At 38.8% G+C, this 115343-nt stretch carries 99 protein-coding genes and 1 tRNA gene (1 of these 100 running past the window's edge); 57 read left to right on the top strand and 43 right to left on the bottom strand.

Annotation, left to right across the window (positions count from 1 at the left end; genetic code table 11):
• The 3 genes from QPK98_RS07695 to QPK98_RS07685 all read right to left on the bottom strand — a co-directional run.
• A protein-coding gene (locus tag QPK98_RS07695; protein WP_310992573.1) for a M1 family metallopeptidase crosses the window boundary here: on the bottom strand, positions 1–1090 show its 5' portion. The gene continues 1217 nt to the left of window position 1, outside the view; the window shows 1090 of its 2307 coding nt (coding positions 1–1090); it begins with the start codon at positions 1088–1090; the stop codon falls past the left edge of the window.
• Positions 1091–1109: 19 nt separating this feature from the next.
• Positions 1110–1610, bottom strand: coding sequence for a DUF6702 family protein (locus QPK98_RS07690; RefSeq protein WP_310992572.1), 501 nt, complete (start codon positions 1608–1610; stop codon positions 1110–1112).
• 107 nt (positions 1611–1717) lie between these two features.
• Entirely contained in the window at positions 1718–2536 is an 819-nt protein-coding gene (locus QPK98_RS07685; protein WP_310992570.1) for a carboxypeptidase-like regulatory domain-containing protein, read from the bottom strand.
• A gap of 89 nt (positions 2537–2625) precedes the next feature.
• On the opposite strand from QPK98_RS07685, the gene pepE reads away from it, so the two are divergent.
• Positions 2626–3333: a dipeptidase PepE gene (pepE, locus tag QPK98_RS07680; RefSeq protein WP_310992568.1), complete on the top strand. Its 708-nt coding sequence runs from the start codon at positions 2626–2628 to the stop codon at positions 3331–3333.
• A gap of 57 nt (positions 3334–3390) precedes the next feature.
• Here the strand turns inward: pepE and QPK98_RS07675 are convergent, their stop codons facing one another.
• Positions 3391–3837, bottom strand: coding sequence for a GNAT family N-acetyltransferase (locus QPK98_RS07675; RefSeq protein WP_310992566.1), 447 nt, complete (start codon positions 3835–3837; stop codon positions 3391–3393).
• Positions 3838–3874: 37 nt separating this feature from the next.
• On the opposite strand from QPK98_RS07675, the gene QPK98_RS07670 reads away from it, so the two are divergent.
• From QPK98_RS07670 to QPK98_RS07640, 7 genes are all read left to right on the top strand, one after another.
• Positions 3875–4621 (top strand): M15 family metallopeptidase, encoded by a 747-nt coding sequence (locus QPK98_RS07670; RefSeq protein ID WP_310992565.1) that lies wholly within the window; start codon positions 3875–3877, stop codon positions 4619–4621.
• Positions 4622–4785: 164 nt separating this feature from the next.
• Positions 4786–6303 (top strand): 2,3-bisphosphoglycerate-independent phosphoglycerate mutase, encoded by a 1518-nt coding sequence (gene gpmI / locus QPK98_RS07665; protein ID WP_310992564.1) that lies wholly within the window; start codon positions 4786–4788, stop codon positions 6301–6303.
• Between the two features lie 55 nt (positions 6304–6358).
• Entirely contained in the window at positions 6359–6790 is a 432-nt protein-coding gene (locus QPK98_RS07660; protein ID WP_310992562.1) for a DoxX family protein, read from the top strand.
• Positions 6791–6805: 15 nt separating this feature from the next.
• The gene (locus tag QPK98_RS07655) at positions 6806–7396 is read left to right on the top strand and encodes a thioredoxin family protein (RefSeq protein WP_310992561.1); all 591 of its coding nucleotides are present in this window, start codon (positions 6806–6808) and stop codon (positions 7394–7396) included.
• A 52-nt stretch (positions 7397–7448) separates the two neighbouring features.
• Entirely contained in the window at positions 7449–7856 is a 408-nt protein-coding gene (locus QPK98_RS07650; RefSeq protein WP_310992560.1) for a BT0820 family HAD-type phosphatase, read from the top strand.
• A gap of 9 nt (positions 7857–7865) precedes the next feature.
• Entirely contained in the window at positions 7866–8672 is an 807-nt protein-coding gene (gene map, locus QPK98_RS07645; protein ID WP_310992559.1) for a type I methionyl aminopeptidase, read from the top strand.
• A gap of 91 nt (positions 8673–8763) precedes the next feature.
• Positions 8764–9528 carry a class I SAM-dependent methyltransferase gene (locus tag QPK98_RS07640; RefSeq protein ID WP_310992558.1) on the top strand — a complete coding sequence of 255 codons (765 nt, stop codon included), beginning with the start codon at positions 8764–8766 and terminating at the stop codon, positions 9526–9528.
• 43 nt (positions 9529–9571) lie between these two features.
• On the opposite strand, the gene QPK98_RS07635 is transcribed toward QPK98_RS07640, so the two are convergent.
• The 9 genes from QPK98_RS07635 to QPK98_RS07595 all read right to left on the bottom strand — a co-directional run bounded on the left by QPK98_RS07635 (position 9572) and on the right by QPK98_RS07595 (position 17544).
• Entirely contained in the window at positions 9572–10579 is a 1008-nt protein-coding gene (locus tag QPK98_RS07635) for an FAD:protein FMN transferase (protein WP_310992556.1), read from the bottom strand.
• Positions 10576–10938, bottom strand: coding sequence for a DUF8840 domain-containing protein (locus QPK98_RS07630; protein ID WP_310992554.1), 363 nt, complete (start codon positions 10936–10938; stop codon positions 10576–10578). Before QPK98_RS07630 ends, QPK98_RS07635 begins: the two co-directional genes overlap by 4 nt.
• Positions 10939–11045: 107 nt before the next feature.
• Positions 11046–12356 carry an NADH:ubiquinone reductase (Na(+)-transporting) subunit F gene (gene nqrF, locus QPK98_RS07625; protein ID WP_310992552.1) on the bottom strand — a complete coding sequence of 437 codons (1311 nt, stop codon included), beginning with the start codon at positions 12354–12356 and terminating at the stop codon, positions 11046–11048.
• A 1-nt stretch (position 12357) separates the two neighbouring features.
• Complete coding sequence (nqrE, locus tag QPK98_RS07620; RefSeq protein ID WP_310992550.1) at positions 12358–13098, bottom strand: NADH:ubiquinone reductase (Na(+)-transporting) subunit E; 741 nt, start codon at positions 13096–13098, stop codon at positions 12358–12360.
• 34 nt (positions 13099–13132) lie between these two features.
• On the bottom strand, positions 13133–13504 hold the full coding sequence (locus QPK98_RS07615) for a four helix bundle protein (protein WP_310992549.1): 372 nt from the start codon (positions 13502–13504) through the stop codon (positions 13133–13135).
• Positions 13505–13556: 52 nt separating this feature from the next.
• Positions 13557–14201 (bottom strand): NADH:ubiquinone reductase (Na(+)-transporting) subunit D, encoded by a 645-nt coding sequence (locus QPK98_RS07610; protein ID WP_310992547.1) that lies wholly within the window; start codon positions 14199–14201, stop codon positions 13557–13559.
• A 3-nt stretch (positions 14202–14204) separates the two neighbouring features.
• Positions 14205–14954: a Na(+)-translocating NADH-quinone reductase subunit C gene (locus QPK98_RS07605; protein WP_310992546.1), complete on the bottom strand. Its 750-nt coding sequence runs from the start codon at positions 14952–14954 to the stop codon at positions 14205–14207.
• 2 nt (positions 14955–14956) lie between these two features.
• On the bottom strand, positions 14957–16156 hold the full coding sequence (locus tag QPK98_RS07600) for an NADH:ubiquinone reductase (Na(+)-transporting) subunit B (protein WP_310992544.1): 1200 nt from the start codon (positions 16154–16156) through the stop codon (positions 14957–14959).
• Between the two features lie 35 nt (positions 16157–16191).
• Entirely contained in the window at positions 16192–17544 is a 1353-nt protein-coding gene (locus QPK98_RS07595; protein ID WP_310992543.1) for a Na(+)-translocating NADH-quinone reductase subunit A, read from the bottom strand.
• Positions 17545–17981: 437 nt separating this feature from the next.
• Here QPK98_RS07595 and QPK98_RS07590 point away from each other — a divergent pair, with 437 nt between their 5' ends.
• The 3 genes from QPK98_RS07590 to apaG all read left to right on the top strand — a co-directional run bounded on the left by QPK98_RS07590 (position 17982) and on the right by apaG (position 21006).
• Positions 17982–19232, top strand: coding sequence for a type IX secretion system plug protein (locus QPK98_RS07590; RefSeq protein ID WP_310992542.1), 1251 nt, complete (start codon positions 17982–17984; stop codon positions 19230–19232).
• A gap of 282 nt (positions 19233–19514) precedes the next feature.
• Positions 19515–20615: a DUF3667 domain-containing protein gene (locus QPK98_RS07585; protein WP_310992540.1), complete on the top strand. Its 1101-nt coding sequence runs from the start codon at positions 19515–19517 to the stop codon at positions 20613–20615.
• 4 nt (positions 20616–20619) lie between these two features.
• Positions 20620–21006: a Co2+/Mg2+ efflux facilitator ApaG/CorD gene (apaG, locus tag QPK98_RS07580; RefSeq protein ID WP_310992539.1), complete on the top strand. Its 387-nt coding sequence runs from the start codon at positions 20620–20622 to the stop codon at positions 21004–21006.
• 132 nt (positions 21007–21138) lie between these two features.
• On the opposite strand, the gene QPK98_RS07575 is transcribed toward apaG, so the two are convergent.
• Entirely contained in the window at positions 21139–21852 is a 714-nt protein-coding gene (locus QPK98_RS07575) for an NRDE family protein (protein WP_310992538.1), read from the bottom strand.
• Positions 21853–22114: 262 nt separating this feature from the next.
• On the opposite strand from QPK98_RS07575, the gene pruA reads away from it, so the two are divergent.
• Positions 22115–23740 carry an L-glutamate gamma-semialdehyde dehydrogenase gene (pruA, locus tag QPK98_RS07570; RefSeq protein ID WP_310992536.1) on the top strand — a complete coding sequence of 542 codons (1626 nt, stop codon included), beginning with the start codon at positions 22115–22117 and terminating at the stop codon, positions 23738–23740.
• Positions 23741–23973: 233 nt separating this feature from the next.
• On the opposite strand, the gene QPK98_RS07565 is transcribed toward pruA, so the two are convergent.
• Complete coding sequence (locus QPK98_RS07565; RefSeq protein WP_310992534.1) at positions 23974–25050, bottom strand: T9SS type A sorting domain-containing protein; 1077 nt, start codon at positions 25048–25050, stop codon at positions 23974–23976.
• A gap of 172 nt (positions 25051–25222) precedes the next feature.
• A complete protein-coding gene (locus tag QPK98_RS07560; RefSeq protein ID WP_310992532.1) occupies positions 25223–26530 on the bottom strand; it encodes an Omp28-related outer membrane protein in 1308 nt (435 codons plus the stop codon).
• Positions 26531–26774: 244 nt separating this feature from the next.
• On the opposite strand from QPK98_RS07560, the gene QPK98_RS07555 reads away from it, so the two are divergent.
• Positions 26775–27257 (top strand): TlpA family protein disulfide reductase, encoded by a 483-nt coding sequence (locus tag QPK98_RS07555; protein WP_310992531.1) that lies wholly within the window; start codon positions 26775–26777, stop codon positions 27255–27257.
• A 28-nt stretch (positions 27258–27285) separates the two neighbouring features.
• Positions 27286–28947 (top strand): DUF6029 family protein, encoded by a 1662-nt coding sequence (locus tag QPK98_RS07550; RefSeq protein ID WP_310992530.1) that lies wholly within the window; start codon positions 27286–27288, stop codon positions 28945–28947.
• 471 nt (positions 28948–29418) lie between these two features.
• On the opposite strand, the gene QPK98_RS07545 is transcribed toward QPK98_RS07550, so the two are convergent.
• The gene (locus QPK98_RS07545) at positions 29419–30153 is read right to left on the bottom strand and encodes a T9SS type A sorting domain-containing protein (RefSeq protein WP_310992528.1); all 735 of its coding nucleotides are present in this window, start codon (positions 30151–30153) and stop codon (positions 29419–29421) included.
• Positions 30154–30471: 318 nt separating this feature from the next.
• On the opposite strand from QPK98_RS07545, the gene QPK98_RS07540 reads away from it, so the two are divergent.
• The 3 genes from QPK98_RS07540 (at position 30472) to QPK98_RS07530 (ending at position 35328) form a co-directional block, all read left to right on the top strand.
• Positions 30472–32160 carry a T9SS type A sorting domain-containing protein gene (locus QPK98_RS07540; protein ID WP_310992527.1) on the top strand — a complete coding sequence of 563 codons (1689 nt, stop codon included), beginning with the start codon at positions 30472–30474 and terminating at the stop codon, positions 32158–32160.
• Between the two features lie 573 nt (positions 32161–32733).
• A complete protein-coding gene (locus QPK98_RS07535) occupies positions 32734–34431 on the top strand; it encodes a T9SS type A sorting domain-containing protein (RefSeq protein ID WP_310992526.1) in 1698 nt (565 codons plus the stop codon).
• A gap of 339 nt (positions 34432–34770) precedes the next feature.
• Positions 34771–35328: an NUDIX domain-containing protein gene (locus tag QPK98_RS07530; protein WP_310992524.1), complete on the top strand. Its 558-nt coding sequence runs from the start codon at positions 34771–34773 to the stop codon at positions 35326–35328.
• 151 nt (positions 35329–35479) lie between these two features.
• Here QPK98_RS07530 and rsmG read toward each other — a convergent pair whose 3' ends face one another.
• Complete coding sequence (rsmG, locus tag QPK98_RS07525) at positions 35480–36106, bottom strand: 16S rRNA (guanine(527)-N(7))-methyltransferase RsmG (RefSeq protein WP_310992523.1); 627 nt, start codon at positions 36104–36106, stop codon at positions 35480–35482.
• Positions 36107–36233: 127 nt separating this feature from the next.
• Here rsmG and QPK98_RS07520 point away from each other — a divergent pair, with 127 nt between their 5' ends.
• From QPK98_RS07520 to QPK98_RS07510, 3 genes are all read left to right on the top strand, one after another.
• Complete coding sequence (locus QPK98_RS07520; RefSeq protein WP_310992522.1) at positions 36234–37334, top strand: fatty acid desaturase family protein; 1101 nt, start codon at positions 36234–36236, stop codon at positions 37332–37334.
• A 5-nt stretch (positions 37335–37339) separates the two neighbouring features.
• Complete coding sequence (locus tag QPK98_RS07515; protein WP_310992521.1) at positions 37340–38527, top strand: pyridoxal phosphate-dependent aminotransferase; 1188 nt, start codon at positions 37340–37342, stop codon at positions 38525–38527.
• 132 nt (positions 38528–38659) lie between these two features.
• On the top strand, positions 38660–41572 hold the full coding sequence (locus QPK98_RS07510) for a GEVED domain-containing protein (protein ID WP_310992520.1): 2913 nt from the start codon (positions 38660–38662) through the stop codon (positions 41570–41572).
• A 78-nt stretch (positions 41573–41650) separates the two neighbouring features.
• Here the strand turns inward: QPK98_RS07510 and QPK98_RS07505 are convergent, their stop codons facing one another.
• On the bottom strand, positions 41651–43156 hold the full coding sequence (locus QPK98_RS07505) for a TrkH family potassium uptake protein (protein ID WP_310992519.1): 1506 nt from the start codon (positions 43154–43156) through the stop codon (positions 41651–41653).
• Positions 43156–44505 (bottom strand): Trk system potassium transporter TrkA, encoded by a 1350-nt coding sequence (trkA, locus tag QPK98_RS07500; protein WP_310992517.1) that lies wholly within the window; start codon positions 44503–44505, stop codon positions 43156–43158. The genes QPK98_RS07505 and trkA overlap by 1 nt, the downstream gene beginning before the upstream one ends.
• 211 nt (positions 44506–44716) lie before the next feature.
• On the opposite strand from trkA, the gene ubiE reads away from it, so the two are divergent.
• Both ubiE and porT read left to right on the top strand, forming a co-directional pair.
• A complete protein-coding gene (gene ubiE / locus QPK98_RS07495; RefSeq protein WP_310992516.1) occupies positions 44717–45448 on the top strand; it encodes a bifunctional demethylmenaquinone methyltransferase/2-methoxy-6-polyprenyl-1,4-benzoquinol methylase UbiE in 732 nt (243 codons plus the stop codon).
• A gap of 3 nt (positions 45449–45451) precedes the next feature.
• Entirely contained in the window at positions 45452–46180 is a 729-nt protein-coding gene (porT, locus tag QPK98_RS07490) for a type IX secretion/gliding motility protein PorT/SprT (RefSeq protein WP_310992515.1), read from the top strand.
• Here the strand turns inward: porT and QPK98_RS07485 are convergent.
• Entirely contained in the window at positions 46167–46895 is a 729-nt protein-coding gene (locus tag QPK98_RS07485) for a TrmH family RNA methyltransferase (RefSeq protein WP_310992514.1), read from the bottom strand. The two genes, porT and QPK98_RS07485, sit on opposite strands and share 14 nt — an antisense overlap.
• Positions 46896–47075: 180 nt before the next feature.
• Between QPK98_RS07485 and tamL the strand changes: the two genes are divergently transcribed.
• The 8 genes from tamL to QPK98_RS07445 all read left to right on the top strand — a co-directional run bounded on the left by tamL (position 47076) and on the right by QPK98_RS07445 (position 57918).
• Positions 47076–49634, top strand: coding sequence for a translocation and assembly module lipoprotein TamL (gene tamL / locus QPK98_RS07480; protein ID WP_310992513.1), 2559 nt, complete (start codon positions 47076–47078; stop codon positions 49632–49634).
• Between the two features lie 111 nt (positions 49635–49745).
• Positions 49746–50813: a class II fructose-bisphosphate aldolase gene (gene fbaA / locus QPK98_RS07475; RefSeq protein ID WP_310992512.1), complete on the top strand. Its 1068-nt coding sequence runs from the start codon at positions 49746–49748 to the stop codon at positions 50811–50813.
• Positions 50814–51004: 191 nt separating this feature from the next.
• Positions 51005–51871, top strand: coding sequence for an acetyl-CoA carboxylase, carboxyltransferase subunit beta (gene accD / locus QPK98_RS07470; RefSeq protein ID WP_310992511.1), 867 nt, complete (start codon positions 51005–51007; stop codon positions 51869–51871).
• Between the two features lie 132 nt (positions 51872–52003).
• Positions 52004–52273, top strand: coding sequence for a 30S ribosomal protein S15 (gene rpsO / locus QPK98_RS07465; protein ID WP_310992509.1), 270 nt, complete (start codon positions 52004–52006; stop codon positions 52271–52273).
• A gap of 235 nt (positions 52274–52508) precedes the next feature.
• Positions 52509–54731, top strand: a complete 2223-nt coding sequence (locus QPK98_RS07460) for a polyribonucleotide nucleotidyltransferase (RefSeq protein WP_310992508.1) — start codon at positions 52509–52511, stop codon at positions 54729–54731.
• A gap of 372 nt (positions 54732–55103) precedes the next feature.
• Entirely contained in the window at positions 55104–55904 is an 801-nt protein-coding gene (gene proC, locus QPK98_RS07455; RefSeq protein ID WP_310992506.1) for a pyrroline-5-carboxylate reductase, read from the top strand.
• A 20-nt stretch (positions 55905–55924) separates the two neighbouring features.
• On the top strand, positions 55925–56695 hold the full coding sequence (gene proB, locus QPK98_RS07450) for a glutamate 5-kinase (RefSeq protein ID WP_310992505.1): 771 nt from the start codon (positions 55925–55927) through the stop codon (positions 56693–56695).
• A gap of 23 nt (positions 56696–56718) precedes the next feature.
• Positions 56719–57918 (top strand): glutamate-5-semialdehyde dehydrogenase, encoded by a 1200-nt coding sequence (locus QPK98_RS07445; RefSeq protein WP_310992504.1) that lies wholly within the window; start codon positions 56719–56721, stop codon positions 57916–57918.
• Positions 57919–58278: 360 nt separating this feature from the next.
• Here the strand turns inward: QPK98_RS07445 and QPK98_RS07440 are convergent, their stop codons facing one another.
• A complete protein-coding gene (locus QPK98_RS07440) occupies positions 58279–58827 on the bottom strand; it encodes a hypothetical protein (RefSeq protein ID WP_310992503.1) in 549 nt (182 codons plus the stop codon).
• Positions 58828–58927: 100 nt separating this feature from the next.
• Between QPK98_RS07440 and QPK98_RS07435 the strand changes: the two genes are divergently transcribed.
• The 8 genes from QPK98_RS07435 (at position 58928) to QPK98_RS07400 (ending at position 64752) form a co-directional block, all read left to right on the top strand.
• Complete coding sequence (locus QPK98_RS07435) at positions 58928–59959, top strand: FIDD domain-containing protein (protein WP_310992502.1); 1032 nt, start codon at positions 58928–58930, stop codon at positions 59957–59959.
• Between the two features lie 11 nt (positions 59960–59970).
• Positions 59971–60363 (top strand): hypothetical protein, encoded by a 393-nt coding sequence (locus tag QPK98_RS07430; protein WP_310992500.1) that lies wholly within the window; start codon positions 59971–59973, stop codon positions 60361–60363.
• A gap of 92 nt (positions 60364–60455) precedes the next feature.
• Positions 60456–60992 (top strand): RNA polymerase sigma factor, encoded by a 537-nt coding sequence (locus QPK98_RS07425; protein ID WP_310992499.1) that lies wholly within the window; start codon positions 60456–60458, stop codon positions 60990–60992.
• Between the two features lie 11 nt (positions 60993–61003).
• Positions 61004–61642: a hypothetical protein gene (locus tag QPK98_RS07420; RefSeq protein WP_310992498.1), complete on the top strand. Its 639-nt coding sequence runs from the start codon at positions 61004–61006 to the stop codon at positions 61640–61642.
• Between the two features lie 128 nt (positions 61643–61770).
• Entirely contained in the window at positions 61771–62634 is an 864-nt protein-coding gene (locus tag QPK98_RS07415) for a sigma-70 family RNA polymerase sigma factor (RefSeq protein WP_310992497.1), read from the top strand.
• Between the two features lie 205 nt (positions 62635–62839).
• Positions 62840–63502, top strand: a complete 663-nt coding sequence (rpe, locus tag QPK98_RS07410) for a ribulose-phosphate 3-epimerase (protein ID WP_310992495.1) — start codon at positions 62840–62842, stop codon at positions 63500–63502.
• A gap of 41 nt (positions 63503–63543) precedes the next feature.
• The gene (locus QPK98_RS07405; RefSeq protein WP_310992494.1) at positions 63544–64506 is read left to right on the top strand and encodes a YpdA family putative bacillithiol disulfide reductase; all 963 of its coding nucleotides are present in this window, start codon (positions 63544–63546) and stop codon (positions 64504–64506) included.
• 111 nt (positions 64507–64617) lie between these two features.
• Positions 64618–64752 (top strand): hypothetical protein, encoded by a 135-nt coding sequence (locus QPK98_RS07400; RefSeq protein WP_310992492.1) that lies wholly within the window; start codon positions 64618–64620, stop codon positions 64750–64752.
• Positions 64753–64886: 134 nt separating this feature from the next.
• On the opposite strand, the gene QPK98_RS07395 is transcribed toward QPK98_RS07400, so the two are convergent.
• The 9 genes from QPK98_RS07395 to xrtF all read right to left on the bottom strand — a co-directional run bounded on the left by QPK98_RS07395 (position 64887) and on the right by xrtF (position 78276).
• Positions 64887–66599 carry a SusD/RagB family nutrient-binding outer membrane lipoprotein gene (locus QPK98_RS07395; RefSeq protein ID WP_310992491.1) on the bottom strand — a complete coding sequence of 571 codons (1713 nt, stop codon included), beginning with the start codon at positions 66597–66599 and terminating at the stop codon, positions 64887–64889.
• Positions 66600–66610: 11 nt separating this feature from the next.
• Positions 66611–69820, bottom strand: a complete 3210-nt coding sequence (locus QPK98_RS07390) for a SusC/RagA family TonB-linked outer membrane protein (RefSeq protein ID WP_310992489.1) — start codon at positions 69818–69820, stop codon at positions 66611–66613.
• Positions 69821–70375: 555 nt separating this feature from the next.
• Positions 70376–70741 (bottom strand): heavy-metal-associated domain-containing protein, encoded by a 366-nt coding sequence (locus QPK98_RS07385; RefSeq protein WP_310992488.1) that lies wholly within the window; start codon positions 70739–70741, stop codon positions 70376–70378.
• 137 nt (positions 70742–70878) lie between these two features.
• A complete protein-coding gene (locus tag QPK98_RS07380) occupies positions 70879–73113 on the bottom strand; it encodes a TonB-dependent receptor (RefSeq protein ID WP_310992487.1) in 2235 nt (744 codons plus the stop codon).
• A gap of 70 nt (positions 73114–73183) precedes the next feature.
• On the bottom strand, positions 73184–75982 hold the full coding sequence (locus QPK98_RS07375) for a heavy metal translocating P-type ATPase (RefSeq protein WP_310992485.1): 2799 nt from the start codon (positions 75980–75982) through the stop codon (positions 73184–73186).
• Between the two features lie 227 nt (positions 75983–76209).
• Positions 76210–76629, bottom strand: a complete 420-nt coding sequence (locus QPK98_RS07370) for an HYC_CC_PP family protein (protein ID WP_310992484.1) — start codon at positions 76627–76629, stop codon at positions 76210–76212.
• Positions 76630–76712: 83 nt separating this feature from the next.
• Positions 76713–77261 (bottom strand): DUF3347 domain-containing protein, encoded by a 549-nt coding sequence (locus QPK98_RS07365; protein WP_310992482.1) that lies wholly within the window; start codon positions 77259–77261, stop codon positions 76713–76715.
• Between the two features lie 38 nt (positions 77262–77299).
• A complete protein-coding gene (locus QPK98_RS07360) occupies positions 77300–77734 on the bottom strand; it encodes an exosortase F system-associated membrane protein (protein ID WP_310992481.1) in 435 nt (144 codons plus the stop codon).
• Entirely contained in the window at positions 77731–78276 is a 546-nt protein-coding gene (xrtF, locus tag QPK98_RS07355; protein WP_310992480.1) for an exosortase family protein XrtF, read from the bottom strand. The genes QPK98_RS07360 and xrtF overlap by 4 nt, the downstream gene beginning before the upstream one ends.
• A gap of 156 nt (positions 78277–78432) precedes the next feature.
• On the opposite strand from xrtF, the gene QPK98_RS07350 reads away from it, so the two are divergent.
• Positions 78433–78888 carry a GAF domain-containing protein gene (locus QPK98_RS07350; protein WP_310992479.1) on the top strand — a complete coding sequence of 152 codons (456 nt, stop codon included), beginning with the start codon at positions 78433–78435 and terminating at the stop codon, positions 78886–78888.
• Positions 78889–78930: 42 nt separating this feature from the next.
• On the opposite strand, the gene QPK98_RS07345 is transcribed toward QPK98_RS07350, so the two are convergent.
• Positions 78931–80187 (bottom strand): ABC transporter permease, encoded by a 1257-nt coding sequence (locus QPK98_RS07345; RefSeq protein ID WP_310992478.1) that lies wholly within the window; start codon positions 80185–80187, stop codon positions 78931–78933.
• 179 nt (positions 80188–80366) lie between these two features.
• Here QPK98_RS07345 and purH point away from each other — a divergent pair, with 179 nt between their 5' ends.
• The 6 genes from purH (at position 80367) to rodA (ending at position 87543) form a co-directional block, all read left to right on the top strand.
• On the top strand, positions 80367–81899 hold the full coding sequence (gene purH / locus QPK98_RS07340; protein WP_310992477.1) for a bifunctional phosphoribosylaminoimidazolecarboxamide formyltransferase/IMP cyclohydrolase: 1533 nt from the start codon (positions 80367–80369) through the stop codon (positions 81897–81899).
• A 52-nt stretch (positions 81900–81951) separates the two neighbouring features.
• Positions 81952–82980 carry a rod shape-determining protein gene (locus QPK98_RS07335; protein ID WP_310992476.1) on the top strand — a complete coding sequence of 343 codons (1029 nt, stop codon included), beginning with the start codon at positions 81952–81954 and terminating at the stop codon, positions 82978–82980.
• Between the two features lie 118 nt (positions 82981–83098).
• Positions 83099–83923 carry a rod shape-determining protein MreC gene (mreC, locus tag QPK98_RS07330; protein WP_310992475.1) on the top strand — a complete coding sequence of 275 codons (825 nt, stop codon included), beginning with the start codon at positions 83099–83101 and terminating at the stop codon, positions 83921–83923.
• Positions 83913–84422: a rod shape-determining protein MreD gene (locus tag QPK98_RS07325; RefSeq protein ID WP_310992474.1), complete on the top strand. Its 510-nt coding sequence runs from the start codon at positions 83913–83915 to the stop codon at positions 84420–84422. The genes mreC and QPK98_RS07325 overlap by 11 nt, the downstream gene beginning before the upstream one ends.
• Complete coding sequence (gene mrdA, locus QPK98_RS07320) at positions 84419–86287, top strand: penicillin-binding protein 2 (RefSeq protein ID WP_310992473.1); 1869 nt, start codon at positions 84419–84421, stop codon at positions 86285–86287. Before QPK98_RS07325 ends, mrdA begins: the two co-directional genes overlap by 4 nt.
• Positions 86287–87543 carry a rod shape-determining protein RodA gene (gene rodA, locus QPK98_RS07315; protein WP_310992472.1) on the top strand — a complete coding sequence of 419 codons (1257 nt, stop codon included), beginning with the start codon at positions 86287–86289 and terminating at the stop codon, positions 87541–87543. Before mrdA ends, rodA begins: the two co-directional genes overlap by 1 nt.
• Positions 87544–87624: 81 nt before the next feature.
• On the opposite strand, the gene QPK98_RS07310 is transcribed toward rodA, so the two are convergent.
• Positions 87625–88443, bottom strand: coding sequence for a DNA/RNA non-specific endonuclease (locus QPK98_RS07310; RefSeq protein WP_310992471.1), 819 nt, complete (start codon positions 88441–88443; stop codon positions 87625–87627).
• 357 nt (positions 88444–88800) lie between these two features.
• Here QPK98_RS07310 and QPK98_RS07305 point away from each other — a divergent pair, with 357 nt between their 5' ends.
• Positions 88801–88923 carry a type II toxin-antitoxin system RelE/ParE family toxin gene (locus QPK98_RS07305; RefSeq protein ID WP_310992469.1) on the top strand — a complete coding sequence of 41 codons (123 nt, stop codon included), beginning with the start codon at positions 88801–88803 and terminating at the stop codon, positions 88921–88923.
• Between the two features lie 254 nt (positions 88924–89177).
• Here the strand turns inward: QPK98_RS07305 and QPK98_RS07300 are convergent, their stop codons facing one another.
• Positions 89178–90281: an ABC transporter permease gene (locus QPK98_RS07300; RefSeq protein ID WP_310992468.1), complete on the bottom strand. Its 1104-nt coding sequence runs from the start codon at positions 90279–90281 to the stop codon at positions 89178–89180.
• Positions 90282–90553: 272 nt separating this feature from the next.
• Positions 90554–92746, bottom strand: a complete 2193-nt coding sequence (locus QPK98_RS07295; protein WP_310992467.1) for a carboxy terminal-processing peptidase — start codon at positions 92744–92746, stop codon at positions 90554–90556.
• 188 nt (positions 92747–92934) lie between these two features.
• On the opposite strand from QPK98_RS07295, the gene surE reads away from it, so the two are divergent.
• From surE to coaD, 3 genes are all read left to right on the top strand, one after another.
• Positions 92935–93711: a 5'/3'-nucleotidase SurE gene (gene surE / locus QPK98_RS07290; RefSeq protein ID WP_310992466.1), complete on the top strand. Its 777-nt coding sequence runs from the start codon at positions 92935–92937 to the stop codon at positions 93709–93711.
• 33 nt (positions 93712–93744) lie between these two features.
• Positions 93745–94032 carry a hypothetical protein gene (locus QPK98_RS07285; protein WP_310992465.1) on the top strand — a complete coding sequence of 96 codons (288 nt, stop codon included), beginning with the start codon at positions 93745–93747 and terminating at the stop codon, positions 94030–94032.
• 94 nt (positions 94033–94126) lie between these two features.
• On the top strand, positions 94127–94579 hold the full coding sequence (coaD, locus tag QPK98_RS07280; protein WP_310992464.1) for a pantetheine-phosphate adenylyltransferase: 453 nt from the start codon (positions 94127–94129) through the stop codon (positions 94577–94579).
• Between the two features lie 88 nt (positions 94580–94667).
• Here coaD and rpsT read toward each other — a convergent pair whose 3' ends face one another.
• The 3 genes from rpsT to proS form a co-directional block, all read right to left on the bottom strand.
• The gene (gene rpsT / locus QPK98_RS07275) at positions 94668–94919 is read right to left on the bottom strand and encodes a 30S ribosomal protein S20 (protein ID WP_310992463.1); all 252 of its coding nucleotides are present in this window, start codon (positions 94917–94919) and stop codon (positions 94668–94670) included.
• Between the two features lie 27 nt (positions 94920–94946).
• Positions 94947–95018, bottom strand: a tRNA-Glu gene (locus tag QPK98_RS07270).
• Between the two features lie 80 nt (positions 95019–95098).
• Positions 95099–96574: a proline--tRNA ligase gene (gene proS, locus QPK98_RS07265; protein ID WP_310992462.1), complete on the bottom strand. Its 1476-nt coding sequence runs from the start codon at positions 96572–96574 to the stop codon at positions 95099–95101.
• 75 nt (positions 96575–96649) lie between these two features.
• Between proS and QPK98_RS07260 the strand changes: the two genes are divergently transcribed.
• The 7 genes from QPK98_RS07260 to QPK98_RS07230 all read left to right on the top strand — a co-directional run bounded on the left by QPK98_RS07260 (position 96650) and on the right by QPK98_RS07230 (position 104466).
• Entirely contained in the window at positions 96650–97735 is a 1086-nt protein-coding gene (locus QPK98_RS07260; protein ID WP_310992461.1) for a hypothetical protein, read from the top strand.
• 152 nt (positions 97736–97887) lie between these two features.
• Positions 97888–99417 (top strand): OmpP1/FadL family transporter, encoded by a 1530-nt coding sequence (locus tag QPK98_RS07255; RefSeq protein ID WP_310992460.1) that lies wholly within the window; start codon positions 97888–97890, stop codon positions 99415–99417.
• 321 nt (positions 99418–99738) lie between these two features.
• Positions 99739–100416: a GTP cyclohydrolase I FolE gene (folE, locus tag QPK98_RS07250; RefSeq protein ID WP_310992459.1), complete on the top strand. Its 678-nt coding sequence runs from the start codon at positions 99739–99741 to the stop codon at positions 100414–100416.
• Between the two features lie 132 nt (positions 100417–100548).
• Positions 100549–102018: a cysteine--tRNA ligase gene (gene cysS / locus QPK98_RS07245; RefSeq protein ID WP_310992458.1), complete on the top strand. Its 1470-nt coding sequence runs from the start codon at positions 100549–100551 to the stop codon at positions 102016–102018.
• A gap of 61 nt (positions 102019–102079) precedes the next feature.
• The gene (gene yidD / locus QPK98_RS07240; RefSeq protein ID WP_310992457.1) at positions 102080–102319 is read left to right on the top strand and encodes a membrane protein insertion efficiency factor YidD; all 240 of its coding nucleotides are present in this window, start codon (positions 102080–102082) and stop codon (positions 102317–102319) included.
• Positions 102320–102778: 459 nt separating this feature from the next.
• Positions 102779–103708 (top strand): prolipoprotein diacylglyceryl transferase, encoded by a 930-nt coding sequence (lgt, locus tag QPK98_RS07235; RefSeq protein WP_310992455.1) that lies wholly within the window; start codon positions 102779–102781, stop codon positions 103706–103708.
• A 260-nt stretch (positions 103709–103968) separates the two neighbouring features.
• Complete coding sequence (locus tag QPK98_RS07230) at positions 103969–104466, top strand: DUF192 domain-containing protein (RefSeq protein ID WP_310992454.1); 498 nt, start codon at positions 103969–103971, stop codon at positions 104464–104466.
• 274 nt (positions 104467–104740) lie between these two features.
• On the opposite strand, the gene secDF is transcribed toward QPK98_RS07230, so the two are convergent.
• From secDF to QPK98_RS07205, 5 genes are all read right to left on the bottom strand, one after another.
• Positions 104741–107788 (bottom strand): protein translocase subunit SecDF, encoded by a 3048-nt coding sequence (secDF, locus tag QPK98_RS07225; RefSeq protein WP_310992453.1) that lies wholly within the window; start codon positions 107786–107788, stop codon positions 104741–104743.
• A 226-nt stretch (positions 107789–108014) separates the two neighbouring features.
• Complete coding sequence (locus QPK98_RS07220; protein WP_310992452.1) at positions 108015–108632, bottom strand: hypothetical protein; 618 nt, start codon at positions 108630–108632, stop codon at positions 108015–108017.
• A 150-nt stretch (positions 108633–108782) separates the two neighbouring features.
• Positions 108783–109640: a hypothetical protein gene (locus tag QPK98_RS07215; protein ID WP_310992451.1), complete on the bottom strand. Its 858-nt coding sequence runs from the start codon at positions 109638–109640 to the stop codon at positions 108783–108785.
• Between the two features lie 20 nt (positions 109641–109660).
• Entirely contained in the window at positions 109661–111700 is a 2040-nt protein-coding gene (locus QPK98_RS07210; RefSeq protein ID WP_310992449.1) for a TonB-dependent receptor plug domain-containing protein, read from the bottom strand.
• Positions 111701–111781: 81 nt separating this feature from the next.
• Entirely contained in the window at positions 111782–112174 is a 393-nt protein-coding gene (locus tag QPK98_RS07205) for a hypothetical protein (RefSeq protein ID WP_310992447.1), read from the bottom strand.
• Between the two features lie 271 nt (positions 112175–112445).
• Here QPK98_RS07205 and QPK98_RS07200 point away from each other — a divergent pair, with 271 nt between their 5' ends.
• Positions 112446–115001 (top strand): adenosylcobalamin-dependent ribonucleoside-diphosphate reductase, encoded by a 2556-nt coding sequence (locus tag QPK98_RS07200; RefSeq protein ID WP_310992445.1) that lies wholly within the window; start codon positions 112446–112448, stop codon positions 114999–115001.
• The last annotated feature ends 342 nt before the right edge of the window (positions 115002–115343 follow it).

The raw sequence follows: 115343 nt of genomic DNA, 5'->3' as shown, positions 1-115343 counted from the left end.
ACAGAGGATTAGATTCTGGCGGGTACAAGGAAACTGCCATAACCGAACCCGAACCCATTTTTACCGCCATCATATCCCATATGTATTTTCGGGAACTGGCAAAAGCGTAATCGCGAACATTCTCAGCTTTAAACTTCCAGGTTCTTTTAGCTTTGGAAAAGTTTTTTGCCGCTGCTTCGGCTTCAGTCTGGGTTACAATCATAACCGGTTTATCAAATGATTTTTGCGCTGCATCATAACGATCCATCATTTCCTTCGAAAATATCTCTTTCCTATTTTGAAGAGAACCAGTTGCGTCAAGAATATGGTCTGAAGGCACGGTTATATTCACATCAAAATCTCCAAAAGGCAAAGCAAACTCATCTCTACCCCAAAACTGACTGTTTTGCCAGCCTTCAACATCATTATAAACCGCCATTCTTGGATAAAACTGCGCAATAACATAACCGCGATTGCCATCCTCAAAAGTTTCGTACCCGCTTCTACCACGGCCCACAACGTGATCGTTTATGTTGTACCACCATTTAATTGAAAAGACGAATTCTTCCCCTGGGTTTAAGTTTTTCGGCATATCAATCCGCATCATCGTTTGGTTTATCATGTGTGGTAAAGCCGCTCCATTTTCATCTTTTACTTCGGTAATATTGAAACCACCATCAAAACCATCTTCCATATAATTTTTCACAAAACTTCCCGCCATTTCGGTAGGAGCCGCATGTGAGGTCTCAATTAATGGCGACTTAGAATCTTTAGCGCGCACATTTTGATCAAGTTGCACCCACAGATACTCCAAAACATCTGGCGAATTGTTAGTATAGGTTATGGTTTCAGAGCCAATAATCTTCTTGTTTTTATCGTCCAACTCAATGTCCATAACATAATCGGCCTGCTGCTGATAATAGTTTGGCCCTGGCGCACCACTGGCCGTCCTGAACATGTTTGGAGTTGAAAACTCTTCATACATTTGCTTAAACCGATTGGTATTATAATGTCCCGGTGCTCTTTTTTCTGAATTAGAATCATCTTGCGCGAATACAATTCCTGAAAAAAGGAAAAGTGTGGAGAGAAATAATAGCTTTATTAATTTCATTTCAAAAAAATTTATGGGTTTAAAAGTTTAAACTGCCCCTTGGTTCGTCTCTATCTAGAATCAAGCTTCGGCGGTTTTCTGATGTTTTAAAGTGAACGATATTTTTTTGCTCGGAAAACACTTCCATCAAAACCTTATTTTCAATTTCAATTGTTTTTAAGTCCATCACATTGGTAACTTCCATATAGGCTACAACCATATCGGTTTCGTATTCTTTTCCTATATACTGAAGCTGAACAGGCTTCCCATTCACTTTAATCTTAATTTTTTGCAACAGGTATCGCTGTAAATCTGCATTGGCAGCTTTAGTTTCTTTTTTGGTATCGAGCGAAATAGAAGGGTCGTATTTTAACTGAAGTGCATCCTCCATATCATCTGTAAAGATCTTAGCGATTACCTGAATAGCGCTCTTTTCCTTAACATATTCAATTTTAGTAATACTTACGTAAAATTTATGTGCCGAAGTAGCCGAAACAAAGGGAAATACAAGTAGTAAAATAAGAATGCTTAATTGCCTCATACTAAATACAGAAAGAACAAAGGTAGGGTACTAATCTTTTAATTTTGTTGCTTTTATTGAAAACTTCATGTGTGCCCTTATCATAAAAGTTACTTTTATAAAAAACTTTACTTGCCGCGTTCTTTATATTCCTTACTTTTTTTGATAAGAAACTCCATTAATTCCATTTCATTTTCCGGTTTCAATAAATCTTCATTAAGACCGTTTTCTTGAGCATAAAATAGAAAATCTACTGCTTTGTTTTCGGCAATATCAAAATTGTCAGCTATAAAATCTTTACTGAAACGTTGTTGGATATTATTGCTTACCAAAGCTTGGTTCCGTTCGCGTTCTGCAACGGTAATTTTCTTTCCCTTCGGAAAAAGTAACTGCCCAACACCACCTAAAATCGCCAGAACATCAGCTCCGTTTTTTAGAGCGTTGGAATGTAGGGCTTCTTCGGCGGCATTGCCAGAAATGGCTGTTTTATCATCTGGCTTAAAGTTATACCCATATTCTAGGTTTCCATAACTCAGATCCCAATCAGTAGCCACACTATAAGACGGTATCTTTTTTACATCAACATTTATATTTCCAGATAAGTCGTAAGGTCTAACTACAACCTCTTCTAATTGGTTTACGGCGGGGTTTAGAAAAATATTGATAAGTTTCCGTTCAATAATCCCTCTATTCACACTAACCGTGAAAGATTGGTATTGAAGTGCTGTTATTTGCAATCGGTCATTTTCAGCAATATCAATTGTAAAGCTACCATTGGCATCAGTAATTGTTCCTTGTTGAGACGAAATATTATATACAGAAATGCCTTCGGCGTCTTCGCCCTGTGGCACATGTATTTTTCCAAGAATCTTTGTACGGTCTATATCCTGCGCCAATAGCATTGGAGAAACAGCGATAAATAATAGAAGGAGTAGTTTTTTTGTCATTCAATAAAAATACAGATTTGTTTTGTGATTATAAGCCTAAAATTTACAATTTCAATGATTAAGTTTACACTTTTGAAAATACAGCGAAAATGAAAAACTTATTAGCAGCAAGCACGAGCACCGTTTACGGCAGAGAATATTTGGAGTACATATTAGATGAAATGGCCGAGCTTTTTAAAGATACTGAAGAGGTTATCTTTGTTCCCTTTGCCAGACCGGGCGGTATAATCCATGACGAATACACCGCGAAAGCAGCGCAAGCATTTAATAAAATTGACAAAAAACTAACGGGACTCCACACTTTTTCCGATCCTTTAGCGGCCCTAAAAAGTGCAAAAGGAGTTTTTACCGGTGGCGGCAATACCTTTGTGTTGGTTCGGCAGCTTTACCGTTTGGAATTAATGCAACCGCTTCGTGAAGCTATTTTTAACGGATTGCCTTATATGGGGACAAGCGCAGGTAGTAATATTTGCGGCGTATCTATGCAAACTACCAATGATATGCCCATTGTCTATCCACCTTCGTTTAAGACTTTAGGAGCAATTCCGTTTAATATAAATCCACATTATTTAGATCCAGATCCAGGAAGCAAACACATGGGCGAAACACGTGAAACCCGAATTGGCGAATTTCACACTCAAAACACAATCCCTGTTGTAGGGCTGCGCGAAGGAAGTTGGCTCCGTGTAAAGGGAGATGAAGTTATTTTAAAAGGTGAGCTAGAAGCCCGTATTTTTGAGCAGGGTAAAAAACCTTATGAAGTTGAAACCAATACGGTACTCAACACACTTTTTTAATAATACGTATATAAAAAACACGTACTACCTTCACTTTTAGGAAGTCCGGATAATCTATTAGGAAGGACGGGATAATTCTTTTACAAAGTGATATCCCTTTGCCACAAAGCCTTGGTTATAAAAAAACTTATGGGAGGGAAAATTATGCACATAGCTGTTTAGCTCAATCCAATTACAAGATTTTTTTCGGGCATAGCCGCTAACATATTCAATCATCATTTTACCTATCCCGTGGCTTCGGTAGGCATCGTCAATAATAACATGATCCATTTCAAGACTTCTGCCTGCATAATGGCGGGTTTGAAACCACAGCCCGCAAACACCTATTAAGGCATCGGCATCATAAACGCCAAGGCATTCATGGTTTTGCTGGGTCATTTCTTGAAATCGCTCTTTTAGAATTTCTTCCGGAACCGTATGGTTTCCTAGTTTTTGAATTAACGGAAGAATACTAAAAATATCCTTTGTTTCAATAATACGGATTGAAATGGCGTTATCTTTCAAATTAATGGTAATTTTAAATCTTCATAATTTAATTAAAATGAAGCGCAACGAATTTATTAAAATTTCTGGTCTCGCCGGACTAAGTTTAGCAGTTTTTCCACATTTTTCTTTTAATACTTTTTCAGAAGAATTTACCCGAAATCAACTTCTGGGGAAAGGAAACCCAGATATTATTGGCAATAGCTATACGTCTAAAATGAATAAAACTGCCAAGGAAGCCTTCAACCAAATGAAGGCCGCCGCGGCAAAGGAAAACATAAACATTGAAGTAGTTTCTGCCTACCGAAGTTTTAATCGGCAAAAACAAATATTTGAAGGCAAATACAAACGCTTTACCAAGCAAGGCCTTACACCTGAAAAAGCGATTGAGAAAATTATAGAATACTCTACTATTCCCGGAACTTCGCGGCATCATTGGGGTACAGATTTAGATTTAATAGACGCCAATGCACCGCGACCTGCAAATGTACTGATGCCTGAAAATTATCATGGAAACGGACCGTATTGCGGTTTTAAGGAATGGTTAAATGCAAATGCTGAAAAATTTGGGTTCTATGAAGTGTACACAGACAACGGCAACCGAAAAGGCTTTAAGTACGAGCCTTGGCATTTTAGTTACGCCCCAGTTTCTATCCCTATGCTGCAGGAATACCAAGCGAAAATTGATGTAAAAAAAATGCTTTCTGAAGAAAAATTAATAGGAAACGAACATTTTTCTGAAGCCTTTGTTGAGAAATATATAAATGAAAACATTCTGGATATAAACCCAAAATTGATTCCATAAATTTATTCCAGTAGGGACAACTCGTGAGTTGTCCCTACAAATTGTCCCTGTGAGTGAATCGTCCCCCGTGTGTCGCCCCTGCAAATTGTCTTTGCGCGTTTTTTAAAAAAATATTCTTCAAAACCTTAAACACAAAATTCCTAAACCCTTCGTATCTTTACACAATGAACAAAAAAGTCCTCCTAATGATCCTAGACGGTTGGGGAGTTACGCAAAACCATAGTGTTTCTGCGGTCGCCCAAGCCAAAACGCCGTTTATAGATTCACTTTACAAAAAATACCCGCACGCAGAGTTGCTTACCCACGGCATGAATGTTGGGTTGCCCGACGGACAAATGGGTAACAGCGAAGTAGGCCACATGAACCTAGGCGCGGGGCGAATTGTATATCAAGATCTTGCCAAAATAAACATGGCTGTAGAAAAAGGTACAATCAACAATGAGCCCGAACTTCAAAAAGCTTTTAAACATGCTAAAGCCAACAATAAGAAAGTGCATTTTTTGGGCCTGGTTTCCAACGGTGGGGTGCATTCGCATATTGAGCATTTAAAAGGATTACTTTCAGCAGCCCAAAAAGAAGGTTTGGATCAAGTTTTTGTTCACGCTTTTACCGATGGCCGCGATGTAGATCCGCATTCGGGAAAAAGCTTTATTGAGGACCTACAAGCGCATATGGAAAAAACAGGTGCGAAGCTGGCTTCAGTCATTGGTCGTTACTTCGCCATGGATCGTGATAAACGCTGGGAACGCGTAAAAAAAGCATACGATCTTTTGCGTTTTGGTAAAGGGAAACCTTCTAAAAATGCCGTTAAGAGCATTGCGGAAAGTTATGCTGAAGGAGTTACAGACGAGTTCCTTGAGCCAATCACCATGACCACTGCCCAAGGAAAACCAGTTGCAACAATTGACGAAGACGATGTAGTGATTTTCTTCAATTTTAGAACAGATCGGGGTAGGCAGCTTACCGAGGCCTTAACCCAAAAAGACCATGAAGAATATGGCATGAAAAAACTTCCGTTGTATTTTGTCACTCTTACCAGTTATGACGACTCCTTTGAAAACATTCAAGTGGTTTACAACAAAGAAAACCTACACAACACTTTAGGCGAAGTGTTAGCGTTAAACGGGAAAAAGCAAATTCGCATTGCCGAAACAGAAAAATACCCGCATGTAACCTTCTTTTTCTCCGGCGGAAGGGAGATTCCATTTAAGGATGAAAAACGCATTCTTTGCCCCTCGCCGAAAGTAGCCACATACGACTTAAAGCCCGAAATGAGCGCATACGACCTTCGGGACAAGATTTTGCCTGAAATTGAGAACGAAACAGCAGATTTTATTTGTTTAAATTTTGCAAATCCTGATATGGTGGGGCATACCGGTGTTTTTGAAGCTGCGGTAAAAGCTTGCGAAACGGTTGATAATTGCACCCGTGCCATAGTAGAACAGGCCTTGAAAAGCCATTATGCCACGATTATAATTGCAGACCACGGTAATAGCGAAACCATGCGAAACCCAGATGGCTCGCCCAATACGGCACATACTATAAATCCCGTGCCTATACTTGTGGTTGACAACGAAATTAAAGCAGTTAAAGATGGTATTTTGGGCGATATTGCACCTACTATTCTAGACATTATGGGGGTTGAAAAGCCTGATGCCATGACCCAAGAATCTTTAGTGTGATTCAATTTTGAACACCTAAACAGCAATTAACCGGGTTAGAATAAAAACAATTATTATGGGCAAAAAGTTAATAAAACTCTTTTTACGACTTGCAATTGCTGCAGGGTTTCTATCTGCCGTTGCCGATAGGTTTGGTTTATGGCCCAAAGATGTTTCGGCATGGGGCGATTGGAACAGCTTTCTGGAATACACCGAAATATTGAACCCATGGTTTCCCGTTTCGTTTATTCCAATCGTTGCTATAGTTGCAACTGCAGCAGAAGTTATTTTTGCGCTGTTTCTTATCATCGGTTTTAAAACAGATTTTTTTGCAAAGCTAAGCGGTATTCTATTATTGGTATTTGCCTTATCAATGACTTTTTCTACCGGCATTAAAGGCGTTTTCGATTTTTCGGTTTTTAGCGCTTCTGCAGCTGCGTTTGCAATAAGTTTTATCAAAGAGAAATACTTGGAAATTGATTCACTTCTTCAGAAAAACAACAACTAATAACACTTCACCTAAATGAAAAAAGCACTTCTTATTATTTCAGCAATTACTTTAATTGCCTGCGGTTCTTCAAAAGAAAAAACGAACACAAATGAAGCTATCAACACGGTATCCGCTTCAAATAGCGGCTTAGAGAAAATGAACGACACCGTACCTTATGAAGATTCGGTAATGCTTTTGGGAAAATCTAACCGGAAAGGCTTACAAATGCCAGCTTTTAAAGATTGGTACGATCTGGGGTATAGTCATTACAGGACTGCACCAGAGACTGGAGAACAGCTAAAGCCGCTTCTAGAAGATGTTTCCATCCTAGTATTTATGGGTACGTGGTGTTCAGACAGTCAACGCGATGTACCACATTTATACCGAATTTTGGACGACATGGATTTTGATGAATCTGAACTTTCCTTAATCAATGTTTCAGACCATAAAACCACGCCGCAAGGCTTTGAAAAGGACTATGATATTATTAACGTACCAACAATAATTTTTATAAAAAACGACAAGGAGCTAGGCCGAATTGTAGAATACCCCATTGAAACCCTTGAAGATGATATGTTGGCAATTTTAAGCGGAAAAGACTACAAGCACGCTTACGCCGAATAATCTATTGACATCGGTATAATTCTTTGTAATTTTGCAGCTTGAAAAAAATAAGATGATTGGAGAAACTATAACCATTGCCGTCGATTTTGATGGGACCATTGTAGAGGATAACTATCCACGTATTGGGAGGCCTATTATTTTTGCTTTTGACACTTTAAAAAAGCTTCAAGATAAAGGCCATAGACTAATATTATGGACTTACAGAAAGGGCGATGCTTTAGAAGAAGCGGTGCAATTCTGTAAAGACAATGGCATTGAATTCTACGCCGTTAACAACAGTTTTCCAGGAGAAGAATTTGACACCTCCCACAGCCGAAAGATCAATGCAGATATTTTTATTGACGACCGAAACATTGGCGGTCTTAAAAGTTGGGGAGAAATATACCAAGAACTTATTGGCGGAGAAAAACCCACCACCAGCAAAAGTAAAAGCAAGAAAAAAGGATGGTTTCCTTTTTAAAACAGCATTATGATAATACCTAAGACAAAAGAAGAAATTGAATTAATGCGCGAAAGTGCATTAGTGGTATCCCGCACTTTGGGGATGCTTGCAAAAGAAGTAAAAGTTGGTGTAACTCCAAATAAGCTCAATACACTCGCAGAAGACTATATTCGCTCGCAAGATGCAATTCCAGGCTTTCTGGGCTTGTACGATTGCCCTTCTACCCTACTTACAAGTGTAAACGAAGCGGTGGTTCACGGATTACCAACGGATATTCCTTTAAAAGATGGCGATATAGTTGCCATAGATTGCGGGGCTATAAAAAACGGATTTTACGGCGATCACGCCTATACTTTTGAAGTAGGCGAAGTTGCCCCAGAAACGAAAAAGCTTCTAAAAATCACTAAAGAATCACTTTACGTAGGCATGCGCGAGTTTAAGTCTGGTAATCGGGTTGGCGATGTGGGCTATGCCATTCAGAAATATTGTGAGGCGCACGGTTACGGCGTAGTACGGGAGCTTGTTGGGCACGGTATTGGCACAAAAATGCATGAAGATCCTGAAATGCCAAATTACGGTCGTCGCGGTCGTGGCAAGAAGTTTATTGAAGGAATGACAGTTGCCATCGAGCCCATGATAAATTTAGGAACTCATAAGATTAAACAACTGAGTGACGGCTGGACTATTGTAACGCGAGATGGGCAGCCAAGTGCACATTTTGAACACGATCTGGCCTTAGTAGATGGCAAACCAGAATTACTCTCTACTTTTGATTATGTTTATGAAGCGCTCGGGATTACTAGCGATGAAGAGAAAGAGTTTAGAAATCAATAAATTTTTTACTTCCGCACCCTAAATTTCATTACAGTTTAAAATTAAACTGCGAATTCACACACAAAGTATTTGTTAACTTGATTTTTAAACCTTGTTCAAGAAAATACTAAATATAATCCCACGCCCGTTGCTCATTAGATTGAGTTATTTGGCACGTCCTGTATTTGCTTTTTTTTTGAAAGGTAATAAATTCACAGATCCTATAAACGGTAAATCTTATCGAAAGTTTCTACCTTATGGCTATGAAACTGTGCGTGAAAACGTTCTTGCTCCTGGCACACTTTCATTAGAGCGACACCGATTATTGTGGCTTTACTTAAAGAACGAAACCAATTTCTTTACGGAAAACCTAAAAGTACTTCACTTTGCTCCAGAACAGGCTTTTTATAAAAGGTTTCGGAAAATGGAAAATCTAGATTACACCACTACAGATCTTAACTCGCCAATTGCGGATGTAAAAGCCGATATATGCGACTTACCCTTTAAGGCGAATTCGTTTGATTTTATAATCTGTAATCACGTATTAGAGCATATTCAAGACGACACCAAAGCCATGCAGGAAATTTTCCGGATACTAGCTCCCGGAGGCACTGCTATTTTACAAATTCCGTATAAAGCCAATTTAAAAACCACGTTTGAAGACAACAGCATTACCGATCCTAAAGAACGCGCTCAAATTTTTGGACAATATGACCACGTTCGTGTCTATGGAATGGATTATTTTACAAAGCTTGAATCAATCGGTTTTAAAGTAGAAGCTGTAGATTACACCAATAGGATTACCGCAGCAGCGGTTGAAAAGTATAGACTTCCGCTAGGAGAGTTGATTCCTGTGTGTAAAAAGGAAGAGGCTTAGAGACAGGTCTAAGTTTATAGAAAACCAATTGTAGAAATAATGTTTATTCTGGCATTGCCCGTTTAAAACCTTCGGTAATAAAAACTTGATCTTGGCTTAAGCTATCTGCATAAGTTAAATAGGCTTCTACATCTGCGAGCTCATTCAGTAATGTTTTAGACCTTTCTAAACCCAATGCCATAAATGAAGTTGCATAAGCATCTGCTTCAGCGCAGGTAGGTGCCAAAACAGTGGCACTGGTAACGTCGCTCTGTTCTGCCGAACCGGTTAAGGGGTTTAGCGTGTGTACATACTTTTTTCCGGTTGCCGAATCTATTCTGAATTTGCGATAATTACCTGATGATGCCATTCCCACATTTTTAAGTTTTACCGAGGCTCCAAAATTTCTGTCGCCCAGTTCTGAGTCAATGGTTTCTATACCTGCTACCCACTGCTTATGTTTTGAAAGGTTTTCGCCCTTTGCCAAAATTTCGCCACCCAATTCAATTAAATAATCCGTTACGCCAACAGATTCCAGGTAACGGCCTAGACAGTCAATGCCATAACCTTTTGCAACGGCATTAAAATCGAAATAAATCTGTGGGTGTTCTTTTGAAATTGTACCATCTTTGTTTCGTTTCACTTTATGAAACCCCACATACTCCATCAAAGAATCTAAGGTGGTGCTATCAATTTTCTTTAAGGGCTTAACATCACCAAAACCGTATGCATTACGCAAGGCACCAACAGTAGGGTCAAAATACCCCTTCGTTTGTTTATGGATTTCAGAAGAAATATCAAAAACCTCCGTAAAAATTGAATCGACCACAAGGGTGGAGTCTCCCCTATTCACTTTAGAAATATCGCTACTCGGTATATAGGTGCTCACCGAATGGTTAACGGCGGCTATCACCGAATCCAACCCCTTTTGGAAGCTAGCATCCTTTTTTGCGAAAAGCTGAATGTGATATGTAGTACCAAAAGCATCGCCTTGGAGATAGATTGGGGTAGGTTCTTTTTCTGTACAAAATAGAAAAAGGAATACAAAAGGAATAAATAGTAGTTTCTTCATAAAATTTCTTGAAGACCTTTATAAACTAAGGTATAGTCTTCATCTTTTAAAACAGGTTTCCCATAATCACTACCGTGCCCTAGGCCAACGCCGGCATAGTAGGTTTTGGCTTCGAATTTATCAGCATGATCCTTGATGGTTTTCATTAAAGCTGAATCATAGGTATGGGCATCATCTGGGTAGCTTACGGCCCGTACTATCACAAAATGTAGCTCTTTGTCTTTTAGGGCCACAAATTGAGGGTCTTTCTTTAGTTCTGAATTAACCCCAAGAAATTCAAAGCCGTCGGCTTGCAGTTCTTTTCCTACAATGTTCATTGCCAGGTTGTGCAATTCCTGCTCAGTAAGTTTTTTCTCCATAATCAATTTCAAAATTAAGGCTTTTAGCGCTTATCGGCGACATTTCTATCTATAAAAAAACCGCTTCATAGAAATGAAACGGCTTTTTAATAATTTGAATTTGACAATTATCCTCCAAAATCATCAAAACGAATATTCTCATCTGGGATTCCGTAGTCTTCGCCCATTTTTTGAACTGCAGAGTTCATCAATGGTGGGCCACAGAAATACAATTCAATATCTTCTGGTGCCTCGTGAAGGTCTAGGTAATTATCAATCACTACTTGGTGGATAAAGCCTACAAAGCCATCTCCTTCTTCGTCGTGAATATCTTTTTTAACTTTCCAGTTATCTTCTTCAGCTGGCTCACTCAAGGCCAAATAGAATTTAAAGTTTGGAAATTCTCTCTCCAATTCTCTAAAGTGCTCAAGATAGAAAAGCTCTCTTTTTGAACGTCCACCGTACCAATAGGTCACTTTTCTTCCTGTTTTTAGGGTTTTGAAAAGGTGGTATAAGTGCGATCGCATTGGTGCCATTCCTGCTCCACCACCCACGTAAAGCATTTCTGCTTCGGAAGGGTTGATAAAGAATTCGCCATAAGGACCGGAGATAACAACCTTATCGCCTTTTTTACAATTAAAGATATAAGAAGATGCAATACCTGGGTTTACATTCATCCAGCCTCCTTTTGCTCGATCAAACGGTGGGGTTGCAATACGAACATTAAGCATAATTTCACGCCCTTCAGCTGGGTAAGAAGCCATGGAGTAGGCACGTTCTACAACTTCGGTATTTTTCATTACCAATGGCCATAGTTTAAATTTATCCCACTCGTCTTGAAATTTATCTGGTGTTTCATGTTCTTCAGGATGCGCGGTAATATCCATATCTTCAAACTTAATCTCGCATGGCGGGATTTCAATTTGGATATAACCACCAGCCTTATAGTTCATATCTTCTGGAATTTCAACTACAAACTCCTTAATAAACGAGGCTACGTTATAGTTTCTTACCACGGTAGCGTCCCATTTTTTAATTCCGAAGATTTCTTCAGGAATTTGAATATTCATGTCTTGCTTTACCTTAACCTGACAAGAAAGACGAATACCATCCTTTAATTCTTTACGTGTAAAGTGTGGGGTTTCGGTTGGAAGGGCTTCCCCGCCACCTTCAAGAACATGACATTCGCACTGAATACAAGTTCCACCACCACCACAAGCAGATGGCAAAAATATTTTTTCACCTCCTAAGGTGGATAAAAGCGTTCCTCCACTTTCTACTTCAAGTACTTTTTCGTCATTAATGGTAATTTTTACCGGACCAGACGGTGAAAGTTTTTGTTTTGTAAAAAGTAATAATGCTACCAATAAAAGGGTTAAAACTAAAAATGCTATAACCGTTACTATAATAACTCCTAATGTACTTACTGCTAAAAACATACTATTGCTTCGTTATTGTTGAAACTTTAACCGTTTGCTCGGTTTCAGTATTTTCGTTTTGATTATCTTGTTTCTGTACTCCAATGTTTTCAGGTTGTTCTTCTGATGACGTAGATTCATCATCACCACCTGTCAACATTCCTCCGAAACTCATAAAGCCAATTGCCATCAAGCCGGTAATAATAAATGTTATTCCCAGACCGCGTAACGGTGCCGGAACGTTGGAGTATCTAATTTTTTCACGTATTGCAGCAATAGCTAAGATTGCCAAAAACCAGCCAATTCCAGAGCTAATGCCATAATTTAGGGCTAAACCTAATGTTTCAATTTCTCTAGACTGCATAAATAGCGATCCACCTAAAATTGCACAGTTTACCGCAATTAGGGGAAGAAATATCCCTAATGAGTTATAGAGTGCGGGTGAAAATTTTTCAACCACAATTTCTACCAATTGCACCATGGTGGCGATTGTTGCAATAAAAAGAATAAAAGAAAGAAATCCTAGGTCATAAGACGCATATTCCGGTCCTAACCAAGCCAGTGCACCATCTCTTAAGATGTATTGATCCAACAGCCAGTTAATTGGCACGGTAACCGCAAGTACGAAAATAACCGCAGCTCCAAGACCAACAGCAGTTGATACTTTTTTAGAAACAGCAAGGTACGAACACATTCCAAGGAAAGTGGCGAATACCATGTTGTCAATAAATATCGATTTAAAAAATAACTCTACGTGTTCCATTTGTTCAGTAATTCAGTGATTCAGTAGTCAGTAATTAGTTAGAGGCTACTCCAAATTTTTCGGGATTATTCATCATATAATTTAATAATCTTCCTACTTCTTCACTCTTTATAATTAGTTCGTTATGTTCAACTTCAGTTATATATTCACATGCCAAAGCAAACTTTAACCATGCTTGTGTTTCTAAGTTTTCAGAATCGCTATCTGTTAGCTTACTTATGAAATGTTTTGGGTATTTTCGTTTTCCATAAGACTCTGCAATAGCAACCGAAACCGCTCTTGATGACCTTCGCACTTGATCGGTCAATGAAAATTTTTCCTCTTTAGGAAATGATTTTGAAACTTCAAAAATGTCCATAGCTAATGAAAATGATTTCTGAAAAGCAAATAAATCCTGAAATTTCATCGTTTCAATATTCTAGTTACTGATTACAGCGTACTGATTACTGTAACCTTATTTATTCTTCAATTAATTCTTTATTTCTAGAGCGTTGCACCCAAATAATAATCCCGATAACAATCAAAGCCATTGGTGAAAGCAACATAAACCCGTTGTTTTCATACCCGATAGCATAAAGTCCGGTTTTAGCAATTGGATCGCCCAAAACTTGTATTCCTAGGAGTGTTCCTGAGCCCAGTAGTTCTCTAAAGAATCCAACGATTACAAGAATCACTCCATAACCTGCAGCATTCCCGATACCATCTAATAGCGAACGCCAAGGTCCATTTGCTAATGCAAAGGCTTCAAAACGCCCCATAATAATACAGTTTGTAATGATAAGCCCAATAAATACTGAAAGCTCCTTACTTAGTTCGTAGGCAAAAGCCTTTAAAACCTGGTCAACGATAATCACCAAAGAGGCAACAACAATTAACTGAACTATAATCCTAATTTTAGAAGGGATGACATTTCGCATTAAGGAAATCACTACGTTTCCAATAGCCATTACAGCAATAACCGAAATAGCCATCACAATAGAAGCTTTTAATTGTGCTGTAATAGCCAAAGCCGAGCAAATTCCCAAAACCTGAATGGTAATTGGGTTGTTATCTGCTAATGGGTCTAAAATTAACTTGCTATCTTTTTTTGAAAGAAGTGCCATATTCTATTGATTTAAAGATTTTAAATAAGGTAAGTACAATCTCACATCCTTTTTAATCATCGCCGTAACTCCATCTCCAGTGATCGTTGCGCCAGCAATTGCATCAACCTTATTATCTGTTTTATTTTCATTTATTGGGTCGTTATTACCTTTAGCTACAGTAATGCCTTTAAATGCGTCTCCGCTCATTAACTCTTCACCTTCAAAGTCATCCATAAAGTAGCGTTGCTTAATTTCGGCTCCTAGACCAGGTGTTTCCCCGGCATGATCAAAAAACACACCGTGAACAACAAATGACTTATCTATTGCAACAAAGCCCCATATAGCATCCCATAGTCCTTTACCTCTCATTGGTAGAATATATAGCGTTTCGCCATCTTTATCACCAATAAACAAGGGTAATCGGCGTTGGTAATCTGGATTTTTAGCTTTTGCTTCTTCTTTTTTGATATCTATCAAAAAGGCTTCGGGATCTTCAGTAACCTCATCTCCTTGAATAACCAATTGCTTTGTAATATTAGCAGCAAAGGCCTCTTCAACTTTTGCGGTAGAAATAAATTCAATGTCACCATCTCCTTCATTATCATTAATACCCATAGCATAAAGAATGTTTTGCATTTTCTCAAAACGTTCGTTAAGGGTGATCTTACTTTTTAGTCCTTGAGCAACTCCGGCCAAAAGCGATCCAACTACAATTACCATAATCACTGAAAAGATAATGGTGTAGGAGTTTTTATCTGTATATTTTGCCATGATTACGCTGTTTTAACTTTTAAACGTTTCATTCTCTTCTTAATATTTCCTTGTACCACATAGTGGTCTATTGTTGGTGCAAATACGTTCATTAACAGTATTGCAAGCATCACCCCTTCTGGATAAGCTGGGTTAAATACGCGAATCAACACCGAGATAAACCCGATTAAAAAACCGTACCACCATTTACCTTTATTAGTTTGCGAACCAGTAACCGGATCTGTAGCCATATAGACAATACCAAAGGCCAACCCACCAATTACTAAATGATGCCAGAACGTTTCGTTCATAAGGCCATAAAAACTACTGCCTTCTTGAATCCATCCTGCATTTACAACACCGTTAAATATAAGCCCCATTGCTAAAGCTCCAAGCACTGCGGAGAGCATGATTCTCCAACTGGCAATCTTGGTGTAGATTAAGAACACCGCCCCTAAAAGAATTAGAAACGTAGATGTCTCGCCAACAGACCCTGGAATAAAGCCCCAAAAGCTATCCCAAACACTGTAAATAGGTTCGTGATTTTGAGCTAAGCTCCCTAAAATAGTTTCTCCAGAAATAGCATCAGGTTGCCCCGCCATTTCTTTTGCTCCTTGTACCCATACCTTATCACCACTCATCCATGTAGGATAAGCGAAGAATAAAAAGGCACGAATGGTAAGTGCTGGATTAAGGATATTCATTCCTGTACCTCCAAAAACTTCTTTCCCAATTACAACGCCAAATATCACAGCAACTGACAACATCCAAAGTGGAATATCTATAGGTACAATAAGCGGCACGAGCATTCCCGTTACCAAATAACCTTCTTCCACTTCGTGTTTGTTGATAATTGCAAAGATAAATTCTATTAAAAGCCCTACTCCATAGGAAACAATAACCAACGGCAGAACCTTCATGGCACCAAGCGTAAAGTTATCCCAAGTAAAGAAATTACCTAGCGGATCCATTCTTAAGGCTCCATCTATAGCTGCATAGTGCTGATACCCTGCATTGAAAATACCAAAAATCAAACAAGGAACAAGCGCCATAATCACCGTGTTCATGGTTCGCTTTAAATCATCTACTGCACGAACGTGCGAGCCAGAATGAGTGGTTTCATTAGGCATATACAAAAAGGTATGCAACGCATTGAAGGCCGGAGCCATCTTGGTACCTCTGTATTTTTCCTTTAGCTTATGTAAATTTTGTTTCAATCCCATATACTACGTATTTTTCATTTTTTCAAAATGAATAATTATCCAATTTCTTTATACATTAAATCGAGACCGTTTCTAATAATCTGCTGATGCGGCTGTTTACTTACACAAACAAATTCTGTTAATGCAAAGTCTTCTGGCGCCACTTCATACATTCCCAAAGCCTCCATTTGATCCAAGTCCTGAACCATACAGGATTTCAGCATTTGCAACGGATACATATCTAAAGGAAAAACATTTTCATAAATACCAGTTACCACAAAAGCTCTATGCTCTCCGTTGGTATTGGTGTCTAGGTCGTATTTTTTATTTGGGGTTAACCAAGAAAAAGTCAGTGCTCTTGAAGTAGAGATCTTATCAAACACTGGTTTATTCCATCCAAAAAGTTCGTAATCGTCTCCTTCCGGAATAACACTTACGGTATTGCTATAATACCCTAAATGCCCTTTAGGCGATATTTTTGTTCCGGTAAGCACATCGCCACTAATTACGCGAACGTTGTCGTTTTTTATACCAGAATCATATAAAAAGGTTGAAGCCTCAGCTCCTATTCTTGTTCTGTAGTATTTTGGCGTTTCTACCTCTGAACCGGAAAGCGCAATAACTCGCTCTGCATTAAACTTCCCTGTAAGTAGTAATTCACCTATAATCACAAGATCTTGAGCAGCAACAGTCCATACAATTTCACTTTTATTAACCGGACTGATTTTATTAATCTGAGTCCCTACGTTTCCAGCTGGATGCGGCCCAGAAACATTGTGCAGCGCAACATCTTTCAATCCTTTAAAAGGAGAGCTTCCGTTTTTCCCTACTCCAACGTGCACCTGTCCAGACGTAAGCTTACTAAGCGCAGTTACCGCAGCCTGCAATTCCTTTTCCTTCCCATGTAGTGAAAAGTCATAGTCATTTGCCAAAGGCGCAGTACTAAGGGCCGAAATAAAAATATCTCTTGGCTCTTGCTTGGTATCAGCGATAACAGCATAAGGACGCTGCATAATGAACGGCCAACAACCAGATTCTAGCAGACGGCCTTTTATAGCCTCGGCGCTAGAAGAAGTTGGACTCATTACGCCAAAATCCTTAAATGTGTCTTCCGCATCGGCTTCAATAAGAATCTTAGTGATTACTCGTTTTGCACCGCGCTCAATTTTGGTAAGCGTACCACTAACTGGCGAGACAAACTTTACAAGTTCATTGCTTTTCGAGTAAAAAATAGTTTCACCCGCTTGAAATTTTCCACCTTCCTTAACCACCATTTTAGGCGTTACAAGATGAAAGTCTGAAGGTCTAATAGCAAAAGTTCTCGATCGAGGTGCGCTTGATAGCGTTTTCTCCGCTTCGCCCTTTAAATTGATGGTAAGACCTTTTTTAATTTTAATGTCTTTGGACATAAATATGGATATTAATAATGTCTTTTTAACACCCTAAATTCCCTTGAAAAGTATCACTGGGGATTATGGGCGTGCAAATTTATAAATTTAAACCAGCATTGCACAACAAAAGCTTATAATTTTCTTTGTTAAAAAATGGCTGAATGGCGTTTCTTTAACTTTTTATTCAGCAAACACATTATTTTTAAAATCCTCTTTGTTAGAAATCTAGATTAATAAGAAGGTAACAATGCCTATTTTTTTTATCTGAAATGTAAATTTAAAACTACACAATAGCAACCAATAAAACGCCTAACGAAATGATCTTCAAATAGATTATTAATAGGAAGCTAAATAATAACCTTCACTAAATTGATAAAACGCATAGACTAAAGAAAAGAAACGGCTTTAAGCAAAAGGCACAAAATTTATTATCTTAGCCTTTCTAAAATCACCTCATGTTAAAATCACACTTTATCCTACTATTTTCAATACTTATCGCTTGTAGCACCTTTGCACAAGTTGAAAAAATTGAACCTTCATACATTAGCACCATTCAATTTAAGGGTTCCACAGACCAAAGCCAACTTCCTGTTATCCGGCTTGGGGAGCGGCTTCAATTGTCTTTTGACGTATTAAACGGACAAGAAGATGATTATTATTACGCAATTACCCATCATAATTTCGACTGGACCCCTAGCGATCTTTCAAAAAGTGAATACTTAGATGGTTTTGATGAAATGCGTATTCAGAATTATGAAAACTCATTGAATACACTTCAAATATTTTCAAACTATCAACTTACCATCCCCAATAGAGATACACGCCGTATTAAAAAGAGCGGAAACTATATTTTAAGCATTTACGATAAATATGACGAACTTATTTTCACACGAAAATTCTTAGTAGTTGAAAACATTGCGACGGTAGGGGTTGAGATAAAACGGTCTCGAGACCTAAGCCTAATCAAGGAAAAGCAGGTGGTGCAATTCTCGGTAAATTCACCAAACCTGCTGTTGGTAAATCCTAAACAAACCGTAAAAACCCTTGTGCTTCAAAACAGCAATCTTAAAACTGCAATTACAGATTTGGTTCCGCAGTACACCATGGGCAACGAATTAATTTACAAATACGACAAAGAAGCCTCTTTTGGTGGCGGCAATGAGTTCCTTTCTTTTGACAACAAAGACGAACGCTCTGCAACCAACGGCGTACGTTCCATTGCATTGACAGATGTTTATGAAAACTACCTTTTTACCAATATAGCAAGGTACGACAGGCCTTACACCTATAACCCAGACATCAACGGAAACTATGTGGTTCGGAACGTAGATGCCCAAAAGCAAAATATTGAGGCCGAATATGTGCGTATGCACTTTAACCTTCAGTACTTCGACGATCTTGGCGACAAAGAGCTACATCTCTATGGGAATTTTAATAATTGGACCATTGATGGAAGCACTTATATGGAGTATGACCCCCAAAGTGACAGCTACAGAAACAGCCGCCTGTTTAAACAAGGCTTTTACGATTATAAATATGTAGTTGTAAATAGAGATGGAAGCATAGATGGCGGTGCCGTAAGCGGCGATTTTTGGGAAACTGAAAACGATTATACCGTAGTGGTTTACTTTCGTGAATTAGGCGGAAGATACGACCGCATTATTGGTACAGGCCATGCTAACTCAACAAATATTTCTAATAATTAAAAAAATTCATTAGTGTCCGACAAAGATATACGACCGCTTCGCAAAATGACTAACGACGTACGACTAGAATTGTAAAGTATTGATAATTAGGTTAATTCCGTTATACATATTTTTAAAATGTTTATCCTTTATTGGAATCTCAATAGCAAGGTGTTATATTTAAATATTACTCTAAAAGCTTACTATTGTTGAAACAAGTGATTTTTTAATTATTTTAATCGGACACTACTAAAAAAAAATAAAAACCTGGCATGATTAAAAGCTAACATATTTTCGTAGGTGATGAAGCGAAAAAAAAGAACCAACCAAAGCGGAAGAAAATCCTTGCGATACCGCGGAACCAAGTGTTTAAACTGCGGACATCCGCTGGATAGAAGCGATGCGTATTGCCCATCCTGCTCACAGATTAACAGCGATAAGCAACTTTCGGCAAAAGATTTTTTTTCAGAGTTTTTAAGCAGTATACTGGTTTACGACTCACGACTGCGCTGCACCCTAAAGGATCTTTTGTTTCGCCCCGGTGTAATTACCAAAAACTACGTTGCCGGACAACGATTAAAATACGCCAATCCGTTTCGATTTTTCTTAAGTGTTTCAATTATATATTTTTTACTGGAAAGTTTTGCTGGGTTTATCGTACCGCCAGATCAAGCGCAACTCATAAATTATAAACCCACAAACGAATCGCCAACCCAAACTTTAATTGATTCGCTATTTATTGACAATCCCCCTTCAACATTTTCAAAACCTTCGCATGGAGACACGCTGAAAGCAAAGACGTTGGGCATAAACTATTATTATTCAGAAAAATTGCTAGACACCTTACCGTTTCTTGAAAGCTACAGCAAACGAAGCGCACTCTACAGCGCCTATTATTACCGCAATAAAATAGAAGCCACCCGCGCCGCCTTAGATAGTCTAGAACATCCTGACAACTTTAAAAATCGATGGGTCTATTCGCGTGCAATTTCACTTTATAAAATAACCCATAATACAGAAGACTTTGTAAATTACGTTATCGCAAAGCTTCCTTTTTTCCTATTCTTTTTCACCCCTGTCTTTGCTTTTTTCTTTTGGTTATCCTATTCCCGAAAAAAATACACGTATATGGAACACATTATTTTCGTCTTCCATATTTTCAGCTTTATATTTTTAACAATGTTAATTTTTAAAATACCAGAAATATTAGTGGGCTTTGATTTTTTTCAAGTATTGCTGTTTGTAATACTAGGCCCATTATATTTTTATCTGGCACTTCGGAAATTTTATGAACAAGGAAAGTGGCGCACATTATTTAAATTTGTATTTTTAAATATTGTATTTTTCGTTAGCTTCATTGGTGCAATTGGTATTTTTGTAGCAGCTAGCGCGGCAATATATTAGCAAAATGGTACAGCAAATAACAAAAGGAATTAAGATATCGGTTAAAACGGAGTTTGACGGTACGTTTATTAAAAACCGGAAAACCCAATATGCCTTTGCCTACTCCATTAGTATCGAAAACCAAGGTAAAGACACCGTACAACTTACTTCACGTAGCTGGAGAATCAAGGACGCCCTAAACAACACTACGCTTGTATCAGGCGAAGGAGTTATTGGCGAAAAACCCATATTGAAGCCCGGAGAGAAACACTCGTACACAAGCGGCTGTCTTTTGCACGCTCCATTTGGCGCTATGAAGGGGTATTACAACATGGTCAACTTTGCCACTTCGCGTAAGTTTAGAGTCTCCATCCCGCTTTTCAACCTCAGCGCACCCTTTTCCATGAATTAAAGGTTACTCCCCAAAAGCTAATACCAAAGCCCCGACTACTGATCCACTGACAACTGATTCACCGACTACTGATTCACTGACAACTGATCCACTGACAACTGTCCACTGACTACTGATCCACTGACTACCGACTCACTGAACCCTAAAAACCGACTCCTCTTTCTTTTCAGTTTGAAGATCTTTATAGTGCATTTTTATAGTTTCATTATTTTTTACTACTTGTGTAATGCTCTTAGTCTTTACCATGCCACGGTCCATAACCAGATTACTCGTTGAATCCCCTTCTCCCGCAGTTTTATGGAAATGAAACAGCTCTTCTTGCGTAGGGCGAACTTTTTCAAACAAAAATTGCGAAAACCATTGCTCTCGCTTTTCTTTTAGCTGCGCTGGGTATAAAGGCGAAGAAGACCATATTTTAGGAGCCAGCGGTTCTTCGGAAAAGTGAGGGGTTTCGCCATCCCAAACTAATTGAAACAATTGAATTGTTTTATTCCAAGCTACTATTATAGCGGTAAACGGCTCAATACCCTTAAAGTTATAAGCTTCAACCGCAGCGTGTAGGTTCTTGGCTTTTAACAAATCGGTTACCACCACTCCCCTGCTTTTTCTATAGGGCGGGTTTCGTTTATGCGCCACAAAGCCACCATTCATCAAAGTTACCAAACGCTTCATTTGGCTAACCCCAATCCAAGTACCACCAGCAAGGGCATCTTTTGGGTAAAGTAATTTTACGTCATCCTCTATGTATGTTTTCGGAAAAATTGTGGCTCGCCCAGGAGCCTCATCGCGATTGGATGTTAAGACAAACCCATTGTTTGGCTTCGGAATAAAAGTAACTGTACACATTTTAACTAGTATTCATTTCTCAGAAAGCTATTTAAAAGCAACCTCCTTTCGGCTGTTTCTGAAAAAAGTTATTGATTTGAAACTTACGAAAACGATTTTAAATTTCAGTATAAAAAATGAGAGTTTTCGGTATTGAAGAAAGATGAAATCTCGTTGTAGAAAAATACCATTTAAATACTGTTACTGAATATTTAATACTGACTACAAGACACTAAATAATTTGTATCTTCGCAATCTTCATAAACACAAAAAACAAATTATTATGGGAAAAGGATTTTTTGAAGTACCCATCGCCGTAAATGAACCTATAAAAAGCTATGCTCCAGGTTCCGTAGAGCGCGAAGAAGTACTTGAAACGTACCGAAAAATGTATAAGGCCACAGTAGAAGTGCCTTTATTTATCAACGGAAAAGAGGTTAAGACACAGGATACCGCTACAATGGCCCCTCCGCATGACCATAAACACGTATTGGGTACCTATCACAAAGCCACAAAGGAAAATGTAGAAGAGGCTATCTCAACCGCATTAGAAGCAAGAAAAAAATGGGCTGCAATGCCTTGGGAACAACGCGCGGGTATCTTCTTACGTGCCGCCGAATTAATTGCTGGACCATACAGAGCCAAAATAAACGCAGCAACCATGCTGGCGCAATCAAAGAATATATTCCAAGCCGAAATTGATTCAGCTTGTGAGCTTATAGATTTCTTAAGGTTTAACGTACAGTACATGACCGAGATCTATGCCGAGCAGCCAGAATCTACATCAGCTGCATGGAACCGTATTGAGCACAGACCTTTGGAAGGATTTATTTATGCAATTACACCTTTCAACTTTACTGCAATAGCCGGAAACCTTCCTGCCAGTGCCGCTTTAATGGGGAATGTTGTGGTATGGAAACCAAGTAACTCTCAAGTGTACTCTGCCAAAGTTGTTATGGATGTGTTCCGTGAAGCGGGCGTACCTGCCGGCGTTATCAACATGGTAATGGGCGATCCTGCTATGATTTCAGACACCCTATTGGCAAGTCCAGACTTCAGCGGTGTTCACTTTACAGGTTCAACTGATGTTTTCCAAGGGCTTTGGAAAAAGATTGGTAACAACATCACAAACTATAAAACCTACCCACGCATCGTTGGTGAAACTGGTGGAAAAGACTTTATTGTTGCTCACAAAACTTCAGACCCTAAACAAGTTGCAACTGCAATGGCCCGTGGTGCTTTTGAATTCCAAGGTCAAAAATGTAGTGCAGCTAGCCGTTGCTATATTTCCAACAGCATCTGGGAAGATGTTAAAGCGTATTTGGTTGAAGATATCCGTTCCTTTAAAATGGGAACTCCAGAAGATATGGGCAACTTTATTAACGCAGTGATCCACGAAAATTCATTTGACAAGCTGGCAAGTTATATTGATGCTGCCAAAAATGACAAAGATGTTGAAGTTATCGCTGGAGGAAATTACGACAAGAGCGAAGGTTACTTTATTGAACCTACGGTAATTGTTGTTAAGGACCCTAAATACACCACGATGTGTACCGAATTGTTTGGGCCTGTACTTACCGTTTACGTTTATGACGATAAAAAATGGACCGAAACCCTACAATTGGTTGACGAAACTAGCGAATACGGATTAACAGGGGCTGTTTTTAGTGAAGATCGCTACGCATTAGAAGAAGCTGTTAAAGCACTTCAAAATGCCGCAGGTAACTTCTATATAAACGACAAACCAACTGGTGCCGTTGTTGGTCAGCAACCATTTGGTGGTGCCCGTGCAAGTGGAACCAACGATAAGGCAGGTAGTAAGCAAAACCTGTACCGTTGGGTTTCCCCAAGAATGATAAAAGAAACATTTGTTTCTCCTGTAGATTACAGATATCCTTTCTTAGGTTAATACCTTTGCCCCATTAAAATTGTTAAAAAATCCGGTGAAAATATTTTTACCGGATTTTTTTATTGCTATCACAAACTTTTGACCTTGTGTTTTTTGGATCTGCAAATGCTATTTTTAAGTTTGGCTTCGCAATAACAAAAGTCCAAAAAAAAGCTGAACAGTTTTACAACCGTCCAGCTTCAATTTTTAAGTGTGTTTTTCCATTACTACTTGTTCTAGTAGCTCGAAAACACCTATTGCTTCATAATTTTCACTGTCTTACTACCGTTCTTTGTCTTAAGGTTCACAATATAAACGCCTGTTGGAAAAGAAGACAAATCTAATTCGGCTTTTGAACCCTCAGGGCGTAAGTTTATTACATTTTGCCCTAATACATTAGTAACGGAAACTTCAGTAATAGCCTCTGCATACTCAAAGAAAACTTTCCCATTTGTTGGGTTTGGATAATATGCAAACTTACTATCGTTAAAGTCATTGGTACTTAACGTAAAGTCTATCCTTGCAAAATATTGCCCTTCATTGGGGTCAATCAACGAGGTTTCTCCAGTATCGGGGTTTAGTCTAAACACACCGTCAAGAAAATTAGTATATACAATATCTCCGTTGTCTAGTTTGGCAACTCCTCTTGCATCATACCCATCCCAATAACCTAAGATTGAACCATCTGCTATTGAAAAACGGTAAATCCCTGGAGGGTTATTTGGAGTGTCAGAAAATACTGCCGCCAATATTACACCTGGTTCTTCTATTTCTATTTGCTGAATAAAATTAACAACACCGGTTTCAACAATCGTACCTAATAGATTACCGTCATAATCCCTTCGTTCAATATTGCTGGTTTCATGATACGAAATATATACTTCTCCTTCGCCAGTATCAATTACATCCATTGGGGAGGTGGATTCAGGTGTGGTGTAAAAATAGCCAAGGTTGTTTCCGTCAAAGTCAAAACGAATAATAGCATTTGAATACGCACCATTGCCGCCTATCCAATTAGTAACCCAAACTTCGCTATCGTTTACAACTGCCAGGCCTCTAATGTTATCAATACCAGTGGTAATACTCCCAACAAACGTTCCTTCAAGATCATAGCGCTCTATTTTGTCTGCCAATTGGTAGGTTACCCAAATTTCATCTTCTACCTGAGTAATGCCTTTAGCCCTTCCACCGCCAAGTGAAATAAAGTTAGGGTCAACAATTTCTCCCGTTTCAACATCCAATAACATTACCTTGGGTTGCTGCACAACGGCCATACGCTCTTGTGAATGTAGTGTAAAAACACCTAAACACAAGAATAGGCTAAAGAGCATTTTTATTACCTGACAAACAAGCACTTACACTGTATTGTATTTACAATTAAAATATAGGCGAGGCCATTATAGCCATCCAAAACAAGATTAGCTCCTGACGTTACCTATACGGAATTAAAAAGCCCATCAAGAAACGTCTTGATGGGCTTTTTAAAAGGTACTGTAAATGTTGTTACTGGAAAACCTTTGTTTCGCCAATTTCGGCATGTTGTGAGTTTTTGGCACTATTATCTGCCTTTACAACCATAACCACAAAACTTAGATTGTCTGCATTGTAATCTGCTGGAACCTCAAAAGTATAAGATTTTGTGTGCTCTTCAAAAGCAGCAGTCTGCGGAATATCGTCTCCAAATAAGTTAGATAATGACTCCCGTAGGGCATCGTCATGAACATAATCTATTATTGGATCGCCCATACCGTAATACGGATGTCCTTCTACTGTATCAAAGTAATTGGCTTGGTCTGCAACAATTCCATTCTCTAATAAATAAACAACCAACTTATCACCTGGCTCAGAGCCATTTCGGTAAACTACTTTTGCATCTACGCTTAAGGTAGCGCCATTAAGTTGTGAGTTTATGGCAACAGAAACATCAGACTCTCTACCTGCAATACTTGTTACGGCATCATAATCATAAGGATCATTCCATCTTTCAGTTCTGTTTAATTGAGTTTGTGGGAAACTATTAGGAACATCAAATTCGGTTTGAAGATCTTCCACCTGCGGGAAATGCATGGGTTCATCACCAAAAGACCTTTTGTGAATTGCTACAACCGAAACGTGATTATTCGTTAACACCTTAGCAGAGTCTATAGCGATTACAGCTTTTAAACAGTAGCCACACCAAGTACCCGTATAATCCTCTATTACAACATTTCTTTTCGGCATATAAACCGAAAATGTTTTTGCTTCAGTAGTAAAGGTTTCGTCATTGACTGTATATTCGGCATAAACCTCATAGTCATCTTCAGTATTAGAAGAATAAGTGAAGCCAGAAATAGCCTCATCGTTTACATAAAAAGTTGCCTCTGAAGCCGTATTATTTCCATCGGAATCCAATAGCCCAAATGTAATGGTTTGATCTGTCATGGCCCGGTTAACATCAAGGGTCAAAGATCTTTCAGATGCCGTTAACACTTCAAAATTAAGTATGTTACTCGTAACACCTTCATACAATGCTTTTACCGAAAATGTTCCCGTAGCATCAAACGTGTAAGTAGATCCGTTTATTTCAGTATCATTTACATAGAGTTTAGCTGCTGAAGTATAGTCTTCGCCATCGCTTCCCATTACCGTGAAAACCACCATTTGGTCTAGGCCGACAACTTCTAATTCATTACTACCGGCATCACTTGTAAGAACTAGCGAAAGGTCATTTTCCTGAGTGATTACAGGATCTTCTTTTTTACTGCAGCCAATGCTTAAAACAGCTATAAAAGCAAATAAGGATAAAATCTTAAAATAGGATAGGTTTTTCATTTGAATAAAGTGGGTTTTTAGGGATATTTAACATTAGTAGATTGACATATAGCAATCCATTTTTATCTTTTTAATTCATTTTTTGAAAGATATGCTTACATTTAGTGCGCTAATATAACGCAATTCTAAAAGAAGGCACGGTTTTAGAATGTTAAAACCATAACTTTGAGCGATACAAAAGTAACTTTTTATTAAAAATATCTTAATATTGCTACTCATTACTTAATTCTATAAAATTTATACAATGAAAAAATTACTTCCCCTACTTCTATTTATGGTTTCATTTTTTGCTTTTTCACAAAATGAATTACCAAAAGTTGACATGAAAACCTTAGATGGTAAGGCCTTCAATTCGCAAGAATTATCTACAGATGATAATGTAATTATTGTGTCATTATGGGCTACTTGGTGTGTTCCCTGCTTAAAGGAACTAGATGCCATTAGCGAAATTTACCCCGATTGGCAAGAAGAAACCAATGTAAAGCTTTATGCTATCTCTATTGATGACAGCCGCGGCGTAAAACGTGTAAAACCTTTGGTAAACGGTAAAGGTTGGGACTATACCATTCTTTTAGATACCAATAACGATTTTAAGCGTGCCGTTGGTGCTGCTACTGTTCCGTTAACGCTTTTGGTAAAGAACAATCAGATTGTTTACAGACATTCAGGCTATAGTCCAGGAGCCGAATATGAACTTTACGAAAAAGTAAAGGAATTCTCCAACTAACATAAACCTTACCAACCAAACTTACATAATGAAAAAACTTATTCTCGGAGCCTTCTTATTAATGGGCACCATCTCCTTTTCACAAGACAATGGCTACTTTTTTGGTGGCTTAGAATCAAATTCGCAATGGCTCGTGCCAGATGATAAAATTGGGTTCGAAACACCCGACGATCGTTTTAGATCCAACAACTATTTACAGTTAAACTATTCGCTCGGCAACTTTACTGCAGGCGTACAATACGAAGCCTACCTCCCTACGGTGTTATTGGGATATTCCCCAACTTGGGAAAATCAAAACGGAATTGGCACATATTACCTTAACTTTAAGAATGAGACCCTAGATATTACAGGGGGATATTTTTATGAGCAATTTGGAAGCGGACTAATCCTAAGAACTTGGGAAGACCGTCAATTGGGAATAAACAACGCCTTTAAAGGGCTTCGCGTTAAGTTTACACCTACTGCAGATATTGATATAACCGGTGTTTACGGCCAGCTACGAAATGGCTTTGACGTTTCCGAAGGAGTTATGCAAGGTCTGGATGCAAATCTAGATATGAGCAGCCTTTTAAACATAGACATTGTTGACCTTACGCTTGGCGGAAGCTATGTGGGGCGTTACCAAGCTAATGGCCCTAACGACTCCATTCCCGCAAACGTTAATGCTTACGGTGGAAGGCTAGACTTTGTAGCCAACAACTTTTACGGAGGTGTTGAGGCAATTACAAAAGATCCAGATGTACTTATAAACGAAGGCGAAGTTACCTCGCCCCAACATTTTGATGGTACGGCACTTTTAGTGAACTTAGGTTACGCTCAAAAAGGACTGGGAATTAGCTCTACCTTTAGAAGGTTAGAAAACTTCAGTTTTTATGCTGATCGTTACGCTGAAGGAAATGTCTATAACGAACAAATTGTAAACTATGTTCCTGGGCTTACCAAACAACACGATTACCTACTGTCTAATATATATGTTTACAACTCTCAACCGCGTTTACTTTTTAGCGATTCTGAAAAAAGAGCAGGCGAAGTAGGTGGCCAAGTAGACGTTTATTACTCCTTTGACAGAGAGTCGCTATTAGGGAAGTACGGAACCAAACTAGCTGGAAACTTCTCGTACTGGGCAGGATTAGAAGCTACTTTTAATGAAGAAGATCAAACTTACGACCCAAAATTTATTGGGAAAGGCGATCGTTATTTCCGCGATCTAAATATTGAAATAAAAAACCGATGGTCATCAAAATGGAGCTCCGTAGCAACATTTCAAGATGTAATTATTGACAAAGGTGTTACCGAAGGAGGCCCATTAGGTACTCAAGGAGACATTAGAGCTCAAATTGCAGTTGTAGAAGCAACACGTCGTTTTTCTGGCGGAAAAGCCTTGCGTTTGGAACTGCAACATCTTTGGATTGACAAAAGCAGAAAAAACGTAGATAGAAAAAACTGGGCTGGTGGTGTTCTGGAATATAACTTTAGCCCCAACTTTACACTTTATGCAGCAGACGCATGGAATTATGAAGGTGAAGGAAAAATTCACTACTACAGCTTTGGAGGAAGTTACTCTAAAGGCCCAGCACGTTTTGCACTAAACTACGGTCGCCAACGTGGAGGGTTAATTTGTGTAGGCGGTGTATGTAGATATGTACCCGAAAACACCGGTTTAACCGCAAACTTGGTTGTAACTTTTTAACAAGTCAACAGCTTTAAAAAAACACCAATCCCTTTTTGATGAAAAATTCAAAAAGGGATTTTTTGTCAATAAGGTGTTTGTTCCTTGAATTTATATACGCTAGAAAAGAATGTATTTCAATGTTGAATTTGAAGGGATTCCACACTAATAGGTTAAGGTTGATTTATACTAAAGCGCTTCCCCTCCTCCTATAAGAGTATTAAAAACAGAAGGTACACATAGAATCACCAAAAGATTATCACTGCCCATTATACAGGTGATTGTCCAGAACAGAGCTGGCAATATTCTTTATTCTTTTTCAACCCTCTTTTAATTTCGACCTATTGCTACAAACAAATCTATTTGTCTTGTCGGCATATACTATTTACCAAACGGTTATATCCTATAAAAACAGCTAAAGAAAAACTAGGGTAAAACAAAAATGCCCCGAAGAAAACTTCAGGGCACATTTATATAAATATAATCTAAGCCTTATTTAACTACAATGCGTGTAGTCTGGGTTGCTCCTTTTTCATTGTTGAACTGAAGGATATAAGACTGTGGATTTAAGTTAGACATATTTAAAGTTTGGCGACCGGTTTCAAAATTCGCTTGCTTAACAACACGACCTTGAAGATTGTAAACCATCAAACTCACCGGCTCATTAACGTTTACAACAAGTTCATCACGAACCACTGTTGACTCAAGCGTTAAGTTAATCGTAGTGTTATCAGTAACACCCAAAGTTGGGTTATAACGATATGTAAAAGTCAATGGAGTTCCTATTTCAGTAACCCCGTCTGCTTCATATTGGTGGAAGGCAAGTTCATATTCAATCATATTGGTGCCATCTCCAGGATCTCCGTTCAAAATATGGTCACCACCTGGTGTTGTTTCACCTGCTTCAATAGGAAGAACATTTGGTGATGGTGGCGCTGTAAACCCAACATCAACGCCAGTATAGCATTGCCCAGCGTAGCATATTTCAAACATAGAACCATCAGCATTGGTTGCCGACACAAATTCAAGTCTTGAGTATATAGTTTCTGAGGGGTTATCGTTAGTTACAAAAAATATGTAATCAGCTCCTGTATTATAACCATAGGTTCCATATTCCAGCACATCACCTTCCTGCAGTACGTTTCCATTGTTATCGGTTACGGTGTACTGTGCATTCGCAACAGCAATTGAGCCAATCAAGGCTAAAAAAAGTAGTTTAAGTTTCATTTTTCTAAGTTTTTAGGATTAATTCTATTTAAAGTTAGTTTCTAAGTTACACAAATGTAAAGATATTTATTACAAAACGTTAAGGGTTTGGACCTTCTAATCCAATAATTTAACAGTTTTAAGTAAAATTTAGTCCTCTAATCACTGTAAATTAAAAGATTAGCCCTCTTCACGCGTGTCATTTACGCTATTAAACACGCAAAATCAATGAATTAAAAAATTAACCACATAATCAGAAAATCAAAAATTATAAAAACACTATCTTTACATAAAACACAGCATCATAAATTTAATCTAACTCTATAAAAGCTACTAATCATGTTAAAAAAACTACTTATTACAACAGTTCTTACATTAGGTGTATTAGGCATGAATGCCCAAACAATTGTATCGACCTCCCCTGAAAACAGAAATGTTATTCTAGAAGAATTTACAGGTATTCATTGCGTTTACTGTCCTTCTGGACATCAAATTGCACAAGGCATTAAAGATGACAATCCAGATGATGTCTTCTTAATCAATATTCATGCGGGGGGATATGCAGTTCCCGGAAACAACGAACCCGATTTTAGAACACCATACGGTCAAGCCCTAGCTAACCAATCTGGCCTTATTGGATACCCAGCAGGCACTGTGAATCGTCAAAATTTTCCAGGAAAAGAACAAGGAGCGCCTGGCTCTACGGCACTAAGTAGAAATTATTGGGCTTCTACCGCCAACGAAGTATTATCAGATGGCTCCTACTTAAACATGGCCGTTACGGCACAAATTGAATCGGCCACCAATGTTATGACTATACATGTTGAAGGTTATTATACCGGAGACAGCCCAGAAAGCACAAATTTATTGAATATCGCCATTGTACAAAACAACACTACAGGTCCACAAACTGGTGGCGGGCAAGGTAGTAATTACAATCATATGCATCGTTTAATTGATATGGTAACCGGGCAGTGGGGTGAAGAAATAACCCAAACTACAGAAGGAACCTTTATAGAAAGAGACTATACGTATCCAATTCCTCCTCATAACAATTTTGTGCCGGTAGAAATAGGAGAATTGGAAGTTGTAGTATTTATGACGGAGACACATCAAGGAATTATTAGCGGTAATGGCACCACTCCAGTGGTAACGACAACGCACAACAACGACGGTAATGTAAGATATATAGAAGATTTTAAAGCCACTTGCTTAGGCAATGATGCAACTATTACTCCCCGAGTTAACATACAAAATGCCGGTTCAGACCCTATTTCTTCATTAGATATTGATTACACCATGAATGGAGTTGCCGCCACCTATTCTTGGTCGGGCAATCTTCCGTCGTTGACAAGTGAAACAATTACATTACCCGAAATCACCTTTACAACCGAAGCAACAAATTCATTTGAAGTATCCATCCCCAATGATGACTATAATGATAGCAACTCAAAATCATACTCATTTAATCAGTCACCAATGGGTACAGGAGTTGTAAATATGGAATTGGTAACTGATTCCTACGGAAGTGAATGCAGATGGAACCTTAAAGATAGCGCTGGCAATATTGTTTATAATGGCGGCCCATATGGAAATGGAGTGACTATTAACGAGGAGTTTATTTTAAGCGAAGATTGCTATTCATTCCAAATCATAGACACCTACGGAGACGGAGGAGCTTCCGTTACCCTTACCGATAATGAAGGAAACGAATTGTATGTAACCGATGGCAATTATGGATCTGGAGAAATTTCAGATTTTTCCAGTAACGGTGTACTTGGTGTAAACCAGACCCAAATGGACGCTATCAGCCTGTATCCAAATCCGGCCACTTCAACAATAAATTTAAAAAATGCTGAAAATGCAAACGTTCAAGTATTTGATGTGCTCGGAAAAATGCTTTTCTCGGTAAATAATATTTCAACCAATGAGCAGGTTGATGTTGCAAAGCTTCATTCTGGAACCTACTTTATGAAAATCACAAAAAACAATAAAGTAATAACAAAAAGATTCTTAGTTTCTAAATAAGAGAGATTCTTAAAATCAGTAAAATTAACAATAAAAAAATGCTCAGGAGACCTAAAAAAACCGCCAAATTTGGCGGTTTTTTTTTAATTTCAAACTGCAAAATAGATCTCATCAAAAAAAACACCTTATATTTAATTAGTCGTGTCCGACTAAGACTTAAGGTCACTACGCTATGAGAGGTAAAACTTGATCCCGAATAGATTGATAATTAGGTTAGGTTGATTAAGCAAAACTCATTTTTATTAAACCCTAGTTGTAAATTCAATAGTATAATTAAAATTAACAAAAAAGCTTCAAGAACCTAATATCACTCAGTTAATTGATTTTTTGAATATTGTAATCGGACACTACTAATATTTAAAATAGGTATAAGCATTGGAAGGGCTTAAAAGAGATTATCTAAATTTATTAATAAGCTTTGATATATCGAGAAAAACTAGGGAATTAACGTAAAACCCTTTCATGATTTTAACATTAAAAACCTTAAAAACTAGCTTTTAAGTTCTTTGAATAAATTATAAAAAAGTACATTTGTAGAATAATCTAATTTTACAACTTAATAAACTTAAAGTCATGTTAAAAAAATTACTCCTCAGCTCGGCTGTTGGATTATTTGCTTTTGCCACCTATGGGCAAACGATAGTTTCAACATCCCCGGAAGATCAAAACGTAGTTCTTGAAGAATATACAGGTATCTACTGTGGCTATTGTCCAGATGGACATGCCATTGCGCAAGCTATACAAGACGCAAACCCAGATCGTGTATCTTTAATTAACATTCACCAAGGCGGCTACGCCAACCCCTCAGGAAACGACCCAGATTTCAGAACTCCATGGGGCAATGCAATTGTTAACCAATCATACTCTGGTGGTGGTTTTGGCTACCCATCTGGATCTGTAAATAGACACGAATTCCCAGGTCGCTCAATGGCATCTGGTGGCGGAACAGCAATGTCTCGTTCTTTTTGGACTACCTCAGCGAATGAAACACTAGCAGAGCCTTCACCGGTAAATGTTGCCGTAGAAGCATCTATAGACATTAACACCAAGGTCCTGACCGTTCATGTAGAAGGCTATTATACAAGTGACAGCCCTGAAGCAACGAACAAATTAAATGTTGCTTTATTACAGAATAACACTAGAGGACCACAGTCAGGCGGAGGACAAGGAAGCAATTACAACCATATGCACCGTCTAGTAGATTTACTAACGGGCCAATGGGGTGAAGATATAACCACTACCACTTCTGGCACCTTTGTAGATCGTACCTTTACATACCCTATACCAGAGGATTATAATGGTATACCTACAGCCCTTGCTGATATGGAAGTTGTTGCCTTTATTACAAATACACGTCAAGAAATACCAAGCGGAAGCAGTGTTTACCCTTCATATACTGGGCTTGTGTACTCTAATGATGCTAGCATAAGTTCTATTGCCGAGATACCAAGCACTTGTGACGCCAACGTTGCACCAGAAATTTCTGTTGAAAACTTGGGGCAAGATCCAATTACCTCTTTAGAAATTGAATACATCATTAACGGTGAAACAAACACCTATAACTGGACCGGAAACATTCTGTCGCTTCACAGCGAAACTATTGAACTACCTGAGGTTTCCTATACACTTCAAGGAACCAACACAGTTGAAGTTAGTTTACCAGATGACGAAAACAATGCCAATAACAGTACTTCTGTTACATTTGATGAAGCACCAGCCGGTACAGGTACAGTACAAATGGTACTGAATGTTGACAACCGCGGTACTGATATCAGATGGTACGTTTACAACTCTAATGGCACTGCGGTTTATCGAGGTGGCCCTTATGAAAATGGAAACCCACAAACTGTTTATGAAATGTTTGAACTTCCAGAAGATTGCTACGAATTCCGTATTTTAGATACAGCTAGTAACGGAGGTGGAGCAATCACACTAACAGATAGTGATGGCACAGTTTTATATGAAACCGATGGAAATTATGGTAACGGAGAGCGCTCACCATTCTCTAGTAATGGAGTTCTTGCCGTAAACCAAAACGAAATTGGAAACATCAGCTTATATCCAAACCCAGCAACTTCAACTATTAACTTGAGAAATGCTGAAAATGCATACATTCAAGTGTTTAATGTATTGGGGAAAATGATCTTTGAAATGGATAACATTGCCATGGATCAGCAAATAGACGTTGCAAAACTTCAAACTGGAACCTATTTTATGAAAATCTCCAAAGACAATAAGGTTTTCACAAAACGATTCTTAGTTACTAACTAATAGGAATTGTTATATATTTTCAAAAACCCCGATTCGTTCGGGGTTTTTTATATTTACAAATAGTAGTGTCCGATTAAAATAATTAAAAACCACTTGTTTCAACAATAGTAAGCTTTTAGAATACTATTAAAATATAACACCTTGCTATTGAGATTCCAATAAAGGATAAACATCTTAAAAACATGTATAACGGAATTAACCTAACTATCAAGACTTTACAATTCTAGTCGTATGTCGTTAGTCATTTAGCGAAGCGGTCGTACATCTTTGTCGGACACTAATGATTTACAAACCTTCCTTTTTTGCCGAAGGAAGCATTTTTATTCATTCACATTTTTTATGAAATATTCAATCAACAACGAGGAAACGGTTTTTAATGGCCATTACAAAATGGTGCAGGCAGAAGTAACCTATGATACTTTTGATGGCAACACTATTACTACCGATAGGCTCGCCTTTGAACGCGGCGATTCGGTTGCTATTTTACTGATAGAAAAAGAAACCCAAAGCGTATTGCTCACCAAGCAGTTTCGTTATCCCAGCTGTAAACACAACGAAGGCTGGCTGGTTGAAATACCCGCTGGATCCTTGGAAGAAAATGAAGATCCAGAAAATTGTGTAATCCGCGAAGTAATGGAAGAGTTGGGGTATCGTGTAAACAAGCCCAAACATATTAGCACGTTTTATGCATCACCAGGAGCTGGTACAGAGCGCATGTTTTTATTTTTTGCTGAAGTTTCGCAAAAAGACAAGCTTGAAAAAGGAGGCGGAGTTGACGCAGAAAACGAAGACATCCAATTAGTAAAATTTCCAATTTCTGAATTACAATCGAAAATTATGGAATTTAAAGATGCTAAAACTTTGGTTGCCCTGCAGTGGTTTCTATTAAATGAATAATTGTAAAATTGTTGTACCGACAGGCAGTACTGCGGAAAAGTTGCCATCTGTCTCCAACCGTAATTCAGGACAACGACTTGTATCTAACGGTATTTCGGGACAGGTTGCGACTTCTATCTAACCGAACTTTAGGACAAGTCACGACTTGTCCCTACTTGTATTTCAACGGTAAATGCACGACGCTTTTGGTTTCAAAAAACGCTTCCTCAAAAAACGCCTCTAGCGGATAAACAGTGGCTTTAGGATATAGCTTCAACTCTTCAGACAAATCGCCACCTTTAAGGTATAGAATTCCGTTTTTGCGTTCGTGAAGGCTTTTTTTAGCAACTTTCCCTTTTACCCAATGCACAAAAGTTTCCATTTGCGCTACGGCCCTGCTCACAATAAAGTCATACTTTCCAGAAATCTGCTCCACACGATCGTTACTCGTTTTCACATTCTCTAATTGAAGACCAGCAACTACTTCATTTACAACTTTTATTTTCTTACCGATACTGTCAACAAGATGAAATTCTACTTCGGGATACAAAATTGCCAATGGAATACCGGGAAAACCACCACCTGTGCCCACGTCTAAAATCTTTGAACCCGGACGAAATTCTTGAACTTTTGAAATTCCGAGCGAATGCAAAACGTGCCTTAGGTATAGCTCATCAATATCCTTTCGCGACACAACGTTTATCTTTAAGTTCCAATCCTCATATAGTTTCTGCAGCAATTCAAACTGTTTAATTTGATGGTCAGAAACGTCGGGAAAATATTTTAATATCAGGTCCATAATTTAATTTGAGACACAAAAGTATGCTATCTTAATGAAAATTGTGATTTTCCACCGATAGATTTCCCCAAAAGATAAGTATTTTTGTTCCTCATGTGGAAAAAAACCCCATTTAAAGAAATTAAATTTGACAGCTAAGAACCTAACATTTTCTAGAACTGATAGCGCAAAGTTCTTTAGAACACTGAACAAGCGCGTTAACGAGCACTTTAAGGAAAATAATGTAGCCAAAACGGGAAACTGGAAGCTACACCTTAAAACCATAATCATGTTTTCGTTATACCTTACCCCCTACTTTTTATTGTTAACCTTAGATTTTCCAGAATGGGTGCAATTACTATTCACCATTATTATGGGCGTGGGCATGGCAGGTGTAGGCATGAACGTAATGCACGATGCAAACCACGGCGCCTATTCGTCTAAAAAATGGGTAAACAAAGTTATGGGAAGCAGCATGTACATTCTTGCTGGTAATGTTTACAACTGGCAGGTACAGCACAACGTGCTACACCATACCTATACTAATATACATGGCCACGATGAAGATTTGGAAGCAGGCCGAATATTACGATTTTCAAAACATTCTAAATGGCATAAGCTCCATAAGTTTCAACACATATACAGCATTTTCTTTTACGGGCTATTAACCTTTAATTGGGTGCTTACAACAGACTTTTTTCAGACCAAAAGATATTTGGCCCGCAAACTTTCTTACGGGAAGTTTCCAAACCCTTTTAAGCAATGGAGCATTCTAATTATTACAAAAATCATCTATCTATCCTTATGGATTTTAATCCCCATCTTGTTTTTTAACATTGTATGGTGGAAGATATTGATAGGGTTTTTTATTATGCACTATGTTGCTGGCCTCATACTAAGCGTAGTCTTTCAACTGGCTCACGTGGTAGAAGACACAGATATTATGCTGCCCGATGAAACCGGAACAATGAAAAATACTTGGGCCATACACCAATTGTTTACCACGGTAAATTTTTCAACCAATAATAAAATTGTAAATTGGTACACTGGTGGTTTAAACCATCAAGTGGAACATCATATTTTCCCAAACATAAGTCATATTCATTATAAAAATATTTCTAAAATAGTAAAAAACACAACGAAGGAATTTAATTTGCCCTACAAAGAATATGCAACTACCCGTAAGGCAATTTTGGCACATTTTCGTCATTTAAGGGAAATGGGCCTAAAACCTGCAGTACCCTCATAAAAATTATGGACAATAGACTTTCAAAACGAGTGAACGAGATGGCAACCTCGGCCACTCTGGCTATGGCTGCCAAAACACGAGAATTAAAAGAGCAAGGAATGGACATTATTGGTTTGAGCTTAGGCGAACCAGACTTTCCGGTGCCTGACTTTATTAAACAAGCCGCAATCCAGGCAATAGAAGACGATTACCACTCTTACACCCCAGTTGACGGATATGGCGATCTTAAAAACGCAATAATCCACAAGTTTAAACGAGACAACAATCTGGAGTATAAACCTTCGCAAATTGTTGTTTCTACAGGCGCCAAACAAGCCTTGGCTAATTTAACCATGGTTCTTTTAGACAAAGGAGACGAAGTATTGTTGCCCGCCCCCTATTGGGTAAGTTATGCAGACCAGTGTAAAGTGGCCGGCGGAGTCCCCAAGGAAGTGCCAACATCCATTGAAACAGATTTTAAAGTAACCGCTGAAGCGCTGGAAGCTGCCATTACCCCAAAAACAAAAATGATTATATACAGTTCCCCTTGTAACCCAAGTGGTTCTGTGTACAGTAAAAATGAGCTGCGAAAATTAGCCGATGTACTCGTTAAGTATCCAGACATAATCGTTATTAGCGATGAAATTTATGAACACATCAACTTTAGTGGCGGCCACACCTCTATGGCAGAATTTGAAGACATGTACGATCGCACAGTGGTTGTTAACGGTGTCTCCAAAGCCTTTTCAATGACCGGATGGCGAATTGGATTTATAGGCGGCCCAGAGTGGATTGCCCGCGCTTGTAACAAGATGCAAGGTCAAGTAACTAGTGGCGCTAATTGTATTGCCCAAAGAGCTACAATTACTGCATTGGAGAATCCGCCCAGCAAGATAAAGTTTATGGTTGATGCCTTTAAGGAGCGAAGAAAGCTAATACTCGGCTTACTCTCTGAAATTGAAGGTTTTAAAACCAACGAACCAGAAGGTGCATTTTATGTATTTCCAGATATCTCTTATTTCTTCGGAAAAACCCTACGCGGAAAGAATATAAACACCGCTTCAGATTTTTCGTTATACCTTTTAGAAGAAGCCAAAGTAGCCACTGTTACAGGCGAAGCTTTTGGCGATCCAAATTGCATTAGATTGTCTTATGCTACATCTGAAACGGATATAAAAGAAGCCATAAAACGCATAAAGGAAGCTGTGAGTTAATACATTAGTTACTTAAAATACAGACACGATTATAAAGCGGAGTTGGTTAATTTTAACCAACTCCGCTTTATTTTTAATAATAAAATGTAATTTAGTATCTTAAATTTTTACAAACAAATCAAACCAAAACTTATGAAAACAAGATTAACAGTAATGTTATTTTTCTTTGCCGTTCTTTTTCAAGTGCAAGCACAGGAAAAAACTGAAGCCACTTTTGTGGGCACTATTGGCGAAATGATGCATGTGCCATCAATAGCCTCCCAATCAAGTTTAGCGCCTGCACGTGTTAAAGAACGCGTAATGCAAGACGGAAGAGCTTCAAAAAACCAGATTGTTCCCGGGAAAGATCCACAGATTGAAGATGATTATTTTGTTCGGAATCCAGATAAAATGGAGCAAGTTCTAAGCGGACGCACTCCAAGTTTAGTTTTTGAAGCTGCAGCATCAAGTTCACAGCCTACAGATCCATCCATTGGTGTTGGCCCAAACCACGCTGTTGTTGTATTTAACACAGGCTTCCGAATTTTTGACAAAGAAGGAAACCCTTTAACAGAACAACTTAGTCCGAATCCTACAATTTTTCCAAATGGAGGCTGTTGCGACCTTACCATTTCCTACGATAATGCTGCTGATAGATTCGTGATGACCTTTTTGGGTAGTGGGGCACAAATAGCCGTTTCCGATGGTCCAGACCCCTTAAATGACGGGTGGTATGTTTATACTATTTCTCAAATAAATGACTACCAAAAACTATCTGTTTGGAGTGATGGCTATTATATGACTGACAACACATCTGCTTCAAATAAAGTTTATGCTTTGGAAAGAGAAAAGATGTTAGCGGGCGATCCCGCAGCCCAGGTAATTGGCTTCCCATTACCAGGTATTGTAACAAACGGCTTTTATAGTCCACAGGCTTTAAATGTAACCAGCAATAACCTGCCTGCTGCTGGTGGTATGCCGGTAATCTATTTGCAAGATGATGCTTGGGCAGGAGTCACAGAAGATCACGTAAAAATCTGGACAGTAGATGTAGATTGGAATACACCCGCAAGCTCTACGATCTCTGCCCCAGTTGAAATAACTACAACCCCATTTATCTCAGTATTTGACGGAGGAAGTTTTTCAAACCTCTCTCAACCAGGAGGCGGTTCATCTATTGATGCCCTTCAGGCAACTATAATGAATCAAGCCCAATTTAGAAAATTCAACAACCATAACTCCGCAGTTTTTAACTTTGTAGTAGATACTGATGCCACTGGCGGCGAGCTGGCTGGAGTACGCTGGTTTGAACTACGTCAACCTGCTGATGGAGAGGCTTGGTCTATATACCAGGAAGGAACTTATACCGCTCCAGAGGGAAAACACGCTTGGCATGCAAGTATGATGATGGACGGACAAGGAAATATAGGAATGGGCTATACAGCTATGGCAGGGCCAGATACTCCAGACCCTACTTCAAAAAGAGTAAGCTCATATTATACCGGACGCTACGCAAGTGACCCTATAAACACGATGAGCATTGCCGAAGAATTGATTGCAGCTGGTAATGGCAACATTCCAACCAACAGATATGGCGATTATAGTAAAATTGATATAGATCCATCAAACGATAAAGAATTTTGGTTCAACAATGAATATATGAACGATGGTAGAAAAAATGTAGTTGGAGTTTTTCAAATTGCACCAAATTTTAATAATGATATTGGAGTTGCAAGTATTGATACCCCGATAACTGGAACGCTTTCCAATAGCGAAACAGTAAGCGTTACCATTTTTAACTACGGTCAAGAAAGTGCTTCCAACTTTCCAGTAACTTTTCAAGTTGACGGTGGCGCAGTGGTTTCTGAAACCTTTACTGGAACCATTGAATCTGCTGAAACCGCGCAGTACACGTTTACAGCTACGGCTAACTTAGGCACGGTTGGAGAAACTTATGAAATTACCGCTGCAACCAATCTAACAGGAGATGAAGACGCTTCTAATGATTCACGCACAAAATCTGTTACCTATTTAGAGCCAAATGATATTGGCGTGAGTGCAATTACCGCTCCAGTTTCAGGAACGGATCTCACAGATACTGAAGAAATTAAAGTTATCATCGACAACTTCGGTGGGGAGCCGCAGTCAAATTTTGATGTTTCCTACAATTTAGATGGAACTGTAGTTACTGAAGTTTTTGTAGGGCCCTTGGCTGGTAATTCATCCGCTCCTTACACATTTACACAAACTGGGGATTTCTCAGAGTTTGGAGCGTACAATTTAGCTGCCTATACCTCTTTACCTGGCGATAGCGATACTTCAAACGACGAAACAGCTGTAGTTATTAACAAACAAAACTGTACCCCTAGTGGTGACTGTTCTTTTGGAGATGGGTTAACACTGTTCAATGTAACCGATATAAACAATACATCGGCTTGTGAAGGCTATGCAGATTTCACACACTTAGTTGCAGGCATGGAAGCAGACAGCACTAACGACCTTACACTAACCACGGGCTACGGAAATCAATATGTTAGAGTTTGGATTGACTTTAATGATGACTTTACGTTTTCGACAGATGAAATAGTAGTAGATAATATAGTAATTGCACCAGGCCAAACTGGAGGAACGCATACTACAACCACAGATCTAGTTATTCCGGCAGATGCAGCCCCGGGCCAACACCTAATGCGCGCCAAAACAAACTGGAATAGTCCAGTGCCAGATGATGCCTGCTTAGAAACCAACTTTGGTGAAACTGAAGATTATTCTGCACAAATTGGAACTATTGGTATAGACGAAAATATTTTTGATGAAACTGGTTTGACTGTATCAACACTTGACAATAACCATTTTGACATTAGCTTAAAAACAACTAATTATTCCGAATCTATGAATCTAAGTGTTTACAATACACTTGGGCAAAGACTATTGTTCAAAAAATTGGAGAACAATGGCAACGGCTATAATTATAAATTAAACATGAGCTATGTAGCTTCAGGAGTTTATTTGGTTCGTGTTGGAAATAAACAAGACGGAAGAATAAAACGAATTATTGTAAAGTAATTCCACAACCAAAATAATTTTAAAACCCAAAGTTCATACTTGTACTTTGGGTTTTTTAATGAATTCTAAAATTTAAATTTATCTATTTCTCCAGAAAAATGGCGTTAACAAGATAAGAACCGTAAACAATTCCAGCCTTCCGATAAGCATCAAGAAACTGGACCACCATTTTGCGGCGGCGGGTAAAGCTGCATAATTGTCAACAGGCCCCAAGTTACCCAGAGCTGGACCAATATTCCCTAGCGTTGATGCTGCTCCGCCAAGGGCTGTTTTAAAGTCGAGTCCTAACCAAGAAAAAACCAAGACCCCAATTATAAAAGACAACATATAGAGAATAAAAAAGCCCAAGATATTAAAAACTATAGGTTGCGGCACTGCTTTTTTATTATACCGAACCGGTAGAATAGCATTGGGATGCAAGGTTCTTTTAAACTCTAAAGTACCATTCTTTATCATTATTAGGTGGCGCATAATCTTAATTCCACCAGAAGTTGAGCCCGCACAACCTCCCAAAAACATCATTCCAAAAAAGAATATAGTCAAAAAGGGAGTCCACAAGGTATAGTCGGCAGATATAAAACCTGTTGTTGTAATAATGGTAAGCACCTGAAATAAACTTTGGCGAACGGCGCTTTCAAAGGGGCCCCAAACCATTGGGTAATCAATGGAAGAAAGTGTGGTATCTGCCTGAAAATATATTAGTAAGGCCGCAATAGTACTAAGCCCAATTACGAAAACGGTATAAAGCTTAAATTCCTCATCTTGAAAAATTTTCTGAAATTTTGTTTTAAAGGCAAAATAGCTCAGCACAAAGTTACTTCCTGCCAAAAACATAAATACAATAATAATATATTGTATCATTGGGGTATCATTCCAATAGGCAAGGCTTGCATTTTTTGTTGAAAACCCACCTGTACTTAATGTTGATAAGGAATGGTTTACAGCATCAAAAAAACTCATCCCAGCTATTTTAAGCAAGATAGTTTCAGCTAAGGTATAGCCAACGTATATAAGCCATAATCGCTTTGCAGTATCGGTAATTCGCGGATGTAGTTTATCGCCTCCAGGGCCTGGTGCTTCAGCGGCAAAAAGTTGCATTCCCCCAATTCCCAGTAATGGTAAAATTGCAATTGCCAAGACAATAATCCCCATCCCACCTATCCAATGCGTTATACTTCGCCAGAAAAGAATACCACGAGGCATGCTCTCAATATCCGTTAAAATTGTGGCGCCCGTAGTAGTAAAACCACTCATTGTTTCAAAAAAGGCATCAGTAAATCTTGGGATAGCGCCCGTAAAAATATAGGGTAAGGTGCCAATAAGTGCCATAAATATCCACCCGAAGGCTACAATTATATAACCCTCTCTCTTTTCAACCTCTTTTCGGTGGTTTTTGGTATAGAACATGGTAATGCCACCTATAACTAAGGCTACCGCTCCTGCCAGCAACATCTCCTGAAGCACCCCGTCATTATAATACCAACTAACTAGAGCCGCAAGTAGCATAAACCCACCGTTTACCATAAGCAAAAGCCCCATTATATGCGAAATAATCTGGTAATTGAGCTTTGATAGTGTGTTCATCAGGTAAAGAGTTTTTCCATCTTGCCAATAGATTGCGGCAGACAGCATACCACTACTTTATCGCCAGCTTGTATTTTAAAATCACCTAGGGCAATTACTCCCGTATTACCCCTTACAATACCGCCAATTATAGCAGAAACAGGAAGGTTTAAATCCTTGATTTTTTTATTGCATACCTTGGCGTTAGAAGATACTAGAAACTCCAAAAGCTCGGCGTTCATATTGTTGAGTTTGGTCATGGCAACCACATTTCCTTTTCGAATATAGCGGAAGATATTATTGGCAGCCAAGAGCTTTTTATTGATTAGCGTATCAATGCCTATAGATTGGGAAAGCTGAAAATAGTCCATATTCTCTACCAAGGCAATTGCCTTTTTCACCCCTTTTGATTTTGCGACCAAACAAGACATGATATTGGTCTCGCTATTTCCCGTAACCGCTATAAATGCGTCCATTTCAGGGAGAGACTCTTCCATTAACAAATTTACATTTCTTCCGTCGCCATTTATTACTAGACACTCAGGAATTTCATCTGCTATTTCAAATGCCCTATCCTTATTACTTTCAATAAGTTTTACCTTAAAATGACGTTTGCACAAGCCTTTGCCTGTTTTATAGCCTATTTTACTTCCACCAAGAATCATTACATTCTTAATATCCTGCTTGCTTTTTCCAGAAAGTTTAAAAATCTGTTCATCACCGTTTTTTACAGTGGTAAAATAAACCTGATCCCCTTCTTTAAATTGCGTATCCCCTCTCGGAATAATGGTGTATTGGGTTCCAAAGCGCTGAATGGCAATTGGCATGTATTTTAAATCTGGGTAAATCCTGGCAATTTCCTTAACAGATTTGCCCACAAAAGCGGAGGTTCGGGAAAGACTCAAGCCCACCATCATAAGGGCGCCATTCTCAAACTCATAACTTTCATTGAATGCGTTTTGATTTAGGAGCAGTTGAATTTCATCAGAAGCTAAGGCTTGTGGCGATATAAGCTCGTCAATACCAAACTTCGTAAAGCCTGCTTCCTCTTTATTTTCAATAAATTCAGTATTAGAAACCCTTGCAATGGTCCGTTTTGCCCCCAGTTGTTTTGCAAGAACACAAACCGTAATGTTCGTGGTCTCGCTAGAGGTTACCGCAATAACCAGATCGGTTTCATCAATGCGAGCATCTTTTAAAACAGAAATTGAAGTTGCATCTCCTTTAATAACGCGAATATCCAAATGGGTATCTGCATTGGCCAAGGCCTCTCTATCAGGGTCTATTAAGGTAATGTTTAAAGATTCGAAGGAGAGCAGTTTCGCAAGATGGAACCCCACTTCTCCAGCTCCAGCAATGATAATCTTCATGGAGATTAAAGTTTAGTATTTTTTACGTATATCTTCCAAAGCTTTACACAAAAGCGTGTTCGTAATACTTAAATACAGCAGCAAAGGTAAGTAATTAAAAGCCACGTAATAAGGAATAGTTAATTTTTGAAAATTAAAACTTGTGAATATTATAACTGCGACAAAGTTAGTAACACCTACTAAAAAATATGTAATTTTGCGAGCATAATTTATGAAAAAGAAAATAACCCCTTATAAAGACTCCGCTGAAGGAAAGAAGAAACAGGTAGAACAGATGTTCGACACTATTTCGGAAAACTACGATGGTTTAAACCGTGTAATCTCTTTAGGCTCCGATATAAAATGGCGAAAAAAGGTCATTAAAATGGTTGCTGCAACCAAACCACAAAGTGTTTTAGACATTGCAACCGGCACCGGAGATCTTGCCATTCAGTTTGCTGAGAAAACCTCAGCAGAACAAATTGTTGGTCTAGATCTTTCTGACGGAATGCTTTCGGTAGCCAGAAAAAAAATTTCAGATAAGCCTATTTCAAAGAAAATTGAATTTATTCAAGGAGATTCTGAAGCATTGCCGTTTAATGACAACAGCTTTGATGCGATTACCGTTTCTTTTGGAATTCGCAATTTTGAAAACCTGGAAAAAGGACTTTCAGAAATTCTACGCGTATTAAAAAAAGATGGTGTTTTTGTAATTTTAGAGACATCCGTTCCGGCTAAATTCCCCTTTAAGCAAGGCTATCATTTGTATTCAAAGACAATCTTACCCTTAGTAGGCAAGTTATTTTCAAAAGATAAGGTAGCCTATAAATATTTAAGCGAAAGCGCATCTGTTTTTCCACATGGTGAAAAACTCAACAATATTTTACGTAAAATTGGGTTTAATAAAGTGAAAAGCAAACCTCAAACTTTTGGCGTGGCAACCATATATAACGCGACTAAATAAGCTATGAAAAAATTATTTTTTTTATTGGCCTTACTATTGGCTACTTCCTCCATTCAAGCGCAGAAGAAATGGTTTACCAAAGAACGACTATCCAATGACGCTACAGGCGGAAAGGGAAGTTTAGACAACAGGCTTTTTTCGTGGGGTTATTTTATGGGGTTTAATAGTTATGCTTTTAAGTTTGATTACAAGGAATATATGGGCGAGGCAGAGACCGATATTCTTGTGGAAAGTGAACTTGGATTTAACGTAGGCTTAATTGCAGATTTACGCCTGCATAAACACATCAATCTACGGTTTGAACCCGGCTTGATCTTTAATCAACGTGATCTTACTTTTCCCGGTATTGAAGAGCCTAAAGATTATCTTCGGGAAGTAAAATCTACTTATATACATATGCCGCTGTTGGTCAAATTCTCTACCAAACGTTTAAATAATGTAAAACCTTTTGTTGTTGGTGGGGTTTCTACATCTTTAAACTTGGCGAGTAACGAAAAAAACCCAGAAGATAACAGTGAAGGAAGGTTTAGGATGAAAGCCAGTGCCTTTAATTATGAAATTGGCTTCGGAATAGATTTTTACCTGTACTTCTTTAAATTCACTCCCTCCATTCGGGGCGTATTTGGTCTTGGCGATGAGTTGGTACCCGATGAAGACCCCAATAGTCAATGGACCGGGAATATTGACAAGCTATCTACACGCGGAATATTTGTTAACTTTACGTTTCAATAGATCTTCTAAATTCACTTAAAAGTATAGCAGCGGCTGTAGCCACATTAAGGCTTTCGGTTTTTTGAACCTTTCCAAAGCGCGGAATACTTACCTTATGCGTTATTTTCTGAAGTATTTCTTCCGAAATGCCATTGCCCTCATTTCCCATAACTACAATCCCATCTTTTGGAAGGGCCTTTGTGTAAATATTCTCCCCATCCATACAACCGCCAAAAACTGGTAGTTCAGTGTTATTTAGGTAACTTGAAAGTTCTTGGTAATGTATGTTAACACGCGCCAGTGAGCCCATAGTTGCCTGCACCACTTTTGGATTAAAACAGTCTGCCGTATCCTGGGAGCACACCAGGTCTTGAACGCCAAACCAATCGCATAACCTAATAATAGTTCCGAGGTTTCCGGGATCCCGCAAGGCATCTAAAACTAAGACCAAGCCTGTATTTCCCAATGGCTTACTTTGGGGAATCTCAAAAACTGCCAAGGCGGTATTTGCAGTTTTTAAAAAGCTAATTTTATTGAGTTCCTGCTCCGTAACCGCAAAGTGATTTCCTGCGGTAACCAAAGAAGCATCTGTACTGAATAGCCAATGGAGCTTTAAACCTTCATTCCGTAATTCGGCAATAACCTTAGGGCCTTCTGCTACAAAAAGCCCCAATTGATTTCGGTACTTTTTCTGTTTAAGGCTCGTTATTAATTTTGTTTGACTTTTGCTGACCAAAATATAGTATTTTTGAACTTGAATAAAATTGTATTGTTATAAACTAATTCGGAAAAATCTTGAATTTACAATCTAAAATTATCATTTTTAAATTTTCCGGATAGACTTTGGCTCAAATTGAATGTATCGGGAATTAAAGCCAAAAAATTAGCACATGACACCTCCAATAAATTTGTAAACTTGAAGAGCGATCTCACAAAAATATCACTAATTATAGTATTAGTTGCCCTATTTTTTTCGTGTAATGCTGTAAAACGTGTACCGGAAGGCAAATTTCTACTTACAGAAAACACTATTTTAGTAGATAGCGTAAAAATTAAAGACGCCGGAGTTTACAGTCAGCTTGCACAAAAACCTAATCCTGCAATTCCGCTTATTAACCTCCCGCTGGGGCTTCACATCTATAATCTTGCCGACCCACAACCCGACTCTACCTATTACAAATGGCTTCATAAAAAGCCCAAACGCGAAGAACGCCTCATTCGGTTTCTTTCAAAAAAGCAGGTAGATCAAATTGACAGTAGCTATGTGGGCCTCAACAAATGGCTTCAGAAATCTGGCGATGCTCCTGTTATTATATCAGACGATAAAATTGAAAAATCAAAAGATCGATTAAAGCGCTGGTATGCCAGCTATGGTTATTTTAATGATGAAGTAAACCATAAAATTGATACCAGTGCTAAAAAGAAGAAAAGAGCGCAGGTTACCTATATGGTATCGCGAAATAAACCTTATGTTGTAGGCGACACTATTATTGAAAAAATCAGTTCGCCTATTGTAGATTCGTTGTTCCAGCTTCGGAAGAACAATACGTTTATCATTCCGGGGAAGCAATATAGCGCCAATGATTTTGTCAATGAACGCGACAGGCTTACCATTCAATTTAGAAACTCAGGCCTATTTCATTTTGAACAGGATTATGTTGGTTTTGAAGCTGATACAGTCAACACAAACCACAAAGCCAATATTACCTATAAAATTGCTAATAGAAAGGTAAACCAAGGCGACAGCACAGCTACGCTTCCCTTTAAGGTTCATAAAATTGATGAGGTTAGGATCGTTACAGACTTTTCCTATGAAAATCGCAACAAAAAATTTCAGGATTCATTAAGCTATAAAGGCTATAAGCTGTTTAGCTACGGAAAAATGCGTTTTCGCCCAAAAGCCATTACAGATGCTATTGCCATTATTCCCGGCAAAATTTATCGGGATATTGACAGAAGGCTTACTTATAACCAAATTAGTGATTTGCGGATATTCAAATATCCCAATATTAATTATACTGAAGCCGTTAGCGATACCAGCCACACCAAGCTTGACGCAACTATTTTGCTTAGCCCACGCGACCGATTTACGGTGGGAGCAGATTTTGACGCCTACACCTCTACCATTCAGCAGTTTGGTATAAGTTTTAGTGGAAATATGATTTTTAGAAACATCTTCCGCAGTGCCGAAATACTTGAAGTTTCCGGGCGTGGAAGTCTAGGCTCCTCTAAGGATGCGGCAGATAGCGAAAGCAAGTTTTTTAACATCTCGGAATTTGGAGCCGATGTAAAATTGACTTTTCCGCGAATTATTTTCCCCTTAAACACCGAAAAGCTTATACCTAAATATATGTCACCATCTACCAGTGCTAGTTTCGGCCTTAGCGCCCAAAACAACATTGGTTTAGACCGGCAATCGGCCAACGGAATCTTTAGTTATAGTTGGAAGCCTTCCCGAATTTTCACCTATCAGCTGGATTTACTGAACCTGCAATACGTTCGTAATTTAAACAGTGAAAACTATTTCAATGTTTACAAAAGCTCGTATTCTCGATTAAATGAAATAGCCGAAGATTTAGGCTATGACTTTAACAATCCATCAAACAATCCAAGTTTGGAGATTCCAGATGAAACAGAAGTTTTTATGTCTGATGTATTAAACGGAGAGCTAAGTGCCGGTCCAGATTTGTATCAAGAAGTACAAAGCATACGTGAACGCCAGATTCGCCTTAGTGAAAACAACCTTATTTTTGCAACCAACATTACCTTAACCCGGGATACGCGCGAAAACATTAACGACAATAATTTTTCACGAATCCGCTTAAAACTTGAATCTGCCGGAAATTTACTTTCGGGAATCGCGAGTTTGGCAGGAATCAAAAAGAACAGCAATGGCAATTACAATACTTTTGGCGTAGTTTACTCCCAATACATTAAAGCAGATGCAGAATACATAAAACACTGGGATTTGGACGAGAGCAATATTTTTGCATTTCGCGCTTTTGGCGGTATTGCCATTCCTTATGGAAACAGCAATAGCATTCCATTCACCAGAAGTTATTTTGCCGGCGGAACCAACGATAACCGTGGGTGGCGAGCATACGACCTTGGCCCCGGAAGCAGCGGCAGTGTTTTAGACTTTAACGATGCCAACTTTAAACTTGCCTTTAATGCCGAATACAGATACACTATTTTAGGCGATTTAAAAGGTGCTTTTTTCGTAGATGCTGGGAACATTTGGAACGTTTTGGACGATGTTAAAAGCCCCGCGTTTAAATTTGAGGGACTGAAAGACTTAAAAGAAATTGCCGTAGCCTCTGGCCTTGGACTACGATACGATTTTGGTTTTTTTGTATTTCGTTTTGATGTTGGATTTAAAACACATAACCCAGGAAACCCCAAAGGCGAACGCTGGTTTAAAGACTATAACTTCTCAAAAGCGGTTTATAACATCGGTATCAACTATCCTTTTTAAACCATTAAAAATTGTTATTTTTGTTTATTGAAAATATAATGACCGAAAATCTAAGACTAAGAGCAGATTCAAAGTTGTTATTTTATCGATTAATATTTTATATAAAAAACTATGAGCCACGGAATTAAACCGGGTGTAGCTACCGGAAAAGAAGTTCAAAAAATACATCAATACGCCAAGGAAAAAGGCTTTGCCATGCCTGCAATTAACGTTGTAGGTTCAGATAGCATGAATACCGTTATGGAAACCGCGGCAGCATTAAATGCACCCGTAATTATTCAATTTTCAAATGGAGGCGCGCAGTTTAACGCCGGAAAAGGGCTTTCAAACACAAACGAAAAGGCTGCTATTGCTGGAGCTGTTGCAGGCGCCAAACACATCCATGAACTTGCTGAATTATACGGAGCAACGGTTATTCTTCACACAGACCACTGCGCCAAAAAGTTACTGCCCTGGATTGACGGCTTGCTAGATGAGGGTGAAAAATTCTATAAGGAAACAGGGAAATCACTCTACAGCTCGCACATGATAGATCTTTCCGAAGAGCCTATTGAAGAGAATATAGCAATTTCCAAAACCTATTTAGAGCGTATGAGCAAAATAGGAATGACCTTAGAAATTGAATTGGGAATTACTGGTGGCGAAGAAGACGGTGTGGATAATACCGATGTAGATTCTTCAAAACTATACACCCAGCCCGATGAGGTTGCTTATGCATATGAAGAACTTTCAAAAATTAGCGATCAATTTACCATTGCAGCAGCCTTCGGAAATGTTCATGGCGTTTACAAGCCCGGCAATGTAAAATTGACACCTATAATTCTGAAAAACTCTCAGGAATATGTTCAGAAAAAATTCGATACTGGCGCAAATCCAGTAGATTTTGTTTTCCATGGCGGAAGCGGCTCTTCTTTAGAAGAAATTCGAGAAGCAATAGGTTATGGTGTAATAAAGATGAATCTTGACACCGATATGCAATTTGCATTTACCGAAGGCGTTCGCGATTATATAACAACAAAGGTTGAGTATTTAAAAACTCAAATCGGGAATCCAGAGGGCGACGATATACCCAACAAAAAGTATTACGACCCTAGAAAATGGCTTCGCGAAGGTGAATTAACACTTAAAACGAGGCTAGAGCAAGCTTTTAAAGACTTGAATAACGTAAATACACTATAGCCTTGCCCCTACCCCCTAAAAGAAAAAGGAGTAGATTGAAATAATTATGTTTTTCTTGTATTTATAAAAAGAAGAACATAAACTTAGAATAATAAACAACCAACTGAGAATTGAGAATAGAGCCTTGAAAAAATTAAATTGTATTTTTATCATCTGGCTCATAACTCTAACTCATAACATACAACTAAATTATGCCTTGGTTTAAAAGAACAAAAAAAGGAATTCAAACCCCTACGGAAGAGAAAAAGGACGTCCCAAAAGGATTGTGGTACAAATCGCCAACGGGAAAAGTTGTGGACAGTGAAGAACTGGAAGAAAACTTTTACGTGAGTCCTGAAGACGGTTATCACGTGCGAATAGGCAGTAAGGAATATTTTGAAATTCTTTTTGACGACAATAAGTTTAAGGAGCTTGATAAAAACCTCAGCTCAAAAGACACTTTAAATTTTGAAGACAAAAAGAAATATAAGGACCGCCTTAAACAAGCCCAAGATAAAACCGGTTTAAAAGACGCCATTCGCTGTGCTGTAGGAAAATCGCAAGGGGCAGATCTTGTAGTTGCCTGTATGGATTTCAGTTTTATTGGTGGCTCCATGGGTAGTGTTGTGGGCGAAAAAATTGTTCGCGCTGCAGACTACGCTCTTAAAAAGAAGATTCCACTTGTTATAATATCAAAAAGTGGTGGCGCCAGAATGATGGAGTCTGCTCTCTCTTTAATGCAACTTGCCAAAACTAGTGTGAAACTGGCCCAATTAGGTGATGCTGGAATCCCTTACATTTCATTGGCCACAGACCCAACAACAGGCGGAACTACAGCTTCTTTTGCCATGCTTGGCGATATTAACATTAGTGAGCCTGGAGCATTAATTGGCTTTGCAGGACCTCGTGTTGTGCGCGACACTACAGGGAAAGAACTTCCGGAAGGTTTCCAAACTGCGGAGTTTGTTTTAGAACACGGTTTTCTAGACTTTATTACCCATAGACGCGATCTAAAGAAGAAGATAAACTTGTATTTAGACCTCACCTTAAATAGAAAGCTACGCGAGAAAACAGCATAAATTGTAAGGACCTAAAAAAACTGGATCCCAAAGACTTAAAACAGATTTCTTTTTTTATCTTTGCGGCCTTGATTACGATCCTGAAGCTGTCAGGAGTAGTCAATACATAAAAATCATTTTAACAATATTGGCATGTATTTATCACAAGAAACAAAAGAAAAAATTTTTGAAAAACACGGGAAATCAAAGACCGACACTGGTTCTGCTGAAGGACAGATCGCTTTGTTTACCTACCGAATTGAGCATTTAACCAAACACCTAAAAACAAACCAAAAGGACTTTAACACAGAGCGTTCTTTGGTTATGCTAGTAGGGAAAAGACGTTCACTATTAGATTATCTAATGAAAAAAGATATTCTTCGGTACCGTGCTATCGTTAAAGAATTAAAATTACGTAAGTAAGAATAAAGGGGGCGAAAAACGCCCCTTTTTTTTATCCCCGAACCTGTTCGAGGATACTTTTCGAGATATCGAAAATTTTATAAAGAAAGCTACCCCCTTAGTTTTTCATTGGTCAAACCACAACAACACAACAACACTTCAATCGATCATCGATTGTTGACCAAATATTAACATGTTTACACCTAATGCCTATTTTATTTAAGGTAAGGATGGTGAAGCATTAAATGAAAAACAAATGATACCTAAAGTATTTAAAGAGGTCATAGACCTAGGTGATGGCAGAGAAATCTCCATCGAAACCGGAAAATTAGCAAAACAAGCCCATGGCTCTGTTGTTGTACAATCCGGAAACTGTATGTTGCTTTGTACCGTAGTTTCAAATTACGAACAAAAAGACCTACCCTTCCTTCCCTTAACTGTAGATTACCGCGAAAAATTTGCAGCTGCAGGTCGTTATCCAGGCGGTTTCTTTAAAAGAGAAGCTAGACCAAGCGACGGCGAAGTATTGACCATGCGTTTGGTAGATCGTGTACTACGTCCACTTTTCCCAGCAGATTATCATGCCGAAACACAAGTTATGATTCAGTTAATGAGCCATGATGACGATGTTATGCCAGATGCTATGGCAGGTTTGGCAGCTTCAGCAGCTATTCAACTATCAGATTTTCCTTTTGAATGTGCTATCTCTGAAGCCAGAGTAGGACGTGTAAATGGCGAATTCGTAATCAACCCTTCACGTGCGCAATTAGACGAGTCTGACATTGACATGGTGATTGGAGCTTCTATGGATTCCGTTATGATGGTTGAAGGTGAAATGAAAGAAATTTCAGAAGAAGAAATGCTGGAAGCCATTCAATTTGCCCACGAACACATTAAAAAACAATGTGAGGCCCAACTTAGATTGGCCGATGCCGTTGGACGAAAAGAAGTTCGTGAGTATGAAGGAGAGCGCGAAGATGAAGACTTGAAAAAGAAAGTCCACGACATGGCGTATGATAAAGTGTATGCCGTGGCACAGTCTGCTTCTGCAAAACACGAACGAACTGAGGCTTTCGCCGCTATTAAAGACGAAATCAAGGAAACTTTTTCTGAAGAAGAATTAGAAGATTTCGGCGATTTAGTTTCAAAATATTATCGTCAAGCAGAAAAAGATGCCGTTCGTGATCTTACCTTGAATGATGGCTTGCGTTTAGACGGAAGAAAAACAGATGAAATTCGCCCTATCTGGTGTGAAATTGATTATTTACCATCTGTTCACGGTTCTTCTATATTTACACGTGGAGAAACTCAAGCGCTTGCAACCGTAACATTGGGAACTTCAAGAGAAGCAAACCAAATAGATATGCCTTCGTATGAAGGAGAAGAAACATTCTACCTTCATTATAACTTCCCTCCATTTTGTACCGGAGAAGCTAGACCAATTCGTGGAACATCACGTCGTGAGGTAGGTCATGGTAACTTAGCACAACGTGCACTTAAAGGTATGGTGCCAGAAGATTGCCCTTACACAGTACGTGTGGTTTCTGAGGTTTTAGAATCTAACGGTTCTTCATCTATGGCAACTGTTTGTGCAGGAACTATGGCGATGATGGATGCAGGTGTACAAATGAAAAAACCAGTTTCTGGGATTGCAATGGGATTAATTTCTGATGGTGAAAGCGGAAAATACGCAGTACTATCTGATATTTTAGGAGATGAAGATCACCTAGGAGATATGGACTTTAAAGTAACCGGAACGGCAGATGGTATTACCGCTTGCCAGATGGATATTAAAGTGAAAGGATTGGGTTACGAAATTCTTGTAAACGCTTTAAACCAAGCAAGAGATGGAAGATTGCACATTCTTGGGAAATTGACTGATGCTATTGAAGCACCTCGCGAAGATGTTAAGCCTTACGCCCCTAAAATGGTAACTGTTCGTATTGCTAATGAATTCATTGGCGCCTTGATTGGACCAGGTGGAAAAGTAATTCAAGAGCTTCAAAAGGAGACTGGATGTACTATCGTTATCAACGAAGATCCTGAAACCGAAGAAGGCATTGTAGAAATTTTAGGTACGGGTCAAGAAGGAATTGATGCCGTTATGGCAAAAATTGATTCTATTACCTTTAAACCACAAGTTGGAAGCGCTTATGAAGTTAAAGTAATTAAAATGCTTGACTTTGGTGCCGTTGTGGAATATATGGAAGCGCCAGGAAACGAAACGCTTTTACACGTTAGTGAACTTGCATGGGAACGTACCGAAAACGTAAGCGATGTAGTAAACATGGGCGATGTTTTTGATATTAAATTCATGGGCTTCGATTCTAGAACGAAAAAAGATAAAGTTTCTAGAAAAGCCTTATTGCCAAAGCCAGAAGGTTTTAAAGAACGCGCACCGCGTGACAATATCCGAAGTGGTGGAAGTCGTGACAATCGTGGCCGCGACAATCGCAATAGAGATAGAAAGAGAGATTAATTTGGCTCCGATAGCTATCGGAATTTAAATTAAGAATACTATAAGACGCCTTCAACCCGATTTTTTGGGAGAAGGCGTTTTTTTATGCCATAATTGCCGAAACAGGACAAAATCCGCAGAAATGTCACCTTGGCAAGCTTTTAACAAAATTTTTATAATAATGGGCTTAGCCACTTCTATCAGTAGGCTAACAGGCTATTATTTCGGCATATAACGAAACAGACCAGTCTCTCGCATAATACTTGCATCCTCTAGACCATAACTGAAAAAGTAAATTATGAAACATCCAAAAACCAATTATTTATTCAAATGGTTCAATAATTAAAAGGGATGTTCCATTTGATTTTTTAATATTTAAAATATAGTAAACAAATGAAAGTATTAGTAATTGGTGCAGGAAACATGGGATTAACATACGCCGAAGGAATGGCGGAGTCTCCCTTACTCAACCGTAGAAACTTAATGATCTACGATGTTTCCGCAGAAAAAATATCAAGCTTAAGCGAAAACCCAAGTTTTGATGTCTTTGAGAAGCTGGAAGATTGTCTTCCAAAGGCAGATGTAGTTTTTGTTGCGGTAAAACCCTACCACAGCGAAGACTTGTTTGAAAGTATGAAAGAGATGGTTAATCCAGACCAACTATTTATCTCATTAATGGCTGGCGTAACTATTGAGGCAATTCAAGATGGCTTGCAGGTTAAAAAGGTTGTACGCGCAATGCCTAACCTACCCGCCAAAGTTGGCTTGGGAATGACCTCATTTACAGAAGCAAAAGAAGTAACGCGTGTGGAGTTGTTAATGGTTCGTAATCTTTTAGATACAACTGGCGAGGCCATTCACGTAGAAAATGAAAACTTTATCAATGCCTCTACAGGAATATCTGGTAGCGGACCGGCTTATGTTTTCTATTTTATGCAGTCCATGATGGAAGCTGCATTAAAAATGGGCTTCTCTTCCAACGACTCAAAAATATTGGTAGCTCAAACTTTTGAGGGAGCGGTAAAACTATTTAATGAATCAGATTTATCTCCAAACAGTTGGATGGAAATGGTGGCTTCTAAAGGAGGTACAACGCGTGCTGCCCTAGACTCCATGAAAGATAACAACGTAAACGAATTAATAAAAGAGGCTGCCTATGCAGCTTTTAATAGAGCAACAGAATTAGGAAAGTAAAAAATCAAGAACAAAAAGATATGAAGGAAAAACGAGTGGTTATAAAAGTAGGAACCAACGTTATGACCAATAAGGACAACCGTATTGTAGGCCCCATTCTCAACGAATTGGTGCGACAAATTGCGGCATTATATGAAGACGGATACGCTCCAGTACTCGTCTCATCAGGATCTGCCATTGCTGGAATGGAAGTTTTGGGGGAGTGCATTGCGAAAGACGATGCCACCAGAAGACAGATTTATTCCTCAGTGGGTCAACCAAGAATGATGCGGCATTACTACAGTCTTTTCCACGATCACGGAATGCGCTGCGCACAAATTTTGGCGACAAAACGTGATTTCGCCCCTGGAAAACATCGTGAAAACATGATTAACTGTTATGAGGGACTGCTTGCAGAAGGTATTGTACCAATAGCCAATGAAGACGATGCAGTATCATTAACTATGTCTATGTTTAGTGATAATGACGAATTGGCAAGCCTAGTGGCAGAGCTGATAGACGCTGACGCTTTGGTAATCTTAACTGATACCAACGGGCTTTACACAGGCCATCCAGATGATGAAGACTCTGAAAAACTGAGTAATGTTCACCATGAGGAAGAAGTGGAGCAATACGTTCAAGCTTCCGAAAAAGGTGAAGGTGAAGGCCGCGGAGGTATGGAGTCTAAATTAAAAATTGCCAAGGAAACGGCTAGAAAAGACATTCCTACCTATATCGCTAACGGAAAAAAGAAAAACGTTATCGTTGATGTATTGGCCGGAAAGGACTTAGGAACAAAATTTTACGCATAATTAATAATTAAAACGAAAAGAATATGAAGTTGATAGATAAAGATTTAAAAAATAAAGTTTTATCGTCAATGATGACCATCATTGACAAAAAACGTAAAGACTTACTGCAAGCCAATAAGGAAGATTTGGAGGCTTTTAACAGAGACGACCAAGCCCTCTACGACCGATTAGTTGTTGACGACGAAAAAGTTGATGGAATGATTAAAGCTATTTCAGAAGTTAGAGATCAAGCAGATCCCGTAAATAGAGAGATTAGCAGTAGCGAATTGGATAGCGGTCTAAAAATAATCAACAAAACAGCGCCTTTTGGTACCATTATGATTATTTATGAATCTAGACCCGATGTTACCATTGAAGCCGCAGTAGTTGCTTTTAAAGCAAACAATAAGATTCTACTTAAAGGTGGAAAAGAAGCATACAACAGTAATAAAATCTTGGTAAAATTCTGGCACGAAGCCTTACAGGAAAACGGTCTTGAAAAAGATTGGATTGAAATGCTAGAGCTCAATCGTGAGGAAACCCAAGCATTTTTGAAAAACCCAAACCAACCAATTGATTTGATTGTTCCGCGTGGTGGCGAACGCTTAATTCAGTTTGTTAAAGAACATGCTAGTTGCGCCGTCTTGGTCAGTGGCCGCGGAAACAACTTTTTGTATGTAGCTGAAGATGCCGATTGGAAAAAAACACTTCAAGTAATTATAAATGCGAAGACTGATAAAATTTCAGGTTGTAACGCCTTGGACAAAGTTTTGATCGATAAAAAGATTCCAAATTACGAAGCGAAGTTGAAAGAACTAAAAGAAGTTCTAACTACGGCAAAAGTGAATGTTTTAGTTGATGCTGAAGTAAAGAAGACGCTTACTTCTTCTGAAGAAATTAAAGATGAAGATACTTGGTATGAAGAGTTTCTAGCCATGAAAATTGTACTTGGTGCTGTTGAAAATATAGATGAAGCCATTTCAAAAATAAACAAGTTCAGTGGCGGCCATTCTACTGTTATCCTTACAGAGAATTCGGAAAAGGCAGGCTACTTTATGGAAAATATTGACAGTGCAGCCGTTTATCACAATGCCTCAACCCGCTTTACCGATGGTGGCCAAATGGGCGTAGGCGCAGAACTTGCCATAAGTACAGATAAATTGCACCACCGCGGGCCTTTGGGCTTAAAGCAGTTGGTTACCAATAAATACTATGTGTATGGCGATGGGCACGTGAGAGTATAAAGTTGACATAAGACGGAAAGATCTATGGCATAGGATTGAGTTCGATAGCGAATATATATCCTTTTCAAATTGACCGTCTAAAAGTATAATACAAGTCATTAAAACGTCTTCATTTCCAACATTTTGGGTGAAGGCGTTTTATTTTGCACTCAACTTTGACAAAGTTTAACAAGTAATATGACAACTTCTAAACAGCATTTTATATCAAACAATTGTTTAGGAGTAAAGCAACTTTGTCAAAGATAAAAACCTCTTTTTGCTTTCAATTAAATATGCTCCAGATGGGCTAGTATCAATCATAAAGCGTCTTCATTTCCGAAACTCGGAACGAAGACGTTTTTTTCTTGCCTACAGAATTATTTAATCCTTTTTACTGTTCCATTGCAGGAGCAGCCCGAGGGTGCCAATGCTCTCCGCGGAGTTTATATTGGTTCCTATTCTAACACCCATGGAATAGCGCGGCCCCAATCTAAACTGCAGTTTTGCCCCTAGTGGAAAACCAAGCGTTTTTTTGTCTATTTCACCTCTACGCCGCGTAGATGTATCTATCACGCCATATGTATTGAAATGAAAATACCCTGCTCCAATAAAAACATCGGTAAATATGGTCTTGTTTAATTTAAAGCTTCTTCCGTATAGAATATTGGCTTGAATGTAGTCATCACCAGGACCAAAAACAGATAATGCAGAGCCGGCTCCAAAATCCAAAGCAAAAATATTTCCCTGGTAAACAAAACCAATATCCGCATTAAAAGCATAACCGGCATCGCTACCAACGTAAAACCCTACAGGACTTATAGAAAAAGCCCGATATGATAATTTGGCCGTATCATCTACCTCTTGCGATAGCATTGGAAGTGCCACCAGCAAAAGTGCTAACCTTAAGATTATAATTTTTAGACTCTTCATTATAGTACTTATTAATCTTAATTAAAGATAATGAATTAAAACTTAACGCAACCTTTTTAAAATTTTCAGACTATAGGGAAAGAACTTAAAACAAACTGCCATGAAAACGCTGCGCTATTTTATTCTTATTCTGATACCATTTATATATGCCTGTGAAAATGAGCCCGTAAGTAAAGCTGACCCTTCCATGGTTATTCCAGTAGATTCAGAGCTATACCATCTTATTGAGCGAGCGGCGGGAAACGATTTTCAAAACGACATTACCTGTATCGATTTTAACTACGCCTTTACCTTGGTAATCTATGATGAGAACATGGATATTTTTGGTTATCAAGTTATAACTAGTGATGCCGCATTCAGTGATTTTTTGGAAACGCTGGAAGAAGGAAAATCAATTAGTCTAAGTTACCCTATAACCAGTGTTTTAGATAACGGCGAAACTTATGAAATCAATAATAACGAAGAATTAAAAGAAGCAATAGACCAATGTCTATACGCAGATACCATTACAACTTGCAACAATATTCTAACAGAAGCCTCCTGCATTTGGAAAGTAGACCATCAGAACGGTCCAAATTCGCAATATCAAGACGCCTATTTTGATGTAAGTAATAGTGGAAATGTGGGTTTGTATTTTGACGATAATTCATACCTAGGCACTTGGGTTACCTATTTTATAGAAGACAAATTACATTTAAATATTTTTCTTACAGGCGACCAAGAAGTCAGTGACCACTGGAATTTTGATTGGACCGTAGTCAGTTTTGACGATTCTCAAATGCAAATTAAAAATGGAACGGACACTTTCCTACTGGTAAAAGGCTGTGATGAACCTTGCAACAATTTTCTTTTTGAAGAATGTGAGATCGAAAAAGGATCTGGAACAGCAGTCTTCAGCTTAGAAAGTTACTTTGAATGTTTTTTTCCAATCACAGGTATTGATGATTCCACAAACGTGGCTACAAGTTATTATGAAACCTATGATGATATGCTTGCCGGAACCAATCCCATTGTTAATTTAATGTATGAAAACAGCGTGAACCCGCAAGTTATATATGTTAGATTTGATGATGTAACTACTGGAGAATTGATAACTACCTTACCAATAATTTTAAAAGCCATTAACTGTTAAACCCTATCATTATGAAAATCAATATTTATAGTATTATACTATTTTCTGCCCTCACATTCTTCTCGTGTTCAAATGATGACAACGATAAAGCACTTGAACCTCCCTTGCAAAACAATTGTGAAAGTGGGATGGGCAAAATGTTATATACCGAATGCTGTGCAGAAGGTCCCATTCAGGCAAGGCCTGGTGATATTATTTCTGTAACCTATACCAGCAATTTCGAGAGTTCTATTTATAGTTGGGTAGTTGTGGGTGGTTCAATTACGTTGGTGGAAGGAGAAAATTCTCCAACAGCAAAATTTAGAATAGAAAAAGGTTTTGTTAGCGATACAATAATTGGATATGGTGCTACATCAGATGGAGTGCCTGCATGCTCCGCAGATATTGTAATAGATTTATATTGATAATCTAGATTAAGATACCCTACAACTTATGATTTTTGACGTGCATTGTAAAACTGCGAGTCCAATTAGAAAATTCTAACAAATAAAACTATTTGAAAATAGAAAGCCTCATAAAAAAATGCATAAAAAACGACAGAGCAGCTCAAAATGAATTGTTCCGGAAGTATAAGGATTCCCTATTCTTTATTTCCTTAAAATACTGTAGAAATGAAGCCGACGCCGAGGATAACCTACACGATACTTTTATCACTATTTTTCAAAAAATAAAAACGTATAAAAACAAGGGCTCTTTTGAAGGTTGGATGAAACGCATAGCCATTTATAAGGCCATAGATAAATACAAGGCAAAAAAACTAATAAATATTGAAATCAATGATGATATTCTTGAAGGTACAGTTGAAACTGAAACGGATATAGACATTTCCATAGTTCAACTGCTAAAACTCATCCAAGAATTGCCAGACCAATATAGGCTGGTATTTAACCTGTATCAAATGGACGGCTTTTCACATCAAGAAATTGCCGCGCTTTTAAATATTTCGGAAGGCACGTCAAAATCAAACTACCACCGCGCAAAGTTAGCTTTACGCACTAAATTAGAAAAGATGCACAGTCGCGTTACCCAATAAAGATAGAACACATGAAAGATGTAGGAAAAATTTTTGAGTCTAAATTGAAAAAAGGAGAGAAGAAACCCAAGGAAAGCGTTTGGGAAAAACTGAACACATCATTAGATGCAAAAGAAGCCAGAAAAAAAAGAACGCTATATGCTTGGCTTGTAGCAGCAGGTTTGGTTTGCACAATGGTATTTCTTCTAATTTACAACACGCAAACGCCATTGGAAAAAGATGGTCACAAGCAAAATAATAATACCCCTAAAACTAATCTTATACCAGTTGTAACTGAATCCGCTTCTAAAAAATCAGAAGCAGCCATTGATACTATGGAATCATCTAAAATTATAAACGAGGCTTCAGAAAGACCAACTGGGAATGAAATATTAACCGACTCAAAAAAATATAACGAAAAAGCAGCAAACTCTAAAAGCAAGCCATCATTTCAGAGTGAAAGTTCTGAAGATAAGTCAGAAGCACGAACAACGAAAGAAAATATTGAAACGGACAGTTTTATCGTTTCAACGACCTACTATTACTACGACAGCCAGAGTGGCAAAACTATTACCACAACTGAAAAAAGTAAAATTGATAGTTTAATTGCTGAACAGCCCAAGAAAATAGACACTTTATCTTCGTCTAAAACTGATTCTACCAACCCTTAACCTTCAAATTCTATCCAATAAGGTCAAACTTAGTAAAATAAACTTAAAACTTTTTGTAACCTTTTTACTGTCTTTTACGTATAACCCCATACACAAGTTTAAACCTTAATCTACAGGACAAACCTTAAATGAGACAACTTAAAATTACAAAGCAGGTTACAAACAGGGAAACTGCTTCATTAGACAAATACCTTCAAGAAATTGGTAAAGTTGACCTAATTACCGCAGAAGAAGAGGTAGAATTGGCACAACGCATTAAAGCGGGCGATCATCTTGCTTTAGAAAAATTGGCAAAGGCCAACCTACGATTCGTTGTTTCGGTGGCAAAGCAATACCAAAACCAAGGCCTTACCCTACCCGACCTTATTAATGAAGGAAACCTCGGTCTTATTAAAGCTGCGCAACGTTTTGACGAAACCCGCGGGTTTAAATTTATCTCGTATGCCGTTTGGTGGATTCGCCAATCTATTTTACAGGCATTGGCAGAACAGTCGCGTATTGTTCGTTTGCCATTGAACAAGATTGGAAGCATCAACAAAATCAATAAGATGTATGCTTTTCTAGAGCAATCTAAAGAGCGTCCACCTTCTGCAGAAGAAATAGCAAAGGAACTGGATATGACCATTAAGGATGTAAAAGAATCCATGAAAAACTCAGGTCGTCATGTGTCAATGGATGCCCCGCTTATTGAAGGGGAAGACAGCAACCTATACGATGTTTTACGCAGTGGGGAAAGTCCAAACCCAGATCGCGCATTGTTACACGAATCGCTTAGAACCGAAATTGAACGTGCTTTAGAAACCCTAACCCCGCGCGAGGCAGACGTAATTCGCCTGTATTTTGGGCTTGGCGATCATCAACCAATGACTTTGGAGGAAATAGGCGAAACCTTTGACCTTACCCGTGAACGCGTGCGCCAAATTAAAGAAAAAGCAATAAGAAGATTAAAGCATACCTCGCGAAGCAAAATATTAATGACATATTTGGGATAGCCTAAGTTTCCATACCGTTAACGACAGTATGAGATTTTGATTAATAAATGACCTCCGGCTGATTACCGGAGGTTTTTTCTTTCAAATTTCAAATCCACATATGTACGGGCGACTCGCGAGTCGACCCCGCCATTTTCTTAATTATCTATGCGGGCAACTCACGAGTTGTCCCTACTTATATTTATCTTTGCAAAAACATTCAAAAATGAGCAACACAATTATTGCCCCTTCAATACTCGCTGCAGATTTCGCAAACCTTCAAAGAGATATTGAAATGATAAACAACAGTGACGCAGACTGGTTTCATCTAGATGTGATGGATGGTGTGTTTGTTCCGAACATTTCCTTCGGAATGCCTGTAATAAAAAGCATTGCTGCCCACGCTAATAAACCCTTGGACGTGCATTTAATGATTATAGATCCAGACCGCTATATTAAAGCCTTTGCCGCTTTAGGGACTAATATACTTACCGTACATTACGAAGCCTGCACCCACTTACACCGAACGCTTCAAGCCATTAAAGCTGAAGGGATGCAAGCCGGAGTTGCCCTTAATCCGCACACCAATGTGGCCTTGCTTGAAGATACCATCAATGATATTGATATGGTCTGCATTATGAGTGTAAATCCTGGATTTGGCGGACAAAGTTTTATTGAGAACACTTATAAAAAAGTAAAGCAGTTGCGAAAAATAATAGAAACCAATGGCGCATCCACCAAAATAGAAATAGACGGTGGCGTAACCAACAAAAACGCGAAACAACTTGTGGAAGCCGGTGCTGATGTGCTTGTTGCCGGTAGTTACGTTTTTGGAGCAAGCGACCCCACAAAAACAATTCACGGTTTAAAGGAAATGACAACTAAATAAAATTTAGATGGAATTCATGAGATTCCTTCGCTACGCTCGGAATGACAACTAAAGATGTTTTAATTATTGGCGCAGGGCCTATTGGGATTGCCTGTGCCCTAGAATGTAAAAAGAAAGGACTGGATTATATTGTCGTTGAAAAAGGAACCCTTACCAACTCCTTGTACAATTATCCGTTAAACATGACGTTTTTTTCTACTTCGGAAAAACTGGAAATCGACGGTATTCCCTTTATCAGCAACAATCCAAAGCCTACGAGAAATGAAGCTTTGGAATATTATAGACGCGTGGCGACTTCAAATGCGCTTGAAATAAATCTATACGAAACCATCAATTCTGTTGAAAAATCAGAGAACCACTTCAAAGTTAAATCTGATAAAAATAACTACACCGCTAAAAACGTAATTGTAAGCACGGGATTTTATGACATCCCGAATTATATGAACGTAAAAGGCGAAGAACTGCCCAAAGTAATGCACTACTACAAGGAAGCGCATCCGTTTGTCATGCAAAAGGTTGTTGTGGTAGGTGCAAGCAACTCTTCTGTAGATGCCGCGCTGGAAATTTGGCGCAAGGGAGGCGATGTAACCATGCTTGTTCGCGGTCCTGAAATTGGCGAACGGGTTAAATACTGGGTAAAGCCAGATATTGAAAACCGAATTAAGGAAGGCAGTATAAAAGCTTTTTTTAATTCAACAATAGAAGAAATAACAGCTACCGAGGTATTAATAAATACGCCAAATGGGAAACAAACCTTGCAAAACGACTTTGTTATTGCCCTAACTGGCTATAGACCAAATTTTGACTTTTTATTGAAGTTGGGCGTTACTATATCTTCAGATCATTTAAAACTTCCCGAATACAACCCCAAGACCATGGAAACTAATGTAGCCGGACTCTACTTGGCCGGTGTAATTTGTGGTGGTACTGAGACCCATAAATGGTTTATAGAAAACTCCAGGATTCATGCTAAGATTATTGTTGAAGCTATAAGTAAGCTTTAGGTTTTTGAAGCTGCTGTAGTAATCCCTACACGGGGAAAAGGAAGCTATGGGACTAAAGCCCATGTTTGGAAGCATTCCGTTACCGCTGGGATAAAATCCAGAGCGATAAGCATGACAACCACTAAAGGGTTTTGGCGTTACTCTTGGCTTAAAACCCAGGACGATAAGGCTAAAGTCATTTACAATAGTATCAATGCCAGTTTTAAGAAAGCCTTACAAACCCACAGTAACAAAGCATTTCTTTAAAGCCCAAAAGCAACAAAACATTCCAAAAAACATCCTGTCAATAATCTGATTTACGTTGGTAAAGTTCAACGCAATAAAAAAACCCCGGCCAAGGCCAGGGTTTTTAGTTAAATATATGTTCTTAAAGCCTTATATTAAAAGCCCCAAGTATTATCAAATTTATCCCAGAATAGTCTAGTTTCTGTTTCATCACCACCTATTGCACTGGCAGCGGCTTCATAATTAGAAGGATTAAGGTTGATTTCAGACACCGGATACGTATAACGTACAGGATAACCAGATTCGGCTTTTAAAGGCTCAATCATGATTGGATAGTCCAAACGTCTTATAGTTAGGTATGGAGCAAAGGTTCTATTGTACAATGCTAACCACGCCTGAGTGCCGATAACTTCTTTCCATGGTGTAGCAGCAGTACTATTACCAAGAGCAGTAGTATAATCTACTTCAGGCTTAGCTAGATAATCAGCCACATCGCCAACACCCCAGAAATCAAAAGAAGCAGTAATACCAGCATCATAGTGACTCTCGGCGTCGCCGCCTACACTATAACCTCTTGCAGCCGCCTCGGCCAACAAGAATTCGGCTTCCTTATAAGTCAATAACCAACCTGGGTAATCTCCACCCAAAATGTTGGGTGTTACATGGCTATATCTTGAATAAACATTTTGTTTCCCGATAATACCACCCACAAAAGAGTTAATTGCAATTCCGTCACCAACATCAACTGACGCTTGAATGTTATCAATTTCAATTGTATTAGCAGTATAGCCGATTGCAGTACCCAATAAAACAGGTTCTCCATCTTCTACTTGAAGATAGATTTCATCACCTATAGCTGGAAGATGATCTAAGTCTCTATCAAAAGAAATAGTTGTTACAGTGCCTGAGGTGGAAACACCTCCCACTGGATGCCCTACATCGGGATCTTCTGGATCAAAACTAAAGTTAAAAAGAACTTTTCCGTCAAAATAAGCATCTCTTCTAGGATCTAAAATATCATTCATATCCTGAATTAGCGTCTTACCTGCTACATAATCATTACGATTACTAAGTACCAAGTTATCATTTACCGGATTTCCATTTGGTGCAGCAGTATACATATATCCTGCATCGTCGGCATTGCTAGTGAAAACTCCAGAAGTAAACGCAGATTCAACCGCAGTTTTAGAAGCTCCTGGATCAACATCAGCCAAGACAATTCCCATTCTTAGTTTAAGGGTATTTGCAAACTTCTTCCAAGAAGCTACATCACCAGCATAAACTAGGTCTTCAGCTCCATTAAAACTACCTTTACTGGTATCCATAGAATTAATTGCTGCGGTTAAACGATCAAGCAAATCTTTATAAACAGTTTGACCATCATCATACTTTGGCAAAAGATTATCAATATCCAATGCTTCGGTATAAGGAATATCTCCGTAAGTCTCAACCAAGTTAGACCAAGCATAGACACTCAAGACCTCAATAATGGCAAGTTTATTCTCTTTCAAATCATTCGTAAGATCAAAATCTGTATTAGTCACATTGGTGCGTGCTTCTTTCAGATTTCTAAGAACATCTCTGTACATAACTCTCCAGTGTCTATCTGGGATTGCACGTGTAGATTGATCATAGTTACTTTCATCAGGATAAGTGGTTTCCTGCCAGTGCTGCACCCACAATCTATTGTTGTTTAGGTTTACGTTTGGCGTAGTTATCTGGTCTGCAAGCCGCTTTTGGGCGGAGGCGAACAGACTTTCTCCACTAACCTCTGAAGGGTCTTTTATATTTTCATTCAAATCTTCTAAGTGATCTGAACAAGAGACGGCAAATACTGCCGCTGTTAAAATTATTATCAGTTTCTTCATTTTTCTAAATATTAAAATTGTGCTTTAATGTTAAACCCATAATCTTGGGTAGTTGGCAACGAACCTGTAATGTATCCTTGAGCATTTCCAGAACTCAATCCAGATTCTGGATCGGCATAAGGGGTTTTCTTATCAATGATCCAAAGGTTTGATCCAGTTACTGTAAACTGAAGCCCTGTCATAAATGTGTTTTCAAGAAACTTAGATGGCATAGTGTAAGAAAGTGAAGCTTGACGCAACTTTACGTAACTAGCATCATATACAAACTCTGATTGTGGAAATGCAGCATAACCGAATTGTCCAAATTCAGATGCATCTACACGCGTTGTGTTAGGCGATCCATCCTCAGTAACACCAGGGTTGATAAATCCACCTCCATTTTCAAGTGTGTTTCTTACCGGGTTACCAAGATCGTTTATATAATCTGTATCAACATATAACCCAGTAGCCTGTCCGTAGTATTGGTCAAGGGAGAATACTGACCCACCTTGTTGCACATCTATCAAAAAGCTAAAAGACCAAGACTTATAGTTTATGGTATTGGTAATCCCCATTAACCAATCTGGGTTGGTATCTCCAATAATCTCATTAGGGCCAGACTTTAAGTATCTACCGTTTTCACCAACAACTCTTTGTCCGTTGTCGTTATAAACGTAGTCAGCTCCGTAGATAACACCATAAGGCTCCCCGAGGGCAGCGTTAATTTTAACACCACCTTGATAAGATGCTAATTGAATAACCTCTGTACCTTCAGGAAGTGCTACTACCTCACTTTTGTTTTTAGTAAAGTTACCATTCAACATCCAAGAGAAGTTATCGTTTTTTACCGGGGTTACGTTTAAGGCAACCTCGATACCCCTATTTTCAATTTCCCCTGCATTCAACAGTTTTCTAGATTGACCTGTTGCTTCAGAAATTGGCACCCGAATAATTTGATCAATAGAATTAGACTTATAATAAGAAACATCAAAACCAACCCGGTTATTAACAAATCTCATTTCCAAACCTGCCTCGTAACTTTTTGTGCGCTCGGGCTTTAATTCAGGGTTATTAGCTGTGACTGGTACAGATGTACCTATATCATTATTGATAGTATATGTATTGAACAATCTATCAAAAGGAGCCCCGTTACCCACCTCAGCATAGTTTACTCTTAATTTACCGAATGAAATAGCATTGGTGTTAAGTAATTTGCTAAACACAAAACTTCCTGAAATAGAAGGGTAGTTAAAAGAACTGTTGTCTTTTGGTAGGGTAGAGAAATGATCTCTACGGAACGTACCATCTACATACAACATATTCCAAAACCCAAGAGATGCACTAGCATAAACACCATCTACACCAATTTTTTCAGCTACTTCCGCTGAATTAGGCAGTGCAGATTTCGAGTTTTGAAGTGAATATAGACCGGGAACAACCAAACCACCAGATGTGGAAGAAGTCAATGAGTTAAACTCGTTCCGTCTAATGTTGGTTCCTAAGATACCGGCCAAGCTAATATCATCAGTAATATCTGTGTTAAAGTTAAACATCAAATCGTAGTTAGTTTCTGTAACCGTTAAATCTCTTCTTAGGTAACCAGAACCCACGTTTCCACGGGTTAGACCAAATGATGTTGGCACAGAACCTACAGCTCTACGCTCTTCTTGTTGCTCATTATACGTATCAGTAGAAACTCTACCGGTAACATTAACCCAATCTGCAAGCTCGTAATTCAACTCAAAATTACCTATAAAACGGCTTCTTCCATCATTTTGATAGTTTTCATAACGCGTCCAGTACGGGTTGTCCCAATAAATGGGTAGAGTTCCTGGCGCAGCCGACCCTGGGTTCCAACCAATGTTTCTCTTGGTATTCATATAGATAGAGCGTTGTTTTTGCACATCTACGTTGGTTTGCCACCATTGTTTGAAGTTACCTATAACGTTATCATTATAGCCCGTTGAGTTACGCCCTAAAGCGTCTGTCTTAATATAGTTGGCGAAACCGCTAGCTGTCAATCTATCCGAAACGTCATAAGTACCACTAAAGACAAAGTTATGACGGTCTATTTGAGAGTTTGGCATCAAGCCTTTTTGATCCAATTTAGTGTAGGACATTCGGTAAGAACCGTTCTCAAATCCATTTGAAAGCGAAATAGAGTTAGTTAATGTAACTGGCGTTTCAAAAAAAGTGATTGGACCATTTTTAGCAGATCGCCAAGGTGTTTTTGTTAAATAATTTGGCGAAGCAGGATCAAAAGCATCCCACTGATAAATCATTTGGCCACCAAAAGCTGGCCCATAAGATGCATCATCAAGATAGTTTGAAAGCTGATCGTCAACTCCGTCACCGGTAATATCCTCAAAAGTAAAAGCTTCTCCACCATAACCAGCACCATAACCATCCTGGAATTCAGCAAAAGTACTCTTATCAACAAAACCAACTTGTGCATTACTATTAATAGTAACCCCCAATCCTTTTGCTTTAGAACCTTTTTTAGTAGTAATGATAATTACACCATTAGCGGCTCGTGAACCGTAAAGTGCAGATGCAGCAGCACCCTTAAGCACGTTTACAGACTCAATGTCGTCTGGGTTGATATCTGCAGCAGCGTTACCATAATCATAGTAATTACCTGAAGAAGAGTTTTTCTGGTTCGCATTGTTTGTGTTCATGTTACTAATTGGCACACCATCAATAACGAACAAGGCTTGGTTATCACCAGTTAAAGAGGTAATACCTCTAATAACTACGTTGGTAGAACCACCAAAGTTGTTGTTTCTTCTAATCTGAAGACCTGCTACTTTACCGGAAAGTCCGTTTGTAAAGTTGTTTGTCTTAACTGTAGAAAGAGACTCACCCGCAACTTCCTGCGTTGAGTAACCTAGCGATTGCTTTTCTCTTGAAATACCAAGAGCGGTAACAACCACCTCGTCTAATGCGGCACCTGCCTGCATGCTTACGTCCATTGTATTTGAGGCCCCAACTGCAATTTCTTGGGTCTCAAAACCTACATAACTATACACAAGCGTTTGCCCAACGGCTGCATCAATGGTATAATTACCATCAAAATCAGATTGGGTTCCCGTACTTGTTCCCTTTATAATTATGTTAACTCCAGGAAGCGGTAAGCCCGTGTCATCGGCTATCGTTCCGGAAATCGTTTTTTCCTGTGCAAAAGAGAGCTGCACAATCAACACTGCCAAGAGTGTTAAAATTCCACTAAACTTTGTTTTCATTTTTTTGTTTGTTTGAATTAGCTCTTCAAAAGTGCCAATAAAATCCCACAATTCCAACTTTTAGCTCAAGTAGATTAAGAAAATTTTATCAAAATGATGTTTTAAAATCTCCCAATTTTAAGCTAATATTATGCCAAAATTCTGCAAAAGACTGATTTTCTTAGACTTTAGAGCGAGGCTAAAACTTTAAACCACCAAGAGATCTTCTTTTAATATTTATTGAAAAAAATCTGCATTCTTCTTTCTTATTCTTCCCAATTATACCATAATTACAGTTTTACAAGAGACTTTACAAAATACAAACACAAATTATATTTACAATAAATACGTTAAAAAAATACAATTCACCCAAAAATAACCGCTTTGATAAACAAAAAGCCTTAAAAGAGAAATACTGCATTAAGCATTCACTTTTTAGGCTTTTGTCATTAAAGTTGATGGATACTGTTTTTAAAGCACAATTAAAACCGCTTAAACCACCCATCAACACCTCTATAATATATAGACCAATTTTGCTCGAATCTACCTATTACTTCTTCAGATAATCCAACAAGCTTAGTGTCCTCCGTCTTTATGGTCGTCAACCACTTTTGGGTCGCGGTATTTACAGCACGGGTCTATACCTTCATATACGGCATCTTCGGCAGTTATATCTTGGGTATCGTGACCGCTGTCTGCAATACTCTGTTGAATTGTAGTAAGGTCTGTTTTTCTTTCGTTGTAGATCAACTTCAATTCATGTGTATCAACATTCCAAATAGCAGATTTCACTCCTTTTGCCTGAATAGAGGCTTTTTCTATTCGCTCTTTACACATGCCACACACACCGTCAACTTCAACGGAAGCGCGAGCATTTCTATTTTGAGCAAAACCTAAGCTCCCCATTAATAACACACTAATAATTACAATTGCTTTTTTCATATTTGATTTATTTTCTATTATTAAAAATTATTTATTACATATCGGCCTTTAGCTATCCAGTAGAAAAACTCAATAAGCAAGCCAAGTTTTTGTTTGCCCAAGCCTTAAAAGGTAACAAAGAGCCGAGTAAGGAATCACTAATTCAATCTGTACCGCAGTCCTGCGTAATACGAGCTCCCAAATATTGGTCCATAAACATAAGTTGTATCAAAATTTGAACCGAAGGGGTTGTCGTTTCCTACAATTGGGTTCTCCTGCTTTACATTGGTAATATTCTCCCCGCCTACGTAAACTTCAAATTTAGACGAAAAAACTTTGGTAACCTGAGCGTTAAAAGTAGAAACACTTGGCGAAAACTCAGAAAGACCTATAGTATTTAAATAGCTCTCTTCGGAAGCAAATCGTTGCTCACCCATAAAATTGTAGGTAGCATCAAATTTCCATTGCCCTCCTTTTGCTGATGGAAGTGTTTCATACGAAGCATTTGTAAAAAAACGATGGTTAGGCGTTAACGGGGTCTGCTTTTTCCCGCTGCGGTAGGTAGTTTCTACGTCGTAATATTTATAAGCAAGCCGAAGATCCAAACCTTTAAGCACATTGTAGTTAAATTCAGCTTGAATGTTATTTGAAAAGCTCTCCCCTTCTAAGTTATAAAAATTAACCTCCGTAGGGTTTTCAAAATCTACTACTATTTGATTTTCAAAATCGGTTCGGTAAAAATCCACCGTAATGTCTGCTCTCCGGTCAAATAGATTAAAACCTTGCATATACGAAATTCCATAATTCCATGCAATTTCAGGATCTAGGCCATAAATTTCTCCACCATTCCCTAAAATATTCAAACTTCGGGAGCTTGCAAAAAACTGTTGATTTTCAGCAAATATATTCGCACTTCTTTTCCCACGTCCGGCAGAAACCCGAATAGCAGATTTATCCCAAGGGGTGTAACGCAAATGAAAACGCGGTGTTAAGAAAGTTCCCAATCTGTTGTGCGCATCTGCTCGGATTTCTGCATTGAAATTCAGATTCCCCATATTGTCAAAGTTGTACACAAAAAACGCCCCTACCGAGTTTTCAATTCGGTTAAAGTTATCTTCCAGAACCAGCTCGTTATAATCATCATACGTAGCGCTAACCCCCATCGTTACCTTATGCCTTGAATCACTGATTATTGAATTGTAGGTTGCTTTTGCATACAAACTGTTATGCTGAATGTTATAATCGTTTAATCCAAAATACGATTCTTGATCGTGGTGACTATATGCCAACTGCAGCCCGCCTGAACGCCATGGAACATCTGGATTAACAAAACCAAATTTCCCCGAAACGTCTAAACGCTGGGTTTTTATCTCACTTCCCCAAGCATTGGTGGTTCCACGGTCTTTTTTAGGATCAAAATCACTTTGCCCCGTCTGTTTTTCATCATTTAAATACCGTAGGTTTACAAAGCCTACATAGCCATTTTCTTGATCTGTATATTGCCAGCGGTTCATCAAATTAACTTGTTGGCCCAAGGGTGCATCTAAAAAGGAGTCGTCATTTTTATCAAATTCAGAATCCCGCATATTTCCATGAATGTAAAGCCCCGTACTCCAACGCTCGGTAACCTTTGTATTTAGATGTGTATTTAACTCTAAGCGTCCGTTACCAGCGCCATAAGCGTTTACAAAAAGGCGGTCATCAGTCGTGGGTTTTTGAAGTTCGGCGTTTATCTGCCCAGCAATACTTTCGTAGCCGCTTACAACGCTTCCCGCGCCTTTGGTAATCTGGATGCTCTCTACCCAAGTTCCAGGAATAAAACTCATGCCATACGCCTGCGCTGCCCCGCGAACGCTAGGTACGTTTTCAAGCGTTACCATAATATACGGACTAGTAAGACCAAGCATTTTTATCTGTTTGGTTCCCGAAATAGCATCGGCAAAATTCACGTCAATAGAAGGATTGGTTTCAAAGCTTTCCGCCAAATTACAGCAAGCAGCTTTTAACAATTCGCCACTGCTCACATTAATTACATTTTGTGATTCTATAAATGAACGCGAGCTCGCTTTTTGGCGTGCCGAAACCGTGACTTCATCTAAATTGGCCTTAGACTGAAGCGAATGGGTTATTCGCTTTGCGGAATTCACAGAAACAGTATCGGTTTTATACCCCACAAAACTGATGACCAAATTTTGGTATTCGGGTTTATAATCCAACTCAAAGTTACCGTCAAAATCAGTAACCGTCCCTACTGAAGTATCTAGCCAATACACATTGGCCCCGCCCAAAGGAACTTCTTCAGTGTTGACGGTTTCTGTAATCGTTCCCGTTATTATTTCCTGCGAAAAAACACAGACGGGAAATAAGATAAAAATTATTAGTATTCTTAACATTTTATTGTTTTTTATTAAATCGTTTATTTCAAGTTTATATTTTTAGATTTAGACATCTCACGTCTAATATCTAATCAATTTTCGCAGCTTTTAATCGAAGCGCATTTGTAATGACCGAAACCGAGCTAAAACTCATGGCCAGCGCAGCAATCATGGGCGATAACAAAAGCCCAAAAACAGGAAATAGTACTCCCGCAGCAACCGGAACACCTAGCGTATTGTAGATCAAGGCAAAAAACAGGTTCTGTTTTATGTTTCGCATTACTTTTTCGCTTAAATGAAAAGCTTTTACAATACCGTGCAAATCTCCTTTTACCAGAGTGATTTCAGCACTTTCTATAGCTACGTCTGTACCCGTTCCCATTGCAATGCCCACATCACTTTTCGCCAAGGCCGGCGCGTCATTTATTCCATCGCCTGCCATTGCCACTTTTTTACCTTCGGAATGCAGTTTTTCAACAGCTTCCAGCTTATCCTGCGGCAGCATTTCGGCTTTAAAGTCGGCCAGATTTAACTCGGATGCCACAGCCTTTGCCGTATCGTGATTATCGCCTGTGAGCATGACCACTTCAACACCCTTATCTTGAAGTTCGGCAATTGCCTTTTTACTGGTTTCTTTTATTTTATCGGCAATTACCACGTAGCCCACCACTTTTCCTGCTACGGAAAGCATAGGCACGGTTTTTCCTTTTTTCTGTTCTTCTGAAATTTTACGCTGAAACGCTTCGGAAATAGTTGCATCCGCCTCCTTCATCATCTTTTCATTCCCCAAGGCTATTGTTTGGCCATTTATAGTACCCGTAACGCCTTTTCCAGTCACTGAATTAAAATTGGAAGTTTTATATTCTGAATTATCTGCAAGACCCCGCTCTTTCCCATACTTCACCGTAGCTTCGGCAAGTGGATGTTCACTGTTTCGGTTTAGGGAAACTATATATTGAAGCACTTCTTCTTCTGAAAAATCAGTTGAAGTACCCACTTTTTCAACTGATGGTTTTCCCTCGGTAATTGTACCCGTTTTATCAACAATCAAAACATCAATTTTATTCAAGGTCTCGAGTGCTTCGGCATTTTTTATCAACACGCCATTTTGAGCGCCTTTCCCCACGCCAACCATGACGGACATAGGCGTAGCGAGGCCGAGCGCACATGGGCAAGCAATGATCAGTACCGCAATTGCATTGACCAAGGCATAAACATAAGCTGGATCTGGACCAAAAACAGCCCAGACCACGAAGGTAATCACAGAAATCAAAACGACAATTGGCACAAACCAACCTGAGATTCTATCGGCCAGTTTCTGGATTGGAGCCCTGCTCCTACTCGCTTTGTTTACCATTTCGATAATCTGTGAGAGCAAGGTGTCATCTCCCACTTTCTGGGCTTCCATCACAAAGGTTTGTTTCCCGTTTATGGTCCCGGAGCTTACTTCATCGCCTTCGGCTTTTGAAACTGGAACAGGTTCGCCACTAATCATCGATTCATCAATCGCGCTTTCACCTTCAAGAATACTTCCATCCACCGGAATTTTTTCGCCTGGCTTTACTCGAAGCTTATCACCTACTTCAATTTTATCGATGGCAATGGTCTCCTCCTCGCCATTTACAATCCTAACTGCTTTATTCGGCGCTAGTTTCAACAATTCCTTCACTGCAGAATTGGTCTTGTTATGCGCGCGGGCTTCTAAAACCTGCCCCATCAATACCAAGGTTAAAATAACCGCTGCCGATTCAAAATAAACGTGAACACTCCCCGATTCAGTTTTAAACTGCGCCGGGAAAAAATCTGGAAACAACAACCCGAAAACGCTAAAAAGCCATGCTACGCCTGCACCAATACCAATTAAGGTAAACATATTGAGGTTCCAGGTTTTAATGGATTTATAAGCGCGTTCAAAAAACATCCAAGTAGCGTAAAAAACCACTGGCAGCGAAAGAGCAAACTGCACCCAATTCCAATATCTTAATGGCAACACCTCATAAAGCGGGTTAGCTGGAAGCATATCAGACATCGCTATCAAAAAAATAGGAATGGTAAACGCTAAAGCAAGCCAAAACTTGTTAAGAAGCGATATATAGGTTTTTTGTTCTTCCGATTCGTCTGCTTCCTTCGGAACCAAATCCATACCGCATTTTGGGCAAGTTCCGGGCTCATCGCTCACTACCTCTGGATGCATGGGGCAAGCATATTCTGTTGGTGTTACAGAGGTTTTCGCCTCTGGCACTAAGTCCATTCCACAAACTGGACAATCGCCAGGTTTGTCATAGGTTTTTTCCCCTTCGCAATGCATGGGGCAATAATATGTACCAGAACCACCTTGCTTGGCTCTTTTTACTTCTTTTTGCTTCTTGTGTTTTGCGGCAGCTTCTGCATCATCTAAACGTGAAATACTGTAACTTCCCCCATCATCTTCCAAGGCTTTTTCAAAAACCTTTAGCGGAAGGTCTTTCTTCATTTCAAGCACAGCTTCTTCTTTTTCAAGATCAACCGATGCTTTAGAAACGCCATCAACTTCAGCTAAAATATGCTCTACATGGCTTCTACAGCCATTGCAGGTCATCCCGTGTATTTTATAAGTAGCTTGAGCTTTCGAACTTTTTTCTAAAGAATCTTCGGAAGAGGCTTCGGACTCAACTTTTTCCTCTTGCGAAACATCTCCCTGCATTGAAATTGCATACCTACCCCCATCATCTTCCAAGGCCTTTTGAAAAGCATCCAAAGGAATATGCTTATCCATTTCAAGCACAGCCTCTCCTTTTTCAAGGTTTACTGATGCATTAGAAACGCCATCAACATTGTTTAAAACCTGTTCTACATGGCCTCTACATCCATTACAGGTCATTCCACTTATTTTATAGGTATGCTTCATTTTAAATAGGAAGTTTTAGATTTAAAAACATAAGTCTTATCTAAAGCGATTAAGCAGTACTGCAAATAGGCAACCCTTATCCAAAAAAAGTTGGCAATAAAGTGTGCGAGCTTGGCTCGATATAGTATTATGTTCTGCATAAAAATTGATTTAATTTAAATGAAAATATTACTCCGAAGTAAATCATGGAGGTGCAATTATCAATCATCTGCTTCCGCAGGTATAAATCAAATCAGAAAGGTCTCGTACAGAATGTTCAAATCCCGTTCGAGTGGTGGCGGCGTATAATCCGCAAAGAAGATTTTTTGTGTGGGGGCAATTTCAACTTGGTGTAGCTGAAATACCGATACAAATGTAGCAACTAGCTTGTTGCCGAATTTTAAATCGAAAGAAGATTTTGCAAAACTATCATCGGTCTGGATTCTTGTAACATGGTTTTTACAGCAATCGTGATCTTCGGGCACGTCGGCCCCTGTTTTACAATCTAAAATTGGCACATCCAGATCCATCCCGCAGGACAGTTCCTTTTCGCCCAAAGTAACCTTTGAAGCCATTTCCATTCCTCCACAAAAGTGCTGTGCATACGCAAGGCCTGAGCTACTTGCTAGCATTAACACCGAAAGAAATATGGAAATGGCTTTTCTCATTTCATCGCAAAAATACAAATAATATTGTAAAGATGTAAAACAGCCCCACTAATGCCTAAGGCAACTTAGCTAAGCCCTATCAATTATTTAATCTCTGCATCTACCCGGCCGCACTTTAGCATTTTATCACCAAAATAAGGGTTTAAAATATCTTTGCTAGTACTTATCCAATACGCTCCTTTGTTATTAAAAGCCATTGGGCAGTATTGTTTATAGATAGTTCCAGATTTTAATGCATCCTGTAAGATAGATTCCACACCAGTACTCAGTGCTTCAAAATGCTCGCGTTGTACGCCAATATCATCAGATTTTGCCATTGCCGTAGCTGCCGTTTGAATTTCTTCGGCTGCATTCATTTCTTTTAATAAAGTCTCCAATTTTGATGATTCTGAAGCTGTTTTAGCGGCATCAGTATTAATCAATGCAGCTTCAACCTCCATGTATTGCGCAAATGCAGCTTCTACCTTAGGATCGTTAAACTCGGCCGCTACTTCGGCAACTTCGTATGTTTTTTCAGCTTCCGCCGAATTATCTACAGTTACCACCTCTAGTTCGTCTTGTTTTGAATTGTCTTTACAAGCTGTAAACGCAAGAGCCGTAACAGCTAAGAAAACTATTGATAATTTTTTCATTTTATAAAAATTTTTAGAACCCCAAAGATATTAAAAATTCACTCAGTTTTATGCTTATGAAAATAAAAGGCAGGAAGTAAAATAAGTAAAAATAATGGTTGGATAAGAAACCTGCGTATATAGAATAGAATAAGGTGTAATCCGGTACCTTCAGCAGTAAAAATTATAAGGTTAAAAACCAATAAAAGAACTACAAAGAATACAAAGTAAAGAATAGCCGATAGTTTTATAATGGCCCTATCCTTAAAGATCAACCATAAAATTGCGAGGGAGGTAATTGTATTCAATAAAAAGCGGAACACAACCCCCATTTGTAGCGCAAAGGTGTCCATTTTGGGGAGTGGTTGGGTTTTATAATCCATTTTATAAAAATCTAAAAGCGGATCGTAAAAAAGGATATCTTCATAGGCTCGGATAAGCACCAACAAACCTACGAGAAAGACAAGCCCTATTATTTTTAAAAGTTTGCTCATTTTGTAGGCTCTGGCTTTAGCATCTTTACCCAAACCATCCATAAAAGAAAAACCATTCCGTAAATAATTCCTGGGAAAATAACTGAATGCAGTACATTTTCATATTGCGGATAATTATACATACCCACAGTTAAAATAGCTATACGCAAGATATTAATCACATAAATCAGTACGATTCCTGCAAAAAGAAAGAGCAAGGTTTTTTTAAGGTTTTCGGCAAAGGCCAGAATAAACGAAACAAACAAGATAACAATACTTATAGCGTTACATCCTTCTACAATACTTACGGAATATTTACTGTCAATAGTCAACAACATTCCCTGCCCAACCTTATTTGGTATTAAGCGCGCATTATAACCAAAACCTTCAAGCACCGCCGCACTTTGACGCGCGACCAAATTAGTAACAAAGTCAGGAAAATACCCGGAATTAAACGAGAGTTTTAGGTAGAGCGCATACAAAAGACTCAGCGCCAAATACGCACCTATAAAAACCAACACAAAACGAACTACGCTTTTATATTTTTTAAAAAGTTCTCTCAATCAATACAGTTTATGTTCTGGATTTTAGCTGAAATATTCACAACAAACCTCTAAAATCAAACACATGTTTTTAACAAAAATACAGTATTCGTTACTGGGTTTAATACCGCATTTAAAATACTTTTGTGAAAGTAATCAATAATTAAAAACGAAGCTATGGCTTTTACAGATTTAAAACCAAAAGTGAAGACTATTTTAGCTAATGAAGCCAAAAGTGTGGATCTTCGCTTAAAAGAAGTTTGCGAACTGTTAAAAGACAGTCTAGAACCGTATGACTGGATAGGTTTCTACTTTGCCAATGCGGCAACTGAAACGCTTCACTTAAAAGCATTTGCAGGCGAACCAACAGACCACACTGTGATTCCTTTTGGAAAAGGGATTTGTGGACAGGTTGCGGTTTCCAACCAAAATTTTGTAGTGCCAGATGTAAAAGCACAAGACAATTACATTGCCTGTAGCCTTAACGTGCGGTCTGAAATAGTGGTACCGCTATACAAAAACGGTGAAAATATTGGGCAAATTGACATCGACTCACACCTTGCAGACCCATTTACAAGCCAAGACGAAGAATTTTTAGAATGGGTAAACAAAGAAGTTGCAAACGTAATTTAGGGCTGAGGAGTTTGGAGTTTAGAATTTGAAATTTCCACTGCGCTACATTCCTGTTCTAATAGCTTCAACAGGGTCTAGCCTTGAAGCCGAAATAGCTGGAAGAATCCCAGAAATAAGACCAATAGCAGCACTAATTGCCGTACCGACAAACATATTCCACGGGGAAAGTACAAATTCAAAATCGCCTGTAAATTGTGAAGCGAGAATAGAAACTATAAAAACCAAGAAGAGCCCTATTAAACCGCCAATTACAGCAAGGATTACTGCTTCAAACAAAAACTGAAACAGAATAAACTTATTTTTTGCTCCTAAGGACTTTTGAATCCCAATTAAATTGGTTCGCTCCTTTACGCTAACGAACATTATATTAGCAATACCGAAACCGCCTACCAACAGTGAAAACCCGCTAATTATAAGCCCTATAATATTCATACTTCCGGTTATATTATCTATAAAATCTGCAAAGCCTTGCAGCTGGTTTACAAAAAAGTTACTTATCTGGTCTGGCTTTAACCCGCGTTTTAAACGAAGTTGCTGGGTTAACATCGCAATAAACTCCGCGTTATCTACATCTTTTTCAGGTTTTACAATAATTTGCGGGAAAAGACTTTTGTTGTTATCGCCAAAAATGCGCCTAACTACATTTACAGGAATCCATACCGAGGTGTCTTTTGAGCCTCCAAAAAGACTGGCTCCTTCTTTTTCCAATACGCCTATCACGGTAAATTTTCTTCCGTAAATACGCACTTGGTTACCAATGGCATTGGCCGACCCACCAAACAGCTGATTGGCAATTTCATCGCCCAACACAGCCACCATTGAGCCGCTATTAGATTCAGCGCCATTAAAAAACCGACCTTCCGCAAGCTTGAGGGATTCTATGTAATAATAACTATCGGTAACCGCCCCAATAGGAACATTATCCACTTGAACACCTTCATGTTTTACACTTTCATTAGGAACGCCCAAACTAAATGTGGCGGCACCCAAATTAGGCGTATTGCGCTCAATATGCTGAAATTCATCATAGGTAACATTTGGAAACTGTTGCCATTTCCAGCGCGGAATTTCAGTTGGACCAAAATTAAACCGCATGATAATAATGGTACTATTGTCTAGCCCACTTATACTGCCTTCAATTTCCCTTTTTAAGGAATCTACTGCAGCCAAGACTGCAATTATCGAAAAAATACCAATGGTTACCCCGACCAACGAAAGAAACGTTCGCAATTTATTGTTGCGCAACGCATTAATAGCAAAATTAAAGCTCTCCTTTAAAACACGAAGGTAGATTAGCATTGAAATTTTAAATTAGCGTCCCGATAACTATCAGGAGATGATTTATTTTTAGTTTTCAAGCGAAGCAGAAGTACGATTTCACAAAGCTTGATAAATTTATAAAAAGTAAGACGTTTTCTGTATACTTATGTTACAAATTTACTATTCATTTATGTACTTTTGCACCTTAATTATCTACAATGAACAATTCTATAAAAATAACCTCAGCTTTAATTTCTGTTTTTAACAAGGATGGTCTTGCTCCAATCGTTAAAAAACTGGACGCTCAAGGTGTAAAAATATACTCCACAGGAGGTACTCAAAAATTCATTAATGATCTGGGAATAGAAGTAATTCCGGTTGAAGATGTTACCGATTATCCCTCTATTTTGGGCGGTCGTGTTAAAACTTTACACCCCAAGGTTTTTGGTGGAATTTTAAACAGACAAGACAACAAAGGCGATGTAGCAGAGATGGATCAGTACAACATTCCGCAGCTAGACGCCGTAATTGTAGATTTATATCCTTTTGAAAAAACGGTGGCTTCGGGTGCTTCGGAAGCAGATATCATTGAAAAAATAGATATTGGCGGTATTTCACTTATTCGCGCAGCAGCAAAGAACTTTAAGGATACAATTTGTGTTTCTTCAGTAGCTGACTACGCAGAATTTTTAGAGTTGCTAACGGAGCATGATGGAGAAATTGACTTAAAGGCAAGAAAGCGATTTGCAGCAAAATCCTTCAACGTTTCTTCAAATTACGACACAGCAATTTTCAACTATTTCAATTCCGAAGAAAACCTTTCGGCATTTAAAATAAGTGAAACTAGTGGTAAAGCGTTGCGTTATGGTGAAAACCCACATCAAAAAGGATTTTACTTTGGCGAGTTTGACGAGGTATTCACTAAGCTTCACGGTAAGGAACTGAGCTACAACAACTTGCTAGATGTTGACGCTGCCGTAAACCTTATGAACGAGTTTAAAGGAGAAGCGCCAACTTTCGCCATTTTAAAACACAACAATGCCTGCGGTATCGCCCAACGCGAAACCATACAACAAGCTTACACGGCAGCTCTGGCTGGCGACCCTGTTTCAGCATTTGGCGGAATCTTGATAAGCAACGTTGAAATAGATGAAGCTACGGCAAATGAAATCCACAGCCTTTTTTGCGAAGTAGTGATTGCCCCTTCTTTTTCAGCAAAAGCCGAAGAAGTTTTAAAAGGCAAGAAAAACAGAATCCTATTGATCCAAAAGGAAACGGAACTTCCTTCAACAACAGTGCGCACTTGCTTAAATGGAGTTTTAGTTCAAGACAAGGATAATATTACTGACACTAAGGATATTTTAACACACGCAACAAACAATAAACCCAATCATGACGAGTTAGAAGACTTGTTGTTCGCTTCAAAAGTGTGCAAGCATACAAAATCAAACACAATTGTTCTTGCAAAAGGGAAACAGCTTTGCGCCAGCGGAACCGGCCAGACGAGTCGTGTAGATGCATTACGGCAAGCAATTGACAAAGCAAACGCATTCAACTTTAACCTTGAAGGAGCCGTAATGGCCAGCGATGCATTTTTTCCGTTTCCAGATTGTGTAGAAATAGCGGATAATGCCGGAATAACTGCTGTAATCCAACCCGGTGGCTCTATTAAAGACCAACTGAGCATAGATTACTGTAATGCCCATAAAATGGCAATGGTATTCACGGGTACCCGCCATTTCAAACATTAATTATATTAAATTTGCTAAAAGCTTAACTCTCAAACACCACGAACTATAAACTATGGGATTTTTTGACTTCCTAACTGAAAAAATAGCCATTGACCTTGGTACCGCGAACACCCTTATAATCCATAATGACAAGGTTGTGGTGGACGCTCCGTCTATTGTTGCACGCGACCGTACCACGGGAAAAATAATTGCTGTTGGCCGAGAAGCTGCAATGATGCAAGGAAAAACGCATGAAAACATAAAAACAATTCGCCCGTTAAAAGATGGGGTAATTGCTGATTTTGATGCAAGTGAAAAAATGATAAACATGTTTATCAGTGACATTCCTGCACTTAAGAAAAAATGGCTAAAACCTTCGTTACAGATGGTTATTTGTATTCCCAGCGGAATTACCGAGGTGGAAATGCGCGCTGTAAAAGAAAGCGCCGAACGCGTTAACGGAAAAGAGGTGTACTTAATTCACGAGCCTATGGCAGCAGCCATTGGTATTGGGGTTGATATTATGCAACCAAAAGGAAACATGGTTGTTGATATTGGGGGCGGAACTACCGAAATTGCAGTAATCGCCCTTGGCGGAATTGTCTGTGATAAATCGGCGAAAATTGCGGGAGACGTGTTTACAAACGATATTGTTTACTACATGCGTACCCAGCATAACTTATATATTGGAGAGCGAACGGCTGAAAAGATAAAGATCCAGATTGGGGCCGCTACCGAAGACTTAGAACTTCCACCAGACGAAATGGACGTACAAGGTCGCGATTTGCTAACCGGAAAACCAAAGCAGGTGCAAACCTCGTATCGGGAAATTGCAAAGGCGTTGGACAAGTCTATTTTGCGTATTGAAGATGCGGTTATGGAAACCCTATCGCAAACACCTCCAGAACTTGCAGCCGATATTTATAACACGGGAATTTACCTAGCCGGAGGTGGTTCTATGCTACGCGGGCTGGACAAAAGGTTTTCACAAAAAACAGATCTTCCAGTTTATATTGCTGAAGACCCGTTGCGTGCCGTAGTACGTGGAACCGGAATTTGTTTAAAAAACCTAGGCAAGTTTAAAAGCGTTTTGATAAAATAAATTCTTAAAACATTACGCAAAACAGGTAGTAATTTCGCATCAAAAATAAAAAGAACCCAGTTACCCATTTATGGCGTTGCTCGCATAAGAAAACAGAATATTTTAACCTCAAAAAGCAATGCAACAGATTATATTTTTCTTTATACGGAACAAAAACCTCCTGTTGTTTCTATTGCTTTTTATTGTTTCGGTTGCACTTACTATCCAATCGCACAATTACCACAACCATAAATTTGTAAGCTCCGCAAACTTTTTAACTGGGGGGATTTACAGCATGCGCAACAATGTAACGGATTATTTTTCTCTCAGAACGGAAAACGACCAATTACTAGAAGAAAATTTATTGCTCAGGAAGCGGTTGGATCAGCTAAAAACATTTGCAGTTCCCATTCCAGACAGTATCACAATCCCTAATAAATATGACTATTTTGCAACCCGAGTCATCAACAACAACTACGCAAGCACAAAAAACCAGCTTACCTTAAACAAAGGTGAAAATGACGGCATAAGCATTGATTTAGGGGCAATAACTTCAAAAGGACTCGTTGGGATTGTAAGTGATGTTTCAAAAAATTATGCCACCGTTCAATCCATTTTAAATACGCAAAGTAGAATTAATGCGAAATTAAAAAAGTCTAGCCATTTTGGTTCGCTGAAATGGAACACATTAAACCCGAACGTCGTGCAACTCATTGATATTCCTAGACTGGCCGCTCTTGAAAAAGGAGATACCGTGGTAACTGGCGGACGATCTACTATTTTTCCCGAAGGGATACTAATAGGAACGGTAAAAGATTTTCATTTAGACAAGGATGATAACTATTATTATGTAAACATTCAGCTTTTCAACGACATGACCAGCTTAGAGCATGTTTACTTAATTAAGAACAATGACGCAGCAGAAATTAGGGAGCTGGAAAATAGAGTGAACAATGCAAAGTAACGATATCTTTATAAATATTGTCCGGTTTATAGTCCTAGTACTTTTTCAGGTATTAATACTTAGCAACATCAATCTATTGGGCTATATTAACCCTTATCTCTACATTATTTTTATTTTGCTTTATCCGTTAGATGGCAACAAAGGGCTTTTAATTTTTCTGGGCTTTCTGTTAGGACTTTCCGTTGATATCCTTGAAGATTCGGGAGGAGTTCATGCCGCAGCTTGTGCCTTTATTGCATATATAAGACCCTTTGTACTAAAGTATTCTTTCGGGGTAAGTTATGAATACAACAGCATCAAAATAAGAAAAGCAGATCCTATGGAAAGACTGACCTACATAGCTTCGCTGGTATTTATGCATCATTTTGTGATGTTTGCTCTAGAAATTTTTAGTGTTGACCATATACTGTTACTTTTAAAATCTACGTTATTCTCAGGAATATTTACTATTGTTTTAATAATAGGTACCTTAGTTTTATTCGACAAAAAGTATAGATGAGAAAAATTGTACTCTTAGCATTGGTTTTAATCAGCGGCCTTCTGTTTACCGCTCGGTTATTCTATTTGCAGGTTTATGGTGGCTCCTCAGATTCGCTGCAACAAAACAGCGCCATTAAGATTATGTACGATTTTCCGCAGCGCGGGTATATGTTTGATAGAAATGGAGAGCTCCTGGTGTCTAACCAACCTTCATATGATGTTATGGTTATCCCCAAAGACGTTAAGCCTTTAGACACGCTAGAGTTTTGTAGCTTGCTTAAAATAACCAAGGAAGAGTTTAAAGAAATACTAAGAAAAGCAACCGTGTATTCCCCTAGGCTTCCATCGGTAGTTATTCCACAGTTAAAAAAAGCCGATTATGCTTCGCTTTCTGAAAAAATGTATAAATACAAAGGTTTTTATATTCAGCGCCGTTCCCTACGTGAGTATCAGGTAAATCATTCGGCCAACGTAATGGGGTACATTGCAGAAGTCAATAATGCCACAATTGAAAAAAACCCCTATTACCAAATGGGAGAACTTATAGGTACTGCGGGAGTTGAAAAGGAATATGAGGACGTTCTTCGTGGAAAAAAAGGGGTGAAATACATTCAAAAAGACCGTTTTAACCGCGATATCGGCCCTTATAAAGAAGGTATTTATGACACCCTGCCCGTACGCGGAAACGATATCCAGTTAAGCATTGACGCCGCTCTTCAGAAATACGGCACCGAATTAATGGTCCATAAAAGAGGTGGGATAGTTGCAATTGAACCGGCAACAGGCGAAATTCTTGCATTGGTATCGGCTCCTAACTATGACCCCGGTCTATTGGTGGGTCGAGAACGCTCAAAAAACTTTACAAAATTGTGGTATGACACCATCGGAAAACCCTTGTACGATAGAGGTTTAATGGGTGAATACCCACCAGGATCACCTTTTAAAACCCTAACAGGGCTTATCGCCCTTCAAGAAAATGTAGTAGAAGTGGACGAAAAACTTAATTGTCGGGGAGGCTATTACTATAACGGAAGAAGGTTAATGAAATGTCATGGCGCCCATGGCCCTACAGCGATGATACACGGAATTGCCCAATCTTGTAATGCGTATTTTGCTTCGCTTTATCGCAGGTCTCTTGATAAATACCCTAGCATTCAAGAAGGAACTGACCATTGGAAGGCCCATTTATCGAGTTTTGGTCTAGGCGATTTCCTAGGCTATGATTTACCCAGCGGCCGGAGAGGCTTTATTCCAGATGCCGACTTTTATAACCGGTTTTATAATTATCCGAAATACAGGTGGTTTTCAACAGCTACCATTTCAAATTCCATTGGGCAAGGCGAAATTTCTCTTACTCCAATTCAAATGGCCAACTTTACGGCAGCTATTGCCAACAGAGGTTGGTATTATACGCCACATATTATTAAAAATGTAATTGGGCCAGATACCATTCCACAAAAATTTAAAGAGAAGCACCACACCACCATAGAACCCAAATATTTTGAACCTGTGGTTGAAGGAATGCACGAGGTGTATGAAAAAGGTACAGCGTCTTATATCCGCATACCGGGAATTGAAATTTGTGGAAAAACGGGAACCGCTGAGAATTTTACACGAATTGACGGCAAGCGCGTCCAACTTACCGATCACTCTATATTTGTAGCCTTTGCGCCAAAGGACGATCCAAAGATTGCAATTGCAGTTTTTGTGGAAAATGGTTATTGGGGCTCGCGCTGGGCAGGAAGAATTGCCGGACTTATGATTGAAAAATATATAAAAGGCGAAATAACCCGAACCGACATGGAGAAATTTGTTCTTGAGGGAAGTTTAGAAGATGAATATGCCAAGCAATACAGTGGCCAACCCTTTTCAATTAATAGATAATGACGGGAAGTAAAAGCCATTTACGTTTTGATTGGTTGATCATATTTATCTATTTAGCTTTGGTAAGTATGGGTTGGATAAACATCTATTCGGCTTCACTAAGCGAAACCGCTAAAGGCTACTTTGACTTTACCCAAATCTATGGAAAACAAATGATTTGGATTGGTTTAAGTTTTATCCTTATAATCTTCGTACTTGCTATTGAATCTAAGTTTTATGAGCGTTTTGCAAGTGTAATATATATTGCATCCCTACTTTCACTAGTGGGTTTATTCATTTTTGGGCGAACCATTGCCGGAACCACTGCATGGTACGACTTTGGTGGGTTTAGCATCCAACCCAGTGAATTTGCCAAGGCCGCTACTGCCCTTGCACTTGGAAAATACGTTAGCGATATTCAAACGAATATGGAAAGCTTTAAAAACCAGATAGGGGCACTCCTTATTCTTGCCATTCCCGTAATTTTAATTATGATGCAGCCAGACCCTGGTAGCGTTCTGGTTTATGCGGCCTTTATTTTTCCACTTTATCGCGAAGGCCTTCACGGCGTGTATTTACTCTTGGGGCTTTTTGCCACCATAATCTTTGTATCAACCCTTGCTTTTGGTTCAATTTGGGTGGCTCTTGGGGTTTTGTTACTAACAGGGTTTATATTTTTTAGAAATAGAAAAAAACGGCCCAATATTATAAAATACATTTTAATAGCCGCTAGCTGTATTGCATTGACCTTTTCGGTAAGTTATATCTTCAACAATGTCTTTAAGCAACACCATCGCGATCGGTTTAACATCGTTCTTGGGAAGGAAGCAGATTCACGCGGAATTGGCTACAACACCCATCAAAGTGAAATTGCCATTAGTAACGGGGGCTTGCTAGGGAAAGGTTGGACCGAAGGAACACAGACCAAAGGTAATTTTGTGCCAGAACAGCACACCGATTATATTTTTAGTACCGTAGGTGAAGAATGGGGGTTTGTGGGCAGCATGGTTGTTGTATTGTTGTTTATAGGGCTTATTATACGGATACTGTATAAAGCAGAAAAGCAAAAAAATCAATTCGGAAGGGTGTATGGTTATAGCGTTGCGGCTATTATTTTTCTACACTTTTTCGTCAATATTGGTATGGTAACAGGAATTTTTCCAACAGTCGGGATACCACTGCCGTTCTTTAGCTATGGCGGCTCAGGATTATGGGGGTTTACAGTATTACTTTTTATATTCGTAAAACTAGACGCTGCAAATTTTCATTATACATAAGCTCTCTATTCTCCAAAGGAAAAACTCGACCGGTTCCTTTCCGAAGTTGAGCACTATTTACTGCAACTGAATACGGTAAAATTATTTCCTACCCCAAGCTTTTAAATCAATTGTACGCTCCATTTTATCTTCTATTGAATCTGGGAGCTCAGGAAAGAAATCAATTCCGGTTTTCGTCTCAATTTTATCTATTGAAACTGCATATTCATAAAAAGATTTATCGGAAGGCTTATTCGGAATTAAAAATGCAATGGCCTTATAATTGCCATCTGTAACATCAACCACAATTTTATAAAACTGATTGGGGACCGAAACATTTTCATACCCTATAGTTTTCATATTTCCTGCTAAAACGCCTCCCGTTACTACATAGACGCCATTATATCGGTCTGCCCAATACCGAACCTTTTGCTCCAATCGGTTCCAGATACCTGCATTAAAATCATGATCTTGCGGACTTATATTACTGGTTAAAAATGTTTCGTTATAAGCCTCAAAAGACATTTTTCTATCCCCAGCAGGAACCAAGTGACCCCGATCGTAACCCGATTTTTTATAGTTTCGCCAATCTGCCGAAGTTGTTTTTACCGTATTATCAATTTCAAAATAAGGTCGGTCAAAATCGTTTCTTGACAAATCACTTTTACTAAGCTCATACGCCACCCATTCTGCTTGTTCGTGGGCTTCGGAATAGGAAAGTGTGTAATAGTTGTGGTTTACAATAGCTCCTGTGGTTGATTGCGGAAGAAAGGAATCATCAAATTCAGATGTATTAGTTGTTGATGTTGTTTGTGAAGTATTTGAAATTAAATTATTATTTTCATCAAACAGATCATCGGCGTAGTATAATCCTACGGTCACTATAATAATTACTACGGGGTAAATGTATTTTCGGTTCATGGTTCAAAAATACAATTCTCTGAAGATAAACTCATCAATTCGGCTTTTTATGTGATTCTTCAAAGGCTAACACAATTTTGCCGATTTTAGGATTGTCCGCTACGAAAAATCTTCTTGACATTTTGCACATGTTATCTATTTAGCTAACTTAGAAATAATTTCTACTTAAGAGGAAGTAGTGCTCCTTCCCTTCAAAGAAGAGAAAGTGGCACACCAAATCCGATAGGATATGGAGGGTCGGAAGGGTTAAGGCTTCTAACCACTCCCTCTGCCAACTTATTTTAAGAATTAACGACGGACAGATCTCTTTTAAAAGAAAGAAGACATTCATCGCAGATCCGAAATTTAATAATCCTCTTGCACGGATTTCAAAAAAAGACACAGAAAACACCGAAAAAAGAAATCAAAAAAGCAGAACGACCAAGAGTTATATTTCTCGAATCGAAAACAATGCTAGCGACATTCGGCTTTCCACCTTAATGCGGATAATACGAGAAGGGCTGGGCGGACATTTAAAACTGTCGGTTGTCATATAGCGCCGTAATCCTGAAGACTATTATCCCAAAAATCTGTTGAATTAATTTCGTGTTCAAAAAAAGTATTCAGCTCTTTCAAAATCTTCAACTTTTGAATTCATTTTTCAATTAACTTATATCTTCTTTCTCTAATGCCCATCTTCATCAAATTTTAATGTATTTCAACTATAAAAATAGCTCCTCACACATATTCGGCCTCTAACCCCGCACATCCATAGCATCCCGAAGCGCATTACCAATCAACATAAATGCGGTTACCAAACTCATAATTGCCAGTCCTGGTATAAGTGCTAAATACGGTTTTCCTAAAATAATGTATGCGTAGTGATCTTTAATTATGCCGCCCAAACTTGGCATTGGGGGCTGGGCGCCTATACCTAAAAAGGAAAGTCCGCTTTCAATAAGAATTGCACTGGCAAAATTGGCTGCAGAAATTATAATTACTGGGGCCATACTATTGGGCAAAATATGCTTAACAATTATCCTGAAATCTTTAAAACCCAATGCTCGTGCAGCGGTTACATATTGCATTTGTTTTACGCCCATAACCTGTCCGCGAACCACGCGGGCCACCTCAACCCACATGGTTAGCCCTACGGCAATAAAAACCTGCCAAAAGCCTTTTCCAAGTGCCAGCGTAATGGCTATAACCAATAATAAGGTAGGGATAGACCACGTAACATTGATAAGCCACATAATTGCAGCATCAACTTTGCCGCCATAATATCCGGCAATTGCCCCAAGTGTAACCCCAATAACTAAGGAGATAAATACCGCTACAAAACCAATACCCAATGATATTCTAATGCCAATCAGCATTCGGCTCAATAGGTCGCGCCCGTATTTATCAGTACCGAGAAGGAATGTTTTTTTAGCAATATAATGTTGCGGAATTTCAGATACAGCGTTCGCTTTAGGAAAAAGGGAAAGCGCATACTCTTTTTCAAGTCCATCGGTTGCATCAGCAGTATATTCAGTAATTTTGATAATACTCTCCTTTGTTGTAAAGCTTGAAATAGGCACTTCGGTATCTACGTTTTTTTTTCCGAAGAAAAATACCGAAAATGCATTTTGATCTTCCACTGCCGCGGGAATTGATAACATTTCTACAGAAAACCCAGGGTTTTTAGAATGGATTGAAAGATGCATTTGGTTCGCGTTCCTTGAGTTATCTGGCGCCAAGGCATAGGCGAAAATAGCTAGTAGGACGCACAGGGTCAAAAACCCAAAACTAAAAACGCCCCAAAAATTCTTTCTAAATTTTTGAAGCGCGAGTTTTGATAAAGAGGTGGACTTTTTCACATTCCAAATTTACTGAATAATTTGCTCGTTCAATTGGAATAAAACCTATAAATACAAGCTCCTCCTCACACAGGAAGCGGAGAGATGACTTTGGAGCGATGTTTTAATCAATAAAATAAAGATTTTTATATTTCAAAATTTACTGAAATTGAAAATGTAGAACGATAAAAACCCTACAAGGTTTTCCTTAGTCGGTGGACATGTGAAAAACCTTGTAGGTTAGATAAATTAAGACTCTCTAACGATTAGCCCTATAAAAGGCCAGGCGAAACTTAGTTTTTAAGATCTGCTACTTTTTTAGCTTTAACCTTGTTCAATTTTAAGTCTTCAAGCACATGGATGGCCTCTTCAACATAAATATCCTTTTTCAGGTTTTTATGCCATCTTTTTCGTTTTTCAGAAAGAGTTGTGTCTTGTTTCATTAAAGCTACTTCATAAGGTAAAGATTCAAAGCTTAAATGGTTGTTGTATTTAGAAATAGAATCAAAACGTTTGGTTTCTTCTTTGCGTGCTTCTGTATCGGCTACATAATCCTTATAATTAAGGTTTACCTTTTTGTCATCCCTTCGCTTGCGAATCCATTTTGCATTATCATCTATCAATTGTAGGTGTTTATTTTTGGCCATACGTTCCTTGCTCATTTTAATGGTCTCGTCATAATCAATATAACCATCCCACACGTTATATGATGCTGGTTCAATTTTATCATAAGGCAGCGGATTTGGATAATCTCTTTCCCCTATATCAATATAACTGTATCTATCTGGCATTACCACATCACTCTTTACGCCTTCCAATTGGGTAGAGCCACCGTTAACACGATAGAATTTTTGTGATGTAATTTTTAAAGCACCTAAATCGCCCATATCACTCTTTCGCAACCATCGGTTTAAATCTATTACATTCTGAACAGTTCCCTTGCCATAGGTTTGCGCGCTACCTATTACAATGCCGCGTTTATAATCTTGCATTGCAGCAGCCAGAATCTCTGATGCCGAAGCTGAAAGCTCATTCACCAAAATAACCAATGGTCCGTCCCATACAATTTCGCTGTCTTTATCTGACAAAACCTCTTTATTTCCCGCAGAAGCTACTTGAACAATCGGGCCTTTTTTAATAAAGAGCCCCGCAATATCAACAGCAGTTCGTAAAGAGCCACCACCATTTCCTCTAAGGTCCATAACCAAGCCCTTGACACCTTCTTCTTTTAAACGGATAATTTCCTTTCTAACATCGGTTGCAGCATTGCGCTCCTTATAGTTTTCCATGTCAAAGTAAAACTGCGGCAGGTTTATTAAGCCAAATTTACTACCGTCTTTCTCTATTATCGAAGACTTGGCATAAGTTTCTTCTAGCTCAACAATGTCGCGGGTAAGCACTTTATCTGATATGGTTCCATCTACATTTTTTATAGTAAGGGTCACCTTGGTTCCTTTTGGCCCCTTTATTAACTTAACTGCATCATCAATACGCATCCCGACGATACTCACGGCATCATCTTCGTCTTCTTGTTTTACCTTCATAATAGCATCGCCAACTTCAATTTTCTCACTCCTCCAGGCTGGCCCACCGCTTATTACTTCAATAACCGTTATGTAATCATTCTTTTTTTGAAGCCTCGCTCCTATTCCTTCTAGTTTCCCAGACATCTGTAAATCGAAACGGTCTTTATCTGGTGGCGCAAAATAATTGCTATGCGGATCGTATTCGGCAACAATTGTATTTAAGAAAATTGAGAAGTAGTCATCGCGCTCCAAATCTTTAGTAAAGTCGAAATACTCATCTAATGAAGTTTTTGTGGTCTCCCGTGCTTTTGTTTCCAGTTCGGCCATGGATTTTGGCTCGAAGGGTTCATCGGCATCAGTACTTGATTTTTCCGAAATAGCTGTATCATCCTCATCTTCTTCGGAAGCAGTAATACCTTTTTCCTTATTGTTTTGTTCTTCAACTAAATCATAATATGAAGAAAGAGTAGAGAATTTAAGTTGTTGTTGCCAACGCGCCTTTAAATCGGCCATAGAAGCAGCATATGCTAGTTCATCATAATCTATGTTGATAACGTCTTTTTGGGTAAAGTCAAAAGAATGATCCAGTACCTCAGGATAAATTTTTTGAACTTCTGTCATTCTGGTTCTAAACCGATTGTATACCAGGTCAAAAAAGCTAAGGTCTTTATTTTTTATCTGATCGTCTATTTCGGTTTTATAAGTACTGAATTCAGCAATATCTGAAGCCAAGAAATAGCGTTTTAAAGGATCGAGGCCTTTAATAAAATTATCGTAAACGGCCACAGAGAACTCATCGTTTAGATCTTTGGGGTCGTAATGGCCCTTCTGAAGAACGTATGAAATTAAATCTAACAGTAGTTTATCTTTATCAGGATCGTCAAATTCCTTGGTAGTGAAACTGCAAGAAGCAACAGAAACAAAAACCGCGAGGAATAAAACTTTAAAATTCTTCTTCATTATCCGCATGTTATTGGTATTAAATTATGAGTGGTCTAAATTATACAAAAAACCGTGCCACGAAAGTAAACGCGTACTAATTTTTTGTTAAACAGGTTTATCGCAACGGGCTTTCGGAATTCCTAGGCCAAATACTCCTCCTTGCATTGGAATAAGTGTATTTTTGTTATTTAAAAACACAATATATTATGGCAAAGAAACGACCCTTAATTTTAGTGACCAATGACGATGGAATAACGGCTCCCGGTATTCGTACTTTAATTGAGGTAATGAAAACTATTGGCGATGTTTGCGTAGTGGCACCAGATTCTCCTCAAAGCGGAATGGGCCATGCAATAACCATAAACGATGCCTTATACTGTAACAGTATTAAAGTTTCGGAGGGAGAAACCCATCAAGAATTCAGTTGTAGCGGCACGCCTGTAGATTGTGTAAAAATAGCGATAAACGAAATTTTAAAGCGCAAACCAGACCTCTGCGTTAGCGGAATAAACCATGGCAGCAACTCATCTATCAACGTAATCTACAGTGGTACGATGAGTGCAGCAGTAGAAGCGGGAACCCATGGCGTGCCAGCAATCGGGTTTTCGCTTTTAGATTTTTCGCATGAAGCAAATTTCCAACCTGCTAAAAAGTTTGTAAAAACCATAACCGAACAGGTTTTGAAAAACGGCCTTCAAAAGGGCGTAGTTCTAAATGTGAATATTCCAAGGCTTTCATCTTCCGAAATTAAAGGAATAAAGGTATGCCGTCAAGCCGATGCACACTGGCAAGAAAAGTTTGACAAACGAACAAACCCTGTTGGCCGTGATTATTATTGGCTTACAGGCGAGTTTGTAAACAAAGATGAAGGAAAGGATACCGATGAATGGGCGCTACAAGAAGGATTTGTTTCTGTGGTTCCCGTGCAGTTTGACCTAACTGCCCATCATGCCTTAAAAGAACTCGATACTTGGAATTTATAATTGTAAATACGTACCTCAACACTATAAAAGCAGATGAAACCACATATAAAGGAAATATTGATTGGAGTATTAATAGGACTGGTAGCAAATTTTACTGGCACCTATTTATACATTTTCTTTTTTTCGGAGTACAGCCTAGAGGAAAGCATAAAAGCAGCTTTGGAAAACGACTTTTTTGGAAGCTTGATTGTTTTAGGAGCCATCTTAAACTTAGTTGTGTTCTTTATCTTTATAAAAAAGAATCAAATTTACAGAGCAAGGGGTGTAGTTTTAGCAACCATCTTAGCTGCTTTGTTAATTTTGCTTTCTAAATTTTATTAAAATGAAGTGGCTTTCTAACAATCTATTATCTTAGGCAATCCATTTTTATTTTATCGAAATTGATAAAACAATTACTAACCATTAATCAGAAACAATGAAACGCGCTATATTTCCCGGAACATTTGACCCCATTACCTTAGGCCATATTGATATTATTAATCGGGCTCTTCCTCTCTTCGACGAATTGATAATTGCCCTTGGTGTAAATGCCGATAAAAAAACAATGTTTTCCTTAGAAGAGCGAATCAATTTTATTGAAAAGAACTTTCAAGGAAATAATAAGATTAAAATTAAAAGCTACTCGGGCCTTACTGCAAAGTTCTGTAGTTCGGAAAAGGCGCAGTTTATAGTTCGTGGACTTCGAAACGCTACTGATTTAAACTACGAGCAACCTATTGCCCAGACCAATTATAAGATGGCAAAGGTTGACAGCATCTTTTTAATCAGTTCTCCAGAGGTTTCAAACATATCTTCTACCATTGTAAGGGACATTATGCGAAACGACGGCGACTACTTCGGTTTGGTTCCTGCTTCGGTAAGAAAGTAAAAGAAGGTTTTAAGCATAAAAAAAAAGACTACAAAAAAACCCTTTTAGTTTCCTAAAAGGGTTTTTTAAAAAATCTTAAGTTAAAAACTTACAATGCTGCTACGTGCTTTGCCATATTCGATTTTAGGTTAGAAGCCTTATTCGTGTGAATAATATTCTTCTTTGCCAATTTATCGATCATAGATACAACCTTAGGAAACATAGTTTCAGCCTCTTTCTTATCGGTAAGTTCTTGGAACCTCTTCATAGCATTACGAGCAGTTCTATGTTGGTAACGGTTACGCAAGCGTTTTGCCTCGTTGCTTCTAATTCTTTTTAATGCTGACTTGTGATTTGCCATTGTATTTTTATTAAATTCTAACTTTTGTAGTCCGTAGGGGAATCGAACCCCTGTTACCAGGATGAAAACCTGGCGTCCTAACCCCTAGACGAACGGACCATTTTGTTTCTTAAATGCGGATGCAAAAATACAACTATTTTTCAATGTTCCAAATGCTTTTTCATTTTTTTCTAAAAAATTTAATAAGCCCGTGCAAAAAGCACCTTTTCTGAAGACGGATTACCAGTAACCATACAGCTTCCCGCTATTTTTTCGCCTTGTAAAGGAATACATCTAATTGTTGCTTTTGTTTCGTTTTTAATTTTCTCTTCCGTCTCTGCTGTTCCATCCCAATGTGCCAAGACAAAGCCTCCTTTTGTATCTAAAACCTCCTTAAATTCCTCATAAGTAGAAACTTCCGTAGTATGGCTATCACGATATGCCGTTGCTTTATTAAAAAGATTGCCTTGAATTTCTTCCATAAGAGCTGTCACTTTATCTACTACATCTTCTCTTTTTATAAACTCTTTTTTGAGCGTATCTCTTCTAGCGAGTTCCACAGTGCCCTTTTCAACATCTTTTGGACCAATAGCTATTCTAACGGGAACACCTTTTAATTCGTACTCGTTAAACTTCCAGCCTGGCTTATGGGTATCGCGATTATCATACTTTACTCGAATTCCTTTATCGCGTAGGTCTTTCATTAGGTCTTTCGCAATTTTATCTACCGCTTCAAATTGTTCTTCTTTCCTATATATTGGAACGATTACAACTTGATCTGGCGCTAAGTTTGGCGGTAAAACCAAACCGTTGTCATCACTATGAGTCATTACTAAGGCTCCCATTAATCGCGTAGAAACCCCCCAAGAGGTAGCCCACACATATTCTAGCGAACCGTCTTTGTCTGCAAACTTAACATCAAATGCCTTTGCAAAGTTCTGCCCCAAAAAGTGAGATGTTCCTGCCTGCAAAGCCTTTCCATCTTGCATTAACGCCTCAATACAGTAAGTCTCTAGAGCACCTGCAAAACGTTCGCTCTCGGTTTTTGTACCTTTTACAACGGGAATAGCCATAAAGTTTTGTGCAAAATCTGAATATATATTCATCATTTGCTGTGCTTCGGCAACTGCCTCATCTTTTGTGGCGTGGGCTGTATGGCCTTCTTGCCATAAAAATTCTGCAGTGCGCAAAAATAAGCGGGTTCTCATTTCCCAGCGCACCACGTTTGCCCACTGATTGATTAAAAGTGGTAAGTCGCGATACGACTGCACCCATTTTCTATAGGTATCCCAGATTATGGTTTCTGAAGTTGGGCGAACAATTAGCTCTTCTTCCAGTTTGGCTTCAGGATCTACAACAACCCCACTACCATCTTCGGCGTTTTTAAGCCTGTAATGCGTAACCACCGCACATTCCTTTGCAAATCCATCAACATGACTAGCTTCTTTACTAAAGTAGGATTTTGGAATAAATAAAGGAAAATACGCGTTTTGATGTCCAGTTTCCTTAAACATTCTATCCAATTCGGCCTGCATGCGTTCCCAGATTGCATATCCATATGGTTTTATCACCATACTACCACGCACGCCCGAGTTTTCAGCAAGATCTGCTTTGATTACCAGCTCGTTGTACCATTTGGAGTAATCTTCCTCCCTAGTTGTTAAATTCTTCGCCATAGCTTGGATTTTGGCACAAAAGTTGTACCTATGTTAAATGATTAGTTAGTCTCGGCAAAACTACTTATTTTTAAGATGTCCAACAATAAAAATACCACAGATATGTTTACTCAAAAATACTATATAAAACGTTTAATTCCCTTAGGAGTCATGGGGGCTTTCGCCCTTCTGCTCGCATCTTGTGGAACTCAAAAAAATGGATATTCACAAAATGACGGAATATATTCTTCTGGCAACTATTCTTCTGCAGAGGAGCAAGGTTATGATGATAACAATAGCAACAGATCAAACTATTACAAACAATATTTTGAATCTAAGGTTAATGCGTACTCCGATCTTCCTGAAGATGGCGCAATCTTTACCGATGTTGAAGCCTATTCAACCACAGAAAGCTTGGATGATGAAGGGAACATTATCATTGAAGAAAACAATTATAACGACGAGGGATACGGCCCTTGGGGAAGCAATAGTGAAGCTGTAACCGTAAACATCTATAATTACGGCGGCGCAGGGTACGGATTCTACCACAGACCTTATTGGTATGGTGGTTACTGGAGATCTCCTTATTATGGATACCATAGACCCTATTGGGGAATAAGCTATGGTTGGGGTTATCCTCATTATGGCTATGGTTATGGCTACGGGTACCCATATTACGGATACGGTCATTACAGCCCGTATTACAGCTACAACTCGTATTATGGCAATAATCATTACTATAATAATGTATCTTATAATAGAGGGAGAAGAAATACCGATTACAACAGAAGCAATGCGCGTGGAAGATCGAATAATGTTTCAACCCGAAATTCGTCTTACAGTCGCTCGGAAAGAACGCGACGCATTAACCGAAATAATGTGCGCGCCAACACAACTCGCGCCAACACAACTCGCTCTAACACCACTAGAAATGTACGTAGCAGCAACACCAGAAATACGCGTACCAACACTAGAACCATAAAGAATACACGCTCTAACAACGTAAGAAACAACACCCGTTCTACGCCTCGTGTACGAAGCAATTCTAACCGAACCAGAAGCAGCAATTACTCTTCGCCATCGCGTAGTAGAAGCTCAGGATCTTCCATTCGAAGCTCTGGAAGCAGACGCTCTAGCGGCGGAAGCGGAAGAAGTAGCGGAGGTCGTGGTGGCCGCGGATAAAGAGCAGCTCAATGAAACACTAAACTCAATGCCCATTTATCATTTCTAAACACAAATTGAAATGCTAATTATGGGCATTATATTTGTACTTTAATAGGAACTGGATTACAACACAAACTAATAGGTTCCCTGTATTTTTAAATTTTATTCAGATGAAAAGAATCTCACTCCTTATTATAAGCCTTCTAACTCTTGCAAACTCTCAAGCTCAAAATATTACGGATGGGCTTCGGTATAGCACCAATAGCAATAAGGGTACCGCCCGCTTTGAAGCATTAAGTGGCGCTATGGGAGCTTTAGGTGGCGATTTTTCGGCAATTGGAGTTAATCCAGCCGGTGGTGCAGTATTTTTAAACTCTAAGCTGAATTTTTCTGGCTCGTTACTAAAACTAAAAAACGAGAGCAATTACTTTAATAATTCAGAAAAAAGCAAATCAGACGATTTTACACTTAGCCAGATAGGCGGGGTATTTGTTATTGACAATGCAAACCTAGATTCAGCATTTAAAAAATTTAATATTGGCTTAAACTATAACACCACCAGAAACTACAACAACAGCCTGTATATTGCTGGAACTGGAAACACTTCTATTGGCGAATTCTTTTTAGCACAAGCTCAAGGCCTTCCTCTTAGTCTTTTAGACCTACAACAAGGGGAAAGTATCACTAGCCTGTACCGTTATCTTGGCGAAAACGAAGGCGCAATGGCACAAAATGCGTTTTTAGGGTACCAAGCTTTTCTTTTTGACCCAGTTGATCCAGATGATCTTACTGGGACAGCCTACACAAGCAATATTGCAGGTAACAGCTTCAATCAAGAATACCTGTATCTTTCACAAGGCTACAACAGTAAATTTTCTATTAACTTTGCTACCCAAGTTACCGACAAGTATTACTTCGGAGTTAACCTAAACACGCACACCATCAATTTTGATCAAAGCTCATTCTTTCTTGAAGGCAACAGCAATCCAGGTTCTTCTGTAAGAAAGGTAGGTTATGAAAATAATCTAAAGGTAAACGGGGCAGGTATTTCGGCACAATTGGGAGCTATTGCTATTGTAGCAGATAATATTCGGCTCGGCTTGAGCTTTGAGACCCCTACCTGGTATCAAATATCTGAAGAAACAACACAATATCTTGAAAGTCGCCGATTGGTTGATGGACGAGACCTTTATACCTTAGTGAATCCTAACGTTATAAATGTTTATGAAGACTACAACCTAAAAACCCCTGCAAATGTTACAGCAAGTGCCGCATATATTTTTGGGCAGTCCGGTTTAATTAGTTTTGACTACTCCTTTAAAGATTATTCTTCCGTTAAATTCAGTACTATTGACAATTATCACGACACTTATTTTAGCGATCTCAACACCCAAATAGACAACAATTTAAAAGGCGCTTCAACCTTTAGAGCAGGTGCTGAGTACCGCCTAAACCAATTGAGCCTACGCGGAGGTTTTCACTATGAGGAAAGCCCGTATAAAGATACAGCTGTAGCTGGAGACCGCATTGGGTTTTCTGTAGGCGCCGGATATAGCTTAGGAAGTTACAGCTTTGACCTTGCCTACTCCAGAACGGAGCAGGAGCGAAACCAACAACTTTACAGTGTTGGGCTAACGGATCGTGCAAACATAAATTCTATCTATAACAATTTTACACTGTCTATGGGTTTTAACTTCTAAAACTACCGCGCTATAACCCCCATGATGTCTTGTAATTGTTGTTATGCTTTGTTTTGATTTAATAGCAAAGGTTTGATAGTTACAATAGCTTTTACCACAGCCTTGCTTTCAAAAAATGACATCTAGCCAAATCATTTTCTAAGGAATTAAGAAATATTTATGAATTTGACTTATGGAAGCCTTGAAAATAAGAACTTTCACTTTTTCATTCCCAATTGCTATTGCGTATCTTTGCAGCCTTAATATCCAAACCTGGCGATAAAGATTGAACGCAGGGCAAATATAAGTGGAGAAACCCTTAAGAAATATTATTTTATTCGAATGGATTTAGAAAAACAAATTAAAGAGATAGACGCAATAGGAGACGATCACGCAAGCAGTGCCACAGAAACTCCTTTACGCGCTGACGCCTTTGATATGAGCGATCTTGAAAAGATAGCTAGCATAAAAAAAGACGTGCATAATATAATGGAAACCCTAGGCCTAGATTTAAATGACGACAGCCTAAAAGGAACGCCAACGCGTGTTGCAAGAATGTTTGTACAAGAAATCTTTAGTGGCCTGCATCCGGAGCGAAAGCCAAAAGCAAGCACTTTTGAAAACAAGTACAAGTATCAGGAAATGCTTGTAGAAAAGAATATAACCCTCTACTCTACTTGCGAGCATCACTTACTCCCTATTGTAGGGAAAGCACATATTGCATACATTTCTAATGGCAATGTGGTTGGGCTTTCAAAAATGAACCGGATTGTTGACTACTACGCCAAGCGCCCCCAAGTACAGGAGCGGCTGACCATCCAAATTGTAAAAGAATTACAACAAGTTCTAAACACAGACGATGTAGCTTGTATTATTGATGCCAAGCACCTCTGCGTTAATTCACGCGGAATTCGCGATATAGACAGCAGTACCGTAACCAGTGAATTTGGAGGGGCGTTTAAAAAACCTGAAGTCCGAAGAGAGTTTTTAGATTATGTGAAGCTGGACACAGATTTTTGATGTGTAACGGATAAAAACATTATAATTAATCGTATCATCTTATAAATTTGATGGTAGTATTTCGAAATAAAATAGATTAAAACAAAGGTTGGCCGCATCGGTCGCCTGTTATTAGACTTCTGTCCTTTTACTATGCAAGACTTACATATTTACAATTCGCTTACCAAAAAGAAAGAAAAGTTTGAGCCTATCCATGAAGGCGCAATAGGAATGTATGTTTGTGGACCAACGGTTTACAGCAATGTTCACTTGGGAAACTGCCGTACTTTTCTCTCTTTCGATTTGGTATTTAGATATCTTAAACATTTAGGTTATAAGGTACGCTATGTTCGAAATATAACCGATGCAGGACATTTGGAAAATGATGGCGAAAGCGGGGAAGATCCAATTTTGAGAAAAGCGCGTATCGAGCAACTAGAGCCTATGGAAGTGGTGCAAAAATACACGGTAGATTTCCATACGGTCTTAGCAAAGTTCAACGCCTTACCTCCAAGCATTGAGCCTACTGCTACGGGTCATATCTACGAGCAGATTGCTATTATTGAAAAAATTATTGATCAAGGTTTTGCTTACGAAAAAAATGGATCGGTCTATTTTGACGTGATGAAGTTTAATAAAACCAAAGAGTATGGCAAATTGAGCGGCCGAAAGCTGGAAGATATGATTGCCAACACCCGAGAACTTGCCGCACAAACCGATAAGAAAAACCCGCAAGATTTTGCACTGTGGAAAAAAGCAGAACCCCAGCATATTATGCGGTGGCCATCACCATGGAGCGTAGGTTTTCCTGGATGGCACTTGGAATGTACAGCAATGAGCACAAAATATCTAGGCGATAACTTTGACATTCACGGAGGAGGTATGGATCTTAAATTTCCCCATCACGAATGCGAGATTGCCCAAGCCGAAGCCAGTAACAACACATCGCCGGTAAACTACTGGATGCATGCCAATATGCTTACACTTAACGGCAAAAAAATGTCTAAATCTACCGGAAACTTTATTCTCCCGAATGATATGTTTTCAGGCGAAAACGACATTTTAAGTAAGCCCTTCTCGCCCACTGTTACTAAGTTTTTTATGTACCAAGCGCATTACGGTAGCATTCTTGATTTTAGTAGCGAGGCACTAGAAGCTTCTGAAAAAGGGTTTAATAAGTTGATGGATGCCAATAGAGTTATAGCCAACTTGCCAACTTCAGATAGCACCAGCATAGCTATTTCTAGCTGGAGGCAATCCTGCTATGACGCCATGAACGACGATTTCAATAGCCCGATATTAATTGCACATCTTTTTGAGAGCGTAAAGTTTGTAAATGCAATTCAAGAAGGAAAGGAAACTATCTCGGCAGAAGATTTAGCTACCTTTAAAAAGACCATGGACGATTTTCTTTTTGATGTTTTAGGCTTACAAGATAATGCTTCTGAAGGCGCTCAAGACACCGAAAAACTATCAGCAGCAGTAGAACTTCTAATTCAATTGAGAGAAAAGGCACGTGCCGATAAAGATTTCGCAATGAGCGATAAAATACGTGATGAGCTTGCGGCAAAAGGAATTCAATTAAAGGATGGCAAAGACGGGACTACGTTTTCTTTAAACTAGCCCGATCTCCAATTGCCTTGAAAATCTGAATAGCCTTCGCCCTATGGTTTAGGAAGAAACTATGAAAAAGATAATCACCTATCCGTTTATACTTTTAATTAAAGGGTATCAAGGCTTTATATCGCCTTTATTACCTTCTAGTTGTAGGTACACCCCCACATGCTCACACTATGCAGTTGAAGCATTGCAGACCCATGGCTTGCTAAAAGGTGGCTGGCTTGCCATAAAACGAATAGGCAGTTGCAATCCTTGGGGCGGCTCTGGCTACGACCCAGTTCCCCCAAAAAAAAGCAAGGACTAAGCTTTATTTATTTGATGATTAAAAGCAGGTAAACCAATTCTGTCCTAAATATTTAAGCTGTTCATTTTTTCCATTGATGAAAAAACGAACCAAAAAAATCTAGGCTTACGAAATTTTATCTAAATTTTTTATTCGTCCCCTAAATTTTAGGAACTCGCCTTTAAATCCAGTGCTTTGATGACTATCTTTGCTGGCTCAAACAGCCTAAAATTTTACGGGAACTTCACTTCAAATTTTACGATAAATTTTCGATAGGCCAAAAAATAGGAATTCTCAATTACAGACCCCTGAGCTACATATTATCTCTAAAGCCCTATTAAACAATGGCTTTCAATGGTTACCTTATGAACGTTTAGGACGCTATTGCAGGTAAGCAATCAATATAGTATTAAAATAAGTATAAATTCTGTTATACTTTTTGGCTTTCCCTATCTTTGCGCTGCGTTAAAAACAACCTATATGCACTATTTAAGTTTTACATGGAATCCTTCGGAAGGAATTGATCTCGGATTTTTTATGATCCGTTACTACAGCTTAATGTTTGTGGTAGCATTTACACTGGGATGGGTTTTAACCAAAAAAATATATGAACGCGAAGGATTGCCGCAAGAAAAACTAGACAGTCTTTTTATCTATATGGTCGTTGCAACATTGGCTGGGGCACGCTTGGGGCACGTAATTTTTTACCAACCCGAACTATTTCTGCAAGACCCGCTTTCGGTATTTCTTCCCATTAGTACCGTTCCGGAGTTTGAATTTACTGGTTTTCAAGGTCTAGCAAGTCATGGAGCGGCAATTGCTATTCTTATTGCCATGTACTACTACACCAAAAACGTAGTGAAAAAACCATTTTTATGGATTATGGACCGCATCGTAATTGCTGTGGCAGCGGGTGGAATTTTCGTTAGAATCGGCAACTTTATGAATTCTGAAATAATCGGTAAGCCATCTGGTGATTTTCCGCTAGGCGTTCGCTTTCTTCACGAAGGTATTAGACCACAGGAGGCCGTTAACGCTACAGGGCTTACTCCTCCCAGCAAAGCTTATGATGCCATTGCAAACAACCCTCAGCTCTCTGATTTACTTCAATCGGTTCCATTTCGGCATCCTGCTCAATTATACGAAGCTGCCGGTTATGTAATTGTATTTTTGGTGTGCTGGTATCTATACTGGAAAACGGAACGCAGAAAGCAGATTGGTTATATTTTTGGCGTATTCCTTATTCTCTTATTTATGGTTCGTTTCTTAGTTGAATTTGTAAAGGCGAGTCAAGGAGGTTTTGAATCAGTTCTCGGGCTACTATCAACAGGGCAATGGTTGAGCGTGCCATTTATTATTGCAGGAATTTATATTATGTGGAAAGCTTCAAAAAAACCAATTACCGAGTAAAAAAATAAGATATATACAATCTTAACTTCATCTGCTGCGATTAGTGGCTTTATGAACATTAAACCGCAACTATGAAAAAGATATAAGACGTAAGACTTGCTTTTTAATAGATTGAAAACTAGATAAAATTGATTAAACATACTTTTTAATCGATAAATTTTGATGCTAAGTATAATAGCATGCTGTCATTAAATAAAAATATTCTAATTGCCTATTATCTTTGACCCAACAAATTTTCTCACTCTTTTAATCGGACACTAATGAAAAAGATACTTATTTCTGCAGCAATTGTGGCTTCTATGTTAAGCTTCTACAATTGTAAAGACGCAACTACTTCTGAAGTAAAAAGCCTTACTAAAGAAATCTCGTTTACAAAAAATGGGGAGCTCCGCATCATAAAGGCTGCAACAGATTCAATTATCACGAAGCTGGATATTGAAATTGCCGATGATGAGTACAAAACCCAAACAGGGCTTATGTATCGCAGCTCAATGGCACCAGATCACGCTATGCTCTTTATATTTCCGAAGGAGCAGCCACGATCGTTTTATATGAAAAACACGGAGTTTGCTTTAGATATTATTTATATCAATGCGAAAAAGCAAATAACGAGCATTCAGAAAAATGCACAGCCCTACAATGAAACCTCCCTTCCTTCTGAAGCGCCTTCAAAATATGTACTTGAAGTAAACGCAGGACTTTCAGACACCTGGAACCTTCAAAAAGGAGATATGATTGCGTTTAATCGGGATAATTAAAGAGGTCTATATAGAGTGAAGTAGAGTAATTGCTTTTGCGAGAAGAGGCTGTTACAAGCTATTTGACGCACCATCCTTCCAACACATTATATCAGCTTTCTGACAAACCATGTTCTTTCTGGTTTGGTGTATCCCATTCCCTTTTTTAAGAGAAGGGCCAAAATACAAAGCAATCTTCCTCTTAATATACACACGCAATAGCAACATAAACCAAACAAAAAGACCTTTCCAGGTAATTGGAAAGGTCTTTTTTATTGTTTCGGAAAACAGAAATTTATGCTTCTAGAGCAGGTTCTTCCTCCTCTTCTTCCTTCTTTTTCATTAGGTCTTCAATGTTCTTACGTTTTACAGTATCGTACATAATTGGAGTTGCAATAAACAATGATGAGTACGTACCTACAAAGATACCTACAATAATTGCGAACAACAGCCCACGGATAGATTCTGCCCCAAAGAAGAACATACACAACAATACCACCAAGGTAGTAAATGAGGTGTTCAAGGTTCTTCCCAAGGTGCTATTAAGCGCTACATCAATAACTCGGTACATTTTCCAGTTTGGATGCACTCCGAAAAACTCACGAATACGGTCAAATACAATAACGGTATCATTCAGGGAGTAACCAACCACGGTAAGAATAGCCGCAATAAAGGCCTGATCTATCTCCATGCTGAAAGGCATAAACCTATACGTTAAAGAGAAGATACCCAAGACAATCACCACATCGTGGAAAATTGCAGCAACGGCCCCTAGACCAAACTGCCATTTTCTAAATCGTAATAAGATATAAAGGAAAACTACCACCAAGGAGCCAAGAACTGCCCAGAAAGAGTCCTTTTTAATATCATCTGCAATGGTTGGGCTTACCTTATAGTATTCCATCCTACCAATAGATTTGCCTTCTTGATCTCCCACAAAATCTTCAAACGTCATCCCTTCAGGCATATCAGACTTCACGGTTTCAAAAAGCATTTGCTCTATTTCGTCATCCACATCGGTTCCAGTTTCATCAACTTTGTATTTGGTTGTAATCTTCAACTGGTTATCGCCACCATAGGTCTTTGCTTCAGCACTTCCGAAGGTTTTAATAAGGTCAGCTTGAATTTTAGCCGAGTTTACATCTTTGGCAAAACGAACCGTGTACGTACGTCCACCAACAAAATCTACACCCTGGTTTAGCCCAATAGTAAATAATGATGTAAGACTTATCAAAATCATAATAGCCGAAAATATATAAGCCTTCTTACGTTTTCTTAAGAATTCAATATGAAGGTCAGTAAATAGGTTTTTGGTAAGTGAAGTTGAGCACGGTAACGGCTTTCCATTTTTGGTATAGCCATCAATAAACAATCTTGTAACAAAAATTGCAGTAAATAGTGCAGTTGCAATACCAATCAATAAGGTAGTTGCGAAACCTTGAATAGGTCCGGTTCCGAAAACCAAAAGAATTAAACCAGTAAGACCCGTTGTAATGTTGGCATCAAGAATTGATGAAAGGGCATTGTTAAACCCGTCTTTAATAGCATCTTTTTGCGCCTTCCCTTTTGCGAGCTCTTCCTTGATACGCTCAAATATAAGTACGTTCGCATCCACAGACATACCAATGGTCAATACAATACCTGCAATACCCGGAAGCGTAAGTACGGCTCCAAGCCCTGCGAGTATTCCGAAGATAAACAGAATGTTTACCAGCAAAGCGATATCAGCAAAAACACCTGCTTTTCCATAGTAGAAAACCATCCATACCAATACAATTCCAAGGGCAATTAAAAAGGACAGCACACCACTATTAATAGCTTCATGACCTAAAGTTGGCCCTACGACCTCCCCTTGAACAATTTCTGCAGAAGCAGGTAATTTACCCGCACGTAGTACATTCGCTAAATCCTGACCTTGTGGTACTGTAAAATTACCTGAAATCTGGCTTCGTCCACCTGCAATAGGACCAGAGGTTACACCTGGCGCCGAGTAAACAATATCATCCAAAACAATAGCAATCTGACTTTGGTTTTGGTATGCCGCTCCGGTCATTTGCTCCCAAACTTTGGCACCTTGGCCGTTCATTTGCATAGAGACTACAACGCGGCTCAAGTTGTCATATTCCTGTCTTGCGTCAACAACTACATTTCCACCAAGTGGCGGAACGTTATCACGGTTTCCTTTTAAAGCATATAAGGCAGCAGTTTCAGCTCCGTCTAACTGTGGGTTAGCCTCAGGCAAGCCCCAAACCAATTTAGCATAACGCATTTCGTTAGGCATAAGTGATCTAATCTGTGGATTGCGAAGATACGCGTTGATCGCTGCTGTATCCTGTAACTTAAAAGTAGCAATAACTGGCCCTCCCTGGGTTCCCAAAGAAACCATTTTTGACAGTATTGGGTTTGCTTTGTTATCATCAACAAGGGTGTCATTAACATCTTCTCCCCCTAAAAGCTTACTTACATCATCTTCTTCCGTTTCGGTAGAATCTACTTCAGTTTGAGCAGCCTCATCTTCTGTTGAAGTTTCTATCCCAGCTTTTGCCATTTCAATTTCACCGGCTTTAGTGTCGGCAGCTTGAAGGAAACCAGCAACTTCTTCAAATTTGTAGGTATCCCAAAACTCTAACTGAGCCGTACTTTGAAGCAACTTCTTAACCCTATCAACATCTTTCGCTCCTGGAAGCTCTACCAATATTCTTGCAGATTTCCCTAAACGCTGAATGTTTGGTTGCGTAACTCCAAATTTATCAATACGCTTTCTTAATACCTCAAATGCCGAAGTAATAGACTCATCTACTTTTCTTTCAATAACTGGTTTTACCTCGCCATTGGTCATTCCCACCTCTATATCTTCCTCTAGATTTTTATTAAAGAAGATATCTGGAGATGCTAAGTTGTTTTCGCCTGGAATTTCATCAAAAGCCTGAAAAAACAAGTTAAGATAAGTGTCTTGACTGTTTTTCTGAAGTTCTGCAGCTCTTTCCAATGCTTGGTTAAAAGCAGGGTCTTTAGTGTGGTTTGCAAGACCTTTCAAGATATCTTTTACAGAAACCTGAAGTATTACGTTAATACCACCCTTAAGGTCAAGCCCTTTATTCAGCTCCTTTTCCTTGGCTGTTTTATAATCAATTCCCAACATAACTGGGTCTGTGGCAACAGAATCTAAATATCGTGCCGCAGCGTTTTCCCTTTTATGGGGTTCATTTTCTGAAAATTTGCTCTGCGCAAACTCCTTCGCGTTTCCTTCTACCTTGCTGGCAACAAACGTAAAAGAAAGCTGGTAAATACTCACCAATCCGAAGATGATGGCAAATACTGTAATTAATCCTTTGTTTTGCATGTGTTTATTTTTTGGTCAGATTTTAAACCCAATTCCGAAGCTTCAGAACGGGAGCGCAAATATATGTTTTACTGATCTATCTGACAATTATCGTGATTATTTAAAATTTTTAGTTGAAACACGAAGAATTTGAAGTGCAACACCCCTACTAAACTCTAAAATGAGCCGTGCGTTTTCGCAATTCTAAGTGTTTTGAAATCCGTTGGTTTATTGGGAAACCCCAATATTAGGCAAGAGGCCCAGCCCGAACTTCAGGGATTTTATATGCAGAAGTATTTATTAAAAGTGAAATATTAGGATGGGTTTTCACACCCCCACTTTTAATATTGTATTTTAAATCGAAATCGGGCAATGCTGCTGTTAGCAGAAAAATAGGCTTTACATATTGATCTTTTGCCCACTTAAAGGTTACAAGCGTACCCTGAAAACCTGCCTCAGCACTATAATCTTGTTGAATTTTAACTACGTCTAACTTGTAAATTGTAGCATTTTCGCTAAAAGGAAATTCTGAAGACCCATTTGTACTGCGCGAATCAGAATCGCCAAGTTGAAGCTTGTTATGCTGAAGAAATAAATCTTCAATAACCGAAACTTCTTTGGTGCTAAAATAAGTGACTTTTAGTTTGCCATTGCTTAGCTCTGAAACCTGTACATCATCAACACCTATAGATTGCAACTGTCCTTTAATAGTAGTAATGGCCTGTTGAACCTCATCAGAATCGATTAAAGCGGTATTAAACCGAACAACAATTTCCTGGTTCGGATTTATTGTTGATTGGCCTAGACTCATACCAAAAACGGCAAGAGCTACAATCAATCCAGTAATGTACCATCTCCAATTCACGCGCCAAATATAAAAAATAAAGACTGTATTGCTACAGTCTTTAGATATTATAATTTTGATTATTAACTTTAAGTAAGAGGCTTAGCATCAGATGCACTAAAAGGAAGCATAAAAATCTACCATTCCGTAAATAAGCCTCTAATCAAGTTTTTAAAACTCTAACTCAAAGTAAATACTGCTCTCTGGGTTGGTCTCCGTAACATCTTCGCCCTTTAGAACCTCACCGCTTTCATTCGTCAGTTTTAAATTAATCTTCCAATAACCGGTCATCGTCAATGACAGTTTTCCTTTATAGGTTTTACTAGCTGCATTGTATGTTAAATCCTCATTGTTCGGAGAGCTGTGGTTGCCCATTCCTGGCATTCTTGGATCTATCGTTATACTATAATTTTCAACCACTGGAAAGCTCATCATGGTTTCCATTTTATAAAGTACCGCTTCCATATCATTAAGAGCAACTTCCGGAGCTTTTGGGTTAACGTAGGCAAGAACGTAACGCGTGTCATCACTACCTGTAAAAACCTGTGTTCTTTTAAGTCCGTCAGGAGCCTGAGCCACATAAACTTGATACGCATTTTCCTGCGGTTGCCCGTTCATTGAATAATTAAGCGTTAGCTCCCAATACTCGGTGTCGTTGCTTGCCATTTGAAAAACAATATGGCCTGTATAAACCGAGTTTTCTTCCGAATTGTTCAACATGCTATGTGGCGCGGAATGACTCATGTTTGTCATCTGCATCATGGGCATCCAAGATGTTTCGGCATTAGTAAGGTATTCACCACTTGCCTCGTCTTTAATTCGTATTGAAATTTCATTGTAACCCACTTCCAAGCTTTGTTTTTCTGAATAGATCATAATGGTATGATCTGCTTCCGAAAATTCATAAATCTTGTTTAAATCGGCTACCGGGTTAATTTCATTTGGCGTATTTTCATCATCGTCTGAAGAACAACTTACGAAAGAACCTGATAGAATAAGAATTGCGAATATATATTTTAATGTTTTCATCTGTATTATGTATTTTAATATTAGTTTATTGAATAAGAAATAGTTGCATAAATATTCCTTCCCATCCGTGGAATGTTATTCCAATCGGTATAGGACGAATAGTTTGCGTCGAATATATTTTGAATTCCTGCCTTTACAAAAAGATCGTTTTCGTTAATAAAGAAACGCTTTCCGAAGCTAGCCGAAAGTATGGCATAGGCCGCAGTTTTTGTTTCTCCATAAGCAGGGTTGTAATTGGTTTGCGCTCCCGCACCTGCCACCGAAAGCGATGCAGAATACTGGTTTTTATAAAAATCGAGAGCAGCATTATAAGATATCGGACTTATCAAGGGTAAATTATCCCCCTTGTCATCAATTCCGCGATGATAGCTTAGGTCTGCAGTTAATTTAAAGGCATTCGAAATACTATACCGCCCCGAGATTGAAGTGTTAAACAACTCGGCATGCGCTAGGTTTGTATAGATTTTAACCCCATCGGCACCAATAGTCATCGTACTTAACGAATTATCCACCTTCCCGATGATGTAATCCACCACGTAAAAATAGTTGGCAGCGGCGGTTATTTCAAAAATCGGTTTTTTATAGGTTACCGAAATAGTTGCATCTGCAGAACTTTCTGTGTTCAAATCTGGGTCGCCAATGTAATCGTGGTTATCATAGCTATTGAACAGGTAAAAACCATAGCCTTCCGAAACAGAAGGAGCCCGTTCGCCATAAGAAACACCTCCCTTAAAATGAAAATCGTTTAATTTGCTATGATAATGGGCCGAAAAACTCTTTAAAAACCGCGTGTTGGCCTTAGTCATTTCAGGATAAAAAATCTTTAAACTATTCAGTCCAAATTCATCTTCAACCGAGTTTGAGTGATAAGCTAACCGAGTAGAAAGCTTTAAAGAAGATTTCTTAAAACTTATATGATCTTCGGCATAAAACCCAACATCTTTAGTGCGCACATCTGGCCAAGTAAGCATAAACATCAAAGGCTCGTTGCTATTGGTTGGGTACATGGTCATTTCGGCATAAGACTTATTGTAAAAACCGTCTGCCTTAAAAAAGAAATCATGCTTGTCCTTGCTCAGGTTTGCCTGGGTATAAAACCCTGCGGTATCGCTCCAACCGGGCATATCCATGTGTACAATTACATCTGGCCGCGTAGTATCATCCATTACGTGCTTAATGGTATTGTAATACACTTTGGTTTCCCAATTGCTCAAACTACCAAACAAGGTATCCTGATTAAAACTCACCGATCCAATTACCGCACGCGCCAAAGAAACATCCATGGTCAGTGCTGGGTAACCAACATCCCGCGCCTCGTCGTATATTAAGGTAGCCGAAATAGATTTATCTTCAGCCAACTTATACCCTGAGTTTACAGCGAAGTTATATTTTTCAAACTGCGAAAAATTCACTTCCGTATTTCCGCCGGCTTTATAATTATCGGCCTTTCGGTAGATTGCATCTGTATTTAGGTAGAATTTTTCATCGGAATAATTCAATTCGCCACCAAAAACACGCATTTTGTTATTGGTTTCAAAAGCAGTTTCCAAAGAACCGCTCCACCCTGAAGGCTTAAAATTACTCTTGTCTAATTTTAGGTTAATTCCACCGCCAATAGTATTCCCAAAGACTGCGCCTTGCTGTCCTGAACCAATTTCGGCTTCAGAGAGGTTAGACACATCTACATAGGAAGTTATCGGATCCATTTTATCGGTACAAGCTCCAAAAATCTGCATCCCATCAATGGTTACGGCCAGCCGTTCTGACGCCATATCGTTCATGGTAGGCTCCCAGGCATAAGCACCGCGCTTTACCATATTTATACTACGAGAAGATTCTAAAAACTCGTCTAACGTAGATAAAGGTTTTCGTTGCTTTTGGTGATTGAGCGTTTTCCCAGCTGTTATTACAACCACTTCGCTCAAGTTTATCAGTTTAAGACTATCTGAAGGGTTTTCTTGGGCATAACTTTGCGACATAAACATACCGCATAGCAAGGTGCAAACAAGACAACCCATTTGTATTTCCCTTAAAGGAAACACAGGTGTTGTTGATTTCATTTCACTAAAGATTTGATAATTTATAAATATGGGCCGTTAGAGATTTCTCCCAAAAGTTGTATTCACGGCCATTAAAATAAATTATACCAATCTTGGCGGATGAAGTATTTCTGAAATGTAAAGCGTAGCGTTTAAATTTGATTGATACGCCGTAGTTTGTGAAGAGGTAATATCGGTTTCAAGAAGAAAAGCAAACTCTTGAATTTCTTCTGAAATAATTATCTGTGGAATTTCAGTTTTCGAAGTTTTGTTCTGCGGATTTTCATCATCGGTACCAGCTTCTTTTGCAAGCTCTTTGCTTAAATAACACTTTCCGTCGCATTCTAGCTCTGGCTGGTCTTTATTTTCACAAAGCGTGTTTACGATGTAATCATAATTCGCCATATAATCCAATACCGGCCAAAGAGGCTTAGTAAGCATCAAAAGTGTTACGGTTATGAGGATGACGTTTTTCACGTTACAAAGGTACGGCACATCAAGGGGTTTAAAAAATGATTATTATCAGTTTTTCATTATTTAAGATAAAATTATCTGCATAAAGAAGAGGTTCGCAACAAACAAGAAAAATTTTAAATATTTGTCAACTTTTTAATGTTGATAAATTTTCATAGAACTGATTATAAGGTTATTAACACTCTTTTATTGACAACTTTAGAACATTCATTTCACTTTCAAATTTCAAATTTACTATCTTTACCTACTCTAAATTCAAAATAACAATCTCCTAAAATAAGTTTATATAAATATGTCAGTAAAAACAGTTCCTACCACTCCAAAAACATTTACACAAGACGAGGCGTTTGAGGCATCGGTTGCGTATTTTAAAGGCGATGATCTTGCAGCCCGAGTTTGGGTTAACAAATACGCCCTAAAAGATTCGGACGGAAATCTATATGAAAAAACGCCAAACGACATGCACCGTCGTATTGCCAAAGAAATAGCCCGCGTAGAAAAACGATACGAAAATCCGCTGACCGAAGAAGCTGTTTTTGATGCTATAAAAGACTTTAAATATATTGTTCCACAAGGAAGTCCGATGGCGGGAATTGGTAATCCGCATCAAATTGCATCCCTTTCCAACTGTTTTGTAATAGGAAACGATGGCGATTCCGACTCGTACGGCGGAATCATGAAAATAGACCAAGAGCAAGTACAGCTTATGAAACGTCGTGGCGGAGTGGGCCATGATCTTTCGCACATACGCCCAAAAGGCTCACCGGTTAAAAACTCAGCTTTAACATCAACAGGAATCGTACCTTTTATGGAGCGCTACTCAAACTCTACTCGCGAAGTGGCTCAAGATGGACGTCGCGGCGCATTGATGCTTTCGGTTTCTATAAACCATCCAGATTCTGAAGAATTTATAGACGCCAAAATGGAACAAGGCAAAGTAACAGGCGCCAATGTTTCTGTTAGAATGGATGATGCCTTTATGCAAGCCGTTAAAGAGGACAAAGAGTACACTCAGAAATATCCTATTTTTAGCAACAACCCCAAGTATTCCAAAGAAATTCAAGCTGGAAAACTGTGGAAGAAAATCGTTCACAACGCATGGAAATCTGCCGAGCCGGGTATTCTTTTTTGGGATACCATCATCAATGAATCTGTACCCGATTGCTATGCAGACCTCGGTTACAAAACCGTTTCTACCAACCCATGTGGCGAAATTCCGCTTTGCCCCTACGACTCTTGTCGCCTATTGGCAATGAACTTATTTTCGTATGTTGAGAACCCGTTTACCGATCAGGCTGAATTCAACTTTGAGCTATTTAAAAAGCACATAGGAATGGCACAAAGAATTATGGACGACATCATTGACCTAGAGCTTGAAAAGATAGATGCCATCCTTGCTAAGATTGACTCAGACCCGCAAACAGACGAAGTAAAGGCAGTAGAGCGCAACCTATGGCGCAACATTCAACGCAAAGCCGACGAAGGCCGAAGAACCGGAATTGGCATTACCGCAGAAGGCGATATGCTAGCGGCGTTGGGCATAAAGTACGGCAGTCAAGAAGGAACTGATTTCTCAGTAAAAATTCATAAAACACTTGCTATGGAAGCCTATCGAGCCTCTGTTTATACCGCAAAGGAAAGAGGTGCGTTTAAAATATTTGATAGCGATAGAGAAAAGAAAAATCCATTTATTCTTAGGCTAAAAGAAGCAGACGAAAAGCTGTATTACGACATGCTTGAATACGGCCGAAGAAACATTGCTTTATTAACAATTGCACCCACCGGAACCACAAGCTTAATGACGCAAACTTCTTCTGGAATTGAACCTGTTTTCCTTCCCGTTTATAAACGCCGAAGAAAAGTAAACCCAAATGATAAAAACGCACGTGTAGATTTTGTTGATGAAGTAGGCGACAGCTGGGAAGAATATGTAGTTTTTCATCACAGATTTAAACAATGGATGGAAATTCAAGGTATTGCAACCGATAAAAATTACTCCCAAGAAGAGCTAGATGCTATTGTAAAAAAATCGCCGTATTACAAGGCCACTTCCAACGATGTAGATTGGTTGAGCAAAGTAAAAATGCAAGGCGCTGTTCAAAAATGGGTAGATCATTCCATTTCAGTTACCATTAATCTACCAAACAATGCAACTGAAGATTTGGTAGGCCAACTTTATCTAGAGGCATGGCAAGCAGGATGTAAAGGCGTTACCGTTTACCGCGATGGTTCACGTTCAGGAGTTTTAATTTCTAACGATGAAAAAAATGAAGAAGAGGAAAGCAACTCGCTTACACCTTTTCCTACAAAGCGCCCCGGTACGCTAGAAGCAGACGTGGTACGTTTTCAAAACAACAAAGACAAATGGATTGCATTTATTGGTTTGATTGATGGAAAGCCCTATGAAATATTCACAGGATTTGCCGATGATGAAGATGGAATTTTAATACCACGCTGGGTAAGCAATGGCTTGATTATTAAAAACCGCAATGAAGATGGAACTTCGCGATACGACTTTCAGTATAAAAACAAAAGAGGTTATAAAACTACTATTGAAGGACTTTCGCATAAATTTAATCCAGAGTTTTGGAACTATGCAAAGTTAATTTCCAGCACCCTTCGCCACGGAATGCCAATTGAGAAAGCAGTTGAATTAATCAACAGCCTACAATTGGACACCGAAAGCATCAACACTTGGAAAAACGGGGTTGCCAGAGCGCTAAAACGCTATGTAGCTGATGGCACCGAAGCTCGGAAACAGAAATGCGAAAACTGTAACAGTACGTCGCTTATTTACCAAGAAGGATGCTTGACTTGTAAAGACTGTGGATCTTCTAAGTGTGGATAGAAAAGTGGTGAAATTTTGAGAGGTGAGACGTGAGAGTGCTTCGCTTTGAGATTCTACTTATGTTAAATTAAAAAATGGAAAAAACTGTCAGGTTTTGAAACCTGACAGTTTTATTTTACAAAGATTAGTTCGGTTCGAAAAAAACATAGCTAATCAATTTTTTCCAACCATAACATCAATTTTATGAAAACAGTTTTTATAGCAATAGCGTCCTAAACGTTCATAAGGTAACCATTGAAAGCCTTTGTTTAATGGGGCTTAGAGATAATATGAAGCTTAGGGGTCTGTAATTGAGAATTCCTGTTTTTTGGCCTATCGAAAATTTATCGTAAAATTTGAAGT

The sequence above is a fragment of the Aequorivita marina genome (assembly GCF_031631895.2).
In the GTDB taxonomy this organism is placed as follows: domain Bacteria; phylum Bacteroidota; class Bacteroidia; order Flavobacteriales; family Flavobacteriaceae; genus Aequorivita; species Aequorivita marina.
Note: the sequence above shows the minus strand (reverse complement) of the source record. Positions and strands in the feature narration are given on the sequence as shown.

Bases quoted from the DNA above. Each gene is read 5' to 3' on its own strand.
- QPK98_RS07690 (WP_310992572.1), bottom strand. From the start codon at position 1,610: ATGAGGCAATTAAGCATTCTTATTTTACTACTTGTATTTCCCTTTGTT.
- QPK98_RS07685 (WP_310992570.1), bottom strand. From the start codon at position 2,536: ATGACAAAAAAACTACTCCTTCTATTATTTATCGCTGTTTCTCCAATG.
- pepE (WP_310992568.1), top strand. From the start codon at position 2,626: ATGAAAAACTTATTAGCAGCAAGCACGAGCACCGTTTACGGCAGAGAA.
- QPK98_RS07670 (WP_310992565.1), top strand. From the start codon at position 3,875: ATGAAGCGCAACGAATTTATTAAAATTTCTGGTCTCGCCGGACTAAGT.
- gpmI (WP_310992564.1), top strand. From the start codon at position 4,786: ATGAACAAAAAAGTCCTCCTAATGATCCTAGACGGTTGGGGAGTTACG.
- QPK98_RS07660 (WP_310992562.1), top strand. From the start codon at position 6,359: ATGGGCAAAAAGTTAATAAAACTCTTTTTACGACTTGCAATTGCTGCA.
- QPK98_RS07655 (WP_310992561.1), top strand. From the start codon at position 6,806: ATGAAAAAAGCACTTCTTATTATTTCAGCAATTACTTTAATTGCCTGC.
- QPK98_RS07650 (WP_310992560.1), top strand. From the start codon at position 7,449: ATGATTGGAGAAACTATAACCATTGCCGTCGATTTTGATGGGACCATT.
- map (WP_310992559.1), top strand. From the start codon at position 7,866: ATGATAATACCTAAGACAAAAGAAGAAATTGAATTAATGCGCGAAAGT.
- QPK98_RS07635 (WP_310992556.1), bottom strand. From the start codon at position 10,579: ATGAAGAAACTACTATTTATTCCTTTTGTATTCCTTTTTCTATTTTGT.
- QPK98_RS07630 (WP_310992554.1), bottom strand. From the start codon at position 10,938: ATGGAGAAAAAACTTACTGAGCAGGAATTGCACAACCTGGCAATGAAC.
- nqrF (WP_310992552.1), bottom strand. From the start codon at position 12,356: ATGTTTTTAGCAGTAAGTACATTAGGAGTTATTATAGTAACGGTTATA.
- nqrE (WP_310992550.1), bottom strand. From the start codon at position 13,098: ATGGAACACGTAGAGTTATTTTTTAAATCGATATTTATTGACAACATG.
- QPK98_RS07615 (WP_310992549.1), bottom strand. From the start codon at position 13,504: ATGAAATTTCAGGATTTATTTGCTTTTCAGAAATCATTTTCATTAGCT.
- QPK98_RS07610 (WP_310992547.1), bottom strand. From the start codon at position 14,201: ATGGCACTTCTTTCAAAAAAAGATAGCAAGTTAATTTTAGACCCATTA.
- QPK98_RS07605 (WP_310992546.1), bottom strand. From the start codon at position 14,954: ATGGCAAAATATACAGATAAAAACTCCTACACCATTATCTTTTCAGTG.
- QPK98_RS07600 (WP_310992544.1), bottom strand. From the start codon at position 16,156: ATGGGATTGAAACAAAATTTACATAAGCTAAAGGAAAAATACAGAGGT.
- QPK98_RS07595 (WP_310992543.1), bottom strand. From the start codon at position 17,544: ATGTCCAAAGACATTAAAATTAAAAAAGGTCTTACCATCAATTTAAAG.
- QPK98_RS07590 (WP_310992542.1), top strand. From the start codon at position 17,982: ATGTTAAAATCACACTTTATCCTACTATTTTCAATACTTATCGCTTGT.
- QPK98_RS07585 (WP_310992540.1), top strand. From the start codon at position 19,515: ATGAAGCGAAAAAAAAGAACCAACCAAAGCGGAAGAAAATCCTTGCGA.
- apaG (WP_310992539.1), top strand. From the start codon at position 20,620: ATGGTACAGCAAATAACAAAAGGAATTAAGATATCGGTTAAAACGGAG.
- QPK98_RS07575 (WP_310992538.1), bottom strand. From the start codon at position 21,852: ATGTGTACAGTTACTTTTATTCCGAAGCCAAACAATGGGTTTGTCTTA.
- pruA (WP_310992536.1), top strand. From the start codon at position 22,115: ATGGGAAAAGGATTTTTTGAAGTACCCATCGCCGTAAATGAACCTATA.
- QPK98_RS07565 (WP_310992534.1), bottom strand. From the start codon at position 25,050: ATGCTCTTTAGCCTATTCTTGTGTTTAGGTGTTTTTACACTACATTCA.
- QPK98_RS07560 (WP_310992532.1), bottom strand. From the start codon at position 26,530: ATGAAAAACCTATCCTATTTTAAGATTTTATCCTTATTTGCTTTTATA.
- QPK98_RS07555 (WP_310992531.1), top strand. From the start codon at position 26,775: ATGAAAAAATTACTTCCCCTACTTCTATTTATGGTTTCATTTTTTGCT.
- QPK98_RS07550 (WP_310992530.1), top strand. From the start codon at position 27,286: ATGAAAAAACTTATTCTCGGAGCCTTCTTATTAATGGGCACCATCTCC.
- QPK98_RS07545 (WP_310992528.1), bottom strand. From the start codon at position 30,153: ATGAAACTTAAACTACTTTTTTTAGCCTTGATTGGCTCAATTGCTGTT.
- QPK98_RS07540 (WP_310992527.1), top strand. From the start codon at position 30,472: ATGTTAAAAAAACTACTTATTACAACAGTTCTTACATTAGGTGTATTA.
- QPK98_RS07535 (WP_310992526.1), top strand. From the start codon at position 32,734: ATGTTAAAAAAATTACTCCTCAGCTCGGCTGTTGGATTATTTGCTTTT.
- QPK98_RS07530 (WP_310992524.1), top strand. From the start codon at position 34,771: ATGAAATATTCAATCAACAACGAGGAAACGGTTTTTAATGGCCATTAC.
- rsmG (WP_310992523.1), bottom strand. From the start codon at position 36,106: ATGGACCTGATATTAAAATATTTTCCCGACGTTTCTGACCATCAAATT.
- QPK98_RS07515 (WP_310992521.1), top strand. From the start codon at position 37,340: ATGGACAATAGACTTTCAAAACGAGTGAACGAGATGGCAACCTCGGCC.
- QPK98_RS07510 (WP_310992520.1), top strand. From the start codon at position 38,660: ATGAAAACAAGATTAACAGTAATGTTATTTTTCTTTGCCGTTCTTTTT.
- QPK98_RS07505 (WP_310992519.1), bottom strand. From the start codon at position 43,156: ATGAACACACTATCAAAGCTCAATTACCAGATTATTTCGCATATAATG.
- trkA (WP_310992517.1), bottom strand. From the start codon at position 44,505: ATGAAGATTATCATTGCTGGAGCTGGAGAAGTGGGGTTCCATCTTGCG.
- ubiE (WP_310992516.1), top strand. From the start codon at position 44,717: ATGAAAAAGAAAATAACCCCTTATAAAGACTCCGCTGAAGGAAAGAAG.
- porT (WP_310992515.1), top strand. From the start codon at position 45,452: ATGAAAAAATTATTTTTTTTATTGGCCTTACTATTGGCTACTTCCTCC.
- fbaA (WP_310992512.1), top strand. From the start codon at position 49,746: ATGAGCCACGGAATTAAACCGGGTGTAGCTACCGGAAAAGAAGTTCAA.
- accD (WP_310992511.1), top strand. From the start codon at position 51,005: ATGCCTTGGTTTAAAAGAACAAAAAAAGGAATTCAAACCCCTACGGAA.
- rpsO (WP_310992509.1), top strand. From the start codon at position 52,004: ATGTATTTATCACAAGAAACAAAAGAAAAAATTTTTGAAAAACACGGG.
- QPK98_RS07460 (WP_310992508.1), top strand. From the start codon at position 52,509: ATGATACCTAAAGTATTTAAAGAGGTCATAGACCTAGGTGATGGCAGA.
- proC (WP_310992506.1), top strand. From the start codon at position 55,104: ATGAAAGTATTAGTAATTGGTGCAGGAAACATGGGATTAACATACGCC.
- proB (WP_310992505.1), top strand. From the start codon at position 55,925: ATGAAGGAAAAACGAGTGGTTATAAAAGTAGGAACCAACGTTATGACC.
- QPK98_RS07445 (WP_310992504.1), top strand. From the start codon at position 56,719: ATGAAGTTGATAGATAAAGATTTAAAAAATAAAGTTTTATCGTCAATG.
- QPK98_RS07440 (WP_310992503.1), bottom strand. From the start codon at position 58,827: ATGAAGAGTCTAAAAATTATAATCTTAAGGTTAGCACTTTTGCTGGTG.
- QPK98_RS07435 (WP_310992502.1), top strand. From the start codon at position 58,928: ATGAAAACGCTGCGCTATTTTATTCTTATTCTGATACCATTTATATAT.
- QPK98_RS07430 (WP_310992500.1), top strand. From the start codon at position 59,971: ATGAAAATCAATATTTATAGTATTATACTATTTTCTGCCCTCACATTC.
- QPK98_RS07420 (WP_310992498.1), top strand. From the start codon at position 61,004: ATGAAAGATGTAGGAAAAATTTTTGAGTCTAAATTGAAAAAAGGAGAG.
- QPK98_RS07415 (WP_310992497.1), top strand. From the start codon at position 61,771: ATGAGACAACTTAAAATTACAAAGCAGGTTACAAACAGGGAAACTGCT.
- rpe (WP_310992495.1), top strand. From the start codon at position 62,840: ATGAGCAACACAATTATTGCCCCTTCAATACTCGCTGCAGATTTCGCA.
- QPK98_RS07405 (WP_310992494.1), top strand. From the start codon at position 63,544: ATGACAACTAAAGATGTTTTAATTATTGGCGCAGGGCCTATTGGGATT.
- QPK98_RS07400 (WP_310992492.1), top strand. From the start codon at position 64,618: ATGACAACCACTAAAGGGTTTTGGCGTTACTCTTGGCTTAAAACCCAG.
- QPK98_RS07395 (WP_310992491.1), bottom strand. From the start codon at position 66,599: ATGAAGAAACTGATAATAATTTTAACAGCGGCAGTATTTGCCGTCTCT.
- QPK98_RS07390 (WP_310992489.1), bottom strand. From the start codon at position 69,820: ATGAAAACAAAGTTTAGTGGAATTTTAACACTCTTGGCAGTGTTGATT.
- QPK98_RS07385 (WP_310992488.1), bottom strand. From the start codon at position 70,741: ATGAAAAAAGCAATTGTAATTATTAGTGTGTTATTAATGGGGAGCTTA.
- QPK98_RS07380 (WP_310992487.1), bottom strand. From the start codon at position 73,113: ATGTTAAGAATACTAATAATTTTTATCTTATTTCCCGTCTGTGTTTTT.
- QPK98_RS07375 (WP_310992485.1), bottom strand. From the start codon at position 75,982: ATGAAGCATACCTATAAAATAAGTGGAATGACCTGTAATGGATGTAGA.
- QPK98_RS07370 (WP_310992484.1), bottom strand. From the start codon at position 76,629: ATGAGAAAAGCCATTTCCATATTTCTTTCGGTGTTAATGCTAGCAAGT.
- QPK98_RS07365 (WP_310992482.1), bottom strand. From the start codon at position 77,261: ATGAAAAAATTATCAATAGTTTTCTTAGCTGTTACGGCTCTTGCGTTT.
- QPK98_RS07360 (WP_310992481.1), bottom strand. From the start codon at position 77,734: ATGAGCAAACTTTTAAAAATAATAGGGCTTGTCTTTCTCGTAGGTTTG.
- QPK98_RS07350 (WP_310992479.1), top strand. From the start codon at position 78,433: ATGGCTTTTACAGATTTAAAACCAAAAGTGAAGACTATTTTAGCTAAT.
- QPK98_RS07345 (WP_310992478.1), bottom strand. From the start codon at position 80,187: ATGCTAATCTACCTTCGTGTTTTAAAGGAGAGCTTTAATTTTGCTATT.
- purH (WP_310992477.1), top strand. From the start codon at position 80,367: ATGAACAATTCTATAAAAATAACCTCAGCTTTAATTTCTGTTTTTAAC.
- QPK98_RS07335 (WP_310992476.1), top strand. From the start codon at position 81,952: ATGGGATTTTTTGACTTCCTAACTGAAAAAATAGCCATTGACCTTGGT.
- mreC (WP_310992475.1), top strand. From the start codon at position 83,099: ATGCAACAGATTATATTTTTCTTTATACGGAACAAAAACCTCCTGTTG.
- QPK98_RS07325 (WP_310992474.1), top strand. From the start codon at position 83,913: ATGCAAAGTAACGATATCTTTATAAATATTGTCCGGTTTATAGTCCTA.
- mrdA (WP_310992473.1), top strand. From the start codon at position 84,419: ATGAGAAAAATTGTACTCTTAGCATTGGTTTTAATCAGCGGCCTTCTG.
- rodA (WP_310992472.1), top strand. From the start codon at position 86,287: ATGACGGGAAGTAAAAGCCATTTACGTTTTGATTGGTTGATCATATTT.
- QPK98_RS07310 (WP_310992471.1), bottom strand. From the start codon at position 88,443: ATGAACCGAAAATACATTTACCCCGTAGTAATTATTATAGTGACCGTA.
- QPK98_RS07295 (WP_310992467.1), bottom strand. From the start codon at position 92,746: ATGAAGAAGAATTTTAAAGTTTTATTCCTCGCGGTTTTTGTTTCTGTT.
- surE (WP_310992466.1), top strand. From the start codon at position 92,935: ATGGCAAAGAAACGACCCTTAATTTTAGTGACCAATGACGATGGAATA.
- QPK98_RS07285 (WP_310992465.1), top strand. From the start codon at position 93,745: ATGAAACCACATATAAAGGAAATATTGATTGGAGTATTAATAGGACTG.
- coaD (WP_310992464.1), top strand. From the start codon at position 94,127: ATGAAACGCGCTATATTTCCCGGAACATTTGACCCCATTACCTTAGGC.
- rpsT (WP_310992463.1), bottom strand. From the start codon at position 94,919: ATGGCAAATCACAAGTCAGCATTAAAAAGAATTAGAAGCAACGAGGCA.
- proS (WP_310992462.1), bottom strand. From the start codon at position 96,574: ATGGCGAAGAATTTAACAACTAGGGAGGAAGATTACTCCAAATGGTAC.
- QPK98_RS07260 (WP_310992461.1), top strand. From the start codon at position 96,650: ATGTCCAACAATAAAAATACCACAGATATGTTTACTCAAAAATACTAT.
- QPK98_RS07255 (WP_310992460.1), top strand. From the start codon at position 97,888: ATGAAAAGAATCTCACTCCTTATTATAAGCCTTCTAACTCTTGCAAAC.
- folE (WP_310992459.1), top strand. From the start codon at position 99,739: ATGGATTTAGAAAAACAAATTAAAGAGATAGACGCAATAGGAGACGAT.
- cysS (WP_310992458.1), top strand. From the start codon at position 100,549: ATGCAAGACTTACATATTTACAATTCGCTTACCAAAAAGAAAGAAAAG.
- yidD (WP_310992457.1), top strand. From the start codon at position 102,080: ATGAAAAAGATAATCACCTATCCGTTTATACTTTTAATTAAAGGGTAT.
- lgt (WP_310992455.1), top strand. From the start codon at position 102,779: ATGCACTATTTAAGTTTTACATGGAATCCTTCGGAAGGAATTGATCTC.
- QPK98_RS07230 (WP_310992454.1), top strand. From the start codon at position 103,969: ATGAAAAAGATACTTATTTCTGCAGCAATTGTGGCTTCTATGTTAAGC.
- secDF (WP_310992453.1), bottom strand. From the start codon at position 107,788: ATGCAAAACAAAGGATTAATTACAGTATTTGCCATCATCTTCGGATTG.
- QPK98_RS07215 (WP_310992451.1), bottom strand. From the start codon at position 109,640: ATGAAAACATTAAAATATATATTCGCAATTCTTATTCTATCAGGTTCT.
- QPK98_RS07210 (WP_310992449.1), bottom strand. From the start codon at position 111,700: ATGAAATCAACAACACCTGTGTTTCCTTTAAGGGAAATACAAATGGGT.
- QPK98_RS07200 (WP_310992445.1), top strand. From the start codon at position 112,446: ATGTCAGTAAAAACAGTTCCTACCACTCCAAAAACATTTACACAAGAC.